This is a genomic window from Acinetobacter sp. YH12205, from assembly GCF_013418125.1.
GTDB lineage: Bacteria > Pseudomonadota > Gammaproteobacteria > Pseudomonadales > Moraxellaceae > Acinetobacter > Acinetobacter towneri.
In genome coordinates this window covers 1-115,343 of record NZ_VPCQ01000005.1, presented here as the reverse complement: position 1 = coordinate 115,343, position 115,343 = coordinate 1, and the positions used below count along the sequence as shown (strand labels likewise).

Sequence of the window (115,343 nt, the reverse complement as noted above, 5' to 3'; positions counted from 1 at the left end):
ACTTTTAGCAATTGCTGCAAATGTATCTGCTCAAATTGTGCATGTACCTGATTTTCCAACTCAAAAAGTGAATACAGAATCGGCTGCATCTGAAGCTGTTGTAAATGAACCAACTTCGCAAAAGGCAGCTTAAGTTACGCGTTTTATCCACTAATTTTAGCTGTATTAATCTCTCCCATTTCTCTCCCCAAACAGCAGTCTAAAGCAGGCTGCTGTTTGTTTTTCTAATGCTAAATTTGCTTTAAATCGTCCATGCAACATCTAAAAACTGTGTTCTACCCAATTGCTAATACTTTTTTGGCACTGCGATTTAAATTTTTTTGATTATTTTTCATATAAAAAGCGCATTTTTTGTCAATAATGTCTAAAAAAGCACAAAAGCTGACAATTTTTAGCATGTATTTTTTAATTAAATCCATATAATTAAAGTGATTTTGTTTTCATTGCTATAGCAGATGCCTATGCAACAACTTCAAGCACTTATACAAAGAAAAATTCCACCTCAAGCGATTGAGGTCAGCCATTTAATCGAATTAGCCAAACGCTATCCTCAACCACAATCGGCAGAATATAAATTGATTGAATTGGCTCTGAATATTGTCTTGGCAGATTATTTGGAAAAAGCACAACAACATATTTAAGTATGCATCAATGAATACACTAGAAAAATCACTGTTGATTAAAGAATTACGCGACTTAATTGATGCTTTAACGCATAAAAGACTCAGTCTGTATGAAACAGCCAAAGCCAAAGCACGCATTAAAGAAATTTTTATGCTGTGCGATAAACCGATTTTTCAAAAACAGTTGCTCACATTTAAAGCCTCACAAAATCCAATTCAAACTGCGGTAACTTTTGCAGAACAAAGTTTATATGCACAATCTTTTCGTGGCGTATTTACACAACTTGAAGCACTTGAAACAGCACTTTATCAACAGCCTGAAGCAGGTTGGGCGATTTTGTATCAACCGAGAGCAGGTTGGCAAATTTGGTTAATTCCTGCTGCAGACCGCACTGCTCTGCTAAGCGAATTTCAAGATTTAGAGCAGGTCTATCGCTGGATGTTGGAACAGCAGCAACAGTATCACTGCCTTCAAACCGATGCAGAACTGAAACAAGCTGCAGTTCTAGAAGCTGCGCAAACTCAGCCAGTCTTTGTCACTGCAGACTTGGAAGAAAATAAAGCTGTAGATTCGCCAATTCAATTTGAATTCATTACAGACCACATCGCTACAGAAGAAGTTGCCTCGTCTGATACTCAAGTTTTGGACGTGGCTAAAGATGAACTTACAATTGAACCGACAGCAGACCAAACGATCATTTCCAATGCAACATTGGATATAACTCAGCCTGATGCAACGACAATAGATACTGCCCAGATGACGGCTGGCACGCAAAAACCAAGCGTCAACCCAGCTTATAATCTATTGTTAAGCCAATATAGCTGCCCAATTTCTGCGCTCAATCTTAGTCAAAATGAGTCAGCACAGTTGTATCGGGTCTTTTTGCCTGAAGCGCCAGAAGTCACGCAATATGCCGATGTATTGGTGCATTTGTCTGATCCCGAAGAAGATCAGCAACAGGTGTTGGCGCGTGCGGTATATTTGGCAGAACAAACCAATACGCAAGGACGCTTTATTAAATATGTGGTACTGCTTGGCGCATTAGATCAAATGCAAGCGATTCGTTTGACTCAAAACTTTTGCCAACAGTTTGAACATGAAATTGCAGCAATACGTGAAATTTCTTGGGAAAAATTACAAGAACATTTATTTGATTTCGATCAGCTTTTTCAATGCTATAGTCATGATGCTCAAATCGTGTGGCAGCAAGAGCATTATTTTCCTTTCATTCCGATACAGCACATTCAAACTACTAAGTTTATTCAGTTTGAAGAAAGTGAAGCACAGAGTCATACCCCTTTGATTTTACTGAAAGAACGACAAAAAATTCGTGTGATTCATGGTCAAAAGCGCTTACAACTGTCCCGTACTGAACAAGCTATACCGCACATTTTATTAGATCGACAACAAGGTATTAGTTGGCAAATGATTCAAAAAGTCATCTCCCAATTACAGCAACCGATTGATGCTTTGCAGTTATGCCAAGCACTTCAAATGTATCAAGAAAAAGAGGTTTCTGCCTAAAAACTGCCGTTTATATTATGATTTTGTAGCCAAGTCTTGCTTTTATCTCATAGATTTTCAACACTAACAAAAATGGCTTAAAGATCAGTAAATAATGTCAAGAATAAAGCACACATCGCCTTTTATATTAAGCTGTCTCTTAAGTGGGGTCGCAGGCATCACTTTTGCACAAGAATCAACTCAAGCAGTGGATCAAGCCCATACGTCACTGCCACCTTATGAATTGCCTGTCGCTCCGCCAAGTGCAGTAGATAAAAGCAGTTTTTATTACACGATTCCACGTTGGATTGATGCTACACCGACGGTGTTACCCGAACAATCCAATGAACCCATTGTACCTGCCACCGCAGAAACGGAACATTTAACTTGGTTCGATCAACGTCAAAAAAATATTCGCAACTGGGCAGATAAAACAGCACATAAACTGGATAACTGGTTTGGTGAACCAAGTCCTGAACAGCCTGCCTCAGCCACTTTGCGGGTTTTGGTCGATAGCAGTTGGGATAAGCATAATGAATATGAAGTCAAACCTCGTATTCGCGGGAAAATCAAACTGCCTACGCTTGAAAATAAACTCAGTGTGGTCTTTGGTGATGACTCGCTCGATAACGAATTGCAAAATAACGTCGCCATTACCAACGAAAACCCAGCGCATGATGCAGACAAAACTGTAGACAGCAAACGTAGCCGTGAAGACAACAGTTCTCTGGCATTACGTTGGTCGAACTTTGCCGAGCGTCTACCTTTTGAAACAGATGTCGATTTAGGGGTACGTTCTGGCGATGATATTTATCTGCGTTTAAAAGCCTCTAAAGACTGGACTTTGGAAAATGATTTCTCTTTTCATGCCGAACAAATTTATCGTTATGGCATCGACAGTGAAAATTATCTCAGAACCAACTTGGAGCTCACGCACGCACGCCCCAATCAGGCTTTCTTGTCCAATCAATTTAGCCTGACCTATGCCGATGAACAAGATGATGATTTGGTTTGGGACAACTACACCTTTAGACAACATCAATTCTTTGCAGGCAACCGCTTTAACTATGGCATTTATACAGGCGGTTATTATCACGATGATGACTTACGTTTAAATCGTTGGGGGCCATTTGTCTCTTGGCGTCAACCATTTTTACGTGAATGGTTCTTTATTCAGGGCGATGTCAATTATTTAAATGATGATCGCGCAGATCGTAATCATTATCTCGGTGCTTTAGTGCGTTTAGAAGCCATTTTCTAAACAGGTAACATCTACAATCAAGCCAAATTAAAAAACCAAGTCTTGCGAACAGGACTTGGTTTTTTTGCAAGATGATCTTGCAAGATGACGATGCATTATTTGTACAACGCATCATCGATCATGTTCATGCGAAAGCAGACTTACTTTAACAGTAAGCTATTAATACGTTTCACATATTCCGCTGGGTCTTCAGGCAAGCCACCTTCAGCAATCACAGCTTGATCAAAAATCACATGCGCCAAATCATCAAATTGATTGGAGTCCTGTAATTTTTTCACCAAAGGATGCTCTGGGTTGATTTCCAAAATTGGCTTCATATCAGGTACAGCTTGCCCTGCATCCTTCAACATACGAATCAATTGTGGTGACAGTTCACCTTCACCTGTTACCAAACAAGCAGGGGAATCAACCAAACGTGTAGTCACACGCACTTCTTTGGTTTTACCGCTTAAAGATGCAGACAATTGCTCAACCACAGGTTTAAATTGTTCTGCAGCCGCGTCTAAAGCTTTCTTCTCTTCAGCATCTTGTAGATCGCCTAAATCAACCGCACCTTTAGATACGTTTTGCATTGGCGTGCCATCAAACTCCTGCACAAAGTTCATCGCCCACTCGTCTACGCGTTCTGCCATCAACAACACTTCAATGCCTTTTTTCTTAAACAACTCCAACTGTGGAGAATGCTTTGCTGCGTTCAAGTTGTCTGCCGTAACGTAGTAAATGGCTTTCTGACCTTCTTTCATTCGCGCTTTATAGTCCGCCAATGAGGTACTGATGTCATCATTACTTGAAGTAGCGTAGCGTAATAATTTCAGGATACGTTCACGGTTGCCAAAGTCTTCGCCTAAGCCTTCTTTTAAAACTGAACCAAATTCTTGATAGAATTGCTTAAATTTTTCTTGGTCTTTTTCATCTTCAGACTTGGCTAAATTGTCCAACATGGTCAACACACGACGGGTATTGCCTTCGCGGATGGTTTTCACATCACGGCTTTCTTGCAATAACTCACGGCTCACGTTCAATGGCAAATCGGCGCTGTCCACCACACCTTGTACAAAACGTAGATAGTTCGGGATCAGGTTGTCTGCCTCATCCATAATAAATACGCGCTTCACATACAATTTAATCCCCGCTTTGGCTTCACGAGTAAAAATGTTGTGCGGTGCTTTACTTGGCACATACAACAACTGAGTGTATTCAGTACTGCCTTCAACACGGTTATGCGCCCATGCCAATGGTGCGTCAAAATCGTGGCTGAGGTTTTTATAAAACTCAATGTACTGTTCTGCACTAATTTCGTTTTTATTGCGCGTCCACAACGCACTGGCCGAGTTAATTGCTTCCCACTCATCAGTTTTCACATACTGACCTGCTTTCGGTGTTTCACCTTCAGCTGCTTCTTCTTGCTGCCATACTTCTTTCTGCATTTGAATTGGCAAACTGATGTGATCAGAGTATTTATTGATGATCTGCTTAACTTTGTAGCTTTCTAAATAATCCAGCGCATCTTCACGCAAGTGCAGAATAATATCGGTACCCCGTTCTGCTTTGTGAATTTGCTCGACATCAAACTCGCCAGTACCCGCACTGCTCCAACGCACGGCTTCATCTGCAGCCAATCCTGCACGGCGTGATTCCACAGTAATTTTATCTGCCACGATAAAACCTGAATAGAAACCCACACCAAATTGACCAATCAATTGCGCATCGGCTTTTTGATCGCCCGTCAATTTTGACATAAAGTCTTTGGTGCCCGATTTGGCAATGGTACCCAAATGCTCAATCGCATCCTGCTGACTTAAACCAATGCCATTGTCTGAAATGGTCAGGGTTTTCTTGTCTTGATCTAAGCGGATACGCACACGTAAATCTGGATCATTTTCATAATATTCAGGATGGTTGATGCCTTCAAAACGTAATTTGTCGCAGGCATCCGATGCGTTAGAAATCAGTTCACGCAAGAAAATTTCAGGGTTGGAATAAAGAGAATGGGTCACCAAATGTAATAACTGCGCCACTTCGGCTTGGAAACTGTGTTTTTGGCTGTGCTCGCTCATTCATCACTCCTTAAATTCATAAACATGGTTATTGTTGGATGTGTTAATGAATTGGAGTGATTGCCTAATTTTTCAAGCCTAAACCCAGAAAAATTTAAAAAGGTGCACGTTGATAGACCTGATTTAAATGATCCTCTAATTTCTGCTGACGCAAATTATACACTTGGGTTAAACAATCGACGGAAGCGCCACAACGATCACGCAACTCTAACCAGCGAAATTGTTCATCACGAATTTGTGAACGCGTCCCCATGGCGACCAAACGGCTGACGATACGATAGGTGGTTGCCATTTTCACATCGGCATCATTAACCGCACGATGTTCACAAATGGCATACTCCGTTTGTATTTTGGCTTTCTCACAAGAAAAACTCGCCGCATGCCCCGCGACACTCAGCATTAAACCAACACCCACAAGCCAACCGTATTTTATCAACATGAATCAATTCCTTCTTTATCGTTCTTTACTTTATCTTTCAGACTGTAAATGAACATGGCACATGCACTCAATTTTTTCATTCGATTCATTTGTTATTTTTTGCAATAAAAAACCCCATCATAAAGATGGGGTTGCGCTGATTTTTATTATTATAAAGAGCTACGTTTTATGATTAGAATTTGTAGCTATAACCGATGGTATACACCATTGGGTCGATGTCTAAATCAAACTTAGCCGCCGTTGCACCTGCAGCCGTTTTAGCAGTTACTTCTGGACTCAATTGTGCATAACGTGCATCAAAGAACACACCCCAGTTTTTCGCATCAGCTGGCTGGAAGTTAAAACCAACTTGACCTGCAAAACCAAAGTCTTCTTTAACTTTTACATCCAAAGAAGCTAAAGCACCTGACGTTTTTTCATCCCAAGCAACAAATGCTGTACCACCCACCCCAATGTATGGGGTAAAACCAGTTGAGTTTTTAAAGTGATATTTTGCAGTTAGTGTTGGCGGTAAGTGCTTAATTTTTACAACATCATTACCATTTAGAGCTACATCATGACTAATTGGTGCAGCCAATAAAAGCTCTGTAGAGATATTGTCATTAAAGAAATATTCTACTGAAGGCGTAAATGCATATTCATGGTCAGCCTCAAAAGTACCAAGTGCAGGGTTTGTAACATTCGTATCAGCAGTTGGAGAAATAACAGAACCACCAACTTTAACTTGCCATTGACCAGCCATTGCAGAAGCAGACATACCCATTAATGCAATTAGAGCAACTTGCTTTAACATTTTAAAACCACCTTTAGAATAAAAATCTTAACGCTTAATTAATATTAAACATGACTGCTATTAATATGCAACACATATTAAACATATATTTTAAATTATTTTACAACTCATTCATTATTATATAAATTTACTTTAAATAGACCAAATTACTTGGTTTTAAAACCCTAGTTAATTAATAAAGTTTATATTATTATTTCCCGACTATATTACTCAATTTTATTTAAAATTAAATTAAAATATCTATTTAAAATACATCTTATATTTATTTAAAAATTAAACAAATTTATTTTAAATTGATTAATTCACTCAGAATTTTCTATTTTTAAATCATAGAAAATCAATAAAAATTATTAAAATTAAATAAAGAGAATTAAAATCATCTTCATTCTAATATTAGAAGTTGATGACAACGAAAAATGGATCATTTTGTTAGAGAGTTTGAATTTTGTATTGGGTTTCAATCGGCAGATGTAAGGATGAACTTGAGGAAGATTCTTCTTGTCGTTTTAGCACGATGCTGCAACGTGCCCAACCTATTCTGAACACGTGTGCTTACAAATTTTGGTGATGATTTACAGCACCATCGCTGCAATCCAGCCAAAAATCATCAGTGGAATATTAAAGTGAATAAAAGTCGGTACCACACTGTCTTTCATGTGGTCGTGCTGCCCATCCATATTTAAACCCGAAGTTGGCCCCAAGGTTGAATCCGATGCTGGAGAACCCGCATCTCCTAAGGCTGCTGCTGTACCAATAATCGCAATGGTTGCTGCAGGGCTAAAACCGAACTGCAAACATAAAGGCACATAAATAATCGCTAAAATAGGCACGGTAGAGAAAGATGAGCCAATCCCCAAGGTGATTAACAAACCAATCAATAACATTAAAAATGCAGCCAAAGCTTTGCTATTGCCAATCCATTCCACCGACGCTTCTACCAAAGCAGGCACTTGATTAGTAGCTTCAATCACTGAAGCGAAACCTTGTGCAGCAATCATAATAAAGCCGATGAGTGCCATCATACGCATACCTGTAATGATCACATCATCTGCTTCTTTCCATTTGAAAATTCCCGCACAGCTTAAAATGGCAACACCCACCAAACCTGCCAGAATCATCGAATCTGAATACAATTGCACCGCCAAGGTTGCAATAATCGCAAACACTGCCATCCACAAGGTAAATTTTGCAATCTGAGGCGCTTGTAGGGTTGGCGCGGCGGTATTTGCATTGAGCTCACTCGAAATGCTTTGGGTACGCTCTACCTGCACATCTTGATAATGTCGAGGCTTACGATAGCTCACAAACAACGCGATCAATAGCCCAATAAACATCCCAAACACAGGAATAAACATGGCAGCAGGAATATCTTCATTTTGAATGGCAAAACCATACGGAGCACCAAAGGTGTTGATATTGTGCGCCAAAATATCATTCAGAAAGATTGCACCGAAACCCACAGGAACAAACATATAGGTGGCAACCAAACCAAAAGTCAGCAAACAAACCACTGCACGACGGTCTAGGTTTAAATGATTGAAAACACTTAATAAAGGTGGAATCAATACAGGAATAAATGCAATATGTACAGGGATTAAGTTTTGTGAAAATACCGCTGCCAAAGCCACAGTAAAATAAATCAGATATTTAACGCGGTTCTGTACCTTAGTATTACTGCCACCTGTTAAAGTGCGAATCAGCTTATACGCCAATAAGTCTGGCAAACCTGAACGTGCCAAAGCCAAAGCAAATGCACCTAAAATACCGTAAGCAAGAGCAATTTTAGCGCCACCACCTAAACCATTATTAAACGCATCTAAAGTGCCTTGTAAGCCTAAACCAGCCAGTAAACCACCTGAGACTGCACCAATAACCAAGGCAAAAACCACAGGCACACGAGCCAACGACAATCCGAACATGATTGCAATGGCAGCAAGAATTGCGAACATAAGAGATGAAAATTCAAAAAAGAAGCTATTTTATCAGAGATTATGCAGATTGGAGTTGACCAAACATTCAACTCCGACAAGCGTTTCTGATTTAAATTGCTGCAGCATGTGAATTTGCATGACCTAAAGCAAAATCACGGATGGCAGTAGCAACTGCTTGCGGCTGACTAAGAATCGCCCAGTGATTAGCTGCCAATTCCACACGTTGAAAATCATCTACCCAAAGCGACATTTCATCAATCAATTCAGCACCCACAAATTGATCATATTTCAAGACAATAGCTTGCACAGGACAAATTGCATAACGTTGACGCGGCTTTAATAAACGTGGGATAAAATTGGCACGATATAAATTGACGCCATAGCGCCCATCTTTGCGGATATTAGGATTGATCGCAATATCTTGATCACGTTCTAAACGTATCACCACCTGACGCCATTGTTCAGGTTGAAAAAACTGCCAAACTGTAGGTGCAAGTGCAGGAAGTTGAAAGGCGGCAATATACCAAGATTTACGCATTTGTTTGAAAAATTTAATTTTATTTTCAGAAAACTGCTTACGCATCCAGAACGCTGCATGATCCAAACATGGGCCTGAAATACTGCTGTACGATAAAATTCGTCCCTTTAATTCTGGATCCGTCACTGCTTCCCAAGACTGAATTGAACCCCAGTCATGAGCTGCCAAGTGAAATGCACGCTGCCCCAAAACGGCATTAGCAACAGCCATTAAATCTGCAGCCAATTGAGCCAAGCTATAGGCACGAATGGATTTGGGAATGGAGGATTGTCCCGCACCACGTACATCGTACATCGTAACTCACCACATAAAAATCTTGCACCAACACGGCAATCACCCGTTCCCAGACTTCTTGGTTATCTGGATAGCCATGCACCAAAATCAGTGCAGGTGCTTTTTTTCGCCCCAAGTTTTGACATAGAGCTGTTGTCGATCAGAGGTTTCAATCCATTGCGTTTGCGCTTGCATATACATCTTTTTTATTTTTATTCACCTTTGTTGCACTCAGCATAACAAAACATGCCATATTGATGCCTAAATTTTAGACTAATATAAGGCATCCAGACTTGAAAGATATAGTTAAAATCATATGAATCTGCTTAAAAAACTACAAAGTATTCCACTTATTTCTAAATATTTTTTAAATCGGTACCCACCCTATCGGGGTGCAGGTATTGAAATTGATCAAATCGATTTAGCCAACCACCATGTCCGTGTCAAAATGCCACTCACTCGCAAAAATCAAAATATTGTCGGCGTACATTTTGGCGGCAGCCTCTATTCCATGGTAGATCCATTTTATATGTTAATTCTGATGCATCACTTGGGTTCAACATATATTGTTTGGGATAAAGCGGCAACGATTCATTTCCTCGCCCCAGGACGCAGTACGGTGTATGCCGATATTCGCCTGAGTGCCGCTGAAGTCGAGGAAATCAAACAGATCGCAGAAGACTATGCTCCTCTGACACGTCAATATACGCTCAATATTATCGATGAATCAGGTGTACGAATTGCAGAAGTGCATAAAACGTTATATATCCGACGTAAAAAGCCCAAAGCCGTAGCAACGTAATTTTTAGCTCACATAAAAACGCAGAATCTAATGATTCTGCGTTGTTGGTAATATTATTTTAATCAAAAGACAAAAAGATCAATGTCACCGACAAACTTCTCTACTCTTTTTGAGCAGGTATGAATTAATTAACGTATTACTGTTGATACATCAGTGGATCATAAAAATTATAAACATTGATAGTATTTAAAATTAAAGGATCATTAAAATGAAAAAAAATCTTGTGCCAATCTTTTCCCTACTTTGTTTCTATTCATCGACATCCCTCCATGCTTTGGTGCCGAATACATTTACCAAAGTCCAGACTTTGAAAAATGTGGCTTATGGATCTCATCCTCAACAAGTGATGGATGTCTATTTCCCTGCCAAAGTACTCACAGATCAAACACCAGCCCCGCTCATGATGATGGTCCATGGCGGTGCTTGGAAAATGGGTGATAAAAATCATGCTGCTGTGGTCAAAAATAAGCTGAGTTACTGGACCAAGCAAAACTGGATTTTTGTGTCTATCAACTATAGATTAGTTCCAGATGTGACCGTACAGCAGCAAACTCAGGATATCGCCCAAGCGCTTATTTATATCCAAAATCAGGCACCGCATTGGCATGCTGACTCAAAACGCTTGGTGCTGATGGGACATTCTGCGGGCGCACACCTGGTCAGTCTATTAACCGTTCGCCCCCATTGGCTGGCACCCCAGCCACAGCCTTGGCGTGCTACAGTTGCTTTAGATAGCGCGGCTTATGATATAGAAAAGATAATGCAAACACGTCATGCACGTTTTTATGATCAAGCCTTTGGTGATCAACCTTCCAACTGGAAAGCCCTTTCTCCGATAGCTCAGCTACATCAAGCTTTACCTGCATTTCTCGCGGTGTGCTCAACCATCCGTGCAGATCAACCCTGTACTCAAGCTCGACAATTTATTCAACAAGCACAGAAATTCGGAACTCAAACCCAGTTATTGCCTGTCCGACTTTCACATGCTGAAATCAACAAGTCATTGGGACAAAATAATGCTTATACTCAAGCAGTCAATCAATTTATCCAAACGCATTAATTTTTCAGCTAGCGCATAAAAAACGCAGAATCATAAGACTCTGCGTTGGATGTACTGAAATATAAATACTTCAGTAGGATGGCATGGCTGTTCGTATTCAGATTAACGCTTTTGCTCGATGGCTGCACCAGCACCACCACCAACAGCACCACCGATTGCAGCGCCTGCATTACCACCTATCACTTCTTTACCTAAAATTGAACCAATCGCACCGCCAATTCCACTATAGGTTGCGTTACGGTTAGAACCATCTTGGGTTTTACTTCCAACTGCTGCACCTGCACCTGCGCCTGCTGCTGCACCAACACTACCACCTACGCTGTTACCCGCTGCGCCACCAACGGCACCACCTAAAGCTGCTGCACCAATACGCTGGTCATTTGAACTCATGCTCTCACAACCCGCCATTAACATGGTCGATACAGTTGCAACTGCCAATACGCTAAATACTTTTTTCATCGCGATGTCTCCCCGCTGTTGTTGATTTTAAGTGTAGTGCATCTTGCGGCATCAACTTTGAAAAATCTGTTACCAAGCACAGTAAGATATGAGTATTTCTGTAAAATGCTTAAGGCATCATAAAGGATTCTGTACCCTCTTCTTCAAGTACCACCACATCACGTGTGGTTTTACCATCTTCAGTAAACACAGCATGAGAAACTGTTTCTTTGCTTTCAGACGTTTTGACCCGATCCAGTTTTAATGTGCGATGAATTGGCGCCTGCCCCTGCTTATATTCCATGCCTTCTGCATCAATCGTTTTCACTTCAGAAATGACTTTACCATCCTGCTTTAGGGTTTTATTCAACTCAATTTTTGAGGTTGGTACAATCACCCCACCTTTTTGAATCACAGGAATACCCAATTGTTTCTCTGAAAACTGTGCTTGATCATCATCAAAAACAACTTCCTTTGCCACAATATCTTTACCCTGATTGCTCATTTCAAAAATCGTGGCTTCTACATGGCGTATAGGCTTTTCACCTGTCACTGTACGAATCACTTCAGTTTTTAGAATAGGCACAATGGCTTTGTCTTTCACCACAATGCTGTTTGGCATTGGTGCAGCCGAAACAGACACACTCAGTAGCATTGCCGATAAACACAGTGTCAGTCCTCTAAATTGCATAAGCTATCCCCTTAGTTTTCTTGATATTTTTAAATTGTTCTTAATTCACTATATGCAATATTGCGGCTTTATTAAAGCAAAATATGCAACTAAAACGTTGGCAAAAAAAAGACGCCTCGAAAGGCGTCTTTAAATGATGCTTTAAAACGAATTAGAGATCGTTAAATTCATCGCTAAATGCTTGGCTTAATGCTTGATCTACATCAGAGAAATCATTCACTAATGCCAATTCAGCAGCTTCAGCTTCTTGACGACGACGCTCTAAGTGGTAAGCAAGACCCGTACCTGCTGGGATCAAACGACCCACAACAACGTTCTCTTTCAAGCCACGTAAATCATCTTCTTTACCTGTTACAGCCGCTTCAGTTAACACACGTGTAGTTTCCTGGAACGATGCAGCAGAAATGAACGAGTCTGTTGAAAGCGATGCTTTGGTGATACCCATCAATTGACGTTCAAACTTCGCTGGGAACTTGTTTTGTGCAAGTACAGCTTGGTTTTCTTGTACCACGCGAATGTAATCCACTTGTTCGCCTTTGATGAAGCTCGTATCGCCACCATCGGTGATTTCAACTTTACGCAACATTTGACGCACGATGACTTCAATGTGCTTATCGTTAATTTTTACACCTTGTAAGCGGTAAACGTCTTGAACTTCGTTCACGATGTAGTTGGTTAATGCCACTTCACCTTTCAAGCGTAAGATGTCATGTGGGTTTTGTGGACCATCAGAAATGGTTTCACCACGGTTCACATGCTCACCTTCAAACACGTTGATGTTACGCCATTTTGGAATCAACTCTTCGTAAATCTCAGAGCCATCATCTGGTGTAATCACTAAACGGTTCTTACCTTTGGTTTCTTTACCAAAGCTCACGATACCTGACACTTCTGCAAGAATCGCATGCTCTTTTGGTTTACGTGCTTCAAATAAGTCTGCAACGCGTGGTAAACCACCGGTAATATCACGAGTACGTGAAGATTCTTGTGGTACACGACCAATAACGTCACCCACACCGATATTTTCGCCATCACGGACAGAAAGAATCGTGTTCTGTGGCAAGAAGTAGAACTGTTCGCCACCATCCACAGTGTCTAATACCACAGCAGGACGTAAGTCTTTACCTGACGCAGGACGTGAAGTCACTGGCAAGATTTCAACTGTGGTCATACCTGTTGCATCATCAGTTTTCGAGGTTGCAGTCACGCCATCAGCAATTTGGCTGAAACGGATTTTACCCGCAACTTCGGTCACAAGTGGATGCGTGTGTGGATCCCAAGTCGCCACAATACCGCCAGCTTCTACCGCTTCGCCATCTTTGAGCAAGATTGACGCACCGTATGGCAGTTTATAACGCTCACGCTCACGACCTAACTCATCGGCAATACCAATTTCACCTGAACGTGAAACAGATACCAAGTGACCTTTAGCGTGTTGTACAGTTTTCACGTTATGGAAACGTACTGAACCTTTGTTACGCACTTGTACGCTATTGGCTGCAGAAGTTCGGCTTGCCGCACCACCCACGTGGAATGTACGCATGGTTAACTGTGTACCTGGCTCACCAATCGATTGAGCAGCCATTACACCCACAGATTCACCTGGATTCACCAAGTGACCACGTGCTAGGTCACGACCATAACACTTCGCACATACACCAAAGGTCGATTCACAAGATACCACTGAACGTACTTTTACTTCATCGACACCTTGCTCTTCTAAGAAGTTAGCAAGTTTTTCATCAATGAGTGTGTTACGTGGCAGAATAACTTCGTCTGAACCCGCTTTCTTCACATCTTCTGCAGTTACACGACCTAATACACGCGTACCAAGGTTTTCAATGACATCACCACCTTGAATGAATGGTGTCATCACTAAACCGCCATAAGTACCGCAATCTGGCTCAGTAATTACCAAGTCTTGTGCAACGTCAACCAAACGACGTGTCAAGTAACCTGAGTTCGCTGTTTTCAATGCGGTATCGGCCAAACCTTTACGCGCACCGTGAGTTGAAATGAAGTACTGAAGTACCGTCAAACCTTCACGGAAGTTCGCTTTAATTGGCGTTTCAATGATCGAACCATCTGGTTTCGCCATCAAACCACGCATACCCGCCAACTGACGAATCTGTGCCGCACTACCACGCGCACCTGAATCCGACATCATGTAGATCGAGTTGAATGATTTTTGCTTCTCGTCTTCACCCTGTTTGTTTTTCACAGTTGTGAATGACAAGTTGTCCATCATCGCTTTAGCAACTTGGTCGTTGGTACGTGCCCAAATATCGACCACTTTGTTATAACGCTCACCCGCAGTTACGAAGCCTTGCTCGAACTGTTGTTCAATTTCACGAACTTCAGTTTCTGCTTTTTCAATAATTGCTTGTTTTTGTGGTGGAATAACCATGTCTTCCATACCCACAGAAACACCTGAACGTGTCGCTTGACGGAAGCCCAAGTACATCAATTGGTCTGCAAAAATAACCGTGTCTTTTAGACCTAATTTACGGTAGCAAGAGTTGATTAACTTTGAGATGTTCTTTTTGTTCATCTCTAGGTTAATTTGCTCGAAGCTTAAACCTTCAGGCACAACTTCCCAAAGCAAGCAGCGACCTGGTGTCGTATCTACAACAATAGTTTGTTGCTCACGCTCACCATTTTCATTGATTACGGTTTGGTGTACACGTGCTTTTACGCGAGCGTGTAAGTCAACTTGACCCGTTGCAAGTGCACGGTTTACTTCGTGCGTATCTGCAAACACCATGCCTTCACCTTTGGCATTGATTGCATCACGCGTGATGTAATACAAGCCCAACACCACGTCCTGAGATGGTACGATGATTGGTTCACCGTTCGCAGGAGACAAGATGTTGTTGGTGGACATCATTAAAGCACGCGCTTCTAATTGCGCTTCAAGCGTTAATGGTACGTGTACCGCCATTTGGTCACCGTCGAAGTCGGCGTTAAACGCAGCACAAACGAGTGGGTGTAGACGGATGGCTTTACCTTCAATCAGGATCGGTTCAAATGCTTGAAGACCCAAACGGTGAAGTGTAGGCGCACGGTTCAACATCACTGGGTGTTGACGAATCACAGAGGCAAGTACGTCCCAAACTTCTGGGGTTTCGCGCTCAACCATTTTCTTCGCAGCTTTAATGGTGGTAGCTTGACCTGAAGCTTGTAGTTTCGCAAAGATGAATGGCTTGAACAGTTCAAGTGCCATTTTCTTCGGAAGACCGCACTGGTGTAAACGTAGGTTTGGACCAACGGTAATCACCGAACGACCTGAATAGTCAACACGCTTACCAAGTAAGTTTTGACGGAAACGACCTTGCTTACCTTTGATCATATCTGCCAAAGATTTAAGCGGACGCTTGTTTGAACCTGTGATTGCACGACCACGACGACCGTTATCTAACAAGGCATCAACAGACTCTTGTAACATACGTTTTTCGTTACGTACGATGATGTCTGGCGCTGCAAGGTCAAGAAGACGCTTCAAACGGTTGTTACGGTTAATCACACGACGATAAAGATCGTTCAAGTCAGACGTCGCAAAACGACCACCTTCAAGTGGAACCAACGGACGAAGATCTGGTGGAAGTACAGGCAGTACATTCATCACCATCCATTCTGGCTTGTTGTTCGACTCTTTGAACGCTTCCATCAACTTCAAACGCTTAGACGCTTTTTTCAGCTTAGTTTCTGAAGTTGTTTGTGGAATTTCTTCACGTAAACGAGCAATTTCAGCTTCAAGATCGATGTCTTTTAACAAGTCTTGAACTGCTTCAGCACCCATTTTCGCAGTGAATTCATCACCATGCTCTTCTAGAGCATTGAAGTATTCTTCGTCATTGAGAAGTTGATATTTCTCAAATGGCGTCATACCTGGGTCAGTAACCACATAAGATTCGAAATACAATACGCGCTCGATATCACGTAAAGTCATATCAAGTAATAAACCAATACGGCTTGGTAATGATTTCAAGAACCAAATGTGTGCAACTGGAGAAGCGAGTTCGATGTGACCCATACGCTCACGACGAACTTTTGCAGTCGTTACTTCAACGCCACATTTTTCACAAATGACGCCTTTGTATTTCATACGCTTGTATTTACCACACAAGCATTCGTAATCTTTTACTGGACCAAAAATTTTGGCACAGAATAAACCATCACGTTCAGGCTTAAACGTACGATAGTTAATGGTTTCTGGCTTTTTAACTTCACCGTGAGACCATGACTTAATCATTTCTGGTGACGCAAGACCAATACGGATGCGGTCAAACTCTACTGGAGCATGACCGTCTGAATCCGTCTTTTTGCGCATGATATCGAGCAAGTCTTTCAATTTTTTTCTCCGTGTGCTGGGAGGCTGTTTTCACATCCCAACTGGGTCACAAATATTGTTTTTTAACTGAGTTTTAATCCCCCTTAATCCCCCTTTTTCAAAGGGGGAAAAGTCCCTCTTTTATAAAGAGGGATTTAGGGAGATTTAATGGAGATGCTTAGTCACCATTTTTCAGTTCAATGTTGATACCTAAAGAACGGATCTCTTTGGTCAATACGTTAAACGATTCAGGCATACCTGGGTCCATATAATGGTTACCATCTACAATGTTCTTATAGATACGGGTACGACCTTCAACGTCATCCGACTTCACAGTGAGCATTTCTTGAAGCGTGTATGCAGCACCGTATGCTTCAAGTGCCCAGACTTCCATCTCACCGAAACGCTGACCACCGAATTGTGCCTTACCACCCAACGGCTGTTGCGTTACAAGTGAGTAAGAACCTGTAGAACGTGCGTGCATCTTGTCATCCACCAAGTGGTTGAGTTTGAGCATGTACATATAACCTACAGTCACTGGACGGTCAAATTTCTCGCCTGTACGACCATCGTACAACACGGTTTGACCAGAACGTGGTAATTCAGCCAGTTCAAGTAATTCTTTAATTTGACCTTCTTCTGCACCATCAAATACAGGAGTAGCCAACGGAACACCTGCACGTAAGTTGCCAGCCAATACCAAGATTTCATCATCAGTTAAGCTGTCAAGATCTTCTTGCTCGCCACCAACTTTGTTATAAATCTTGTCTAGGAACTCACGTAGTTCAGCAATTTCACGTTGTTGTTTGAGCATTTTATCAATTTGCTCACCCAAACCTTTGGCTGCCATACCCAAGTGTGTTTCAAGAATCTGACCCACGTTCATACGCGATGGTACGCCTAGTGGGTTCAATACGATATCTACTGGTACACCGTTAGCATCGTGCGGCATGTCTTCTACAGGCAAGATGTTTGATACAACACCTTTGTTACCGTGACGACCCGCCATCTTGTCACCCGGTTGGATGCGACGCTTAACAGCAAGATAAACTTTAACAACTTTCAACACGCCCGTAGTGAGTTCATCGCCTGTAGAAAGCTTACGTTTCTTCTCAGCGAATTTCTCATCAATTTCAAAGCTCTTCTCTTTCAAGAAAGTTTGAATTTGAGTTAAACGCTCAGCAATTGCTTCATCACTTGGTTGAATTTCAAGTAGATCAACTAACTCTAAACCAGACAACACATCTTCAGAAAGTTTGTCGCCACGTTTAGTTGTACCGCCACCGTTAGATTCTTGACCTTTTAATAAGCGGATAATACGTTCACGCGCTGCTTCTTCAAAGATTTTGTATTCTTCTTTCAAGTCTTTGCGGTATGCATCAAGTTGTGCTTTTTCAATCGCTTGTGCACGTTCGTCTTTTTCTAGACCATCACGGGTAAAGACTTGAACGTCAATCACAGTACCTTTAGTACCTGATGGAACGCGCAATGATGAATCTTTCACATCTGCTGCTTTTTCACCGAAGATTGCACGAAGCAATTTTTCTTCAGGCGTTAACTGAGTTTCACCCTTAGGCGTTACTTTACCAACAAGAATGTCGCCTGCAGTCACTTCAGCACCAATGTAAACGATACCAGACTCGTCTAGTTTAGACAGTGCAGCTTCGCCCACGTTTGGAATATCAGCTGTGATTTCTTCCGCACCCAATTTGGTATCACGTGCAACACATGACAATTCTTGAATGTGAATCGAAGTTAAACGGTCTTCTTGAAGTACACGCTCAGAAAGCAAGATCGAGTCTTCGTAGTTATAGCCATTCCAAGTCATGAACGCGACACGCATGTTCTGACCGAGTGCAAGCTCACCGCCATCTGTAGATGGACCGTCAGCCAATACATCACCACGACCTACCTTATCACCCATCTTCACCAAAACTTTTTGGTTAATACAAGTGTTTTGGTTTGAACGTGTGTATTTGATCAGGTTGTAGATATCTACACCTGCTTCACCCGCGATCATTTCTTCTTCGTTCACACGAATGACTACACGTGAAGCATCGACATATTCAATACGACCACCACGGTTTGCAATCACACATACACCTGAGTCATGTGCTACGTTCGCTTCCATCCCTGTACCCACAAGTGGTTTATCAGCGATAAGCGTCGGAACAGCCTGACGTTGCATGTTCGATCCCATCAAGGCACGGTTGGCGTCATCGTGCTCAAGGAATGGAATCAGTGATGCTGCTACAGATACAACCTGCTGTGCAGAAACGTCCATGTGCGTCACGCGCTCTGGCGGCATACGCACGAAGTCACCTTGGTGACGTACAGATACGAATTCTTCTGTTAAATTGCCATCTTGGTCTACGCTTGAGTCCGCTTGCGCAATGATCGTGCCCACTTCTTCAATTGCAGATAAATACTCAACCTCATCGGTTACACGACCATCAACCACTTTACGGTATGGCGTTTCCAAGAAGCCAAAATTATTACATTTTGCATAAACAGAAAGCGAGTTGATCAAACCAATGTTTGGACCTTCAGGCGTTTCAATTGGACACACACGACCATAGTGAGTTTGGTGTACGTCACGTACCTCAAAGCCTGCACGTTCACGTGTCAAACCACCTGGACCAAGCGCAGATACGCGACGCTTGTGGGTAATTTCAGACAACGGGTTGTTTTGGTCCATGAACTGAGACAATTGGCTTGAACCAAAGAATTCTTTGATTGCAGCAGCCACTGGCTTCGCATTGATTAAATCTTGCGGAGACAGGTTGTCTGTTTCAGCTTGTGACAAACGCTCTTTTACAGCACGCTCAACACGTACCAAACCAACACGGAATTGGTTTTCAGTCATCTCGCCCACTGAACGTACGCGACGGTTACCCAAGTGGTCGATATCGTCGACTTCACCTTTACCGTTACGGATTTCGATCAATGTTTTAAGTACATCGGTAATGTCTTCGTTAGACAAAATACCTTCAACTTCACGTGATTTCTGATCTGTACCCACTTCGTAAGGACGACCCAAACGACGGTTGAACTTCATACGACCTACTGGCGATAAATCATAACGCTCAGAAGAGAAGAACAAGTTATTGAACAGATTTTCAGCGGCTTCTTTCGTCGGTGGCTCACCTGGACGCATCACTTTGTAGATTTCTACCAAAGCATCTTCACGACCAACAGTTGTATCTGCACGTAAGGTGTCCGCAATGAACGAACCACGGTCGATGTCATTGGTGAATAGGATGTTAAATTGTTTAACACCACCTTCTGCAAGTTTCACCATGATTTCATGGCTTAACAAGGTGTTTGCAGCAATCACATCGCCATCTTTTAGCTGGATGTCTTCTGCAGTAATACGTTCGTACAAGTACTCATCAGGAACTGAAAGCTTCTCAAGACCAGCTGCTTCCATTTGACGTACGTGACGCGCATTAATGCGTTTACCTTGCTCAACAATCACTTTGCCGTCAGTATCAGTGATGTCAAATTGTGCCATTTCGCCACGTAAGCGTTCTGGGACAAGGTCAATTTGGTAGCTACCCATGTCTAAATAGACAGGTACTTTCTCAAAGAACAAGTCTAGGATTTGTTCATTGCTATAGCCCAATGCACGCAACACTACAGTCGCAAGCAATTTACGACGACGGTCAATACGCACATAAACGAGGTCTTTGGCATCGAATTCAAAGTCTAACCATGAGCCACGGTAAGGAATAATGCGTGCTGAATACAACACTTTACCGCTCGAGTGGGTCTTACCTTTATCGTGGTCAAAGAACACGCCTGGTGAACGGTGTAATTGAGAAACAATTACACGCTCAGTACCGTTAATCACAAAGGTACCGTTATCCGTCATCAATGGCATTTCGCCCATGTAGACTTCTTGCTCACGCACATCTTTGATTGATTTCGTTTCACGATCTTTAATGATCAAACGAATTTTTACGCGCATTGGTGCCGCATAAGTTGAGCCGCGAAGAATACACTCACGTACATCAAACTCAGGCTTACCAAGACTATACTCAACAAATTCTAAAGCAGCATTGCCAGAATAACTTTCTATAGGAAAAACTGAACGAAATGCGGCTTGGAGACCGATATCTTCGCGGCTTTTTGGAGTTTTGCCATCTTGAAGGAAAGTACGGTACGAGTCGACTTGAATCGAAAGCAAGTACGGTGCATCCATTACTTGGGGCAATTTACCAAAATTCTTACGGATCCGTTTCTTTTCGGTATATGAGTATGCCATCTGGAGTCCTCGGAAAGTAAACTAAACCCGCCTGCAGAACGGGTTTAGAAGGAATTACGCAGGCCGATATGGCCACCACTCTTTACAAATGCTGCAATTTTTAGTGGTATTAAAACGCTTAACAATATTTTTAAATGTGGAAAAATATTGGTAAGCGTTTGATTTTATTGATTTATATTGTTTTCGATGGTTTTCCCATCATTCAAACAAAAATCGAGCCGATAATTGTAACGCAAAAAGGCTGATGACCCAAGAGCCATCAGCCATTTTTTGGAGTCGATTATAAAAAAATCGACCCCCCTTAAGATTACTTAAGTGTAACTGTAGCACCAGCTTCTTCAAGTTTCTTCTTAAGCTCTTCACCTTCTTCTTTAGAAACAGCTTCTTTGATCACTGAAGGAGCGCCTTCAACGATGTCTTTAGCTTCTTTAAGACCAAGGCCAGTAGCTTCACGAACTGCTTTAATTACAGCAACTTTGTTCGCACCGAAAGAAGTCAACTCAACGTTGAATTCAGATTGCTCTTCTGCAGCAGCAGCGCCAGCGCCTGGAGCAGCAGCAACAGCAACAGCAGCAGCTGATACATTGAATTTCTCTTCAAAAGCAGAGATAAGTTCAACAAGTTCAAGAACAGTTTTTTCAGCAACTGCGTTTAAGATTTCTTCGTTAGTTAAAGCCATGAGAATAACTCCAAATGGAAATTGAATGGTGTGGAAATAAATTTAAGCTTATGCAGCTTCTGACTCGTTTTTCTCTTTGAGCGCAGTAATAAGGCGACCCAATTTCGAAATAGGAGCTTGAAGAACGTTTGCAAGCATAGTAAGCGCTTTTTCTTGGTTCGGAAGATTCGCAATTACGCTAACTTCAGCACCTTTATAAAGTTTGCCGTCAAATGCAGCAGCTTTAAGTTCAAATGCTTTATTCGTTTTAGCGAATTCTTCGAACAAGCGTGCAGCTGCACCCATGTCGTCTTCAGAAGTTGAGAAAGCTAAAATTGTTGGGCCAACAAGGTTGTCGTTCAAGATCGTGAATTGCGTATCTTGAAAAGCACGTTTAGCCAAAGTATTACGTACAACACGTGTAGTAACACCTAATTTACGCGCTTCAACACGTAGAGCCGTTAATTGCTCAACGCTCATACCTTGATAGTCAGCAACAACAGCAGAGAACGCTTTAGAAGCAACTTCGTTAACTTCTGCTACGATCTGTTTTTTGTCTTCGATAAGAAGAGCCATTGTAAAACCTCCTAACGGTGATTTATGTGCTTACGTGAAGCACACTCCCAATTCGTAAATTCATTGCTGAACTTACACGCGGAGGAGGAATAAATCACACCACCGCGTCTACCCAGGCTGGAAGATTAAGAAAGCAGCATAAAACTACTCTCGCCTGAGGTCTTTGACGCTGATAAATTCTCATTTACCAATTCAAAGTCCGCCTGAATGTCCCCCTCTCCTGCTAGGAGAGGGTTAGGGAGAGGTTTAACCCTCATCCCGACCTTCTCCCAGAGGGAGAAGGAGACTTTTCAGGACTTTAAAATTCTTTCTAAGTCAGACTTAGTTAGAAACGTTCTGTACATCAATAACAAGACCAGGACCCATAGTAGAGCTCAAAGTGATCTTTTTGATGTATACGCCTTTAGAAGTTGCAGGCTTTAACTTTTTCAAGTCAGCAACTAAGGTTTCAACGTTTGAACGAACTGCTTCAGCAGTAAAGCCAACTTGACCAATCGCAGCGTGGATAATACCCGCTTTGTCTACACGGTAACGCGCTTGACCTGCTTTTGCATTTTTAACTGCAGTCGCAACGTCAGGAGTTACAGTACCCACTTTAGGGTTTGGCATTAAGCCACGTGGACCAAGAATCGTACCCAACTTACCTACTACGCGCATTGCATCCGGAGCTGCAATCACAACGTCAAAGTCAAGGTTACCCGCTTGAATGCTTTCAGCTAAGTCGTCGAAACCAACTACGTCTGCGCCTTCAGCTTTAGCAGCTTCTGCAGCAGCACCTTGAGCGAAAACAGCTACACGTACAGTTTTACCAGTACCTGCAGGAAGTGTAGTCGCACCACGAACAACCTGATCAGATTTACGTGGGTCAACACCTAGGTTTACCGCAACATCCAAAGATTCTTTGAATTTAGCAGCAGGAAGGTTGTTTAGAACTTCAACTGCTTCTTCCAAAGTGTAAACTTTGTTTGCTTCTACAGCAGCAGCAATGGCTTTTTGACGTTTAGTTAACTTTGCCATGTCTTATAGCTCCACATCCAAGCCCATAGAACGTGCAGAACCAGCAATGGTACGCACACGTGCTTCTAAATCAGCACCAGTTAAATCTGGTTCTTTAGTAGTCGCGATTTCTTCTAATTGAGCACGAGTCAACTTACCAACTTTGTTTTTGTTAGGTACAGCTGAACCCTTTTGAATGCCTGCAGCTTTCTTAAGAAGAATTGCAGCAGGAGGAGTTTTCATGATGAATGTGAACGACTTGTCGTTGTACACAGTGATCACTACAGGAATTGGCAAACCTGGTTCAACTTTTTGTGTAGCAGCATTGAATTCTTTACAGAATGCCATGATGTTAACACCACGTTGACCTAATGCAGGACCAATTGGTGGAGATGGATTCGCTTTACCAGCTGGAACTTGCAGCTTGATATAGCCGTCAATCTTCTTAGCCATTTCAAATTACCTCTGGGTACAAACGCCGCTAGGCTCCCCAATATTTTAAGTAACGATACCGTTACAACAACAATGCCCGATTCATAATAAATCGGGCGTTTTCCAACCACTCAAACTTAAACGGATTTTTCGACTTGACGAAATTCCAGCTCAACCTGAGTAGGTCGATTAAATACATTAATTGTCAACGTTAAACGTGACTTCTCGTATTGAACTTCTTCCACCACGCCTTTAAAGTCGGTGAATGGACCATCAATCACAAGTAATTCTTCGCCTGGTTCAAACATCGTCTTCGGACGAGGTGCTTCACCAGTATTGCGTACACGTGCAAGAATCGCGTCAGCTTCTTTTTGCGTAATTGGGGCAGGCTTTTCTGCTGTACCACCAATAAAACCTAAAACTTTTGGACACTCTTTAACAATGTGCCAAGTTTCATCGTTCATTTCCATTTCAACCAATACATAGCCTGGAAAGAACTTACGCTCTGACTTACGTTTCTTACCATCCTTCATTTCTACCACTTCTTCGGTAGGAACAAGGACTTCACCAAAGCTATCGGCAACAGCGCTACGCTGGATTCGATCATTAAGCGAACGCATCACTTGTTTTTCATAACCTGAGTAGGCATGAATAATGTACCAACGTTTCATAGCTCTTTTACCCGATAATTAACTTGATTGCCCAGCCTAACAAATAGTCAAAACACCACAATACAATTGAAGTGACTACAACAACAATCAATACATGCCATGACGTTGTTACAGTTTCCTGTTTAGTAGGCCAAGTGACTCGACGTAACTCAATACGTGAATCTTTAAGCAAACGAACAAAGCCTTTGCCTTGATGGGTGGCGTATAATAAACCTAAAGCCACAACGATACAAGCCAAAATTACCCCAACACGCACCCAAATATCATTGGCTGGTGCCCAATACGCAGGAAGATGCTGATTCACCATCATCGAAGCGATGAATAAAATCAAAGCGATACCCCACAACACGTAGTCTAATGGAGAACTCGATTGAACAACTTCAGCAGAATTATTTCTTTGAGGGATTGGCGCGTCGCTTAATGCGTCACGCGATTTATCATTCGACATTTTTGTACTCGTCGTAGAATTCGCGACTTATTATATGACTAGATTAGCCGACATCAAGCTTTTTTAAAAAAAGTGGCAGGCCAGGAGGGACTCGAACCCCCAACATTCGGTTTTGGAGACCGACGCTCTACCAATTGAACTACTGACCTACAAAACAGAACGAGAGCCAAAGCTCTCGACCTGTTTAACACATTCTATAATTATGCTGTTACTTTAGCAACAACACCAGCACCTACAGTACGACCACCTTCACGGATCGCAAAACGTAGACCTGGGTCCATTGCGATTGGGTGGATTAATTCTACTGACATTTCAACGTTGTCACCTGGCATTACCATTTCAACGCCTTCTTTCAACTGGATTGCACCAGTTACGTCAGTTGTACGGAAATAGAATTGTGGACGGTAACCGTTAAGGAATGGAGTGTGACGACCACCTTCTTCTTTAGAAAGTACGTATACTTCCGCATCGAATTTAGTGTGTGGCTTGATTGTACCTGGTTTAGCAAGTACTTGACCACGTTGTACGTCTTCACGCTTAGTACCACGTAAAAGAACACCACAGTTCTCGCCCGCACGACCTTCGTCAAGAAGTTTACGGAACATTTCTACGCCAGTTACAGTTGTTTTAACTGTGTCTTTGATACCAACGATTTCAACTTCTTCGCCTACTTTCACGATACCAGTTTCTACACGACCAGTTACTACTGTACCACGACCAGAAATAGAGAATACGTCTTCGATTGGCATTAAGAATGCTTGGTCGATTGCACGTACTGGCTCTGGGATGTAAGTATCAAGCGCTTCAACAAGAGCAACTACAGCATCTTCGCCATATTGACCTGATTCACCGTTAAGTGCAGCAAGTGCTGAACCACGGATTACTGGAGTGTCGTCGCCTGGGAAGTCGTAAGTAGAAAGAAGTTCACGAACTTCCATTTCAACTAATTCGATTAACTCTTCGTCGTCTACGATATCGCATTTGTTTAAGAATACGATGATGTAAGGTACACCTACCTGACGAGAAAGAAGGATGTGTTCACGAGTTTGTGGCATTGGACCATCAGTCGCTGAACAAACAAGGATCGCACCATCCATCTGAGCAGCACCAGTGATCATGTTTTTAACATAGTCGGCGTGACCTGGGCAGTCTACGTGCGCGTAGTGACGAGTTGGAGAGTCGTATTCTACGTGAGAAGTATTAATTGTAATACCACGTGCTTTTTCTTCTGGTGCAGAGTCGATAGCAGCGTAATCTTTCGCTTCACCACCAAACTTACGTGCACATACTGTAGCAATCGCAGCTGTTAAAGTTGTTTTACCATGGTCAACGTGACCGATTGTGCCCACGTTAACGTGTGGCTTATTACGTTCAAACTTAGCCTTAGCCATGTTCATCTTCCTCGTTTACGTCGAACACAATGCTGAGTAAAACTCTGCCCCGACATATCGCCTAAAAAACTAGACACCTAATACTTGAAAAGCAGACTAATAAGCCTGCTTTTTGAAAATCTTGTGCGAATAATCGCTAAACTGTATCTGGAGCTCTTATCGAGATTTGAACTCGAGACCTCTCCCTTACCAAGGGAGTGCTCTACCACTGAGCTATAAGAGCGACAAATCCTTCGATGGAGCGGGAGACGAGGATCGAACTCGCGACATGCAGCTTGGAAGGCTGCCGCTCTACCAACTGAGCTACTCCCGCATCTATGTTGGTAATTACCACTTCTATCGAAGTTAATGGTGGTGGGAGAAGGATTCGAACCTTCGAAGCTTACGCGGCAGAGTTACAGTCTGCTCCCTTTGACCGCTCGGGAATCCCACCATTTTCACACTTACTCAGTGTTCGTTCTTTACTTAACAACTCGAACTCTCTAAGATGGTGCCGGCACACGGATTCGAACTGTGGACCTACTGATTACAAGTCAGTTGCTCTACCAACTGAGCTATGCCGGCGTTTCTTAGTGTTTCGTACGTTTCGTATCGGAACGGTGTGCAGTTTAGCAAAACTTGAAATCCGTGCAAGTGTTTTTTTCAAAAAAAACGCTAAAAACTCATAAAATCAATCCATTTGATGATAATTCAACCGCTTTGATCACTGCGCGAGCTTTTATTTGGGTTTCATTCCATTCAGATTCAGGATTTGAGTCCGCAACTAGACCTGCGCCTGCCTGTACATAGACCTTATTTTGACGAATAACACAGGTACGAATCGCAATCGACATGTCCATTTCGCCATGCCAGCCTAAATAACCAACAGCGCCACCAAAAACACCACGTTTTACAGGCTCAACTTCATCAATAATTTCCATGGCACGAATTTTTGGTGCACCCGAAAGCGTCCCTGCAGGGAAAGTTGCCTGAAAAACATCCAAAGCATCGACATCATCGCGCACTTCACCTTGCACATTGGACACAATATGCATCACATGCGAATAACGCTCGATCACCATTTGATCAGTCACTTGTACTTTACCAATTTTGGCGATACGCCCGACATCATTACGCCCCAAGTCAATCAGCATTAAATGTTCGGCAATTTCTTTTTCATCCGACAATAAATCTTGCTCAAGCGCTAAATCTTCTTCTTTGGTTTTACCGCGCGGGCGTGTACCTGCTAAAGGACGCACGGTGGCAATGCCATTTTCTAAACGTGATAAAATTTCAGGTGATGAACCGACAATATGAAACGGCTGATCATCACCTAAAGTTTTGCCTTGCACCAAGAATAAGTACGGCGATGGGTTGAGATGACGTAAAGCACGATAAACCTGCAACGGCTCACCATCAAAATCTGACACCATGCGATGCCCAGGCACTACTTGCATAACATCGCCTGCACGAATGTATTCTTTGACGGTATCAATGGTCGCCAAGAATTTTTCTTTGCCTGTAAGCGATTCAAAATGTGGTGGCGTATGTTTTTCTGCTTTTAGGCTAATCGGGGTTGCTAAAATTTCTTCTAGTGCATCGAGTTGTTGCTGCGCCTGAGTATAAGCATCTGCCTGCGCCGCATCAGCATGCACAATTAAGAACAAGGTATCTTTTAAGTTATCAAATACGATGACTGTTTTAGACAACATCATCCAAATATCAGGTAAACCGACTGGATCTTCTGCAGGCACATTCTTTAAACGAGGTTCGATATAACGCACTGCATCGTAACCAAAATAACCCACCAAACCACCTGTAAAGCTTGGCAATTCAGGCAAGTCGGCTTGTGTAGGTACTTTAAATTGCGCCTGAAAATCGCGGATATACTGAAACGGCTGCGCACAAGTTTGTTTTTCGATTGAACCATCGGCGTGTTGGATGGTGAGTTCACCCGCATTGCAGGAGAAAACTGTAGATTCACCCAAACCAATAATTGAATAACGCGCCCAGTTTTCACCGCCTTCTACAGACTCAAACAAATAAGCTTGTTGATGCTGCTTCAAACGCGCAAATACCGACAATGGAGTTTCGGTATCAGCCAAACGCTGGCGATATACAGGAATGAGGTTGTAGCCTGCTGCTTTAAGTTGTTCAAATTGAGTCTGAGTGGTCATGTGGAGCTCTCTATATTTCGATGTAGCAATGTTTTCGATAAGACGAAGTGAAGGACGGTTGTAGATTGACTAGCGTCGCCATCGAAATATGGGCATTACAGCCTGACTCATATTGATATCCTTTATAGCAATTAGCGCGAAGTTTTAAGCACTTAAATATTTAACAATTCAGTTAAATTATCCACAATTTGTTGTGGCTGACAATTGGCAATCGGCTCACCATGATTATAGCCGTAGCTGACTACAATACAATCAATCCCCGCTCGACGCGCGGCTTCAACATCATTAGAAGAATCACCAATCATCAAGACTTGAGACTTCTCCACCTGATAATGCTCAACACAATGCAGCAATTGACGCGGGTGTGGTTTACGCTCCTCAAAGCGATCTCCACCAATCACATCATCAAAATAGTGTTGCATCTCTAATGCTTCAACAATGGCACGAGCTGGCTGCTCAGGTTTATTAGTCACACAAACTAAGGTTTTTTGTTGTGCTTTTGCCCAGTCCAAAAATTCAATAATGCCCGGGAATGGTTGTGTGTCGATACACGGATCGGCATTATAAATTTCTAAGAAGGTGTTCAGTAGCTGTTGTTGCTGTTCAGGGTGAACTTCGCCCATTAAGTGCGATAAGACACTATTGCAAAATACCGCAGTTCCCTTCCCCACCCAAGTTCGCACTTGCTCCAATGTTACCAAAGGCAGTTGCAGCGCATTTAAACTCATGTTCATGGCGCGGTATAAATCTGTCGCAGAATCGACCAAGGTGCCATCTAAATCAAATAAAATGACTTGACGCGTATCAAGCTGAGTAATAGACATTCTTCCCCCTAAATGAACAAAGGCATGCGTTCGCATGCCTTGATTGTAAAGCAAAGGCTGCTTATTTAAACAATAGCCAAGCCAAAACCGCCAAAATCACCAAAACAATCAGTGAAATCAAACCAACAGAGGCATTTTTCTGTTGTTCTTTCTCTTGTTCCATACGAGAAACAGGCTCCTCGACAGGCACAGGTTTTGGCTCTGCTGGAACTGCATGAATATCCACACCTTCTGGAATAGGTGCTGGTTTCGGCACTGCCACGCCTTGCGGCATACCATCTCGGTTTAATTGAACAGAACTGTCACGTTGATTCAATTCAGGCATTCCCTGCTCATTCATTTGCTGTGCAGGTGTTTTTTCTGTTTGCGCTGTGACTTTTTCTGCAGTTTCAGCAACATCAACCGCATGCTCTAACTCAACCGCAGGCGCAAGTACCGAAAACTTTAAGCTGGCAAATTGGACGATATCACCTTCTTTAAGTAAGGTTTCATCGGCAATGCGTAAATCATTTACAAAAGTGCCGTTGGAAGAATTTAAATCTTGCACATACAGCGCTTGTTCTTTAAGTAAAAAAGCCGCATGTTTACGTGAAATTTCTGCCGATTGCAGCACCAAATCTGCACTTTGATGACGCCCCACCAACATATCACGGTCGATACTAATTTCTTGGCCAGTAAATTCACCGCTAATTGCTTGTATTTTCCAAGTCATAAATAACTTCTCTCGTGTGATTTGGCGACATCATAACATGCCCTCAACCACAATCTGCGCAGGATACGATTAAGGTGTAGCGCGAATTGTGGTCGTAGTGACTGTATTTTTAGTTTTGCTGACTTCCTGCTGCGGCAAAACTACGTTTTGGCGCTGTACCGCAGGCTCAATCGCAACAGGGGTGCTCACCACCGTTGCTGTGCGGTTTGCAGACACTGCTGATGGTAAGGTTTGATAAGTTCCTGTTTGCGGCGCAACTCGAGATACAGGCAAACGCTGCTGATAAACATCGCTAACATTCTCAGGCAGTTTAGCAAAGCTACCATCGGCATCCATTGCCAACTGAAGGCTATACAATTGGCTATAACGCTGCTGCGAAATACGGCGAATATCCTGACTATCTCCCACAATGGTTGGGTGAATAAAAATCAATAAATTACGTTTTTGATTAGATTGACCATCGGAACGGAATAAACGCCCCAACCCTGGAATAGCACCCAAACCTGGCACAGCCTGACGACTATAAACCGAGTTATCAGAAATTAAGCCACCTAAGACAATGGTTTGTCCGTGCTCGGCCAAAATAGAAGTTTTAATTGCGCGTTTGCTGGTGACTAAATCCTGCGCCTGACCTTTATTGGCTTTGACATCTGACACTTCTTGTTCAACTTCCAAGCGTAGTGTTCCGCCTTCACCAATATGTGGCACGACTTTTAAAGTAACCCCGACATCTTTACGTTCAATAGTGGTATACGGATTTGCCACACCACCATTGGTAGATAATGAACCTGTTACAAAAGGAACGTTTTCACCAACCACAATATAGGCTTCTTCATTGTCCATGGTCACAATAGATGGCGTAGACAATAAATTGGATTTGGTTTTTTCCTTCAAGGCCTGAATCATCGCACCATATAGCTTGCGTGAACCATCACGACCTTCACGATAATCACCCAACACCAATGACGTACCTGCACCAATCGCACTGCCTGCGCCTGCTGCACCACCAGTTAAATAGCCTGCAGCAACATTTTTTAAACTTGCACCAATATTGTCAAAATTAATTAGACCGATACCGCTGCTTAAATCGCCCAATGCCCACTGCACACCCAATTGGTCGGCATCGGTACCTTCCACTTCTATAATCGCAGCTTCAATCAACACTTGTTGACGACGGGTATCTAGTTGCTGAATGGCCGATTCAATTTCACGCATCAACTGCGGATCGGCTTTGACCACCAAAGCATTTTGCGAGCCATCGGCAATAATACTGACACCATTACCATTAAAACTGGTGATGTTGTTTTGATTGTTGCTATTCGAGCTGCCACCCAAATTAATACTTGGGGTGGAAATAGTCGATGAATTACCTGTGTTGTTATTGGTGCTGCTTAAATTACTAGCACTGTTGTTGTTACTGTTGCTATTTGCATTAGAGCTGCTGCTCACCGCCTGTCCTGAAACCAGACCTTGCAATATTTCTGCTAAATTCTGTGCACTGGCATATTTCAAGCGAAAAACCTTCAAACCACCCAAACGATCTGCCGCAGGCACATCCATCATTTCAATCATTTGACGAATGCGTTTACGTGTTGCGGTATCGCCTTTGATGATAATACGATTGGTACGGTTGTCCGCCACAATACGCACACGCGAACCTTTAACATCTTTCGCTGCCCCTGTCGAACTCATCGACTCAAGCAAGCCAATGACTTCTTCGGCTTGACTGGATTGCAGGCTAATCGCTTCAATGTCATTTTGCCCCGTACCATCTAGGTTACGAATAATGCTTTCTAACTGATAAATGTTACTGGCACGATCAGACACGATTAGAGCATTGGTGCCCCCGACCGCAGACAAATGCGCAAACTGCGGCATGAGCGGACGTAAAGCAGGAATCAGGTCATTGGCATTGGTATTTTCTAGCCAAATCACTCGCGTTACAATTTGGTCACCACGCGCATTTTGACGACCATCATAGGGAATGCCTGAGCTTTTTACATTGCTGTCAGGTACAAGGCGAATGGTATTGCCTGATGGTATTGCCACCACACCATTCACATTCAATACGCCTAAAAACAGGTCATAGACTTCATTTTTATTCAGGGCTTTGTTGGAAATCACCGTGACATTGCCACGCACACGCGGATCGACTGCAAAGTTCTTGCCCGTAATATCGGCCACTTCATTAATAAATGCAGTTAAGTCCGCATCACGTAAATTAATTTTCCAGGTTTGCGCATGACTTGCAGTACTCACCATTGCAACAAGCGGTGCAGCAGCCAGTAATGCCCAAAATGGACGCTCATAATTCAATAAAGCCATAATCTACTGTGTTTCCTAACCCTAAATATGTCTCTGCATGTAGTTACGATGCCGATCCATTTAAAAATTTTGTTGTATGGTCATCACTTGATCACCACGTTTTATTTCTAATTTCACTTGACCTTCACGACGTGCCTGTTCAAGCAATTGTGCATCGCTTTGTCCTTGCCCGACGTTTTGCCCATTTAAAGACAAAATACGGTCACCTGGCTGTAAACCCAGTTTATTTCTTAAAGCGGCTGGCGTACGTGTAGTCACTTCATAACCATTGCCCGTATTTGCTTCAACACCCATCTCTTTTAAGTATTGTTCGCGATCTTCCTGTATGCGCTGCACTGCCTGTCCAATGGCATTATTCGGTTGTGCGGACTGCGTAGGTGCAGTTACAGGAGCTTGATTACCACTTGGAATTAAAGGTGCGATAGGTTGATTTAAACCATTTTCAATACCTTTAAACAATACTTCACGCGTCGCGCCACTGCTATGACGTAAAATAACCCGATCCCAGTAGACTTCTGCCAATTGGTACTGACTCAAATCAATCACATCACCCACACGGTAACGCTCTGCCACCTCATTCACTTTAATGACCGCAGAAGAAAACTGACTCGGCTGCCCAACCACTACACCTTGCAAAGTCATATTTAATTGATCATCGGCAGTGTTGCTGCGCCCAAGTTCTTGAAACAATGCAAAGGAGGTAATATTCGGGATTTGTGGTTGCTGTGAACCCAACTCCACCCGATCAATTTGCATGACTTGGGGCGGCGCAACAACCCACCAAAATAAACTCGCCAGTTTCCAACACAGATACAAAATCAAAAAAGCTAAAAATACTGGCGCAGCACGATCAAACTGCTTCCAGTGCAAATTCCCTAATCGTTCAGAGAGTGTACGCATTAGAAACCTCCTTTTAATAGAGGTTGGCGAGTGCTGATCACATAGGTATCTAAGCCCGCTTTGCCTTCATAAGAGGCGATATTCATCAATAAGCGTTGCGTGAGTTGCACATCTAGCATCAAGCTTTGATCAAGCGCAATATTCAGCATTTTTTGTTCACGTTGATCGCGAATATCAAATAACAGTTTGCCATTTTCATCGGACAAACTGCCTTTTAACGCAGGGATATTCATACGGTCTTGGCGCTGAGCAAAACGATACAGCAATTCGCCACCCGCCCACTGCAGTTGTCCTTTGGCTTTGGTGAAGCCTTGCTGTTTTTTAAAATTCAAATGAATGTCTTTGAGTTGAATCGCATTACTTGGCCACTGCCAATCCACAATACTTTTTAAGGTTTCTGGCGCAACTTGCCCATCTAAAGATTGCACCAAGACGCTACCAAAACGATAGCCAACAATGCCTTCGAGTTTAGTATTGCCACTATGCACTTCAACATCGGCAGCGACACGCAATAAAACTAAATCTAAAGGACGTGTATTCCAACTTAAAGAACCACGTAACTGTCCCTTATGCCAATCGGCTTGCCCCTTCCAGATATTGCCACTCACATTATGTAAGGTCTGATTATTTTTATAAAATTTTGAAATTAACCACGCTGCTGGAATTTGTAATAACACAAAAAACAAAAATGCAATGAGGGCGAAAATCCACCACGTGATGTATTTGGGTTTCTTTATCATGCCACCACGACCAACCTTACTAATTTTTCTATGAATGACTTTTTATAACACTCACACATTATGCACACTTTTTCGGCGTCGCCAATTGATACAGATAAAAAAACCAAGCCGTATTGCTTGGTTTTTGAACTCTAAGTCAAATCAATGACAAATTGATGAAGCTTAGATTAGAAAATCTTCAAGTTTTGCACCTTTTTCTAATTCAGCGACTAACCAGCGTGGTTTTTTACCACGACCAGTCCAAGTATCTGTAGAATTGATTTTGCTACGATAACGTGGCGCTACAGTTTTACGTGGGCTTTTCTTACGCTTGCTTTCGCCAACTTCCAAAATCTGCTCAATGCTTAAACCCAAATTGTCTGCAATCGCTAAAATTTGATTATAGGCATCTTCAATTGCTTGATCTTTTTTCGTGGCAATTAATGCTTCCGCTTCAGCTTGTAAACGCTTTAACTGTTCTACAGACAAATTGCTAATATCAGGCATCATACTTACTCCAAAAACTATGCTTTTTATATTCAGTTATTAAATTAAGCAGATTCATTCTATTTTTATCAAACCGAAGCGTCAATAAAAAATCTACTACTCTACATATAAATAACAGTCGGACATATTATGAACTGATTATTAAGATTTAATCAAGAATATGCTGTACGGTTTTTTCTATTTTATGAATACCCGCGCGTACATTTTCAGGGATTAAGGTTTTTTGCATATTGACGCGATCTACACATACAATCACCGCATCTGCCTCTGCCACCACCATTTGCTGTGCTTCACTGTGGATTAAATAATGCATACGCATGGCACTATTACGCAATTCTTCTACCCGAACGCCAATTTTTAAAATATCAGGATAAACCACAGGACGTATATATTTGCACTGATTTGAGGCAATCACAGTCAAAACATCTTGCTGTAAAATTTTTAAATGGTCTAAATAATATAAACGCGCACTTTCAATATAACGGTAATAGATCACATTATTGACATGCCCAAAAGCATCCATATCTCCCCATGCAACACGCTGCTCAAAAACAATTGGATAATCTGCTAGTGTTAACACAACTCACCCTTAAATTTTAATTTCGACAAAATTAGAATTATTTTCAAAGATTAAATTTAACTGTTTTAATAATTCAGGCTGATCTTTTAAATTAGATTTAACTCTTAAATAACTCATTAATACGTGTTCAGGATATAAATCCAGTAATTGCTCGGCTTCTGAATAACGCGCTGTTGCTGTAAAAATATGCCATTTGGCAAAACTAAATACAGGTAATGCAGGGTATTTCTGTTCCCACAGATTTATTTGCTTTTCAATTTTGGCATAATCAGGTTGTTGTTTTAACAACTGCTGTTGGAACCATAAATAAAACACTTCCTGATTAAACTGTTCACTCAACATCTGTACCGCAAGACGTTCATGTTGTGCGGCCAAATCAGGCAGACGCGACAATAACTTCAACCACAACACCTGAATGGCATAAGACTGACTGAAAATCTGCTCACTTAAATCACTATAACGCTGCTGCAAAGCCTGTAAATTTTCTGCATCAGCCTGCTCAAATTGGGTTAGTAACTCAGTCAGCCACTTTTGCTTGGTGTCTGCATCTAAATGCCCGTATTTGGTCGAACGTAAATAATGCCAAGGATATTGCGTGGCAAATTCGCCCCACAAGGCAATTAAACGTTTTTGATAAGCCGTTTTGACTTTAAATAACCACGGCGATAATTCGTGCTGATTCAAAAACTCTAAATGCGTCAAAGCTTGTTCAGGTTGTTGCTGCGCTAAATAAATTTCAATACGCTGTATTTCTGCCAACTCAAACGCCATGGCACTGCTTTGATTTAAGGCAGCCAACGCTTGCGGATATTGCTGTTGGATGGAGTGCATACGTGCTTCCATCACTCCTTTGAGCAAACCTGACTGGGCAAACACCTGTCGAATAAACTGGTGTTGATCTTCTGCAGCATCTAGCAACCAAATGACCGCCAATTGCTCATATGGATGCAGATTTTTAAAGTTAAATACTGTTTCAACCTTACGCTGTTCACGGCTAAAATAGCGCTTTAACAACAACCATAAAATTTGTAGCGAAACACTAATCGACAAGAAAAAGAACAACAACAACCAAATATTGGTTTGCAATTGCCATTCGCGCCAATACACATAAACATAGCCTGAACCATGCCCATAACTCAGTACGCTCAGCAAAGCGACCAGTACAATACTGACCACCACATAGGCGAGTAAAATCTGTTTCATTTATACCGCCCCCAATAAAGCACGTGTTTTTAAACTCGGCGTTGGAACGATATTTAAGTTTTTAATTTTTTCTAATTGCTGAACCAATTGTTGTGCTTTCTGATCAGGCAATTGTTGTAATAACTGAATAATGTCATTCACTTCTTGTTGATATTGCACATATTGACCTTGCATAAAGACTTGTCGAGCCAGCAATAGACGCAATTGCGCTTCTTTTAAAATAATCTGACGCTGCATCAACTGTGTCGCAGGTTGCTTGGCAGATTCAATACTCAGCCATTTTTGCCAAAAAAAACGATCATCGACATCGGCAGGGTTCAGCTCAGGCTGTTGAGCTTGCTGTTTTAATTGTTGATCTAACTGTTGCAACAACTGACTTACTTGTTGATATTGCGCATCACGTGTTGTTATAAATTGTTGAATTTGTTTCTGATCTTGCTGAACAACTTGGTGCAAACTTTGTTTCAAAGCAGGAGCTAAAGCATATTCGTTTAACTCACGGTCTAAATGAGCTAGCTTTTCAGTCGCATAGTGAAACTGTTGTTGTTGTAAGGAAAATTCCACCAAGTCCAATTGCTGCGCCACCATATCTACTGGTTGAATCGCATCTTCTTGCTGCACAGCGCTGGATACTGCGGACTGTTCTGGCGCATCTTGGGTATAATTACGGCGCTGCAAAGCCACCAACTGATCATTTAAATTGGCATTGGTTTTTTCTACAAGATGCAAACTTTGACTGAGTTGCTGTTGTTGCGCTGAAATTTGCATCACATCAAAACTTAATTTGACGATCCAGACCAAAGCGATCAACACCACTATCACAACCAGTTTTTTCATAGTTTTCCTTGCATGCGCATCATTTGCTGCAATATTAATTCTGTTTTTAAATGGGTCAACTTGAATACGTTATATTTTGTATGATGCTGCGTTTGATAATCGAGCAAAATTTTCTCTAAACGATCACCCAATACCCAATAATGACCTTTGTTCAGTAGATCGAAATCCCGCTGAATTAAGCTTAGCCAGTTTAACCAACTGGCTTCACTGCTGATCATCATGATAAATTCTGAAGATTGTATTAAACGTGCGCGTACTGCCTGCATTTTTTCAATAGAACTGGCAGGACACTCCCGCCGATACAATACAAAATTATGGATCTGCATCCCCTGATCAAGCAGTGTTTGCATCATAAATTGCCGTCCGCCCTCGCCACGCCAAAAGGCAATGTGTGTGCCGACTTTCAAATTTTGCAAACACGGCAAACTCAGCATCCCTTCGGAAGTTTCAACCTGCGGGACTTCGCTGTAAAGACCATATCCACGTAAAACTTCTGCTGTTTTCTCACCCACAGCCACCCAACGTATATGCTGCAAATCCTGCAATGATATTTGGCTTCGGGCTAAATATTGCATCCCAATATCGACAGCAGTCGGACTAACCACCACAATAATATGCGTGTGAGGCAACTGGGCATATAAATTAGCCAGTTGCTCCGACCACGGCTGTGCAGAAAGCTGCAACAAGGGCAAATCAATGACCTCAATATGCTGTTGTTGCAAAGCCTGAGTTAAGGCCTCTGCACGATCTTGAGGTCGGGTATTAATGAAGAGCATGGGCTTCTGGTGCAATATGAATTATTGATACAGGGCTTTGAGTAATTCGCCCGCACCCTGTGCCAATAAAGCTTTTGCCAATTCTTCACCTAGCATTTCAGCCTGTTCAGGTGCGCCAAATTGCACAGCTTTAAGAATGGTTTGCCCATCGACACTACCAACACGACCTTCAATCTGCAACTGACCATTCTGCAAAGTTGCGTAGCCTGCAATTGGCACCTGACAACCGCCTTCCAAGTAGGCATTAAAAGCACGTTCGGCACGTACACAGACATTGGTTTCGGCATGCATTAACGGCAAAATTAAATCCAACACCGCCTGATCTTGGCTACGACATTCCAGACCCAAAGCCCCTTGCCCAACGGCAGGTAAGCTCACATCAGGCTGAATGGTATGACGAATACGCTGCTCCAAACCTAAACGTTTCAAACCTGCACTGGCCAAAATAATGGCATCATATTGACCATCATCCAGTTTAGATAAACGTGTTCCCACATTGCCGCGTAAATCTATAATTTCTATATCTGGGCGCGCTTTTAAAATTTGGCATTTACGGCGCAAGCTTGAAGTTCCAACTTTAGCGCCCTGTGGTAAATCTGCAAAACTGGCATAGTGATTCGATACAAAGGCATCAAGCGGGTCTTCACGCTCACAAATGACCGCCAAGCTCAAACCTTCAGGCAATGCCATGGGTACATCTTTCATAGAGTGTACGGCTAAATCGGCACGACCATCCATTAAGGCGGCTTCTAATTCTTTGACAAATAAGCCCTTCCCCCCAATTTTTGCCAATGGGGTATCTAAAATTTTATCGCCCTGCGTGACAAAGGTCACCAACTCAACAGTTAAATCGGCATGCATCGCCTCTAAGCGGGCACGAATGTGTTCAGCCTGCCATAACGCAAGCGGGCTTTGTCGAGTTGCAATTTTCAGGGTTTTCATCATAGTGGCTAAGCAAGATAAATAAGTTCATCTAAACTTAACCTGATCCCCTAAAAATGCAAGTCTATTTCTTTACCGATTTATCAATCTGTTGCGTATTCATCTGCGATGAGGCTGACAAATTAGAGTTTTTGGATGCGTTCTCGCAATAAAGGCAAATGTCGTCGGCTAACAGCCAAACGCTCATCTAGCTCACGGCAACGTACCTGATACTGTCCTGAATTGACCACTTCTAGCCCCTCCAAAAACTGAATCGAGACCAAGGCATTTCGGTGAATCCGAATAAACTGATCACCAAACTCGGTTTCTAAATCTTTCAGCGTTTCATCAATCAGGACACTGCCATTTTTATGACGCACAGTGACATATTTCTGATCAGCTAAAAAATAGTAGATATTTTCTATTGGCACCAATTCTACACCGCGATAGGTTTTCGCCGCGATTTGGTGACGTTTTATTTTTAATTCGTCCATATTTTCTTTTTGTTTTAAATGACTCATCTGCGCTTGCGTGAGTTTTGTTAAATGATCTAAAACCTGTTGCAATTCCTGTTGCATTATCGGTTTTAACAAATAGCCTTCCGCATTGGATTTAAACGCATCAAGTGCGTGTTCATCATAAGCGGTACAAAACACAATGGCTGGCATAGGGTCAAGCTCACGCAAATGTTGAGCACAACTTAGACCATCCATTCCCGGCATTTGAATATCTAATAATATGACATCCGGCTGATGTTCATCCGCCAGTTCAATCGCCTGTTGCCCATGAGCTGCCGTTGCCACCACATGATGCCCCAGTTGAGTGACCAAACGTGATAATCGCTCTCTAGCTAGAGGCTCATCATCACAAATTAGGATGTCCATTTTTCCTCCTTTTTAAGTCAATAACTTTATTTTTATCAAGTCTAGAAAAATCAGAGCAATCACAGCTTATTTTATTTATAACGGTATTGCAGCACCGTGGTGTACATACCATTCCCCGCATAATTTTTGAAAGTAACACTGCGCCCATAATACGCTTTTAAGCGCTGTTCCACGTTTTGCAGTGCAATCCCATGTCCAGATCTTAAATTTATTTTATCGCTGACATACGGATTTGTAATGACAATATTGACTTGGTTTTGCAATATTTCGATCAATATACTTATCGTACTCTTTGCTAAAACTTTTTCAACTCCATGAAAAATACTATTTTCTAGCAAGGGTTGTAAAGTTAATAACGGAATTTGTACCTGACTGAGCAGTTGCGGTTGTTCAATTTTCCATTCTACCGCCAACCGATCACCCAAACGAATTTGTTCAATCTCTAAATATCGCTGGCAAAGTTCAATCTCATCTTTCAGGCTCACCAGTTTTAATTCCTGCAAACTGGCACGGAATAAACGTGATAAATTCAGCAGCATCTGCTCGGCTTTATCGGGATCAATTGCAATTAGACTGATCACATTATTTAAGCTGTTAAACAAAAAGTGTGGATGAATACGGGCCTGCATAGCATGCACCCGCGCTTGCAATTCGCTATGCCGCTGCTGAATAGCTTGTTCTCGGACATAGATATAACGAAAGCAAAACGCACCCAATAGCACGCCATAACTCAAATGCAGTCCGACACCTTGTAACAGATCATCTATACCAAACTGCTGTAGATGAAAGTTTTGCCCAAAATGCAACAAGGTATTTAAACTGAGCGTGGTCAGCAACACGATGCCTTGCAGCAGCAAAAAACTGACCAAAAAAGATAAACTCAAGCCCATGCGTAAAAAACGCGCCTGAAAAAACTCCACCAAGGCCGCAAAACACAACACCACCCAATTAATATAGAGCACGTATTGCAGCACCCGAGCAAAACTTAAGCCATGCCAGCCTTGTGCTTCAGCCAATGCCAAGACCATTGCCAAAGCATTACTGCCAATAAATAATTCAATTAGATATTGCCAACGCCCTATTTTCGTAAAAAAATACAGCTCATGTTGCTCTGCCTGCGTATCAGCATAAGTTTGATTGGCTTGTTCTTCGGCAAGTGAATCTGAATTTGTTATACTCTTGTCCAAATCACCGCTTTTTACTTTATTGAGCCGATATGACCACATCTTCTAATTCCTCAAATCCGTCACAAGCCCAAACTTCGGGTATGTGGGGCGGTCGTTTCTCTGAAGCGACTGATGCTTTTGTTGCTGAATTTACAGCATCTGTTCAATTTGACCAACGCTTTTATAAACAAGATATTGCTGGCTCAATTGCGCATGCAACGATGCTTGCCAAAGTAGGCGTACTTACGACTGAAGAGCGTGACGATATTATCCAAGGTTTAAATACCATTCAGGCTGAAATTGAAGCAGGTCAATTTGAATGGCGTATTGACCTTGAAGATGTCCACATGAACATCGAATCGCGCCTTACTCAGCGTATTGGCATTACAGGTAAAAAATTACACACTGGTCGTAGCCGTAACGACCAAGTGGCAACCGATATTCGTTTGTATGTCCGTGACGAAATTGATGCCATTTTAGAATTATTAAAAAAATTACAACACGGCATTTTGAGCTTGGCAGCCAAAAACACGCATACCATTATGCCTGGTTTTACCCATTTGCAAACCGCACAGCCTGTGACTTTTGGTCATCACCTTATGGCATGGTTCGAAATGTTGGTACGTGACTCTGAGCGTTTAATTGACTGCCGCAAACGTGTTAATCGTATGCCTTTGGGTTCTGCCGCTTTGGCAGGTACCACTTACCCAATTGACCGTGCTTTTACCGCAGAATTGTTGGGCTTTGAAGCTGTATCTGAAAACTCGTTAGATGCTGTATCAGACCGTGATTTCGGGATTGAGTTTAACGCTGCTGCATCTTTAATTATGATGCACTTGTCGCGCATGTCTGAAGAACTGATTTTATGGACATCGGCACAGTTCAAATTTGTGAATATTCCAGACCGTTTCTGCACTGGCTCATCCATTATGCCGCAGAAGAAAAACCCAGACGTACCAGAATTGGTGCGCGGTAAAACAGGTCGTGTTTATGGCGATTTAATGAGTCTGTTGACCCTGATGAAAGGTCAACCGCTTGCCTACAACAAAGACAACCAAGAAGACAAAGAACCTTTGTTTGATGCCATTGATACCGTGCGCGGCTCGCTCATGGCATTTGCCGATATGATTCCTGCTTTAGTACCAAACATTGCAGAAATGCGTGAAGCTGCATTACGTGGTTTCTCTACGGCAACTGACCTTGCAGATTACTTAGTAAAAAATGGCGTGGCATTCCGCGATGCACATGAAATTGTAGGTAAAGCCGTAGCATTGGGCGTACAAGAAGGCAAAGACTTGTCTGAACTTAGCCTAGAACAATTACAGCAATTCTCAGATTTAATTCAAGCTGATGTATTTGAAAAAGCACTGACCCTTGAAGCCTCTGTAAATGCACGTGATCATATTGGCGGTACAGCGCCTGCACAAGTTGCAGCGGCAATTGAACGTGCTCAAACACGTCTTGCTCAACTTTATGCATAATCAGGAAGTGAGAGATGTCTAAACAAGTATTTTGTCGTAAATATCAAACCGACATGGAAGCGATGGATTTCGCTCCTTTTCCGGGTGCCAAAGGTCAAGAATTACTTGAAACGGTATCTAAACAGGCTTGGCAGGAATGGCTCAAACACCAAACTACGCTCATTAATGAAAAGCGTTTAAATGTGTTTGAACCTGAAGCGAAAAAGTTTTTGGAAGAACAACGTGAGAAGTTTCTCAACAATGATGCCAGTTTGGAAGTCGCAGAAGGCTTAAAACCTCAAAACTAATCCAAGTACTGTTTTTTCATTTTGGAAAATTCAAACCTTGTTTATTTTACAATTAAAAGAGTCTTTATGAAGGCTCTTTTTTTATGCCATTTGTGATTATGAGTTGCCGCAACAATGTTTTAAATAAATGAAAATAGATTCAAAAAATTAAGCTAATTTCCTATTTTTATTTCTCGATTGAAGCGTATATTTTATAGTCACAACAAAACACTTAACAATAGATTAATTATTGATTTCAAAAAGAATAGTTTTAAAAATAATCACACTAAAAATAATGTAATTTAAAAATACATTTGTATATAAAACGCTACATTCCACTACAATAAACCACATGATTCTTGAGTGTGATTTTCCTATACTTATTTTCAAGGAGATAAGCAATTATCTCTCACTATAATAAATATCCCCGATTTCAATCTCAGATTTCCCCCAAAGTCTGAGATTTTTTTTATCCAAAATTTCGGCTGTTTCAAGCCATAAAAAAAGCCCCATCATTAGATGAGGCTGAATATTCAAAAAAGCTGAACTTAGCGTTCCTGTACTTTTTCTTCAATTTCTTTGACACTGGTATGACGTACGTCAAAACCTTTGACCATATAAATCACTTGTTCTGAAATATTTCGTGCGTGGTCACCAATACGCTCTAACGAACGTAACACCCACATCACATTAATCACACGTGAAATATGACGCGGATCTTCAATCATATACGTCATTAGAGTACGTGTTGCAGATTGATATTCACGGTCAATATCGGCATCGGCAAGTAAAACACGCAGTGCTTGATCGACATCTAAACGTGCAAAAGCATCCAGTGCATCGTGAATCATGACACGCACTTGGTTACCAATATGACGTGTTTCCATATAGCCGCGTGGCGAACCACCTTCTTCACATAAGTTTTGGGCAATACGGGCAATTTTTGCAGCTTCATCACCAATACGCTCTAAGTCAGTATTGGCTTTAGACATGGCAATCACCATACGCAAATCAATTGCGGCTGGATGACGACGCGCCAAAATCAACGTTAAGGCTTCATCAATTTCGGTTTCCATGCGATTGACAACATTGTCTTGGAACTGAACTTCTACCGCCAAGGCTGCATCGGTATCCAAGAGTGCGTGAATCGAGTTGGCAACCTGCTGCTCTACCAAACCACCCATGGCCATAAATTTGGTATTTACATCCTGCAAATCTTCATTGAACTGAGAAGAAATATGGTGACTTAACACAGGATTATTCGTACTCAAGGAATACACTCCACAACAAAAGGATAGACTGACGCAATGATTGAATATTAAAGCACAGCAATGATGACGTTTTTATGACATTTTCTCACCAAACTCTCAAGTCTGATCGTTTCTGTCTTTAAACAGCATAAGCCATTCAGATGACAAAATGACTTGGGTCTGTTGACATTTCGTCTATGTTTGCGGCAACGCATATTTTTTAGCTGATATAAGGCATGGGACAGGAAATTTAGTCATTCTAAATGACTGACTCATAAAGCAATAGTAGCAAAAATATGCTCGCCCCCTTGCGCAGCAAACAAAGCAACGCTTTGTTCTTGCTCATGTGGCTAAAACTTTCTCAGATTGCGTTATGAAACTTGGCAATAGTCTCGCTATTCCCTGCGTTTCATGCCTGATCTGCTCAGTTTTAGCCTACAGCGCAAGCCATTTATGAAATGTCAACAGACCCTATATGGCTTTCCGAATCAACCAAGCATTCATTTCCTGCACATCTTGTTCAGTCAATTGCCCAACGGCTGCTTTCAACTGTAACACATGCTTCAAATAGTCATACTGTGCATTGAGATAATCCTGCTTGGCAGAAAAGGCGTTACGCTGTGCCAACAGTACATCCACCATGGTTTTTAAACCTTCCTGATATTGCGCTTTGGATGCTCGTGCCACTAAATCTGCTGAATTCATTGCAGCCTGTCGCGCCTGCAATTTGGCTTGATCAGTTTCGACTTGTAAATATGCCTGTTTCACATCGGTATTGGCTTTACGGATTGCTGCATCTAGCTCGGCTTCAGATTTTTGTACCAAAACCACTGCTTTTTGCACATTTTTATTGACCCGCCCACCGCTAAACACATTCCAGTTCATTTCAATCCCGACCTGGTCGAACTGACCATCGGGCGACATGATACTTTCAGGGCTTTGTTTGGCATAACCATAACTGCCCACAGCTTCTACCTGCGGATAACGTGCTGCTTGTTCAACCCGACGTGCATCTTCGGCATATTGTCGCTGCAAACGTGCCTGTTGAATAGCCAAATTTTGAGTTTGTGCCAATTGCGACCATGCCTCTAAACTTTCAGGCACAGGTTTTTGAAATTGAAAGTCATCTCGCAAAACTGCCAAACTTTCTTGATATGGCCCAATCAATTGTGCCAACTGCTCTTGTGCCAAAACCAACTGCACATGTGTTCCAATCCTGTTCGCTCGTGCATTTTGATATTGCGCATTGGCTTCACTGACTTCACTTTTAGCCACCAAACCTTCACGCAGTTTGGCATTCATCATATTGAGCTGTTCCAACAAAGCTTTTTCTTCTTGTAAATATGCTGTTGTTAAAGACTGCTGTCTCAGCACATTAAAATACGCTTCTGATACATTCAAAATATGTTGCTGTTGTTGTAAACGTAAGGTGACTTCACTCAGGCTTAACGAGGTTTTGACTTGTTTCAGGGCTTGCCAAGCATCCCAACGAAATAAAGGCTGACGTGCTGTTAACGCGACTTGACGTGAAGTTGAAGATGAACTGCTTAAAAGCTCTGGCGAGGAACTGGCAATATTGACTCGACTCATTTCCTGACTTTTACGGGTGATATTGCCCGACAGAGTCACAGTTGGCAGTAAATTGCCTTGCGCAAGCCCTAAATTTAATTGATCGGCCTGATATTGTAATTGCTGTGCGCGCCAAGTCGGATCGCTATTTTGAGCACGCTGATAGGCTTGCATTAAATCCAAAGCAAAAGCGCTTGAACTCATCCAACATAAGCATGTTACTAACATCATTTTTTTCATTATTTTTCGATCAACCCACTCTGTAATTTCGTCAATCCTACTGCAATGTATTTTTACACCGCCCATACTAAAGCGAATTTGCATTTTTTTCGTATGACTTTCATTAATTTTGATAATTTTTCATATTATTTCAATTCATTGCAATAATTAAGCAAAGCCATACACGTGCTAACAATCGCTGCATAAAGTGGTACTTACTCACAGGCATGTAACCAAACTCTAGCAGAATACTACAATTTACTCCGTGGCTTTGACTTTACAATGCAAGCTCTCCCCTCGTCCTTCGACCCAAGCTTCTAAAACCGTGTGCCTCACAGCGGATATTTTAAATTTAGAATTTTGGTATGAATGACTCATTTTGAATTTTTGGAATCCATAGTGCCTAAATGAAGGCACTAGATGATGAATGAATACTCATGTTGAATTGCTGTAATGGTTAAATTTCTTCGCGCCAGTAAACTTGCCCTACTGCTTGGCAGTTGTCTGTGTTTGCTCGCCTGCCAAAATTCAGATACGCCTCCCGTAGCTGAACCACCAAAGGTACAGGCCAGTGCCAGCGAACCTGTAGATTTGACCCAAATGTGTGAAAACATTCAGCACAATATGCAGCAAATTGACAATACCCGCACCACGTTTGCGCTAGAACAAATTAATCAGGATTTAAAAGTTTGCCTACCGTTGCTACCTTTAAATGAGCAATTAAATTTACTCAATCTTTCGACCCAAATGTATCAACGCTTTTTGCATGTAGAACGCAGCGCTGCAGAACAAGCCGCTTTTGATCAACATGCTTTTGATATGGCGCAGCATCCGACCATTCAGCAAAGTCATTTTGAAAACTTTGCCTTGCGTGATCAATATTTATTGAAACATAAGGGACAAGCCTATTTAGAGCTATACGATGCAGGTGAAGCACAGTTGGTTTATCGTCGTAGCCCACAATACTTAGCCATTATTTTTGCGCCTTACATGCCCGATGCCGAGCAGATTTTTATTGAAAGAATGGCCAATGACAATATGCAGCACAGCTTGCGTGATGGTGGACTCACCCTTGATGCTGCCGATTTGGCAGAACGCGCCTTATTTTGGGAAGATTACGTGCAGCGTTATCCTAAAAGTCACTTTATACGGGATGCACGTTATCTAGCCGAAGTGTATGCCTTGCTGCTGTTTAAAGGCACAGTCAACAGTCCTGTTTCTCAGGATTATGTCGATGAATACAGTATCCAACCTGCCGTATTATTTGAAATTAAAAAACTGGCAAAGTTGCAAAAATCTCCCTTAGCACAGCAAGCGCGTAAATTCCTTGCCTTTTTACACATGAGCAGTGAACAACGACTCACTGAAATTGCGGCACAGCCCACTGCACGTGAACAGCGTGAATATGGCGATGATGCTTTAGTACATGCACAGTTGCATCAATATTTAAATTTAAAGAACATCTCCATCCATGCAAAACGCGATTGTTTTAGTGATGCCGTTTGTATTACTCGCTAATTATCCAAAGTCGCTTAAAGCTCAAATACTTGTCATTAGGCATCAAAGAATAAAAGCCGCGCGAAGCCTGCTTTTATACCAACAACGTGCTACTATTTATACAGCTTGACGGAGCGCGAGTAATTCCTCGCTGAGATTGTGTCCATTCTTTGTTGTTTGCCCAAAGGTCTGCAACACAGATTTAAACCCAAGTACCGTTGAACCTGATCAGGTTAAAACCTGCGTAGGAATCAAGCCACCTAAAAACCCCGCCACACGGTTAATGTTGAACTATTAAAGTTTCAACAACTCAATTGCAATGTTTTTGGTCGTGCTTGATTCGTTGATTTCATTCTTCAGGATCATTGCAATGAACCAATTAACGAATCTATCCCCTGCTGACATTTCTGCTCAACACGAGCAAGATGCCAAAGATTTAACCCGCATTTTGCCTGCATCGAAAAAAGTCTATATTCAAGGCTCACGCCCAGACATTCAGGTGCCAATGCGTGAAATTGAACTGACCGACACTCCAACAGGTTTAGGCGGTGAGCACAATCCACCGCTCATGGTGTATGACACTTCAGGTGTATATACCGATCCAAATGTTGAAATTAATCTGAACAAAGGCTTGCCGAACATCCGCGACAGCTGGATTGAAGAGCGCCAAGACACCGAAAAACTAGAAACCCTCAGCTCAGCCTTTGGTCAAGAGCGTTTACGCGATATTCGTACTGCAGAGATTCGTTTTGCCCATATTCAAAAGCCGCGTCGTGCCAAAGCGGGTAAAAACGTCACCCAAATGCACTATGCCAAACAAGGCATCATTACCCCTGAAATGGAATATATCGCCATTCGTGAAAACCAACGCCAACGCGAAGGTGTCGATATGCGTCAGCATCCAGGGCAAAACTTTGGGGCTAAAAACTTAACTGAAATCACGCCTGAATTTGTACGTCAGGAAGTGGCTGAAGGCCGTGCAATTATTCCTGCCAACATTAACCACCCAGAATGTGAGCCAATGATTATTGGTCGCAACTTCTTGGTCAAAATCAATGCCAATATTGGTAACTCGGCACTGGGTTCAAGTATTGATGAAGAAGTCGCGAAAATGACTTGGGCGACCCGTTGGGGCGCAGATACCATCATGGATTTATCGACAGGTAAAAACATCCATGAAACCCGTGAATGGATTATCCGCAACTCGCCTGTGCCAATTGGTACTGTACCTATTTATCAGGCACTAGAAAAAGTAAACGGCATTGCCGAAGACCTCACTTGGGAAATCTTTAAAGACACGCTGATTGAACAGGCTGAACAAGGTGTGGATTACTTCACCATTCACGCAGGCGTGTTATTGCGTTATGTACCACTCACGGCCAATCGCTTAACAGGTATTGTATCGCGTGGCGGTTCAATCATGGCGCAATGGTGTTTGGCGCATCATGAAGAAAACTTCCTTTACACACACTTTGATGAAATCTGCGAAATCATGAAAGCTTACGATGTATCGTTCAGCTTAGGTGATGGTTTACGTCCGGGTTGTATTCAAGATGCCAACGATGAAGCACAATTCAGCGAACTGCGAACTTTGGGTGAATTGACTCACCGCGCTTGGGAACATGATGTGCAAGTGATGATTGAAGGCCCGGGGCACGTACCAATGCACATGGTCAAAGAAAATATGGACTTGCAACTTGAAGTCTGTAAAGAAGCACCATTCTATACACTCGGCCCATTAACCACGGATATTGCACCAGGTTATGACCATATTACTTCTGCAATTGGTGCAGCGATGATTGGTTGGTACGGTACTGCAATGTTGTGCTATGTGACACCTAAAGAGCACTTAGGCTTACCGAACAAAAAAGACGTCAAAGACGGCATCATCACCTATAAAATTGCAGCACATGCGGCTGACCTTGCCAAAGGACATCCGGGCGCGCAAGCACGTGACAATGCCTTATCTAAAGCACGTTTTGAATTCCGCTGGGAAGATCAGTTTAACCTGAGCCTTGACCCAGATACCGCACGCAGCATGCATGATGAAACCATGCCAAAAGAAGCGCATAAATCTGCACACTTCTGTTCAATGTGCGGACCAAAGTTCTGTTCGATGAAAATCACGCAAAACGTGAGAGATTATGCACAAAATCAAAATGCTGCGAACAAAACGGAGCAAGTAGATGCAGAGGTCGAATCAGGTCTCAAAGCCATGAAAACCGCTTATCAGGAACATGGTCAAAAATTATACCATAAGCTCTAATTTGTTTAAAAAGCGTTTGTATTCAATAAAATCTCAGTTAGGATGAAATTATGCTTTGCTCATCCTGATGAGAATTTATGAAGATTATTCAACAAGCAACTTATGGACAACACGATGCACAGATTCACCAACGTGAATACCTGTATCGTGGTTTTATTCAGGTTGAAAAAGTCAGCCTGAGCCATCGCTTGTTTAATCAAACTACATATACCCCAGTCCTTCAGCGTGAACTCATTCAACGCCCTGAAGCGGCTGGGGTACTCATTTATGATGCACCACAACAAAAATTTGCCCTGATTGAACAATTCCGTATTGGTGCAATTGATGATTGCGACTCGCCTTGGCAACTCGAAGTGATTGCAGGCGTGCTAGATGGCAATGAATCACCTGAAAGTTGCATTCGTCGTGAAGCTTTGGAAGAATCGGGCTGTGAATTAAAAGAATTACAACATTTATTCAGTTTTTATCCATCTGCGGGTGCATGCGCAGAATTGTTCCACTTATATAGTGCGAGCACCACGTTACCACAGGAAGGTGGCGTGTTTGGTATGCCAGATGAAGGAGAGAATATTCAATTACACATTCTTGATTATCAGGAAATTCCAAACTTGCTGACCAATGGTCGGCTAAAAAACGCACCTGTCATCATGGCATTGCAATGGTTACAACAACAAATTAAAACCGTGAAGGATGTCTAAGGGGTCAGGCATGACTTTATTCTCAAACAATCACCAGCAACGCTGGACAATTGTACAAATTTCAGATACGCACCTCATGAATCAGGAAGATTTAGAGTTTGTGCACATGAATCCTGAACGCAGCTTTCACGCGGTAATGCACGATATTCAACAGCAATATCCGCAGCTCGATGCTATTTTCCATACAGGCGATTTAGCACAAATCCCTGTTGCTGAAACCTATCAGCGTTATTTGCAGTTTATGCAGACTTTGAATACGCCGCATTTCCAGATTCCGGGCAATCATGATGATGCCGCGGTTTTTCCATTCCATTTACAGTCCAATCAAGTTCATGCAATTGAGTTGGGCAATTGGAGTGTCATTTTACTGAATACTGCGGTTAAAGGTCGGATTGATGGCTGGATGGACGCAGCACAATTACAGCAGTTAGATCAGCTTTTACAGCAACATGCGCAGCAGCAGGTGATTATTGCCTGTCATCACCATCCTTTTGATATGCAATCGCACTGGATAGATCAGCACAAACTTAAAAATACCGAAGCCTTAATTGATGTATTGGCACGCCACAACAATGTCAAATTGGTGCTGTGTGGGCATGTGCATCAAGACTCATTAAATGAATGGCAAGGGATTCAATTTTACTCTACGCCTTCGACCTGCGTGCAATTTAAACCACATAGCCAGCACTTTGCGCTTGGGCCTGAGGCACCGGGTTACCGTGTGTTACATTTGAATGCAGATGGCAGTTTTAGCACCCAAGTGCATCGGGTTGAGCATGTCACACAACAAATAAATTTTGAAATTTCAGGTTATTAACTTTCCATTTTATTTTTTTTGCTTTACTTTATGCCTTCAACGAAAAAATGCGATAACACATCCAAACATCAAAGACTATCCATAATCAAAAAAAGTCTATATGATGACGTCCCCCGAAGATCGAATATTGTTCTTTGGGAGTGGATAAAAACACTTGCATATCACCATATTTTTCGCGTACCAATCGTGCGCATATGATGAGGAATGCCCTACATGGCGAATGACAACCAAAATCAAGTCTTGGACGAACAAACAGATCTTGTAGAAGAAAAAGCTACAAAACGCGTGCGTAAGGCAAAGCCAAAGGCTTTAGAGGGCGGTTCTACAGCTAGCTTATTTGGTATTGCACCTTATCAGCCTAAAAAAAATGAAGAATACATGTCTGAAGGACAGCTCGAGCATTTCCGTCAAATTCTCATGGCGTGGAAAGAAGAGTTAATGTCAGAAGTTGACCGCACTTTAAACACCATGCAAGACGAAAATACAGCCTTGCCAGATGTCAACGACCGTGCGACTCAAGAAGAAGAGTTTGCAATTGAATTGCGTACTCGTGACCGTGAACGTAAATTGATTCGTAAAATTGAACAATCTATTGAAGCGATTAAAAACGATGACTATGGTTTCTGTGAAACTTGCGGTATCGAAATCGGTTTACGTCGCTTAGAAGCGCGTCCAACTGCAACGTTATGTATTGATTGCAAAACTTTGGCAGAGATCAAAGAGAAGCAAAACAACGGTTAATCGTGACTGTTGAGAATTACCTAGCCGAACACAGTTCGGAGCTTGAGCAGCAGCGAAACGATGTTTCGCTCACCCGCTATATAGGTCGGTTTGCGCCATCGCCAACCGGCCCTTTGCATTTTGGCTCACTCATTACCGCAGTGGCCAGTTATTGCGATGCCAAAGCCCAGCACGGCACTTGGCTGGTACGTATTGAAGATACTGACATCCCACGCATTTACCCTGGCAGTGAAAATCATATCTTGCGTTGTATTGATGCCTTTCAATTTGAGCCGGATGCCGAAATTATTTTCCAGAAAGATCGCCTCGATCTCTATGCAGCCGTGTTGCAACAATTGCAGCAACGCGACTTGGTCTATGCCTGTCAATGCACCCGCAAAATGCTTGGCTCCAATCATATTTATGCAGGGACTTGCCGCAATTTAGGTTTAGATTTTGCCAATCAAGCGATTCGAGTCAAAGTCACAGACCAAGAGATTTGCTTTCAAGACCGCCTGCAAGACAAACAATGTTCCAACCTTGCGCAGGACTTGGGCGATTTTGTCCTAAAACGGCGTGATGGCATTATCAATTATCAACTGGCAGTGGTGGTGGATGATTATTTGCAAGGCATTACCCATGTGGTTCGCGGCGCAGATTTACTCGACAACACCGCACGGCAAATCTATTTGGGGCAACTGTTAGGCTACCCTAAACTCAGCTACACGCACCTGCCTTTAGCCATGAATGCACAAGGGCAAAAACTGTCTAAACAGAACTTGGCACAAGCTTTAGATTTAGCCCAAGCACCGAAGCTGCTACAAGCCGCTTTAACTGCCTTAAATCAAGCCACTGTCGAATTAGACACCCCTGCACGCATGCTTACGCAAGCCATTCAGCAATGGGATCTTTCACGTATTCCTGCAGGCACAGCTTTACACGGCTATTATTTATAAAATTTAAAATTCAGTTATGCTCAAATTGAAATGGATCATTTGAGGTTGTGTCATGTTTTTTATTTTTGGTGTTGGACCGAAAACCAAAGTGGTCGAGAAAAGTCAATTTAGCTGCCCCGTTTGCCGCACTCGCAGTAGCTATGAACTCAGACAGCAACGACAATATTTTTCCTTATTTTTTATTCCCTTGTTTCCTATGTCTAAACAAAAAAATACTACAGTCAAGTGCTTACACTGCGGAACAGTCATGCCAAGCATGGTCTTGCACCATGCTCAGCCAGAAGCGAAATAGAAGGATAAATTCTAGAAGCTGGATTCTTCACGGCTAGGGTTAATCTCATGCGTGCTGGCTTCAATTTTCAGAATCAAACTCACCATCACTGCACACATAATTAACGATGAACCACCATAACTAATAAAAGGTAGAGTCAAACCTTTGGTAGGCAACATACCCATATTCATGCCTGCATTCACCATAATCTGTAATAAGAAGATAATGCTGATGCCATAAGCCAAATATCCTGCACGTAAGTACTGGTTTTTCAGGGCGCGATGACCAATTTTAATGCAGGCAATCAGCATAGCAAAAGACAAGCTCAACACCACAAAAATGCCTAAAAAGCCAAACTCTTCACCTAAGACAGCCAACATAAAGTCCGTATGTGCTTCAGGTAAATAGGACATTTTCTGGATACTATGCCCCAAGCCTACGCCTGCCCATTCACCGCGTCCAAATGCCATTAAGGCGTTAGACAACTGATAACCGACACCCAAAGGGTCATTCCACGGGTTTGAGAACGACATTAAACGCTCAAAACGATAAGGCTCAAATACCACCAAAAACACAAAGGCGGCAATAATCGCGCCAAAGGCAATACCAAACTGAATTAATGGCGCACCAGCTAAAAAGAAGACCCCTAACATGGTCAAGGCAATCACCACGGTCGCCCCCAAGTCAGGCTCTGCAATCACCAAACCTACCGTGACTGCCATAATCACTGCAAGACGAATCAGACCTTTAATGTTATTACGCACTTCTTCGGCACGGCGCACCACATAGTCAGCGGTAAAAATGGCCATCATCACTTTAGCGACTTCGGAAGCTTGCAGGGTAAAACCTGCGACCCGAATCCAGCGTTTAGAACCATTGACTTCAGTACCCACCAGCAACACTGCAGCCAACAAGGCAATGGTCACAATCCACAGAAAGAAGGTGTTGTTAAACCAGGTATTCAGCGGCACTCTATAGGCAATCACGGCAGCGATTAATGCCACCACAATAGAAATGCCATGACGCAATACATAGTGAAAGGCATTTTCATGCATGCGCTCGGCATAAGGCATAGAAGCCGATGCCACCATGATTGAACCAATACATAACAGCGCCAGTACGCTAAAAATCAGTACATTGCGTACATTCACTTCCGCTGGCAGTTTGGGTAACCAGCGCTCATAGACCTGATTGAGTTTATTGATTGTTGTCTGAGCAAAGCCAGCCATATCTCACACCTTATTGTTGTTATACCAGTGCGTTGACATAAGCAACGAACTTGTGACCACGTTCTGGATAGCCCGAGAACATATCAAAACTTGCACATGCAGGTGACAATAACACCACATCATGCGCTTGTGTATGTTGTTGGCAGATTTCAACTGCTTGTTGCAAGGTATCTGCAGTTAAGAGTTGGGTTGTTCCCGCAACTGCTGTTTCAATTTTCGTAGCATCCTCACCAATCAACACTGCCAGTTTGGCATATTGTTGCAATGATTGGCGTAGCGCAGTGAAGTCCTGCCCTTTGCCTTGCCCACCTAAAATAATCGCAACCTTACCGCCTTGTGCCTGAATTGCTGCACCCAAGCCATCTAAAGCTGCCAAAGTTGCACCGATGTTGGTTCCTTTGGAGTCATTATAATAACGCACCCCATGTAATTCTTTGACGAATTCACAACGATGCTCCAAACCTTTAAAGGTTTTCAGCGTTTCCAGCATGCTGTGCATAGATAAACCAATGGCTTCACCCAATGCCAAACACGCTAATGCATTAGCAATATTGTGTGTGCCTTGAATATACATCTCGGTGCTTTTTAATAAACGCTCACGCCCACGTGCCAACCACATGCTGCCATCATCATCTTTTAATAAGCCGTATTGGTTTAGGTCAGGCGCATTTAAGCCAAAACTTTGCATAGGAGTCTGATCTGGCACCAACGGACGACTCAAAGCATCATCACGGTTAAACACCACTTTTTTCACACCCTGAAAAATACGATGTTTGGCGGTGTGATAACCGAACATATCGCCATGACGGTCTAAATGGTCTTCACTCATGTTCAGCACTACCGCCACTTCTGCATTTAAATTCGAGGTGGTTTCTAGCTGAAAACTGGAGAGTTCTAAAATATACAGTTCAGGATCATCTTTAATCAAATCCAGCGCAGGGCGTCCCAAATTTCCACCTACCGCGACTTTTTTACCTGCCTGCTCTGCCATTAAACCAATCAGTGTGGTAACGGTACTTTTCGCATTAGACCCTGTAATTGCCACAATAGGTTTGTCGGTCGCACGACGTAAAATCTGAATTTCACTCACCACAGGAATGCCCTGCGCCATCGCAGCCTGAATTTCAGGGAGTTTTGGATCTAAACCTGGGCTAATCACAATTTCTTCCGCAGACAGCAATAAATCCTGATCAAACTGACCAAAACGGGTTTCTACTTCGGCAGGAATTTGGTCATGCCCTGGAGGTGTGGGGCGAGAATCTGTCACAGCAACGCGGTAACCCTGATGATGTAAAAAATTAACGGCTGCAACACCAGAAATACCAAGTCCTGCAACGACTTTTAATCCACCACGTTGTATTAACATTTTTGCCCCATTTTGTGCGCTAATTTTGAAACAGACAAAATAGTAGCACTTTGCTGTTTTGAATGCTTTTTCTGTTTGCAGTTCCTGCAGTTTTTTTGTGTCAGTGCGTAAAAAAACCGTCATATTGCAGACGGTTTTTAAAAAGAATATTGCTAAAGTGAATAAACAAGCCTATTTCCACTTCACCGCTTGAACTTCAACTTGCTTTTCTGCGGGTTGATCTTGAGAATCACAACCACAACTGCCGCCACAGCCTGCCGCGGCTGCAGGTTTTAGCCATTTGGCCAAGCCATGCCAGCCTTTTTCAGTACAGAAATTGGAGAGTTTTAGAAAAACTGCGCCAGAAGTCTTGGGAAAGACTTTTTTAAAGACTACTACAGCACTCCACAGTACCAATGCAGCAACAATTAAAATTTCAACCATGTTCATCTACTCCTGTAGGTCAGGCATGTGCCTTAACCCAACAAATACGATGCCGTTTGATAAGTCAGGAATGACATGAAATAAGCCAAACCAAATAGATAGCAGGTCATAATACTGACCGTACGCCATGATCCTGTTTCGCGTTTTACCGTTGCTAAAGTTGCCAAACAATGCGGTGCATAAATAAACCACACCAATAACGATAAACCCGTTGCCAATGACCAGCCCAGTTCACCACCACCACTAATTAAAGCAGCCAAACCTTGGGACATGGCATCTTCATCCACTGCAGATAAGGCATAGACTGTGCCTAATGCAGCCACCACCACTTCACGCGCTGCCATCGCAGGAATCAAGGCAATCACGATCTGCCAGTTAAAGCCCACAGGAGCAAAAATTGGCTGTAATACATGCCCCAGCATCCCTGCAAAACTATAGTCAATTGCAGGCATGGTCGCGCCTTCAGGCGGCTGCGGGAACGTACACAAGAACCACAATAAAATCGACAGTGCAAAAATAATGCCACCGACACGCTTTAAGAAAATTTTGGCGCGATCTAGCAAACCAATCCAAACACTTTTTAGGTCTGGAAAACGGTAACTTGGTAGCTCCATCAACAAGACATGCTCAGATTTATCTTTTTGCAAAAATTTAAGCACAAAAGATACGCCCAAGGCACTCACAATGCCTGCCATATACAGACCGAACAAGACCAGACCTTGTAAATTAAACATGCCCCATACGGTTTGATTGGGAATGAATGCTGCGATGAGTAAGGCATATACAGGCAAGCGCGCAGAACAAGTCATTAACGGCGCAACCATAATCGTGGTTAAACGATCACGTGGGTCAGCAATACTACGTGTTGCCATAATGCCCGGCACTGCACAGGCAAAACTAGACAGCAATGGAATAAAGGCACGACCACTCAAACCTGCGCTAAACATCAGCTTATCGAGCAAGAATGCGGCACGTGGCAAATAACCCGATTCCTCTAAAATTAAAATAAACAGGAACAGAATTAAAATTTGCGGCAAGAACACCACCACACCGCCTGCGCCCGCAATAATGCCATCCACAATCAAGCTGTTCAGCAAGGGATGGCTAATGTTTTCGCCAATCACTTCACCTAGCCAGCCAAATAAACTTTCGATGCCATCCATAAACGGTGCAGCCCAAGCAAATACCGCTTGGAAGACAACAAACATCATCACCGCAAGGCTGACTAAACCGAATACAGGATGTAAAAAAATTTTATCGAGGAAGTTGGAGCGTTTGTCTTCTTGATCTACAAAGTGCACCACATCATGCAAAATGGTTTGAATCCGTTGATGCTGACTGCCTGTTAAGCCTGTCAATTCTGTCTGCGGAACAGCAAATTTGCCCTGATCTAAGGCATGCATTAAGTTTTGAATACCTGAATCACGCACTGCCACGGTTTCCACCACAGGTACACCCAAACGCTCAGACAATTTTTGCGTGTTGATTTGCATGCCACGACGACGCGCCTCATCCATCATGTTGAGTACCAACAAAATCGGACGACCCAGTGCAATCATTTCCAAAACCAAGCCCAAATGCAATTTCAGGTTGGTGGCATCCACGACACAAAGAAAGGCATCTTGCTGACCTTCTTCGGCTATTTTGCCTTGTACCACATCTCGAGTAATGGCTTCGTCGGGACTGGTGGCTTCTAAACTATAAGTTCCGGGCAAATCCAACACCCGCACCGCCTGTCCCGAAGGCAAGGTGAATTGCCCGACTTTACGCTCTACGGTCACGCCTGCGTAGTTGCCAACTTTTTGACGTGTCCCTGTCAAATGGTTAAATAAAGATGTTTTACCGCAGTTTGGATTCCCTACAAGTGCGATACGTAAGGCATCGCTCATGCGGACACCCCTTGTTCAATTTCAATGCGTTCAGCTTCTACTTTGCGCAAAGCAAAACGGGTAAATCCCACTTGAATCAGGATTGGATCACCACCAAAAATACCTTTGGTAATCACCTGCACCTGCGTACCCGGCACAAAACCCAGTGTTTCTAAGCGGTTTGCCACCAAGTCACTAAGGGATGTTCCACCATCGGCGGTACGTAATACCTGACGGATGATGGCTGTTTGTTTTGCTTTAAGTTCTGACAAACGCACCGTGAAATTCCTATACCATTTTGCATATTATAACATGCAAATGAGAACAATTAACAAATAAGGTCGACTTACATTTAAATGCTTTATATCACATCGACAGCCTTGCTGAATTGGATTAGAGTAGAAAATAACGCTGCTTATTATCGAATTTCTCAATTAATTTTGTGATTTCGTCTGTGATTCCTATGCTGAACAAAAAACCTCGTATTCCTGCTGCAATACAAATTCCAGAAGCTTTGAGCTTTTTGGAAGGCTATCGCAACGATTTAATCGCGCAAAGTGTCAGCCCGCATACCCGCAATGCCTATCTGTCCGATTTAATTCAATGCAGTGACTATGTCAGCAAACCCATGCCTGAATGGAATCATGACGATATTTCAGATGTACTCATCGAACTCACCAAACAACAAAAAAGCCCCCGCTCTATTGCGCGCTGTCTGTCTGCACTACGTTCTTTTTATAAGTTTTTAAGAGAGCACAAACTGCGCTCTGACAACCCTGTTGCTGCGCATAAAACCCCAAAATTAGGTCGTGCCTTACCCAAAGATTTATCTGAAGCTGATGTTGAAGCTTTAATTCACGCCCCCGACATCAACACTGCACTCGGATTACGGGATCGTGCCATGCTTGAAGTCTTATATGCTTGCGGTTTGCGAGTGACGGAGTTGCTGAATTTACGCTTAGAGTTGATCAACCTGAAACAAGGCTATTTACGAATTGTAGGTAAAGGCAATAAAGAGCGTTTGGTGCCTATGGGGCAAGTCGCTTGTGAGTGGATAGAAAAATATTTAACCGAGTCACGCCCACAACTGTATAAAAGTGCCACCGATTATCTATTTTTAACAGTTCATGGCGGCATTATGAGCCGACAAAATTTTTGGTATGCCATTAAACGCTATGCCCTGCAAGCAGGCATTCAAGCCGAGTTATCGCCACACACGTTAAGACATGCCTTTGCCACGCACTTACTCAATCATGGGGCAGATTTACGTGTGGTACAAATGCTGCTCGGGCACAGCGATTTATCCACTACACAAATTTATACCCACGTTGCACAAATCCGTATGCAGCAATTGCATGCCCAACATCATCCACGGGCTTAAAACAAAAACGACGTCGAAGCATAAGATCTACTGAAACTTCGTCTATGAACGCAAGCCATTTATGAAATGGCAACAGACCCTAACGATCACGAATATTTTTTGTTATGCTAACGCTCTATTTTTTATGCCAACAAGAAAGGGTTGTTTATGACATTTACCCGCTCGACACTTTTGATTGCCTGTTCACTGGCAAGTGCTTTTGCAATCACCGCATGTTCAAATGCAAACAATGAAGATAAAAAGCAAACCACACTCACCGCCAGTGCGCCTGCAACGGGTGAAGCATCAACCCTGATTGAACGCAATGCACAACAGCGTTTAAGCACGACCTTGCAGCAACATTTTAAAACTGCAGGCATCAACGCCAAAATTACCGACATTAAAGCCACGGAAGTCCCAAATTTATTTTGGGTGAGTCTTGAAGGCATGTCATCGGTCTATGCCACCAGTGATGGCAAATACATTATTCAAGGCGATGTGATCCGTTTAGGTGACAAAGAACTGCATAATGTCAGTGAAAACTTGCAAGCAGGCGTGAACAAGAAAATTTTTGCTGAATTAAAACAGGAAGATTTATTGGTATTCCCTGCCAAAGGTAAAACCAAACACGTCATTTATGTATTTACCGATGTCAGCTGTCCATATTGCCATCGTCTACATGAACAAATGGATGAAATGAATGGCAAAGGCATTGAAGTCCGTTACATTTCTTGGCCGCGTGGCGAACAGCACATGCCTGCCATGGAAGCAATTTGGTGTAGTGAAGATCGTCATGCTGCCTTTAATCAAGTTATGAATGGCGCACAAATTGCACCTGCCAACTGTAAAAACCCTGTTCGTGCTCAGTATCAATTGGGCTTAAATATGGGCGTCAATGGCACACCTGCAATTTATAATGCCGAAGGCGTATATTTAGGCGGCTATCTGTCTACCGCTGAATTGATCAAGCGCTTAGACAAATAAAAATAGAGGTTTTGTAGATGCTGCATCATCCCAATACACCAAGACGTAGCATCTATGAAGCCAATATAAATAACGATTTTTTATGCGTTATTTTACTTTTTTTTATACTGTGAAGATAAGTGAGATCTGCCCTAGAGTCAGCGCGTTTTTTTAGCTATGATCTAGGCTTGCTTAAAGTTATTAAAATATGGAGTGTGACGTGAAACCAGTTCGTCTGGCAATCCTCGGTCTTGGTACTGTGGGTGGTGGTGCCCTTAAACTATTAAAAGAAAATGCTGCTGAGATTAGACGTCGCACCGGTCGTGAAATTGAAATCACTTATGTGGGAACACGTCGTCCGCGTCCTGACCTAAACTTGCCTGAATCGGTCAAGCAAAGCTCCGACTTGATGGACATTGTCCGTCAACCCGATGTAGACGTGGTGGTTGAAGTGATGGGCGGTATTCACCCTGCTTATGACGTGATCATGGAAGCCATGAAGCACGGCAAACAAGTAGTGACAGCCAACAAAGCCCTACTTGCAGAACACGGCAATGAGCTATTTAAAGCAGCTGAAGACAATGCCGTACAAATTGCCTATGAAGCTGCGGTTGCAGGTGGTATTCCAATTATTAAAGTCATCCGTGAAGGTTTGGCTGCCAACAAAATTGAATGGTTGGCAGGCATCATCAACGGTACAGGCAACTTCATTTTAAGTGAAATGCGTGAAAAAGGTCGTGCATTTGAAGATGTACTGAAAGAAGCGCAAGAGTTAGGCTATGCCGAAGCCGATCCGACTTTTGACGTCGAAGGTATTGATGCTGCACACAAACTGACTATTTTGGCTTCATGTGCATTTGGTATTCCACTACAGTTTGACAAAGTCTTTACCGAAGGTATTGGCAAAGTGACCGCACAAGATGTGAAATATGCCGAAGAACTCGGTTTCCGCATCAAACACTTGGGGATTGCCCGTCGTACCGATAAAGGTATTGAATTGCGTGTTCACCCAACTTTAATTCCTGAAGAAGAATTGATTGCCAATGTTAATGGCGTGAAAAACGCGGTCTTGGTACAAGCCAATGCGGTTGGTCCAACGCTCTATTATGGCGCAGGTGCAGGTGCAGGCCCAACAGCCTCTGCAGTAGTTGCAGATGTCGTTGATATTGTCCGTGACATTTCTTATACCGAAGATGGCGCAGGTACAATTCCGCAATTGGCATTTGAAGCCTTAACCGACTTGCCAATTTTAAGCCGTGAAGAAATGACCACGGGTTACTACATTCGCATTAATGCCGAAGACCAAACTGGCGTACTTGCCGATGTAACCACCATTTTAAGCCGTGCGGGAATCAGTATTGATGCCATCATGCAGCAATCACGCTTAAAAGACCTTATTCCTATCGTGATTCTGACTGACCCAGTCCTAGAATCGAAAATGGATGAAGCGTTACAACAAATTCAAGCATTGCCAACCATTCATGGCGAAATTGTACGAATTCGTTTAGAATCGCTTGATAATTAATCGGGTGAAGGGGAGTATTTCCCCTTGCCAAGCTCTACACACAATTGGAACATCATCATGTCGAATGCCAATCGTTATACTGGTTTAGTTGACCGTTATCGTGACCGTTTACCAGTGTCTGCAACCACACGTGCAATCTCTCTAGGCGAAGGAAACACGCCACTGATTAAGCTTGAGAATATTCCACGCATTATTGGTAAAGATGTTGAAATTTATGTGAAGTATGAAGGCTTAAACCCGACAGGTTCATTTAAAGACCGTGGTATGACCATGGCAGTTACTAAAGCAGTTGAAGAAGGTTCAAAAGCCATTATCTGTGCATCTACAGGTAATACTTCTGCTGCTGCTGCTGCCTATGCTGCACGTGCAGGCATCAAAGCATTCGTTTTAATTCCTGAAGGCAAAATTGCCATGGGTAAAATGGCACAAGCGATGATGTACGGTGCCATCACCATGCAAATCCGCGGTAACTTTGACGATGGTATGCGTCTAGTTAAAGAAGTTGCTGACCAAGCACCTGTGACCATTGTGAACTCGATCAACCCTTACCGCCTACAAGGTCAAAAGACCATTGCGTATGAAATTGTAGATGAGTTAGGTCGTGCACCAGATTACCACTGCTTACCTGTAGGTAACGCAGGCAACATTACTGCACACTGGATGGGTTATACCGAAGCGGTTGCCAACCAATCTGCCGATCAATTCGAGCAAGTGGTCTATGACGCAGCAACGGACAAATTCACAGGTCCAAACCCTGAAGGCCGCCCAATCATGGTGGGTTATCAAGCGTCTGGCGCTGCGCCATTCTTACGTGGTGCGCCTGTAGAAAACCCTGAAACTGTTGCAACTGCAATTCGTATTGGTAACCCACAAAGCTGGAACCATGCCAAAGCCGTTGTACGCGATTCAGAAGGTTGGTTTGATGAGCTAACTGATGCTGAAATCTTAGAAGCACAACGCATGCTTTCAATGTATGAAGGCGTATTTGTTGAGCCTGCATCTGCTGCGTCTATTGGTGGTGCAATGCGCGACATCAAAGCAGGTAAAATCAAAGAAGGTTCTGTGATTGTATGTACCGTAACAGGTAACGGTCTGAAAGATCCTGACACTGCAATGAAACAATGTGCAGATGCGGTGATGCTCTCTATTGATGCTACAATGCAACAAGTAAAAGACTCTATCCTTTCAAACATGTAAGTTTTGAATCGTGATCAAAAAAACCTGCATTAGCAGGTTTTTTTGTATTTGGAATCATGCAACTTTAACGGAAGTTGAGTCATACGATTGATAACTCAACGCTCCAAGCTGAATGTGCTCTTAAATACGTTTAGGTAACTGGCTTGCCCAACTCATTAAGCGAGTTGCATCATTGGTACGTGCTTGTGAAGTATCTGCACCCAAAAGCACCACCACTGCAGGACGGTTATTCAAAGTGGTATGCATCACCACACAACGCCCTGCTTCATTGATATAGCCTGTTTTAGACAGATTAATATTCCAACCACCATTACGTACCAGTGCATTGGTATTGTTAGATTTTAAAACACGATAACCCAAGTTAAAGTCATAGGTTGGCGTGGTTGAGAATTGGCGAATCAAACCATATTGCGAAGCGGTGCTGACCAAAATACCCAAATCACGCGCAGAAGATACATTACGTGGGTCTAAGCCTGTTGCTTCGGTAAAACGGGTAGAATGCATGCCCAATTCACGCGCTTTAGCATTCATTGCGGCTACAAAGGCATTTTTCCCACCTGGATAAGTACGTGCCAACGCTGCTGCTGCAGGATTTTCAGATTTCATTAATGCAAACAGTAACGCTTCGGCACGGTTTAACTTGTCGCCCACACGCAAAGTTGAGCTTGAGTTTTTACCTGCTGCACCTGCAAAATCAATCGATTGCAAAGTGATTTGTTCAGACATATTCAAACGTGCATCAGAAGTCACCACGGCAGTCATCACCTTGGTCACAGATGCAATAGGTAATGCCACATTGGTATTTTTGCTATACAGCACTTCACCTGTTTGCGCATCCATCACCAAAGCCGCACGTGCATTAACTGATGGTTGGTTGCTATAAGCAGAGGTATCTAAAATACGGACTGTTTTAGGCGCAGTGGAAGCAGGTGCAACACCATTGCTACTACGCACTGTAGTGGTAATTTTCGTTGAACCTGGCGGAGTAGGTTCAGCAACATAGCTCTCTGGCGCAGCCTGAGCGCTCGCACTGGTACTTTCCAGATCACCATTTAAGAATTGATCGGCTTGCTCCGAAGACCAACTTAAGGTCGCCTGACCGTCGCTCCCAGAGGAAGGATTGATGACAAGTTCAGCAAAACTGACAGAACTTAGGCTGAACATCATAGATGCGACCAGCACATGCATGAACGACTTCTTAGAATTTTTCACGACTGCTTACTCAACTCAGGGAGGTAAGATACATTTGCGTATTACCTCAAATATGCCTTACATTTAAAAATACAACAATGAATCGTTTTTGACACCATATTGTGCAGAACTTTTCATTCTAGATTAAGAATAGCATTGCTAATTTTGTCGTTTCATTGCAAGCTAATTTTGCTTTATGTAACAAAAAAGATGATTTTTTCAAAGGGAGAGTGTAGGTGATCACAGTTTTAGTAGTCGACGATCATGAATTGGTACGTACTGGGATTTGCCGTATGCTCGAAGACCATGCCGATGTGCAGGTGATTGGACAAGCTGAATCGGGTGAAGAAGCGATTACCTTAGTGCGTCAGCATCATCCCAATGTGGTGTTGTTAGATGTGAACATGCCTGGGATTGGAGGCGTAGAAACCACACGTCGTCTATTGCAAACTGCACCAGACACTAAGGTCTTGGCGGTGAGTGGTTTGGCAGAAGAACCCTACCCTTCTTTATTGCTGAAAGCAGGTGCAAAAGGCTATATCACCAAAGGCGCACCTGTCAGTGAAATGGTACGTGCCATTAAAAAAGTCATGCAGGGCGGTAAATACTTCAGTGCCGACATTGCCGAACAACTGGCAAGTTCATACTTATCTGACACACAACAATCGCCTTTTGATAGTCTTTCAGAACGTGAAATGCAAGTGGCGATGATGGTGGTGAATTGTATTAGCGCACAGGAAATTGCCGATAAGTTGTTTGTCAGTGTAAAAACCGTAAATACCTATCGTTACCGTATTTTTGAAAAATTAAATATTGATAGTGATGTCAAACTGACTCACCTTGCCATTCGTTATGGACTGATTAAACCCTAAATTTTCAACGCTGTTGATGCACAAATAAGACCTTTACGATATGCCAGATTTAAAACAACATTCTGAGTTAAATCAGTATCATCTTGGCATGTGGTATGGTACTTACCGACTGCTGATTGCCTTTTGTTTGCTGCTGATTACCCTACTCACCTTTCAGCAGCTTGGCACACAATATCAGCACCCGGGTTTATATCTATACACCTTGGTCTGCTATTTTATTTTTAGCTGCCTGCAACTGATCAGCTATAAATATATTCCTTTTAAAAGCACGCAACAACTGACCCTGTTTTTTGCAGTCGATATTATCGCGCTCAGTAGCCTGACTTTTGCCAGCGATGGCCCTAATTTATATTTAAGTCTGCTGTTTGCAATCACGATTTTTGCAGCATCACTCTTGCTGCAAAAGCGTAAAGCCTTAGCCATTACCCTCATCGCGATGATTATGGTGATTTACCAACACTTTGTTGGGAGTTTGCTTGACTTTTCATCGCTAAATAATATTGGTCAAAGTGCGCTATTGGCATTTTTATTTTGGGTGGTTTATGGCAGTGGACGTATTGCAGTACGGCGTTTCCAAATTTTAGAAAATCTAAATTTTTCGCAATCTTTGGAATTAAACCGCCTACAAAATATCAACCGTTATATTTTAGAACAAACCGAAATGGGCTATTTGGTTTTAGATGAAAATTGCTATGTCGTCCTCAGCAACCCTGCAGCCTGTCATCTGTTGGGGATTCATCCTAAATATGCGCACGCGACCTATCCATTGTATAAAATTCAGCCCGATTTATTTGATCTGTTCAAATTTGATCAATTGCAAGATGGAGAAAAATTTCAATTCGAGTCGCAACTGAGTCATTTTCATGTGCATATTCAGGTACAAAAACTCAAAGTGCCACATCAAACGCTGACTTTATTGGCGCTGCAGGATGGACGTAAAATCAATCAGCAAGTCCAGCAACTCAAATTAGCCGCCTTAGGACAACTCTCTGCCAGTATTGCACACGAAATTCGCAACCCGTTGGCAGCCATTGTACAAGCCAACAATTTATTTACAGGCAGTGATGCTGCACAGCAACAATTGCTGTCGGACATGATCAGCAAACAAGCGACACGGATTGATAAGATTATTCACGACACGCTGAGCATGGTCAAAAATAAACAAACCACGCCTGTCGCGATTCAGCTCAATCAATTTTTGCCGCAATTCATTCAGGAAGATTTACCTGATGCAGCGAGTCAAATTCAGCTTACACTGACCGAACAACTGAGTATTCAGTTTGATGAATCGCAGTTTCGCCAAGTGCTAATTAATCTGATTCGTAACGCCATTCGGCACAATGCTGCACAACAACCTATTGAGATTACGGTCTATCCGAAAGCAACTTATATTTATATTGATGTGCGGGATTTTGGTGCAGGTGTCGCCAATCAAGATCTCCTCTATCTGTTCCAGCCATTTTTCAGTACCGAAATCAATGGAACTGGTTTAGGATTGTATCTATCGCATAGTTTTTGCGAGGCGAATCAAGCCAAGCTGAGCTATGTAGAACAAGAACAAGGCGCATGTTTCAGGATGAAATGTCTACGTGCCATTGAATAAACGCGATTGATATTGGATCAATCTTGTTGCTGTGGTTTTGATTTAATTTTGTGTGGTTTTGGGGAAAATATGCACGCTGTTCAACCTTTGGTTTTATTGGTCGATGACGAAGAAGACCTTTGTACCCTCATGCAGATGACTTTGGCACGTATGGGGATTCAAACCCATGTCGCGTATCGTTTAGCACAAGCCAAGCAATTATTGGCAGAACATCAGTACGATGCTTGCTTAACCGACTTAAACCTGCCCGATGGCAATGGCTTGCAACTGGTTGAATGGATTTCCGAACAATATCCGAATGTGCCTGTTGCCGTATTGACCGCTTACGGCAATATGGATATTGCGATTGCTGCTTTAAAAGCAGGTGCATTTGACTTTGTCAGCAAGCCTGTCAATCAAATACATTTACAGCAACTCCTTGAAAAAGCACTGAATAAACCTTTCGACACCACCGATCATCACAGCCAAGATCAGCTTGAATATAAAATGTTGATTGGGCAATCTTTGCCTATTCAGCAATTGCGCAGCACCATCAAAAAAATTGCGCGCTCGCAAGCGCCTGTATTTATTACAGGCGAATCAGGTACGGGGAAAGAAGTTGTCGCCAATTTGGTTCACCGTTTAAGTAACCGCAACGAAGGACCATTTATTGCAATTAACTGTGGTGCAATCCCCACCGAACTCATGGAAAGCGAGCTATTTGGACACAAAAAAGGTAGCTTTACAGGAGCGACTCAAGACAAACAAGGTCTGATTCAATCTGCACATGGTGGCAGCTTATTTTTAGATGAAATTGCCGAACTGCCACTGAGCATGCAAGTCAAACTGCTGCGTGCCGTTCAGGAAAAGCGCATCCGTCCTGTGGGTTCAGATAGTGAAATTGATGTCGATTTTCGTGTGATCAGCGCCAGTCATCAGGACTTAGAAAGTTTGGTTCAGCAAGGACGTTTCCGTCAGGATTTATTCTTCCGTATTCACGTGATGGATTTGGTCTTGCCTGCCTTGCGTGAACGTGGACAAGATATTCTGTTATTGGCAGACCACTTCATTCAAAAAGTTGCACAAGAATGGGACATTCCTGCCAAACAACTGACACCTCGTGCCCAGCAATTTTTATTAGAACAGTACTATCCGGGTAATGTGCGTGAGTTACGCAATATTATTGAACGTGCCATTACCCTGAGTGATGATGATGTTATTGATCTCAAACACTTACAAACCGCACCCTTGCGCCAATTCAGTATGAGCAATACAGCAACCACTGAATCACAACCTACAGCAGAAACACCACAGCAGATCGTGACAGATGTATTGCTGACAGGACGCAAACTGCCTGAAGAAGGTTTAGAAGCCTACTTGGAAAAAGTAGAAAAAGACATTTTACTGAATGCGCTGCACCTGACCCACTGGAACCGTACGTTGGCAGCAAAAAAATTGGGCATGTCTTTCCGTTCTTTGCGCTATCGTCTGAAAAAGTTTGGATTAGATACTGAAGATGAGTAAACGCTAAACAATGAAGACTGTCTAAAAATACGTGTTACTCAGATGAGACTTAACGGCGGCTCAGCAGTAAATCTGCCACATGCTCAAGATAAGCCTCTTCTTTCATTTCAGGACTTTGAATATATTGCTGATTCGGCTGAATCCCAACCCCTTCAATCATTTGCTCGCGTGGGGTGTAATAATGCGAAACCGTCATTTGTAAGGCAGCACCATCGCTAAGTGGGAACAGCTTTTGCACCACCCCCTTGCCATAACTTTTTTCGCCCATCACCCAAGCGCGTGAATGGTCTTTTAAAGCACCAGTAAAGACTTCTGCCGCAGATGCAGAGCGATGATTAATCAGTACTCCGACTTTTAAATTTTGAAATTCAAAGCTAGGTAACGCCTGAAATTGTTGATCGCCTTCAGAACGACTTTTGGTCGATACAATCACACCCTGATTTAAAAATAAATCGGCAGATTCCACCGCAGCAGACAGTAAGCCTCCTGGGTTATTACGCAGATCAATCAATACGGCTTTTAAGCGTGGCGTGCTATGTTCTTCAATTAAGCGTTTAATTTCATTGGCGGTGTCTTGCTGAAACACACGTACTTTTAACAACAAGACCTGATTAGAAAGCATCTGCGCCTGAATATCGGTTTCTACTTTTTTGTTGCGTACCAACATAATTTCAGGCTGATTGGCTGCACGTTGTACGCTTACAGTCGATCCCACTGAGCCTGTGAGCAGGTTATTGACCTGATCTGCACTCAGCTTTTTCAGTTCTTGGTTATCAATTTTAAATAGGCTGTCGCCATTCTTCAGCCCTTGTTTAGCCGAGTCGGCATTGGCACTTAAATTTTGAATGACCCAATGTTGCTGGGCAGCGTCATAGCGCAAAGTAAAATCAACCGAGGCCAAGTCGCCTTCGGTATATTGTAAAAGTTGTTTATATTCTTCAGCAGTTAAATAGCGTGAATAACGGTCTAAACCGCTCACCAAGCCACGAATGGCTTGCTGAAACAAGGCATCATCACTTTTTTCAGTCACATAGTTGTCTTTGACAATGCCATAGATTTGTACAAATTCCTGTATCGACTCTACAGGCACATCGACATAGTCCTGTTGTAGTGTAGGGCCATCTAACTCCCAATCTGGCGCAGCCCAAACACTCGAATGACTGGCACACAACACGCTTGCCAACACAACCGCATAAATTTTGTGAGCCGTCATTCCATCATCTACCTGTATCGAGGGTTATGCCTGTAAGCGAATTAAGTTGCGACCTTGCATATCTGCTGGCACTGGCAATTGCATCAAATTCAATAAAGTTGGTGCAACATCTGCCAACACACCACCTTCCAAAATGGTGGCCTGAGTTGGGCCTACATAAATGAATGGCACCAATTCAGTGGTGTGCTGAGTATGTACCTGACCACTGTCATAGTCTTGCATTTGCTCGACGTTACCATGATCAGCTGTAATAATCATGTGACCTTGTTTCGCCATCACCGCTTCATAAACGCGACCTAAGCAGGTATCTACCGCTTCAACTGCTTTGACAGCTGCATCAAACACACCAGTATGACCGACCATATCGCCATTGGCATAGTTCACCACCAACAAGTCATATTCACCTGAGTTAATGGCTGCAACCAGTTCATCAGTCACTTCATAAGCGCTCATTTCAGGTTTTAAGTCATAGGTTGCTACATTTGGCGATGGGATCAGGATGCGTTTTTCACCCGGATATTCATCTTCACGGCCACCACTAAAGAAGAACGTCACGTGTGCGTATTTTTCAGTTTCAGCAATACGCAATTGCGTTTTGCCCAAGTCTGATAAATATTCACCAATGGAGTTTTTCAAATCTTCTGGCATGTACGCCACTGGTGCAGCAATGCTGGCTTGATAACGGGTTAGCATCACAAATTTAGACAATTGCGGCACAACTTTACGTTCAAAACCAGCAAAGTCTTGTTCCACAAAAGCTTTGGTCAATTCACGCGCACGGTCAGCACGGAAGTTCATAAACACCACGCTGTCGCCATCTTGAATTTTGGCAATTTCACCAATACGGGTGGCTTTCACAAACTCATCACTTTCCTCTGCCGCATAAGCCGCTGCCAAGCCTTCTACCGCGGTTGCCGCAGTACGTACTGCCTCACCTTCGGTAAGTAAACGATAGGCTTGTTCTACACGATCCCAACGGTTGTCACGATCCATCGCATAGTAACGACCAATCAGGCTGGCAATACGACCTTGATTTGGATATTGTGCAAATAATGCGTCCAGTTTTTCCAAAGAAGGCTGCGCGCTTTTTGGTGGCGTATCACGGCCATCTAAAAAGGCATGTAGATAAACTTTTGCACCACGTTTTAATGCCAATTCTGCCATCGCCACGATATGATCTTCATGCGAATGCACACCGCCTTCAGACAATAAACCAAGCAGATGCACTGCACCGTTGGCTGCTTTGGCTTTTTCTACCGCATCGACCAACACTTCATGTTCAAAGAAAGCGCCTGTACGAATGTCTTTGGTAATACGGGTAAAGTCTTGGTACAACACACGTCCTGCACCCAAGTTCATGTGACCAACTTCAGAGTTACCCATTTGACCATCTGGCAAGCCCACATCTTCACCTGAACCAGAGATCAAACCATGCGGATGCTTTTCCTGCATAGCAGTCAAATTTGGTCGTTTCGCTGCTAAAAACGCGTTGTCTTCGACCGCTTCGCGATGACCCACACCATCCATAATCACCAATACGTGAGGGATTTTGCCAGCAGTTGCATCCGCCATAATCAATACTCTTTTTCGTCTACAAATTAATCATGCTATCTTAACGAATTTTGCGTCAAGACTCTATGTTCAGAAGATGGTTTCCGCCACTGATTCAGATAGGTTTACCCAATCATACGGAAAAAGCAGCAGCATCGGTCCGCACTTAACGCGCACGATGCAGTAAGTAACCGCCGATGACAAACATCAGAATAATAGGAATAAATACGAACCACGCAGGCGATGGTGCATAGACCAAGCTGGCATAGCCCAAGAAATCCTGTAAATAAAAGAAGGTTAAGCCGACAAATAAAGCAATCACCAAACGGAAACCCATAGATTGCTGACGTAACGGCCCAAAAATAAAGGAGCAAGCAATCACCACCAAAGCAATCAGCGCAAAGGGTGCACCAAGTTTTTGCCAGAACGCCAGTTGGTAGGTTTTGGGTACTTGGCTGTATTCATGCATATAACTCATGAAACTGACCAATTGACTTGGGGATAAATCTTCAGGGTCGATGGTGACCATGTGCACATATTTCGGTTGCAATGCTAAAGCCAAAGCCTGTTCGCTGTTTTTAGCTAAAGTCGCGTTGCCCGCCTGCAAAATATCCATCTGTTCAGTTTGATTGAGCAACCAACTACCGTCTTTAACAAACTGTCCCTGATCTGCAGACAATGTACCACGCAAGCGATAGTTATCATCAAAATCGACCACTTGTACATTTTTGAGCTGCCCTTGGGCATTGGCGTAGTCAATATAAATAAAACGATTGCCTTCGCGCGACCAATAGCCACGAACTTCACCCAGCTCAGCGACGCTACGGTGACTTTTAACACTTTTGGCTTGTTCATTGGTGTATGGAATCACCCATTCACTGAGCACAAAAGACAGCAGTACCAATACCATGGCGGAACGAATCACCCATCCCACAATACGCCACAGGCTAATCCCTGCAGAACGCATCACAATCAATTCGCTGTTGGATGCCAACGTACCCAAGCCTAACACTGCGCCAATCAAGGCAGAAATCGGCAAAATTTCATAGAGATAATTTGGCGCACCCCACAATACATACAGCAATGCCTGCCATGCACTATAGTTTTCATTGAGTGAACCCAATTCGCCTAAATAGGTAAACAACACCTGCAAACCAGACAAAATTGCCGTTGCACCAAACATAGCCAGTGCAGTGGTCTTGGTGACGTGTTTTGCAACTATACGACGTGCCAACATCTTAAGACCTCACTCGCTGAATTTGCTGCTTAATTTTAGGTGCTAGTTTTTGTTTACGTGAGAACAAGGCTGCCGCAATCGCATAAGCCAACAACACCAACGGATAAGCAATCATGCCCATTTCTTGTTTGCTGATACGGGTTTTAACCGCCATGAGCGCCACAATCAAACTGGCGAAAATTAACAAGGCAGGAAACAGTTTTAAATAACGCCCCTGACGCGGACTAACTTCTGACAATGCCACGGCTAAAAACAACGCCACCACAATCGCAAAAGGCACAAAAATACGCCATCCCAGTTCACTTGCGACCACAGGGTCTGCACGGTTTTTCCAAAGTTGCGAGGTGGTTAAGGCTTCTACTTCGGCACTTTCAAATTTAGCTTCTTTGTCATTCTCTAAACGTAAACGATAACTTTGGAATTCTGCCTGTGAATATTTGGCTGTGCCCGGAAATATTTCATAACGACGCCCTTCGACCAAATCCACCACATTGGCAGGATCATTTTCCAGCTCTACCCGTGTCGCTTCTTTTGCCAGAATCATGACATCAGGACGACCTGCTTTTTCTGCACGTTGATAAAAGAAAATATCTTTCAGGTTTTTACGATCTTCGGACAGATCGCCTGCGTAAATGGTATATGGCCCTGAAGAAATAAATTCTTTGGGTCGCACCAAATCAAAACCTGTGCGTACTGCCTGACTGGTGGTCAATGCTTCAAACTGACGCAGTCCCCACGGTGATGCCCACAGCATTAAAAAGCCTTGGACAATTAGAAATACCAGCGTCATTGGCACCAATAAACGTGCCAATTGATGCCGACTCACGCCACTGCTGTTGAGCACTGCCATTTCATGGTCGACATATAAACGACCAAATACCAACATCAAGCCAATAAAGAAACCCAAAGGTAAGATCAGCGTCAAAAATTCAGGCAAGCGATAGCCAATGATGCTGAATAAAATACTCGCATCCAAACGCCCTTGTGCCGCCACACCAAAATACTTGATCAAGCGACCACCCATCATGATCAAAGTCAGTAAGGCAATCACAACCAAGGATGTCGACACAACTTGCTTGACCAAATAACGCCGAATAATCAAATTATTTCTTCCAAAATGTGAGGGAATCCAATTCGCGTTAGTTTACCTGAATGTTGAAAATATAAAACCTATCGCCTTGTTATACATTGAAACTCAACGCATAAAAATGTTTCAATGGTTGCATAGTTTGCACATTTAGATAGGCATAAAATCCAGTGATTAAATTTAGCTTAAGTCCCGCATTCCAAGAACACAGCGCGAGTGAATCTTTGTCAATTTTAGTGGCTGCAGAACAGGTGCCACAGGCAACTGCTGCTTATCAAATCAAGGATTTAGACAGCATTATTCAAGCGACACAATTTAAAGCAGGCTTTAATGAAAGTTTAAGTTTGGTGGCTAGCGTTGTTGAATGCGCCAATAGCAACCTGATCGGTTTGGGTAAAACCGAAGAATTACCAGCCGCAAAGCTGGCAAAAATTGCACAAAGCATTATCAAATCTTCACAAAAAAAATTTAAACAGATCAGCATTGATTTGTCTGCTCTGCCTAGCGAGCTGCATTATGTATTTGCACTCAGCCTGACCCAAGCAGCCTATGCTTTTGATGAATACAAAAGCAAAAAGAATGAGTTTCAGCTTGAACAAATCAACTTAATTGCCAAGGACAGCTCACTGACTGCCGATCAGTTGCAGTTAATTGAAGCCATGCAATCAGGTCAAAACATGGCTCGCGACTTGGGCAACCGCCCGGGCAATATTTGTTTCCCTGAATATTTGGCAGAACAAGCTCAAGCACTTGCGGCAGAATACCCAGATCTGCTCAAAGTCACCATTTTAGATGAAGCAGAAATGGCCGAATTGGGCATGGGTGCATTCCTTGCAGTCAGTCAGGGTTCAGACCGTCCTGGGCGCATCATTAGCCTTGAATACCAAGCGCAGCGTGACGAAGCACCTGTGGTATTGGTCGGCAAAGGGATTACTTTCGATACTGGCGGCATTTCTCTCAAACCTGGCTTAGGCATGGACGAAATGAAATTTGATATGTGTGGTTCTGCTTCAGTCTTGGGCACCATGCGCGCACTGTGCGAAGCACGTTTGCCAATTCATGTTGTCGGCACGATTGCCGCTGCAGAAAATATGCCGTCAGGCAAAGCCACTCGCCCGGGTGATATTGTGACCAGTATGAGCGGCCAAACCATCGAAATTTTAAATACCGATGCCGAAGGTCGTTTGGTGCTGTGCGATACCCTAACCTATGTGAAACGCTTCAACCCTGCTTTGGTGATTGATATTGCGACTTTAACAGGCGCTTGCGTGGTTGCACTCGGTTCGGTACTGACAGGCATGTTTACCCCAGATGATGAACTTGCGGCGGAATTGGATGCTGCGGGACACACTGCATTTGACCGTGTATGGCGTATGCCCGTGATTGACGATTACCAAGAACAACTGGATTCACCATTTGCCGATATTGGCAATATTGGTGGGCCTAAAGCAGGTTCAGTTACTGCAGCATGCTTCTTGCAACGCTTTACCCGTGACTATCGCTGGGCGCATCTAGACATTGCAGGCACTGCATGGAATTCAGGCAGCAATAAAGGCGCAACAGGTCGTCCTGTACCGTTATTGATGCAGTTCCTCGCACAACGTGCAAGCAATAATGGCTAAAGTTAGCTTTTATTTGTTTGAAAAAAGTCCTGAACGGCAAGTGGAAAGCACTTGCCGTTTATGCCGCAAAATTTTGCGGCAGCAGGCACGCATTTGGCTGCATTGCCCTGATCCAGAGTTACAGCAAATATTGGATGAGCGTCTGTGGAGTTTTGATGCCAGCAGCTTTATTCCACATGGCATTAACCAAACACAGGCCAGCGTATGTATTTCTGCCGAATTACCGCAGCAATCGGACTGGATTGTGTTTAATTTTAACAGTCAGGCACTTGAAGCCTATGCAAAATTTAGTCACATTATTGAGATTATTGAAAATCACGAAGCAGCTAAAGTGCTTGGACGTGAAAAATTTAAACAATATCGACGTTTGGGCATAGAACCACAGACGTTTAAGCTTTAATTTTAAAACGTTTTTTTAAAAATACTGCTCAAAATAAGGAGAGATGCGGTGACTTTAAATGTCGGCTCAGATTTTAAACAGCGCTGGTTAACCGCGCCTCAGGCTGTGCGCCAGACATTTATGGATGATCTGCATCGAATTTGTGAGGTCTTGCAACCTGAAACGCAATTACACAACTGGATTGCAGAAGATCAGCGCGCTCAGCAACAATCACAGGAAAAAATTGAACAAGCCTATGCTGACCTGAAAGCACGTTTGATTGAAGAAGCACGGCAACGTCGCCAATTGGCACTCGAACTCAAATTAGAACAGCAACGTGCAGAACAAGCCGCTTATGCTGCACAGCTACAGCAAGATGAAGCGCAACGCTTTGCAGAACAAACTCAAGCACTTGAGTTGATGCGTCAAAGTCTGGATCAGGAAATTTCAAACTATACTGCACGTTATGAGCAAAATCCTGAATTACCTGCAGTGACTTTTAATCAAGCCGCAACTGCGGTAAGTGATGATCAAATTGTTTCTGAACTTGAAAGTGTACGTTTGCGTTTAGAGCTAGAAGCCGAAACTCAAATTGAGCAGGCGGTAACGATCTTTCGTGCGCGACTACATGCTGCAGCCCAAGAAGAAATTGACTATATCTTAAAAAATTCAAATTTTTCTAAAGAATAATTTTACTTTTTATCCCCAATTAGCCCAAAGTCTTAAGCCCAATGTCATCAAAATGAAATAATTTTGTCACATGATAGTCATCCAGAAAAAGTTGAATTTTCAACTTTCATCTCCTTTAATGACTTTTGCAATCATGGGTTTCAAATGGATATCTTGACGAAAATTTCAGGCAAAATCGACCATCTTAATACGGGCGAACAGTGGAGTATTCGTGCTCAGGATTTATGGATCAGTCGTGCAGATTTCCAATCATTAAGCATGTACTTGTCTAAAGAAGCGGAAAAGGGGGAGTTTTCAATTCAAAGTAACGATACTTTTAGCCCGCGCTTGGGTGGCACAGAGTTAATTGTCACCAAACACTAAAACTGAACCAGATCAAAAGTCCACACGGTGGGCTTTTTTTGTGGCCATCAATCCACTTTTTTAGTTATCGCGGTGGATTTAGAATAAGAAAATAGAAAAAATGAGGAATTTAAATCCAATCACCCAACCAAGACAAAATATTACCCAAGCCATAACCTATTGCCATTAAAGAAAAAATCCATACGGCAGCACCCACCACATTATAAAAACTAAAGGTCGCCAAAGGCATGTGCCCTGACCCTGCAGCAAATGGTGCAAATGAACGAACAAACGGTATAAAACGCGCCATTAAAATAGTTTTGCCACCATGTTTCATAAAATAATGGTTGGTTTTGACAATATATTCAGGTTTGAAATAACGTGAATGTTGATGAAAGTATTTTAGTCCCAATATGCGTCCAGTGTAGTAGTTGACGCTATACCCCAAGACCGCAGCAACAAAAAGCAAAATACCCATATAGTGCAAATGCACTACGTCGGTGGTGGAACACAAGGCACCAATTGCGATCAGCAAACTATCGCCTGGTAAAAAGAACATGAACACAGAACCTGTTTCTGCAAAAATAATCAGAAACAAAATGGCATAGATCCACAGACCATAATTATCGAGTAATAATGGCAGCCAGTGTTCCAAATTCATTAAAAAATCAATCATCTACATTAAACCAAAGGGGTGTTTATGATGAAAAAAACATCTTTATCTTTTTAATTATCCCTAAAAACAAAAAAACAGTCTAATTTTTCAATCAGACTGTTTAAATTTCATTCGGCTCTGTGCTTATTTTAAAAAGCCATTTTCAGCCAAGAATTCCATGCTAATTTTAGATTGCTGCGTAGTTTCTGCAGCTTTATCACCCAAGAGCAAACGCTCAATATAACGCGCCAAGACATCCACTTCTAAATTGACCTTGCTGCCAACTTTCCATGTGCCAATATTGGTACGCTCTGCCGTGTGTGGAATTAAATTCAGACTGATAACACTGCCGCGTAAATGGTTAATGGTCAGGCTGATGCCATCGACGGTCACCGAACCTTTTTCTGCCAAATATTTGGCAATTTCTGCAGGTGCAGTCACTTCATAGTAAATTGAACGTGCATCTTCACGTACCAGCGTAATTTCACCGACTGCATCAACATGGCCACTTACGATATGTCCACCAAAACGTGTGGTCGGCAACATGGCTTTTTCGACATTGACAGGCTGACCCACTTTCCATGTGCCTAAAGTGGTACGGTTCAAACTTTCACGGGACACATCTGCGGCATACCAATTGTCGCCCCACTCGATCACAGTCAGGCAAATACCATTGGTGGCAATTGAATCCCCCAAATGCACATCTGACATATCTAAATCTGTCTGAATACGCAAACGTACATCACCGCCCACACTTTGCAGGCTTTCTACTTTACCTAAACTTTCAATAATGCCTGTAAACATAATCTTTTCTCTCATTCACTGAGGATTTGTGGATTTACCACAACGCCAATTGGGTACTCACACCTGAGGTATCTACACCACCCAATTCTGCAAAATGGTAAAGTTGCCCTAACAACTGGCGAATAGGTGGGCCTGACTTGGCATGCGTATCGGTAATCACAATAAATTCCAGCACGCGCGCACGCTCGGACTGACGCTGTTTACTCACGCGATAACGCGGAACATCTTGCGTCAATAACGTCACTCGACCGCGTTTTAAATTGGCTTGCAACAAGTCTGTGGCACTAATATTACCATCGGTAGAATAACTGGTCAGAATAAAACGTGCATTAATGGTGTCCAATAAGGTTTCATACGCCTCTTTGGCGTACTTAGATGAGTTGTATGGACTTGGACGTTCTTTGCGCCATGCACGGTCAATACCACTTTTAAAGCCTTTGGTGTCTGGGGTTGGTAAATCGACCTGATCCCACAAGGTTAAGGCATTTAAGACATGATAGTTACTGCTATAAGCATGTTGATTATACGGTGGGTCTAAATAAGCCACATCCACCTCAAAACCACTCATTTGATTGGCAAGATGCTGTGCATCGACACACCACATTTCTGCAGCAGGTTTATTTGGTTCACCAATGTCACAAAAACGACTTGGCGTGAGCCACAATAATGATTCTATTCGTTCGAGTGCAGTTTGAGTTTTGCCACCCCAGCCGTGGTGGAAGCTTTTAAACACCCCACTGGTATTACTGACAAAACTGGCAGAGTACAACAACGGCGCCAACAATGCCGACATCTCAACATCATCAATGGCACCCTGCGCTTGCCACGTAGCAATTTGCTGACGAATCGCATCTATGCGCATACCGTTACGACGTTTAAAGAATAAACGGTCACGACTTGGGTCATAAATTTCGTCATTGCGCGGACACAAATTATGCGTCACCCAGCCTTTGACTTCAGGCAAACGGTTCAAATAATCAATGGCTTTTTGATAGCCGCCTAATTCTTTAAACGCAGGTGCTTCAGTGCAGGCCAAAATCGCATGGTTTAAGGCATGGCTGTACGGTTCCCAGTCATTGGCAATCACCCGATAACCATTTTGACGCGCCAAACGTGATACCACTCCTGAACCTGCAAAAAAATCGGCAAAAATTGGTGCACGACCATTTTTAGGATGTAGCGTTCCTGTCTGTTCAAGTGCTTCTAAAATCAGATGCAGTAAACGGCGTTTATTGCCCAAATAAGGCACTAACTGATGGAATAAGTATTCATCAGTGGTGCGTGCCGCATGACGACGTTTGTGATAAACCGTTGACTCTGAACTCATAGTGTCTCTTGAGAAGGAATTAACCTAAGGCGCACGTCATCACCCAATTGAGTGACATCGCAAAGTTTAAATCGAAGTTGCTCTGCCATCTGTTCAAATTCTGCATTAAACATGGCACGAGCCGAGCGCCCTAACAATGTAGGTGCCACATAGCTGATCACTTCATCAACCCAACCTTCCTGTAAGAAAGCGGTCGATAAGGTTGCACCCGCTTCAACCAACACATCATAAATTTGATGTTGCTGTACCAATTGGGCAAGTAAGGTGGCTAAAGGTTGCGGTTCCAATTGTAACACGCCCAAAGCAGCCAACTCTGCACGATACGGTCCCATCACCATCACCGTTTCAGGCTGCTGCAAAATTTGTGCGCTCAAAGGCAAACGACCTTGGCGATCTAAAATAATCCGTTTGGGTTGTACTACGCTGTGGATGTCATCTACACCCTCTAAGTGGCGTACATTAAGCAGACAGTCATCGGCCAGTAACGTGTCGATCCCCGTTAATACTGCAGCAGAAATTGCCCGCCAATGCTGCACATCGGCACGTGCAGCCGTGCCTGTGATCCATTTGGATTCACCCGAAGCCATTGCCGTACGACCATCCAAACTAGAAGCAATTTTTAAACGCACATAAGGCATGCCTGTAGCCATGGCTTTTAAAAAGCCTGCATTTAACTGCGCTGCTTCAGCTTCTGCCACGCCCACGCTAACCTGAATACCTGCATCCTGTAAAATCTGAACGCCTTTACCTGCCACCAATGGATTCGGGTCTGGACAAGCCACAACCACTTTAGCCACGCCTGCATCGACCAAGGCTTTGGCACATGGTGGTGTGCGCCCATAGTGTGCACAAGGTTCCAAAGTCACATAAGCAGTTGCACCCTGCGCTTGTTCAGCGGCCTGACGCAAAGCAAAGACTTCGGCATGTGGCTGTCCTGCACGAGGATGGAAACCTTCGCCCAATAATTGGGCATCTTTAACTATCACACAGCCGACATTTGGATTAGGTTTGGTGCTGTATTGCCCCAAACGTGCCAACTCAATCGCACGACGCATCCAAAAAAGATCATTGGGAGGTAAATTGGAAGTGAATTCAGTCATATTCAGATGTTGTGTGCTTTTTGCTGACATGAGGGTTTATTGCTCACGTAACTGCATTTGTTCAATTTGACGGCGAAACGCTTCGACATCCTGAAAGTCCTGATACACTGAAGCAAAACGCACATACGCCACGTGATCCAATGCAAATAAAGCCTGCATAACAACCTCACCAATGGTACGTGATTTCACATCACGCTCTCCCAAACGGCGAATTTGCAGTTGGATGTCACTGAGTACCGTTTCAATTTGCTCTTGGGTCACGGGACGTTTTTGCAAAGCATGCATTAACGAACGACGTAACTTGGCTTCATCGAAAGGCTCACTTTTACCATCGGATTTAATCACCCGTGGCATAACCACTTCATAACTTTCAAAGGTGGTAAAGCGTTCACCACAGCCAATACACTCACGACGTCGGCGAATTTGGCAGCCTTCTGCCGCCAAACGTGAGTCAATCACTTTACTGTCTGCAGTGTTGCAAAATGGACAATGCATAGCGGTTTAATTGCACAAATTTGAATGAAAATGCAGTGTAGCAAAAATTCCAAACTTTGTAGAGTTTTACGCAACATATAGAAAAAAAACAGCCCCGAAGGGCTGTTTTACACAATATATTGATTATGTACTGTCTAGATTATTCTACACGTTCACCATGTTGGCTTAAGTCGAGTCCCATACGCTCATCTTCTGCAGCCACACGAATACCAATGGTTAGATCAATTACTTTTAAGATGATGAAAGTCAGTACAGCAGAGTAAGCAATGGTCGCTAACACACCTTCAACTTGCACCCAAAGTTGGCTCATCAAGTTGCTTGGTGCAGCATCGCCCATAATAAACTCGCTGGCAAAGAAGGCTGTTAAAATTGCACCAACAATACCACCTACACCATGTAGTCCAAAGGCATCTAGAGAGTCATCAGCTTTCAGGGCGCGTTTTAAGGCAGTAATACCCCAGAAACATACCACACCACCAATTAAACCCATCGCTAATGCACCACCAACAGTCACAAAACCTGCTGCTGGAGTAATCACCACCAAACCTGCTACAGCACCCGATGCAGCACCTAATACAGAACCTTTACCACGTACCAGTTTTTCTGCTACAAGCCATGCAATTGCTGCGGCTGCGGCTGCCACTTGAGTCACAACTAAGGCATAACCCGCTGCACCATTGGCACCTAAAGCAGAACCACCGTTGAAACCAAACCAGCCCACCCAGAGTAAACTTGCACCCAGTACAGTCAAAGTCAGGTTGTGCGGAGCCATAGATTCACGGCCCAAGCCCATACGTTTGCCCAACATGTATGCAGCAACTAAACCTGCAACACCCGAGTTAATATGAACAACAGTACCACCAGCAAAGTCGAGAGCACCATCATTGCCTAACCAACCACCACCCCATACCCAGTGGGTAATTGGTGCGTAGACCACGACCACCCAAATCGCGATAAAGGCAACAAAGGCACCAAACTTCATTCGTTCTGCAATTGAACCACTGATAATTGCCACAGTAATGATGGCAAAGGTCATTTGAAATATCACAAATAGAATTTCAGGAATACTGCCACTGAGCGCATCGGTACCAATGCCTGCCAGCATGACTTTGTCTAGACCACCAATAAAGGCATTACCTTCACCAAAAGCCAAACTATAGCCCACTGCCACCCAGGCAATACTGACCACGGCTGCTGCTACAAAGCTATAAGCCATAGTATTGAGTACGTTTTTCTTGCGTACCATACCGCCATAAAATAGTGCCAAACCAGGAATGGTCATGAGTAAAACTAAAGCAGTCGAAACTAAAATCCAAGCGGTATCGCCTGTATCTAATACAGCTTCAGGTTCAGCAGCTTCGGGCGTGCTGACTTCTGCTACAGCTGCAACTTCTGTTGCATTTGTTGTTTCGATAGGAGATGTTTCGGCAGTTTCAAGCACTGCAACATCTGAAGTTGGTGCGGTGGCTGTTACGGCTTCTTCAGCCCAAGCAACAGAACCACCAAGAAGTGCGCCTGATAGACTCAGCGCGAGTAGCATTTTTTTCATTTGTGTCCCCCGACCTTTGTTTTTGTGAGTTATTAGGTACTCAGCAAACTTCGTGCCATCTTTTAAACAGCATCTGCACCCGTTTCACCTGTACGAATACGGATGACTTGTTCGAGGTTAGTAACAAAGATTTTGCCATCACCAATCTTGCCTGTACTAGCAACACGAGTGATTGACTCAATCACCGAATCCACCATTTCATCGCTAATTGCGATTTCAATTTTAACTTTAGGCAAAAAGTCAACGACGTATTCAGCGCCACGATAAAGTTCGGTGTGACCTTTTTGGCGACCGAAGCCTTTGACTTCTGTTACGGTGATCCCTTGAACACCAATTTCAGATAATGCTTCACGCACATCATCTAATTTAAAGGGTTTTACAATTGCAGTTACGAGCTTCATGTTTGTTTTCCTTCGGCTTAATTCACCAGTAAGGTTTTATGTTCAAATTCCATGCCAAAGTTCTAAGGTCGGGGGAAATTAGAAACCGTGACATGAGTTTTCTTTATACCTTATTTTATACATTTATATGGTTGTGATCTTCAAAAAATAGACATATTTACTAGAAGATTTACGATTTTACTCATCGAATAAATCCATATTTCGTCTGAAATGCTATAGTCTATTCAAGACCAGTGCTACACTGCCTCCATTTTCTCCATCTTTGTGGAAACAACAATGATTGAAACTTTATTACAAGCCATTTTGGAACAAGTTGAACAACCTAAAAAAGATTTAGAACATAATTTACGTGCTTTGCTCAATGAAGCGGTCACCAAAATGGATTTGGTCTCGCAAGATGAGCTAGACCGCCAACGTACTGCGCTCAATAATGCCAACTTACGTTTAAATGAATTGTTAAAACAGGTTGAAGCACTGGAACAGAAAATTCAACTCAAAAAATAAGCACCAATTGAGTGCATAAAAACAAAAAACAAACATTATAAAAATAACGCACCAAAACGGATCATCATAAAAATGTCTTTTGCCAAAGTGTATACGCGGGGGCTGCTCGGCTTGCACGCCCCTGCAATTGAAGTTGAAGTCCATCTGAGTCAAGGTTTACCTTCTTTAACCATTGTCGGTCTAGCCGAAGCTGCCGTGCGTGAAAGTAAAGATCGGGTACGCTCTGCCATTATTAATAGTGGTTTTCAATTTCCGACCAAACGTCTGACCATTAATTTAGCACCTGCCGACTTGCCCAAAGATGGTTCGCGTTTGGACTTAGCCATTGCTTTAGGCATTTTAATTGCTTCGGGACAATTGCCCGAACAAAGCACTGAAGGTTTAGAGTTTATTGGAGAATTGGCTTTAGATGGTCAATTGCGCCCCACCACAGGCACACTCAGTATTGCGATTGCCTGCCAACAGGCACAGCATTGTTTGGTTTTACCTGAACAAAATGCACAAGAAGCTGCTCAATTGCCTGACTTTGAAGTCTTTGCCGCCACACATTTAAAACAAGTTTGCGAACATTTGGCACAAAGCCAGCCTTTAGATAAAGTCACCGCAATTGCCCAGCCACAGTTATCTCATTCCGCATTTGATTTAGTCGATGTTAAAGGACAATTGCGCCCACGACGTGCTTTGGAAATAGCAGCTGCTGGTGGACATTCATTGCTATTCAAAGGCCCACCCGGTACAGGTAAAACCTTACTGGCATCCCGACTTTCCAGTATTTTACCGCCATTGAATATGCAGGAAAATTTAGAGGTCGCCAGCATCTATTCTGTGGCGGATAGCCCGCATACGTTTGGACAGCGCCCTTTTCGCGCCCCGCATCATACCGCTTCTGCTGTGGCATTGGTCGGTGGAGGCTCATATCCCAAACCTGGTGAAATTACCTTGGCGCATTTAGGCGTTTTATTTTTAGATGAATTGCCTGAATTTGATAAAAAAGTGTTAGAAGTGCTGCGCCAACCTTTAGAGTCCAAAGAAATTGTGATTTCCCGCGCCTCTCGGCAAATTACCTTTCCAGCCAACTTTCAACTAATTGCCGCCATGAATCCCTGTCCTTGTGGTTATGCTTTTAATCAGGATGTGCGCTGCCAATGTTCTGCAGAAAGTATTAAACGCTATCAAAACCGTATTTCAGGGCCGTTATTGGATCGTATCGACTTACACATTGATGTACCACCTCTGCAAGCACATGAATTACAGGACACCCGACCAGTGGAAAATTCTGAAACCGTGCGAAGCCGTGTCATTCAAGCATATACACGACAATTGCAACGCCAAGAGTGTTTAAACATGGCGCTCAGTCCCAAACAATTAGAGCAATTTGCACATTTAGATGATACTGCGCAAAATATTTTAGCCATTGCGCAGCAGCGTTTGAACTTATCGGCACGTGCGTATCATCGGGTGTTACGAGTGGCACGCACCATTGCAGATTTAGCCCAAAGTGAACAGATTCAAAGTCCACATTTGAGTGAAGCACTGTCTTATCGTGCCCATGAAGCCTGATTGAAAGTCTAATTAAGAGTTCGATTAAGAATCTGATTAAAAGTCTAAGAGATGAAAATAGCCCATTGCCATGCCTGTACAATGGGCGAGTTGTTTTTATTGTTTTAAGTTTCACTCCTAACTGGAGCTTTTATTTATCGTCGTAGCCGTATCTTTAGAAGGCTTTAGTTAAAGTAAATACAGCTCCTGTTTCAACGCCACGCTTCGCAGCGTGTGACATTCCATCGGTATCAATATCTGTACCAACAGCAGCCAATTCAGCAGATAAGCCTTCTACTGATGCAAAACTATAGCTCACACCCGCTTTCCAGTCGATATAACTGTCTTCGCCACCACCAAAATCAAAATCATCTGCTAGGGTGTAACCAATACCCGCAACACCTGAGAAACCTGTATCTGCAAACGGTACGCTATAAGTTGCATTGAAATACCAAGCATCTGTATCACCACCTAGAAAATCATTGGAGTAATTAATTGCGGTAGATAAGCTGGCATCTTTAAATCCTACATCGCTAAAGCCTAATTTGGCATAGGCTTCTAGCCAGTTTAAATCGCTTTCACTTGGGTAAAGGTAATACCATAGACCCACGTCTAATAATGGCTTGCTGGCAAAACTGTCTAAAGTAGTGGCATAACCCAAATAAGGGTCAAGTTCTAAATGCGCTGTGCCACCAAAATCGACATTGGAACCCCACACACCAGCATAAAGGCCTGAATCATGGCTCAACGCAAAACCCGCTTGCACCGCAGGATCACTCATTGTTTGTGTCATGCCACGAAAACGATAATCACTGGTCATTGCCGCAGTACCACTAAAAGACAATGCTGAAGTTGATTCTGATGCCATGCTTAGACCAGATGCTGCCATCATCGCTGCTGCAAAAAGTGTTTTAAATCCCATGTTCATGATTTTCCCCCTGCATCTGATGAGATGCTTGTGTCTATTGTTGTTTAACTCACATGGAGGATTGCAAACCGTGTGCCAACATTCAAAAAAACAAGATTTTCCATACTCAGAATAGGCTCACAACCACATCTAAATGATTGTTATTTATATTTATTTTTAAATTAATAAATTTCTTATTTTCATCGCTATGGCCTACAACTCACTTTTGTTCATTCTTTTTACATAGATGTATAAGTCATATTTACCGTGTAAATACAGAATACATTGCAACATTTTTGATGTACCTGACTTAGAACTCAAATTTAAACTGCCTAAAAAAGTGCAATAACATTTATTCGCACATCTTTGCATATACTAAAAACTGGGACAAAGTCATTACTCATATGCTTACAGCCCCTTTCCCATTAAGGGCGAACAGCATGTTTGGCCTAGAAAAATATTGTTTGAATACGAATAATTTTTTTGCACCAAGAACATGCATATCATTCAAATTGTTAAACCGAATAGCCAATGTGAGATTTCAGCAGCATTGTGACAGGCCGATGCAATATCTTCTGAAGTTATTACACTTAAAAATTTAGCAAAAAGAGAAATGCTTACTGGGTCAAATTCATCAAAAACAGCACAAATAAAACACCGTATTTCACATGAAACACCTCATAGCTAAAAACTATTAGTTACCCCATCAACACCATTCTATTTTTTATACTTTTAGTTCAAATAAAAACCAAAATATACAACCTTATCTATTCTTAAATTTAAAACCGCACTTTTGAAGAAATACTTAACAAGATGAAATAAACATAAAATTTTAGGTTTTTACTTACTTATTTCGCCATAAACTATTAACTTAAACTGCTGAAATATTAAACAAAGATGGTTTTATGGCTAAAATTTACAAAAAACTTAAAGTATTGCTCCCAAGTCATCCATTCTAGCTGTTCAGCTCATTTAAAATTATGTTTATGTTTTTACTAAAAATTAAAATAATTATTAAACTTTTAAAAATTCAATATTTTTAATGACCCTACAGTTTATCGAAAAAATGCTTAACTTTAGTGTCATAAGCACCTTAAAAATGATATTTTCGCGCCTAAATAGCGATACAATTCGGCTACGTTTCAACTACACATTTACTGCATGAGGCCATCTCCCAATGCTGCAATCTAAAAAATTAACACTTGCGTTGCTGATCAACGCAGCGCTTGTTTCAACTGCATTTGCTAGCGAACAAAGTGAATCTAAAGGCTTTGTAGAAGACGCAAACGGTTCGGTTTTATTCCGTACAGGTTATTTGAATCGTGATAAAAAAGATGGACTAACAAACGACACAAGCTCTGCAGCTCAAACAGCAATTATCAATCTAGATTCTGGCTTTACTAAAGGTATTGTTGGTTTTGGTGCAGGTATCATTGGTGATGCTTCATTCAAACTAGGTGAAAACAAAAATACTGGCAACCAAATGATTCCAGTCCACAACGATGGTTCTGCTTATGACCACTGGGCACGTGGTGGTGCTTATGTAAAAGCACGCGTATCAAATACAACAGCTAAATATGGTACGCAAGTATCTGAAATACCAGTAATTGCAAGCAATACAGCACGCTTAACACCTGAATACTACACTGGTCTTTATATTGAAAGTAACGAAATTAAAGACTTGACGTTAATTGGTGGTAAATTTACTAAAAACCAATGGTCAAATGACATCAGCTCAGACCAACAAGGTTTGGATAGTGCTATTTTCTGGGGTGCAAAATACAAATTTAACGACCAAGTTAATGCCTCTTATTATGGGGTAGATGTTAAAGATAAATTAGAACGCCACTATGCCAATGCAAATTACAACTTTGCTGTACCTAACGATGCAAATGTAACCTTAGATGCTGTGGCTTATAACACACAGTGGGAAGCTGGTGCAGCCACAGGTTCACATACTACAGATAACCTTGCAGACCGTGAAAACACTATTTGGGGAGTTTCGGCAACCTATAATAAAGATGCTCACAATGTAATGCTGGCTTATCAAGATAATGCTGGCAATACAGGTTACGACTATGCATACAATGCAGATGGTCTACAAAGTATTTATGTACCAAATTCATACTTATCTGATTTCAACGGCAATGATGAAAAATCAGTTGGCTTGCAATATAACTACAACTTTAAAAACCACGGTTTACCTGGCTTGAACTGGACAAGTGCATTTGTTTACGGTTGGGATATTGATGTTGCGGATCGCAACAATCGAACTGAAATTATTGATCAAGCTGAAGAACATGAATTTTTCAACCAAGTGAAATACACCGTTCAATCTGGTGCATTTAAAGATGCGAGCTTACGCTTACGCTACTCTTACTTGCGTTCAAGTAGTAGCTACAATAACCAAAAAGTGAATAACAGCGAAGGTATTGGCTCAACTAATGAATGGCGTATCTGGTTAGATATTCCTGTGAAATTATTCTAATTTCTCGGAATAGCCAACCCAATAAAAAACCTGCACATATTCTGTGCAGGTTTTTTATATTTTAGCTTTCATGTGAAAGCTAAATAGACTGCGCGCAAATTATGGATTTGCAGCTTTGTAGCCTTCAATTGAGTTCAATACTTCTTGTTTCGCAACATCAGCACCTTCCCAACCGCTTAACTTCACCCATTTGCCTGGCTCTAAGTCTTTGTAGTGCTGGAAGAAATGTTCAATTTGGCTGATCAATAATGGTGGAAGATCCGTATATTCTTGAACATCTTTATAAATTGGGGTTAATTTTTCGTGCGGAACGGCAACCAATTTCGCATCAATACCACCATCATCTTCCATGTTCAATTTACCCACTGGGCGGCAACGAATCACAGAACCTGGCTCTACTGGGTGTGGGGTCACAACCAATACGTCTAGCGGATCACCATCCAATGAAAGTGTATTTGGCACATAACCGTAGTTCGCTGGATAGAACATTGCTGTACCCATGAAACGGTCTACAAATAATGCATCAGAATCTTTGTCAATTTCGTATTTGATTGGCGCTGCATTGGCAGGAATTTCAATGATCACATAGATGTCATTTGGTGCATCTTTACCCGCAGGGATATTGCTGTAGCTCATAGCATCACTCTTAAACAAGTTAAATCTTTTTAAAACCGCGTCAATTATAACGGTTTTCTGTCCTGAATTACTGCGCGATTATACATCTGCAAGGCAAAAATACATATTTTCAGACATGACTTGATCAGGTCAGTTTAATCACCATCAGCAAAATACAAATTGGACAAAGTAAAGACAGCATCCAAACAATTGAACGCAGCGTCGCCCAATTGGCTAAATAACAAATTCCATAAATAATGCGCAGCACAATATAAGCAATACCAAACATCATCACCACCACTTGTGGGATGACCATATATTCCGCCATGAGCACTGCAGCAATAAATAAAGGCAGGCTTTCAAAACTGTTTTGCTGAACGGCGTTAGCACGTGCAGCTAAACCTGTAGTTTTGGCTAAAAATTCACGTGGATTTTGGTTATCTTCGCGTTTAAAGCCGCCTGCCATTTTTGCGACAACAGCAAAGACATACGGCAATAAGCAAGCAATTATAATTAGATAAACAATTCCACTTATGCTTTGCATCAATTTTTTCTCATAAACTGTATTGAGAACTTATCATAACATGGCATTTCTTGAATAAATTTTGTTAAATAGCATGTTTTAAGCAATTATATAAAGGATCCATTATGGTCAGCCCAGATCAAAAGGAAATGTTAGATGTACTTGAAAAGCAGCGCCAACATCAACTGCGAGTGGATCGTGTTTTAAAAATTGTGTTGCCTATTGTGGCATTTTTATTGATGGTAATTTGCGCCAACATGAACGTATGGTCGACCATTTTTACCTTCATTGTGCTTTGGGTGGCATTTTATGCAGTGGGGATTAAGCGCTTACCACTCTGGCACTGGATTATTGTGATTGTGGTGTATTGCTTAATTGATAATATTTTAAGTTATGGCAGTTTTAATCAATCAGGTTTTAGCCGCCAATTTGGTGCGATGTTTATTTTCTTGGGTATTGTGGGTGTTGGGCGTCGTTACTTTGACCGTTGGCTGATGAAAGAGTAATACTTTTGCCTTTGTTGAACAAGAAACAATCTATTTTCTATAGCATATAAAAAACGCCCCTGAAGTTTCAGGGGCACTTTTATTTCAGAGCAGAATGAATTACGCAGTTTTACGCAAATCTTTACGCAAGATTTTACCTACGTTTGATTTTGGCAATTCATCCATAAACTCCACATAACGTGGGCGTTTATAGCCAGTTAAGTTCTCTTTAGCGAATGCTAATACTTCTTCAGTGGTCAATGATGGATCTTTTTTCACCACAAATAGTTTTGGCACTTCACCTGATTTTTCATCTGGCACACCAATTGCTGCTACTTCCAAGACTTTCGGATGCTTCGCAATGACTTCTTCAATTTCAGATGGATAAACGTTAAAGCCTGATACCAAAATCATGTCTTTTTTACGGTCTACAATTTTCACATAGCCGCGTGAATCCATGACACCAATGTCACCTGTACGGAAGAAACCATTAATCATCACTTTATCGGTTTCATCTGGACGGTTCCAATAGCCTTTCATGACTTGTGGACCACGGATTGAAATTTCACCTTGCTCACCCAGTGCAACTTCATTGCCATCATCATCCAAAATAGCCACTTCAGTTAATGGCAATGGAATACCGATTGTGCCACTAAATTCGTCAGATGCAGGCGGGTTTGCCGTTGCAACTGGTGAAGTTTCAGACAAGCCATAACCTTCAATAATGTTGGTGCCTGTCACTTTTTTCCATGCTTCAGCAGTCGATGGTAATACGGCCATACCCCCGCCCATCGCCATTTTCAATTTGCTGTGATCAAGCTGTTTAAACTCTTCATTGTTCACGAGCGCATTGAATAAAGTATTCACCGCAGGGAAGAAAGTTGGTTGATATTTACGTAATTCTTTCATCACCGCAGGTAAGTCACGCGGGTTTGGAATCAATACGTTTGCCTGACCTTTGTACATGCCGTAAAGCGCACACACCATGAATGCAAAGATGTGATACAGCGGCAATGCACAGAAAATACGGTCATCTGGCTGACCATCTTGTGCACCGAATTTACTCTGGAAAATACCATCACATTGCAGCATGTTTGCCACAAGGTTGCGGTGTGTTAATTCTGCACCCTTAGATACACCTGTTGTACCACCCGTGTATTGCAACACAGCCGTATCACTTAAAGTTAAGCTTGGGCGTTTGTAGTTGCTTGGGCTTACTTTAGACATTGCTGCGTTAAATTTAACGTGACCCGGAATGTTCCATGCAGGAATTTGCTTACGCACTGAACGTAAAACAAAATTCACCAACGTGCCTTTTAATGCACCTAGCATATCGCCCACAGAAGCAACAACAACATGCTTCACAGGAGTTTTACCAATAATCGCCTGATAAACGGATGCAAAGTTTTCAATAATCACTAAAACTTCAGAACCAGAGTCATTTAATTGATGCTCTAACTCACGCGAAGTATAAAGTGGATTCACGTTCACCAAAACTAAACCTGCGCGGAACACCCCCAGTGCAACCACAGGATATTGAAGTACGTTCGGCATCATCACCGCAACACGCGAGCCAGGTGCCAAACCTAAACTTTGTAAATAAGTTGCAAATTTACGGCTAGCTTCTTCTAGTTCACTAAAGCTTAAAACCTTATCCATAAAGATAAAGGCATCACGTGAACCAAATTTTTGGAAATTACGTTCAAAAATGTCTACGAGTGACGTATTTTCTGCAGGCAGTTCTACAGTTTCTGGAATCCCTGTCTTTTGGTATTCAGCAAACCAAATCTTTTCCATAATGCCAATTTCTCCAATCAATAATCCTTAGTTTTAAACTGTTTTTCTCAATACAGGACGTCGTTCTTTGCTTGTTTATGTCCCGTATTGCATCCATTTTCACGAATACAAACCATATATAACGTATTTTGCTTAAAAAACGCTAGTATTATCTTTGAATTAACAGTTTATTTGCTTTTTGGTAACCGCGTGGTAAGAGCTGACCTTTCGTGCCGCGCTTCGCCACATACTTCAGCAAATCGTCGCCTTTGAGTTTGAGTTGTTGCTGTCCTGCAAATACTTGAATTGCTTCATCTAAATTTAAAGGTAACATAGACACCAACTGATCTTTTTCTTCAAGTTGTATCAATTTATTACCTTTACCTTTGTTCAAAATTGGCAATTCTGACAGTTCAATCACCAGTAAACGCCCTGCTGAACTGAGCAGTGCAACATGACTCGCGTGTTCAATCATTTGCAAATTCATCACTGTCGATTGTTCAGGCAAAGACAGGAATGCTTTACCTGCTTTGGCATTGGTATCTAGCTGTTTGGCCTGTGTTTTAAAACCATAACCTTTACTGCTGGCTGCTAAAATTTCAGCTTCATCATCGGCAATTAGTAATTGTTTAAAGCCAACGCCACTGGCAGGAGCGAGTTTTGAACTTAATGGTTCTCCCAAGCCACGTGCCGAAGGCAAGCTATTAATTGGCAACGCATAACTGCGTCCCGTATCATCTAAAATATAAACGCGCTGATTGGATTTGCCTTGTGCATGACTGAGATATTGATCACCCGCACGGAAGTTTAGATTTTCCGCATCGACCTCATGCCCTTTGGCACAACGAATCCAGCCTGCTTCAGACAACACCACCGTCACAGGGTCGGCAGGTAGCATATCTTGTTCATTAATTGCAGTCGCTTCGGCACGCAATACAATTGGTGAACGACGATCATCACCAAACTTTTTCGCGTCTTCTTTCAACTCACTGATAATTAAATTTTTCAATGATTCAGGATTCGCCAATTGTTCACGAATAATGGCAGCGCGTGCTTCTAATTCTTCTTGTTCACGACGAATTTCCATTTCTTCAAGCTTAGCCAAATGACGCAGCTTTAATTCCAAAATGGCTTCAGCCTGAATTTCATCAATACCAAAATGCGCCATCAACTCGGCTTTAGGATGATCTTCTTCACGAATAATCCGAATCACGGTATCAATATCTAAATAGGCAATCAGCAAACCTGCCAAAATGTGCAGTCGCTTTTCGATTTTATTAAGATGATATTGCAAACGACGTGTGACGGTATTTTTACGAATCTCAATCCATTCCAGCAAAATACGACGAATCGATTTCACCTGCGGACGACCATCTGCGCCAATCATGTTCATATTGACACGATAGCTCGATTCTAAATCAGTCGTGGCAAACAAGTGACTCATCACCGCTTCAGCATCAATACGGTTGGAACGCAGTACAATCACCAAACGGGTTGGGTTTTGATGGTCTGATTCATCACGCACATCGCTCACCAACGGCAGTTTTTTCGCCTGCATCTGATCAGCAATTTGGGTAATGATTTTTGAACCCGAAACCTGATACGGCAATTCTGTGATCACGATTTCATTTTTTTCAATGCTGTACACCGCACGCATACGGTAACTACCGCGACCTGTACTTTGCATTTTCAGCAATTCTTCAGGCGGGGTAATAATTTCAGCTTTGGTTGGTAAGTCAGGCGCAGGAATATATTCTGCAACTTTTTCATCGGTTAAATTTGGGTTGCGAATCAGGGCAATTGTGCCTTTCACCACTTCTCGCAAGTTATGCGGTGGAATATCGGTCGCCATCCCTACTGCAATACCGGTGGTGCCATTCAGCAAAATATTCGGTACACGCGCAGGCAAATTGACAGGTTCTTTTAATGAGCCATCAAAGTTATCTTGCCAATCACAAGTACCTTGCCCCAATTCAGCCAAAAGTACTTCACTATATTGCGATAGTTTGGCTTCGGTATAACGCATGGCGGCAAAGGATTTAGGATCATCGGGTGACCCCCAGTTGCCCTGTCCTTCAATAAATGGATAACGATAACTGAACGGCTGCGCCATCAACACCATAGCCTCATAACAAGCATAATCACCATGCGGATGGTATTTACCCAATACATCCCCCACGGTACGTGCCGATTTTTTCGGTTTGCCACTGTGTTTGAGTCCAAGCTCACTCATGGCGTACACAATACGGCGTTGTACAGGTTTCAAACCATCGCTGATATGGGGTAATGCACGATCCATAATCACGTACATGGCATAGTTAAGGTATGCACGTTCAGTAAATTCTGCTACGGAACGGTTTTCTGTTGCATGATGCGCGAGGCTTGTCATAAAACCTGTCGTCCTAAATCACTTGTTTTTGTATCAATCGGCTTATGCTATGCCGCAGCAGCATCCTGCACAAGAGTTAGTAGGAATGCTCTGCGACAATTTGTGTCTTATGCCGTAAAAATATTCATTTTATAAAAAACAGCAATATAAAATTATAACGAGTCATTCTATGAGGGTCTATTGACACGTTACAAATGTTTGAAACAATACTTATTACATAAAAATTCCTTTATTTTTATCAATGTAAATGCTGTTTTTGTGATATAAAACACACTGCAGTTTTTTATTTAAAGTTTAAATTTATTGTAACGGTTCTTTTGGATTTCGCTATGCAGACCTATATTCCTTATCAGCTTCGGGTAAAGTTAAAACAAATTGATCCTATTCTTGATAATAAATGGCAGCAGCAGCTAAACGCAATTCTTTCCGCCACACCTAAAGAACTGCATGAAAAAATAGAAGAACGATACTTAAAACCCAAAAATATTCACTGGAATTATCTTACAGCAACCTTTGAATTTCATGGTTACATCCGTCTGCAAGACATTCCACAGTACACACAGCATCCAGAATTATTACAACTCGCCAAAAACGTACAAAGTAGCTTTGACTATTTAGAAACCTACCAAACCGACTTTCAAATCGCCGATTTTCTAGAAACGGTGATTCATGAAATGAATCAAATTGAATTACATGAGCCACAGGATATTCAAGCCCAACTTTTACTCAAAAAAGCGTTTTTATATGATGCTGCTTTAATTATTCGTGATTTAGACTTCAGCGTTACAACTAACCATCGCAATCTAGATCAAGCACAAATTCGTAGTTTTATCTTTGAAGTGTTTATGAAAAGTGAAATTTTGGGCAATTGGTTTGCTTATATTTTACCAAGTGAATATGCACAACAAAAACCATCAATTTTTCAGGATTACTTTGTTCATGAACTGCATGTTCGTGACTTTGAAATTATCGATGCTACAGATTACTATTTTATTGTAAGTAGTTCCTACGACAGCCGTGTATCTGCTTATTCCATTCGACGCTTTTTAACAGAAGAAAACTTTGGCGTAGAAAATAAATTCTATATTAGTGGTTTAGTTCTTGATCCGAAAAAGTTAGATCAAATTGATTATATTGAAAATTTTAAACAGCAAATGACACAAATTATCGGCATTCAACGTCAAATGAATCCGCATATTGTGGAGTTGATTGAATCTTTACACCTATATAAGCAAGAGCAACTTTTACCACAAATGAAAAAAGTGGTGGATATTCAAGGTTTTTCTACAGATTATTTAGTCAAAGAGCATTTAGATTGCTTAGAAAAAGACCTTTGCTTGCAAGTGCTTGAACCATTTGCAAGAGGTTTAAAACAAAGTGTGCAACAGTCTGATGAATTAGAGTTTTGTTATTTAAATCTGAAACGTTTAATGACTGAACTCTTACATCAGTTTGAAGCTTTATCTCAAGAACCCATGTTGCAATTTAATCCCTACGCCCGCAGCTTTAAATATCGTTTGATTGCATATTTGCATTTATTGGTGCAGCGTCGCGCAGAAGTTTTTGTGCTCTTTGAAGATGAATATCACTATCAACGACATTTAAATGCGGTAATCGCCCCTGTTCAAAAGATCAGAGAGCATGTGAATGCTGCGATTGAACAGAGCCGCAATATACAACAACAAATACGTAGTCTCGAACGAGAAATTCAAACAAATGAAAAAGCGGGATTTTTTAAACGTTTGCTGAAAAAATCTGAAAATAATCAGGTGAAAATAGAGAAGCTAAAAAAGAGCCTAATTTATATTCAAGATCGCTGTTATATTGGAATTATTAGTATTCAAAAACAGGCAAACCAACAAAGTGTTTATTTAGAAGCCAAGAATCTCATTAGCAGAATTGACCCTAAAATCCGTCACTATGCTTTTGCCAATGGTGAAAATGGTATAACACGCTTACCATTATTGTTACAACTTCCTGAAGATCGGCATAGTTTTAACATGCAAAATATCTCCTTGGCTTTAAATCAGGAATTCGTCCTGACTGCTAAACCTTGGAGCCAGTAAGCGTAAATCCCTCAAGCAGGTTTACGCTGACTGTCATTTCAAGTTGGAAGATGGATTTATTTTAAGCTTACAAACCCATCGACTCTAAAGTTCTGCCTTTGGTTTCTTCACCCAACACCACAATCACCAAGGCAACGGCCAATAAAACCGCTGTAAACATCATAAAGACATAACTAAAGCCATTTTGCATAACCATCATGTGTGTGACCACCATCGGGGCGATAATACCGCCCATGCGTCCAATGGCCGAGGCCCAACCTGAGCCAAAAGCACGAATATTGGTTGGATATTGTTCAGGAGTATAAGTGTATAGCACACCCCATGCGCCCAAGTTGAAGAACGACATCAAACAACCCCAGAACATGATCATCGCTACACTGTCGGCCTGACCAAAGAAATAAGCCGATACGGCACACATGCCAATAAAACCAGCTAGTGTGGCTTTGCGCCCTAATTTTTCGACCAGCCAAGCAGCTGCAATATAACCGGGCAATTGCGCCAAAATCATGCCCAACACATATTCAAATGACTGTACGATGCTGTAGCCTTGCTGCACCAACAGACTAGGCAACCAAGTGAAAATGCCATAATAGGAATAGACAATGCCAAACCAAATCAGCCACAGCATTAAACTACGGCGTGCAAATGGCCCCGACCACAGTTGGGTAAAAGAGATATGCTGTTTAGCGGCAACAGGCTGAACTTCAATCTGTTCAATGACTTCTACCCCACATTGACGCTCAAACTTTTGTACCAGTGCATGTGCTTCGGCAATACGACCACGATTGATCAGATATGGGATAGATTCAGGGACTTTTTTCCAGATAACCAAGGCATATAAGGCAGGCAAACCACCGATTAAAAATGCTGTATGCCAATCAAATTTTGGAATCACAAAATAAGAAACCAATGCCGCACATAACCACCCCAAGCCCCAAAAACTTTCCAGCAATACAATAAAACGCCCACGCACATGCGCAGGAATGTATTCACTGACCAAAGTCACCGCTACGGGAAGCTGCCCGCCCAAACCTAAACCGACAATAAAGCGAAAGACCAGTAACCAAGTTAAATTCGGTGCAAAGGCACAAGCGGCAGTAGCTAGACTGTAAATCACCAAGGTGGTGGCAAATACAGTTTTACGTCCAATTTTATCGGCCAGACCACCTGAAAAGACTGCCCCAATGGCCATTCCGACAAAACCAATCGACACCACCATGCCTTTTTCGGCAGGGGTCATGCTCCAGTCTTCTGCCATTTTTGCCAAAATAAAGGAGATCAGTCCTGTATCCATGGCATCAAACATCCAGCCCAGACCAATCACCACCAGTAGGCTATAGTGGAATTTTCCAATGGGTAGACGTTGCACACGCGAAACTAAATCCATAACACACTCTTTAAGTTGGCTAAAAGGATATGGGCTAAAACACAACTGCTGTTGTATTTTTATACTATGAATTGACAGGATGTGGATAGCATTAAAAAACCGATCTGGTGATCGGTTCGCTTCTATTTAGATATTCAATACAATTCTTATAACCAATTAGGTTTCATCTTTAGAGGATGCTGAATGTTCATCATCGTCCTGATAAATAAATTTAGGCATTTCTAAGCCAAAATAAATCGCAATCAAACGCAAAGTAAAACCAAAAACAAGTGTTGAGATCACGGTCAATTCAAGCGACAAACCGATTTCGATACACAACCAATAGCAAATCACGGACACAAAAGAAATACTGGCATATAGCTCACGGCGGAACACTAAAGGCACATCGTTACACAGAATATCACGCAGAATCCCACCTGACACACCTGTTAAGACGCCTGCAACGGCAGACACCACAAAGCCATGCCCCATTTCCAAAGCAATTTGACAACCAATAATAGTGAAGCCAATTAAGCCTAAAGCATCGAGCACCAAGAAAATGGAACGTAAATGACGCATCCATTTGGCAATTAAAATGGTGATAAAAGCTGCAATACAGGTCAGCACCAAATATTCAGGATGTTTGACCCAAGTCAGCGGATAATGCCCCAACAATACATCTCGCACCGAACCACCGCCCAATGCGGTGACACAGGCAATTAAGGTGACACCAAACCAGTCCATGCTGCGACGCCCTGCAGACAATGCGCCTGTCATCGCTTCTGCGGTAATCGCGATTAAGTAAATGACCAACAACAACATGGACTTGCCCTTCTTTCACTAGGCCAATAGATGCGCGTTATAATAAGCGAAAAACCAAGATAAAGTTATAAAAATTGCGCACAACATTGCTTAAATTTTTTACCCGAACCACAAATACACGGCTGTTTCATGGTCGGCTGTTGCCCTGTGGTCGGATCTAGAAAATACCAGCGTGCCTGATGTTGCACAAAATGGGAAATTTCATGGTGAATTTGCGCCTGCTTAGCATCATGGTAATGGGCTTTAAATTCAACTTGGGCATGGCTTTTATCTAACTTTTCATTGCTATTCAGCACTTCGAGCTTTAACCATTGATTCGACTTGCTCCAATCTGCAATTGCGCCAACATCCAGACTTGCCTGTTGTCCTAGCGCAGTGGTTTGCACAATATAATCAATTTGTTGTAAGGCAAAAGCGCTATAGCGTGAACGCATGAGTTGGCTCGCGGTTTCTGCATATGCCTGCCCCACGTGTAAAGGTTGGCAGCAGTATTGATAATCGCCTTGCCCGCACGGACATGCCAAGTGATGCATAGAAAATTCCCGAAATTTAAATCAATAATAGGGTCTGTTGACACTTCGTCTATATTTACAATGGCAACAGCCCCAAAACAGCCTGACAATGCAGGCTATTTTAGCGGAAGCACAAGACTGAAATGCAGTTTGGCGTTCAGTTTATGATGCGCTTGAAGATTCCTGCTGAATCAAATGCACTTTTTCAATTTTATGTCCATCCATGGTCACAATTTCAAAAACATAACCATCGGAAAGCAATTTCTCACCATTTTCAGGCAAACGTCCCAAATGGAATAAAATATAGCCTGATAAAGTTGAATATTGCTCGCTTTCATCCACCAAATCACGACCTAATAATAAAGATACGTGGCGAATATCAATGGAACCATCTAGCAATAATGTGCCATCTTCCAAACTTTCAGCACTGGCTTCGAGTGCATCTTCATCTGGGAATTCACCTGCAATTGCTTCCAGAATATCAATGGGTGTGGCAACGCCTTCAATCGAGCCGTATTCATTCAGCACAATCGCCATTTGCAGCGGTGCTTGACGCAATTGCTCCATCACCATCAAAACTTGGGCATTTTCATGCACAATTACGGGTTCACGCAAATGTGTTTCAAAGTCCAGTACACCTGTTTCAATGTATTGATTCATAACTTTATGGGTTAAGACAATGCCTGAAATATTGTCCAGTTCACCACGTGCCACAATCACTCGTGAATGGGTCATACTTAATAATTGGCTGCGAATTGAAGCATCATCTTCGTCTAAATCAATCCATTCCAATTCAGGGCGTGGCGTCATCACCGACTTTACAGGACGCTCAGATAAGCCCAACACTCCTTGTACCATCACGCTGTGATAGACGCCATTTTCAGCATCAAAGACTTCATCGGCAAAGGCACGGGTAGCTAAAACATCTTCATTGATATGACTGCTTTCTGCCGTATTTTGACTTTTGCCACCTAACATCCGCATCACAGCCGAAGCAGTACGGTAGCGCAAATCGGTGGTGGTCACGGTTTTTTCCTGATTTCTGCGGATGGTTTGGTTCAGGAATTCAATCATCACCGAGAAACCGATGGCGGCATATAAATAGCCTTTTGGAATGTGATAACCAAAACCTTCCACCACCAATGAGAAACCAATCATCATCAGGAAGCACAGGCATAGAATCACCACGGTAGGATGCTTATTGACAAAGTCCATGAGCGCCTTAGACGCCCACAACATAATGCCTATCGCAATGATCACCGCAATCATCATGACCGATAAATGCTGCACCATGCCCACAGCGGTAATTACGCTGTCGAGTGAGAACACCGCATCTAGCACCACAATCTGCACAATCACCATCCAGAAAGTCGCGTGCACAGGGTTTTCTTCTTTTAGTGCTGGTTTGCCTTCAATGCGTTCGCGCAGTTCCATGGTGCCTTTAAACAACAGGAACACACCACCAAACAGTAAAATCAGGTCACGTCCAGAGAAAGGATGTTCAAAAATATGAAACAGTGGTTGGGTCAGAGTGACGACCCACGCGATAGAGGCGAGTAAAATCAGGCGCATCCCCAAGGCGAGAAGCAAGCCCACCACCCGTGCCGTATTGCGTTGTTCTGGCGGTAACTTTTCTGCCAAAATGGCAATAAACACCAAGTTATCAATGCCTAATACAATTTCGAGTACGATCAGGGTCAATAACCCAACCCACGCAGCGGGGTCAGACATCCATTCAAAGATCATGCACTCTTCTCCTGAATATCATGGGTCAAACGTGCCACACGGCGATGACACTGAAAAGATAAGTTTGCTTGCTCTGGTTGGCACAGCATGTAATTTAAAAATATTCGTTCGGTGCGACTACTGCCACTGTCCATGACGATTCTATAGTTGTCAGACAAGCTTTGAGTATAGGAAAGTTTGCGCTCAGATTCATCCCCTTTTTGCGACATCATCCACGCCAATGCAGCACTTTCACAAATCTTTGCAAATTGAACACTGCATACTGACGGGTTTGTCATATTTGAGTACTAAGCTAGAGCCAACAAAAAGAACATGCTATGGTGAAGAAAATAAATGAATAGCGAATTAAGAATGACCCAATATATCAATAATCCATCTCCTCAAACCTCTCAACCTTTGGTGGCACTGTACTGTGGTTCGCGCTCTGGCAATAACCCGATTTATCAGGAAAAAGCAGTACAACTGGCAAGAAAACTAGCCGAGCAAGGCTTTGGTATGGTCTACGGCGGCGCGAGTATTGGATTAATGGGTTTGGTTGCTGACACCGTTGTGCAACATGGTGGGCAAGCGGTGGGAGTAATTCCTGAATTTATGCTGGATTATGAAATTGCCCACAGTAATTTAACCGAATTACACGTAGTAAAAAGCATGCATGAGCGTAAGGCGATGATGGCAGATCGTGCCAGTGCCTTTGTGGCGTTACCAGGTGGCTTGGGTACTTTTGAAGAAATTTTGGAAATTGCCACTTGGGGGCAATTGAATCAGCACCAAAAACCGATGATTTTATATAATGTGAATGGCTTTTATGATGCGCTGATTCAGCAATTAGATCATGCGGTACACGAAGGTTTTTTACCACCACAGCACCGCGCTAAACTGATCGTGTGTAACCACTCCCACAAAATTATTAATGCCTTAAAGAATTTGGATTCTCCACGTCATTTTGTAGGTTGAACTTCTTTAGGTGCATGAAATAGCAATAAAAATGAAAGTGAAAGCGAGTCGGTGACTCGCTTTTTTTAATTCACTGTTCATTGGTTTTTACAGCACAAAAAAGAGAACACCAAAGTGCCCTCTTTAATAGATTTCTAATTTTGCAATGCTGTTAGTTAAGCTTGATTTGGTAGACGGCAGTAGTTCCACTGACTTCATTACCCACAACTAACAGTGGCTTGCCGTTAGGCGAGTCTTTGGCTGCAATAAAGATCAAACCTTCGGGACCGAGATTTGAATTTTCAACGGTAACCTCATTACCTTCTGCATCGAAAGATGTACGGGTTTCACCAAACTTACGATCATTAAAATACTCAACAAAAGATGCTTGTGTCGGTTGGGTAATGTCGTACACCATAATGCCACCCATACGCTCCAACCCAATAAAGGCAAAAGTTTTTTGACCAATTTTACCTAAAGCAATGCCTTCAGGCTCAGGGCCTTTATTGTCACTACGATCATCTATACTTAATTTTTCATGATTGGTATTAAAGTATTCTGGAAATAATTCAGCAGCTTTACGTTCAAAGTCATTTTTTGAGTCCCAAACAATTTTTTTGGTTTTAGGATCTACAATACTGAACGAGCGGCCACCATAAGCATATAGTTTGTCATAGGTCATGAAACCATCGCTGTCTAGCACAGGCTCACCATTTGTATCTTTCTTGTAACCTTGCGTCCAAGTAATCGTCAAACGACCCAATTGTGAATCTTTAATTAAATTATCTGCACAAACTTCATTGGCATCTGTAGTGGTACATGCTTTAAATACGTTTGAATCAAGCTTTGCGCCTTTAACCCCTGACTTTAATAGACGTAAATGCGCTGCATAATCGCCATTGGTACTGAAGCCTTTATTATTGAATAAGTGTTTAACACGAATTTCTTCTGCATAACCCTGAGTTATTTCATCCGTACCAAAATATAAGTCTTCATCAACCAACCATTCACGCGCATCACCTTCATTGGCAGTGACCAAGTAGCTTTGTCCATTGGCTTGATATTGCGCAATTGCATCTGGCATATACATGCCATATAAGCCTGGCCAAGCTTGAATATTAATCATCCCCTCATTTTTAGCACAGGCTGTAATCGTTTTACCGTTATAGTCTTGCTTACCAACAACACAATCACGATCACCTGCATCTAAAGCATTTGCAGCTAAGCCAAAGTTTTTATAACCCAATGGGAAAATATCGACCACTTGGTCTTGAATCAAATCAATTACAGCAATAGCATTGTTTTCTTGTAGACTTGCCCAAGCAGTTTTACCATCGTCACTCACCGCAATATATTCAGGCTCTAAATCTTGTGCGACAGTCGCATTTGGCCCAAAAATACGCACGCCCGCATCAAGCAATTCCTGCTTACGTGTATTCCATGCCTGAAAATCTGCAGTTTTTACAGTAGGCTTGTTGATGTCAGTTAGATTAATAATACTGATTGAACCTTCTGGATCAATCTTATAACCTTCATTTGGCTCACCTTCATTGGCAACCAAGACTTTTTTGCCATCTGGAGTAAAAGTCAACATATCAGGCAATGCACCGACTTCAACTTTGCTGATAAAGCTCAGGTCTTTGGCTTTAAAAAATGCCACGATGCCTTTATCAGTTTTAGGTGTTGCCTGAACAGCTAAAGCGACAATACCTTGATGTACCGCAACACTATTGACTTCAGAATTCGCCAAATGAGTCTTGGCATCCAAGCTGTTCAGCTTAACAGGTGCACTTGGGTTGCTTAAATCCAGTACATCGACCACGCCATTTTTCGCATTGACTACAAATAAACGTTTACTTTCAGCATCATAAGCAGAAATTTCCGCAGCACTCGCACCAAAAACTTGTGCATCGTATTCCCCTAAACGCTCCAAACTAATTGTTGTAGGTGTTGCTTCAACAACTTCTTCTTTTACAGGAATAGGATCATTATTATCATTACAGCCCACCATCCCCACAGACAATAAAGCCAACATTAATGCAGAAATTTGCGTTTTCATAAATTACTCATCATTTTTCTAAATGCACCCAACTTACAAACTCAAAGTGAATAATCGGTGACAAATAGATGACAATTTCATTGCATTTCCTTGAATTTTCAAACACTTTTCATGTTTTTATAGATGCAGTCCGCTAGATTGCAAAATGGTTTAAACTAGACCAAATGTCCATTTTGCCGAGTTATGAACCAAACACCGACCCATCAAGCCCTGCATCCTGAATACCGTCTTTTGGTATTTCTGGTTTCAATTGGCTTTTTTATGCAGGCGCTCGACACCACCATTGTGAATACAGCAATCCCTGCAATGGCGAATAGCCTGCAGGAAGACCCGCTGCGGATGCACAGTGTTGTGGTGGCGTATGTGCTCTCGGTGGCAGCGTGTATTCCATTAAGTGGATGGTTGGCAGATCGTTTTGGGGTACGCAATACCTATTTTGCAGCGATTATCATTTTTACCCTTGCCTCTTTGGGTTGTGCTGCAGCAGCGAGTCTGAATGAATTACTGTTTTATCGGGTGATTCAAGGTATTGGTGGCGCATTGCTCTTGCCTGTCGGGCGCTTGGCGATGTTAAAAATCATTCCACGTACCCAGTTTTTATCTGCCATGAGCCTGATGAGTCTGGCAGGGTTGATTGGCCCCTTAATTGGCCCAACGCTGGGTGGCTGGTTGGTCGAAGTCGCCACGTGGCACTGGATTTTCCTGATCAACATTCCTATGGGCATCTTGGGCTGTTGGATTTGTATTAAAGCCATGCCGAATGTGACTGAAACTGAAGTTAAAAACTTTGATTTTCTCGGGTTTATCCTATTAGTTGTGGCGATGGCGGGCTTATCTTTAGGCATCGAAAATTTTGCCAATCCACAATATAACCTGCTTTGGAATTTTGCGTTAATCTTGGCTGGTGGTATTGCTGCAGCATGCTATGCTCGCCATGCTCACACCCATCAAAATGCCTTATTTCGCAGTGATTTATTTAAAAATCGCTTATATGCGATTGGTATTTTAGGTAACTTTTTTGCCCGCTTCGGGGGCAATGCCATGCCTTTTATCATGCCAATCATGCTGCAGGTGGCTTTTGGTTTTGAACCATTTATCACAGGTTTGATGATGATTCCAACTGTGCTTGGTTCTTTGGTATCTAAACCAATTATTCGGCCTTTAATTCAACGTTTTGGCTATCGGCAGTTTTTACTGACCAATACGTTATTGGTCGGGGCGTGTATTGCTAGTTTTGCGCTGACCACTGCTGAAACTGCGACTTGGTTACGTGCCTTGCATTTTTTTATATTTGGGGTGCTTAATTCATTGCAGTTTGTGGGTATGAATACCTTTACACTCAAAGATTTACCTCAACAAGATGCCAGCAGCGGCAATAGTTTTTTATCCATGATTATGATGCTGTCGATGAGTATTGGCGTGGCATTGGCAGGTACTTTGGTGAATATGTTTAGTGCCTATTACGGCGCAGGACAGTTAGTCAGTGCCTTTCATGCCACTTTAATTTGTTTGGGTGTATTAAATATTTTGGCATTTTTAGTGTTTTGGAATATCCCCAAACACACGGCTGTTTAAAACGCCATTACCGAAAGCGCATGGTGCTACACCGCACTGCGCGTTATGATATGACTTTGCTCCGCGAAGCTTTTTCAACATGCGCAAACCACCAAATCGAGCTAAAAACTCAGCTTTTACACCGCACTATCGTATGACCATTGCGGTGCTTGGCAGTGCTGTTTTGGCGGTTTTATTGTATTTGGATGTGTTGCGCCAACAACCTGCGGCAGCCGAAGAATATCCAATTCAAGGCTTTGACGTGTCACATCATCAAGGCGATGTTCAGTGGCAAAAAATTTCCCCACAAAAATATGCCTTTGTCTATTTAAAAGCCACCGAAGGAGGCGATTTTAAAGATCGTAAATTTCAGGATAACTGGCTCAAAGCCCGTGAACATGGCTTTTTGGTCGGCGCCTATCATTTTTATCGCTTATGCCGTGATGGAGCAATTCAGGCAGAAAACTTTATTGCGACTGTTCCAAAAAAATCTGACAGTTTGCCACCTGTAATTGACTTAGAATATGACAGCAACTGCATCAACACTTACACCAAAGAACAGTTACTGCGCGAAATTCAAATCATGCATGATGCGCTATATCAACATTATGAAAAACAACCGATTTTTTATGTATCTAAAGCCTTTTACAATATGGTATTAACTGAAAGCTTTAAGCAAACACCACTTTGGGTCAGAGAATATCAGGGTAAACCACAACTGGCAGGTCAGCCAAAATGGTTATTTTGGCAACATACCAATCAGGGTCAAATAAAAGGTATTCACACCCCAGTCGACCTAAATGTTTTTTATGGCAATAGCAAACAATGGCAGCATTTTTTAACAGACAACGCAATTCAACCCACAAGACTTGAACCGAACCAGAAAAAATAACAAGATAGCTGCATCACAATAAAAAAGTACCGTCATGAAAATTATGAAAGGGCTGCTTTGGGCTGCGCTTACGCTCAGCATTTGTGCAGGATTCGCACTGCTTTACCTATTACAACCCGCAGGCAAACTAGAACAATTTTCCGCATGGCAATATTCAACAAAAACCGCAAATGCCAACTTAAAAGTACATTATTTTGGCGTATCTACCCTATTGTTTGATGATGGTGAAAACCAAATTCTGATTGATGGATTTTTTAGTCGCCCCTCTCTTGCACAAGTCATGTGGAACAAGTTAGACAGCCAACCAGCCTTATTGCACAAGTTGATTCAACAGCATCAATTACAACGCACACGTGCGATTTTGATCACCCATTCGCATTATGATCACACGCTAGATTTGCCATTTTTGGCGCAGCAACTCAAACACAGTCAAATCATCGGTTCAGAAAGTAGTTTGAACATTGCCCGTGGTGCCGCAATTCCTGAATCTCGATTAAGCCTTGTCAATCCTGCCCAACCAATACAGATTGGAAAGTTTAAGATTACGGCTATTCCATCACAGCATACCCCTGCCACCGCTGTGAATAATGATTTAGGTGAACAAATTCAACAACCATTGTCCTTACCTGCCCGTTTTTATGAATTTAAAGAAGGCGGCAGTTTTGATTATTACATTCAGCATCCTGAACAGAACATTTTAGTCAAAGCCAGTACAGGCGCGATTTCTAAACAATTACAACACTTGCAGGTAGATACTTTATTTTTAGGGATTGCACAGCTCTCTAAACAATCGGTTGCTTTTCAACAGCATTATTTAGATGAAACTGTGGGAACGTTGCGCCCTCGTGTCGTGATTCCAATTCATTGGGATAATTTTTTCCAGCCTTTAGCGCGCCCTTTAGAGTTTTTGCCCCGCATTGCCGACCATAGCCCACGGAGTTTACAGCGTTTGATCGACTATGCAGAACAGCAATCGACACAGGTGATTTTGCTGAATAGCAACACGCCTTATCCGCTTGCTCCGATGCTACAACCGACTTCCTAAACATGCGATACTGTTGAAATCTAAACGCTTCATCTAGTTTGTGCCATGCGGAAAATCATTCATATTGATATGGATGCCTTTTATGCCTCTGTTGAGCTGCGCAGTCGTCCTGAATTGCAGCATTTACCTGTGGTGATTGCTTCGCATCATCCTCGTGCTGTGATTGCCGCGGCATCCTATCCTGCGCGTGAGTTTGGTTTACGTTCTGCCATGTCGATGGCACAAGCCCGCAAACGCTGCCCGCAGGTGGTGGTACTCGAACCCAATTTTGCACTCTATCGTGAGGTTTCCACACAAATTCATCAGATTTTTCAGCGTTATACACCACTTATTGAACCCTTGTCTTTAGATGAAGCTTATTTAGATGTCACCGAAAATTTACAAGGTATTCCAAGCGCAACTGAAGTCGCAATGCGGATTCGGGCAGATATTTTTCAAAGTACAGGTTTAACGGCCTCGGCAGGTGTCGCACCGAATAAATTTTTAGCCAAAATTGCTTCGGACTGGCATAAACCCAATGGCATTTGCGTGATTAAACCCAGTCAAGTGCAGCAGTTTATTCAGGACTTACCCTTAAAGAAAATTCCAGGCGTAGGTAAAGTCACGCAGGAAAAATTAAAAAGCTTGAATTTAAATACCTTAGGCGATTTGCAACACATTGAAGAAAACCTGTTGATTCATCATTTTGGCAAATATGGAAAACGCCTGTTTTTATTTGCCCAAGGGATTGATGAACGTCCTGTGCAGGCAGAACGTGAGCGCCAGCAAATTTCCAAAGAAATCACCTTTGATGATGACTTAAACTTAGCCGAATGTGCAGCTTACTGGTCTAGCTTGATTGATCAGGTTTGGCATAGTTTAGTGAAAAAACAATATGTTGCACGTGGCGTATCGGCCAAATTGAAACTCAAAAATTTTCAGGTCTTACAACATAGCAAAAGTTTTAAACAGCCACTTGAGAGCAAAAACGATCTTGAAAAAGTCCTGCAACTTTTGCTTCACGAAATGCATATTCCCGCACAGGATCAATTCCGTTTAATTGGGGTCGGTCTGTATCAACTCAGCTCTGCCGATGAACAAGCACAACTGTCTTTACTGTAAATATCACGACTCGTAAATATCACGGATTTTAAAGCGGTAAACTTCCCGCTCTACATAAAACATACCTAGCCAATACTTGCCGATGAATACTAAAGCTATTTTTGTATAAATTTCAGCCAAAAGAATAAAAATAAGACAATTTACCCTTCACAGTTGTGCTTTTTAGAGTAATCTATGCGCGCGATGTATTTATCCGTACATACGCTGAGATGTCAAAAATCACCATTACTTTTGGCATACTTGTCCTGTGATTGGCGTGACGATCAAATCCGAAGATTACAGGACAACTCTGCGCTTGGCACTTCGCCGCTTTGATACACCGTCTCTCTTTTCCTCGTATTTTCCATTCAACTACTTTTTATTTTAAGTAGACTGCTGCCTGCATATTTTCCACGTGCTTGCCTGCCTCTATAATACCTCACGCTTTTTATACCCAATCGCTTGGCGCGAGGATCACACCCAATGGCTGTTCAACGTCTACATATCCAAAAACGTTATTCTGAAATTGCAATTTCGGGAAATTTAGTCCATTTGGCAGGGCAACTGGCAGAAGACACACAACAAGATATTGAGGGGCAAACCCAACAAACACTTGCCCTGATTGATCGTTTATTGGCAGATGCGGGTACAGATAAAAGCCACATCATGTCGGTAATGATTTTTCTAAAAGACATTGAGCGCGATTATGCCGCAATGAATCAAGTTTGGGATGCTTGGGTGGCAGATATACAAACTTTACCGCGTACCTGCGTAGAAGCCAAGTTATATCATCCTGACGTTTTAGTTGAGATGACTGTGGTTGCAGTCAAACCTGAAGAGCAACCCAACGTATAACAGATGTGATTGGATCAGGAACATACCCAAAAAAATCAGCATGTCATGGCGACATGCTGATTCATGTTGTCTATCTAGTGATTTTAGCGGCAAGCGTTTAGCCTAATACCTTCACTTTATGGCGTACAGAATGCGCTAAAAAATCATACTTCTTTAAGGCAGTATCCAAATCATCTAAATCTGCATAAGATGACGATGACTGCCCAAAAGCTTCGCGTAATTCGTGATATTCAGGCACATCTTCATAACGCAGCACTTTATAACCCGCCAAACGCAGCAATTCATCTTGGTATTGTGCATTGCGGCTACGTTTCAACATCAACAAATCATCTAAAGCCACAATTGCAACAACTTGATGATTGGCATCCAACACCACAAAATCGGCAATCATATTGCGGTATTTATGTCGAGTACGTGAAAATTTCGTGGTCAGCAAGGCATCAAAAGACACATGCGCCAAGATGATATGTTGAGGTAAAATTTCCTGCAAACGTGTATACGTCAGCTGTTCATTTAAGTTAAAAATTGCACGTTGCTTTAGTGCACTGTCCTGAGGTTTTTCTCTATTTTCCAAGCCCTTAACCGCCATCAAGAGAAAGAAAATCAGTATCAAAACCCCAATCAAAATATAAATGGTCATTATTCAATCCTTAAAATCATTTTTATAGTTGTTTCGGCTTCATGCCGATTTTTTCATCAAATCAGTATATAACACGCTTTTATATTTAAACGTTCCATTTAAGAAACTACATGAAACATTGACAAAACCATCATAGAAACAGAAATTTTGTTTCACAAGCCCGCCTTTTGTCTAAGTGCTGTAGCATCTAAGCGTGTTTTTATCATTAGATACGAATACTGTATAGCATGCAAAAAAATAACAAAGCAATGCTTAACAGATTCGATTGTCGGACAATTCCGATGAAATGAAAAGCAAACAAAAAAGGCGCTGCAGCGCCTTTTGATGGATCTTAACTTCAAGTACTAAGCTTTCGATTTTGGCTTAGATTTTTTGTGTGAAAATGGACGTTTTTCACCTGTTTCACGTGGCGGCAAACCTGTGTGCTGAGTCAATATTTGCCCTTTCTTCGGACGATTACTGTTCTGAGCACGATTACCACTTTGCCCCGTACGTTTTTGTGAATCACCCGCGACAGTCGAGTTTTTCTTACGTGCCGTTTGATACTGTCCATCTGTGCCTTGCGGCTGATAGGTTGGAATCAGGTGCTGTTTAGAGTTCCCGATTAAATCTGCACGTCCCATTTCTTTTAAGGCTTCACGCAACAACGGCCAGTTGTTTGGATCATGGTAACGTAAGAAAGCTTTATGCAAACGACGACGTTTTTCGCCTTTGACAATATCCACATTTTCGGTATAACGCGCCACTTTGGCCAGTGGGTTTTTACCTGTGTAATACATGGTCGAAGCGGTCGCCATTGGCGATGGATAGAAAGTCTGTACCTGATCGGCACGGAAACCATTCTTTTTCAGCCACAACGCCAAATTCATCATGTCGTAATCGGTCGTTCCTGGGTGCGCAGCAATAAAGTACGGAATCAGATATTGCTCTTTGCCCGCCTCTTTACTGAAACGATCAAACATTTGTTTAAAACGGTCATACGTACCAATACCTGGTTTCATCATCTTAGATAATGGGCCTTTTTCGGTATGCTCAGGTGCAATTTTTAAATAACCGCCCACATGATGCGTCACCAATTCACGTACATATTCAGGGTTCAACACTGCCAAGTCATAACGTAAACCTGAACCAATCAGAATTTTTTTAATACCTTTCAGTTCACGCGCTTTACGATATAACTGGGTTAAAGGTGCATGATCGGTATGTAAGTTTTGACATACGCCCGGGAATACACAAGAGGGTTTACGACAATTCTTTTCAATTTCAGGGTCTTTACAATGCAAACGGTACATATTTGCAGTCGGGCCACCCAAGTCTGAAATAATGCCAGTAAAGCCAGGCGCAGTATCCCGAATTTTTTCCACTTCACGCAAAATGGATTCTTCAGAACGGTTTTGGATAATTCGTCCTTCGTGTTCGGTAATCGAACAGAAAGTACAGCCACCAAAACAACCACGCATGATATTGACCGAAAACTTGATCATATCAAAAGCAGGGAAACGTGCATTGCCATAAGATGGATGCGGCAAACGTGCATACGGTAAATCGAATACATAGTCCATTTCTTCCGTAGTCAACGGAATAGGCGGTGCATTCAACCACACATCACGTTCACCATGCTTTTGCACCAAAGCACGCGCATTGCCCGGGTTAGTTTCTAAATGCAAAATACGGTTAGCATGCGCATACAGCACAGGATCATTCGCCACTTCCTCAAAAGAAGGCAAACGAATCACTGCCAATTCACGTGGGGGTAATTTGTGTTTAATTGCTTTTGAAGCAGGCTGCAATTGCACAATCTGGGTATCTGCATCTAGCTGATCACCTTCACGCACAATTGGATTGCTGACCACATCTTTCTGGAAATTTTGATATTGCGCGAGGTTGTTGCCCTTATCTTTTTCAATCTCACAACCGTCTAAATCTTCGGTCATCACATAAGGGTTGATGATTGGATCGACACGGCCCACGCTATCTACATCATTAGATGCAATTTCAACAAATTTGGATTTAGACGCACGGTTATGTTTATTGATAATAAATGCTGTACCACGTACATCTGTAATTTCGTGGATTTTTTCACCTTTGGCCAAACGGTGGATCACTTCAATAATCGAACGCTCGCCATTGCCGTACATCAATAAGTCGGCTTTAGAATCCATTAAAATCGAGCGACGAACTTTATCCGACCAATAATCATAATGTGCAATACGACGCAACGAGCCTTCAATCCCGCCAAGTAAAACAGGCACATCTGGAAAGGCTTCACGACAACGCTGACAGTACACCGTAGCTGCACGGTCAGGACGTTTATTCGGCTGATTGTCTGGCGAATAAGCATCATCAGAACGGATTTTACGGTCTGCGGTATAGCGGTTGATCATCGAGTCCATATTGCCTGCGGTGACGCCCCAAGCGATGGTCGGCCTCCCTAAAACCCGAAAAGATTCCACATTGGTCCAGTCTGGCTGGGCGATGATCCCGACACGAAAGCCCTGCGCCTCAAGCACACGACCAATCACGCCCGATACAAAAGAGGGATGATCAATATAAGCATCACCACAAACTAGAATAAAATCGCAGGCATCCCAACCGAGCTGATCCATTTCTTCGCGTGACATCGGCAAAAATGGCGCAGGCTCAAAACATGACGCCCAATATTTGTCATAATCAAACAACGCTTTGGGTGCGGTCTGAGCAGTATAAGCAGTAGACATGGCTTGCAATTCTCGGCTGGGAAGTGGAAGATCAAAAGTCGATCAAAGATGAAAGCCGACTATTTTAGCATGAATTCCATTCATCTTGCTTGATTAAAAAACACACAAAATCAGCAAACTATTTTTATATCCTAAGTTGGTATCTGAATAAGAAAAGCATAAAGGGATAAGCCTAAAGCAATAATCCTGAATGCTTATCGCAGCGCTGTTGGTTTAATCTTTAAACGCCACGCACCATAAAGCGCCACACCCAAGACTGCAGTCATCACCCATGTCAGACCAGACCAGCCCCATTGTTCCCAAATCAGACCGCTACCACTACCGAGCAAACTCGAACCCATGTAGTAACTAAATAAATATAATGATGATCCCACTGCACGATACTGCAGTGCTTGAATCGACACCCAACTACTGGCAGTAGAATGTGCGGCAAAAAAAGCAAAGGTAAATAGCACCAATGCAGCCAATACGACGGCTAAATGTGCAATCGACATCAACCATAATGCGATCAACATTAGGACAATCACCATAGGCAACACACGTTCACGTCCAATACGATTGCCCCAGCTTGCTGCGCGTGGTGAACTGTAAATACCCGCCAAATAGGCAATTGAAATTACCCCAATCCAAACTTGAGAAAGCTCAAATGGTTTAGCCAATAAATAATAGCTAATGTAATTGAAAATACTAACGAAACAGCCCATCAGCAAAAAGCCCTGTAAAAACAGGATTCTTAATTTACGGTCTGCCAAATTGGCAACAAAAGCATCTCTAAACCGCGAGAAGCGAATCGGATACGCTGTAAAATTTTTCGATGCGGGCAGTAACATATAAAAGGTGATTGCAATCAGTAAGTTCAAACTACCAATAATTAAGGTTGCCGCTTGCCAAGAAATAAAATCGACCAAGACCCCAGCAATTAAACGTCCACCCATGCCACCAATGGCCGTACCCGAAATATACAGCCCCATAGCAAAACCAATATCTTGCTGTCGAATTTCTTCACCAATATAGGTCATAGCGACCGCAGCTACACCACTCACAGCAATGCCAATAAAAATTCGTGTGGTTAAAAAGAATGACCAGATTGGAAGTAAGGCACTCAGAATTAATAAAATGGCAGCTAAAAATAAAGCCAAAACCATAATAGGTTTACGCCCAAAACGATCTGAAATAAAACCTGTGAAAAGCAAACCTATCGCCAAAGCCACAGTAGAAAATGACAGCGGGAAACTACTTTGGGTTGGTGTAACCGTAAAAAAATCGGCCAAAATTGGCATCATCGGTTGCACACAGTACAAGGTCGAAAAAGAAGCGAAACCCGCTAGAAACAACGAAAAAAGAATGGCTTTAAACGGCTTAGTACCATACTGAACATGAGATGCTGCAGCTAAATCAGACATATTTACTCCAATCACGCAATCAGTATACGCCTGTTTATGGACAAAAATAAGCTCGGTATTTTATCGTTTGCTCAAAAACAGCGTCAGTATCATTCATCACTTTGTCAGTTTTTGCTTACATGCACTGAAGCAAAATGAGGCTAGGCAGTATTTTGAGCTTACGGTATTCTTTAAAGCATAAGGAGACAGGATGTTTCCCAAACAGAAAACAACAATAATAGGTTTGAGCACCAGGATCGTGAGGTACGACAGGAGTTATACCTAAACACGAAATACAAAGAAACCCCGTCAGGATGATGGGGTTTCTTTTTATCTGTGTCTTGAGTATATAACTTTATCTATCATCACTTTCTATTTACACACCCCATAATCAAAAAGTCCCCAAACAAGGTTGAGGACTTTTGAACTTAGCACATTACAAGTTTAAGCTTTGGCAGCAACTGCTTTGCCTGCTTTAATTTGCTCAGCTTCATCTTCACTCATAATCAAGGCAACCGCAATTGCAGTGATCAACACTGGCAAACCTACTGCCATAAAGTTGAAGTGTGCAGGTAAATTCATACCCAATAAGCCGCCAATTAAAATTGGACCCACAATCGCACCCATACGACCAATGGCAGATGACCAGCCAATACCTGTTGAGCGTACCGCAAGTGGGTAATATTGTGCCACATAGCTATACAACAACATTTGTGAACCAATAGATGCTGCACCCGCCAAGAATACTAAGATGTAAAGCAAGAATTGATTAGATTGGAAGCCCATGAGGCTCATCACCAATGCACCCATGATTCCCAAGAACATCAATACAGGTTTTAAGTGGAAACGGTCTGCTAAAATACCACCACCCACGATACCAACGACTGCACCTACGTTCATCACCATCATGAACATTAAGCTGTTGTCCATAGAATAGCCTGCCGCCATCATCAGTTTTGGCAACCAGCTGCTGAGTGCATACATGGTTAATAGACAAGTAAAGAACGCTAACCAGAACAATAAAGTATTCACTGCACGACCGCGTTTGAACAAGCTCACCACGTTAGCAGCTTCAGGCACACCAACCTGATACAATTCAAAAGTGGTGTCTTCGGTAATTTTTAAATCTGGTGCTAAACGCGCTACGATTGGACGGGCTTGATCTTGCTTATTTTCTTTGACAATAAAGGTTAAAGATTCTGGCAAGAATTTCCAAATCACAGGCAATAAAAACAATGGGATACCCGCAATAAAGAACATGATTTCCCAGCCAAAACTTGGGGTAAACCATGAGCCAAGTAAGGCTGCCATTACACCACCTACAGCATAACCACTAAACATAGTAGTCACTAAGGTGCTACGCATGGTTTTAGGTGCATATTCAGAAGTTAAGGCCACAAGGTTTGGCATTACACCACCAATGCCTAAACCCGCTAAGAAACGTAAAATTGCAAACTCAGTTGGATTAGAAGCAAAGCCACCTGCAAAGGTTAAACCACTAAACAGAACGATACAGATCATGATGACTTTCTTACGACCAATTTTATCGGCCAAAGAACCAAAAATCATCGCACCAAACATCATACCTGCCAATGCAGTACTCGCGAGCATCCCCGCCTGAACAGCACTCAAGCCCCACTCATCCATCAATAAGGGTAAAACGACCCCATTAATTGCCAAGTCATAGCCATCAAATAAAATGATCAGTAGACACCATGCCACGACATTGAAATGAAATGGTTTGAATTTTGCGTGATCGATGACATCATTCACGTTAATTGCTTGATGTGCCATTCCTCACCTCCTGTGAGTTTGTGTTTCAGTAAGCTTGAATAGCAATTTTTACAGTGAAGACTTTCATTTTTATCAGTCATCCATGTCCACTTTTGCCATTCAAGTAGATTGTGTAACTTTCACACAAAACACAAAAAATAAAAATTCAACATTAGTCTAAAACATTTTATTAATTATGGGTTTATTGTTATTTTAAACACAATAAAATGTGATTATTCTTCTTAATATTTTCTTTTCCACATAAAAAAACACCCCCAACGCTAGTTGAGGGTGTTCGAATAATGAGCTGGCGATGACTTACTCTCACATGGGTAACCCCACACTACCATCAGCGCGAAGAGGTTTCACTTCTGAGTTCGGGAAGGGATCAGGTGGTTCACTCTTGCTATGGTCGCCAGCACAA

Annotated in this window: 100 protein-coding genes, 5 tRNA genes, 1 rRNA gene, 1 pseudogene and 1 riboswitch (1 of these 108 running past the window's edge); of the genes and pseudogenes, 37 read left to right on the top strand and 70 right to left on the bottom strand. The window is 42.4% G+C overall.

Translation table 11 applies throughout. The annotated features are described in order from the left end of the window. The 4 genes from FTU92_RS08370 to FTU92_RS08355 form a co-directional block, all read left to right on the top strand. Positions 1-133: the 3' portion of a hypothetical protein gene (locus FTU92_RS08370; protein WP_019836107.1), read on the top strand. 32 nt of this gene lie to the left of the window's left edge; 133 of the gene's 165 nt are visible here — the last part of the coding sequence; the start codon falls outside the window, past its left edge; it ends in the stop codon at positions 131-133. Positions 134-461: 328 nt separating this feature from the next. Next, positions 462-641, top strand: coding sequence for a hypothetical protein (locus tag FTU92_RS08365; RefSeq protein ID WP_004975807.1), 180 nt, complete (start codon positions 462-464; stop codon positions 639-641). A 10-nt stretch (positions 642-651) separates the two neighbouring features. Then, positions 652-2,148, top strand: coding sequence for a hypothetical protein (locus FTU92_RS08360; protein WP_179991234.1), 1,497 nt, complete (start codon positions 652-654; stop codon positions 2,146-2,148). A 94-nt stretch (positions 2,149-2,242) separates the two neighbouring features. Continuing rightward, positions 2,243-3,388 (top strand): hypothetical protein, encoded by a 1,146-nt coding sequence (locus FTU92_RS08355; protein WP_104852938.1) that lies wholly within the window; start codon positions 2,243-2,245, stop codon positions 3,386-3,388. Positions 3,389-3,528: 140 nt separating this feature from the next. Here the strand turns inward: FTU92_RS08355 and htpG are convergent, their stop codons facing one another. The 5 genes and pseudogenes from htpG to FTU92_RS08330 form a co-directional block, all read right to left on the bottom strand. Beyond that, entirely contained in the window at positions 3,529-5,445 is a 1,917-nt protein-coding gene (gene htpG / locus FTU92_RS08350; RefSeq protein ID WP_004975801.1) for a molecular chaperone HtpG, read from the bottom strand. Between the two features lie 94 nt (positions 5,446-5,539). Next, entirely contained in the window at positions 5,540-5,884 is a 345-nt protein-coding gene (locus FTU92_RS08345; protein WP_180096072.1) for a lysozyme inhibitor LprI family protein, read from the bottom strand. Between the two features lie 172 nt (positions 5,885-6,056). Beyond that, positions 6,057-6,677, bottom strand: a complete 621-nt coding sequence (locus tag FTU92_RS08340; protein ID WP_136144749.1) for an OmpW family protein — start codon at positions 6,675-6,677, stop codon at positions 6,057-6,059. 572 nt (positions 6,678-7,249) lie between these two features. Continuing rightward, positions 7,250-8,626, bottom strand: coding sequence for a Na+/H+ antiporter family protein (locus FTU92_RS08335; protein WP_180050052.1), 1,377 nt, complete (start codon positions 8,624-8,626; stop codon positions 7,250-7,252). A gap of 91 nt (positions 8,627-8,717) precedes the next feature. Further along, a pseudogene (locus tag FTU92_RS08330) lies at positions 8,718-9,614 on the bottom strand (alpha/beta fold hydrolase). A 121-nt stretch (positions 9,615-9,735) separates the two neighbouring features. On the opposite strand from FTU92_RS08330, the gene FTU92_RS08325 reads away from it, so the two are divergent. Both FTU92_RS08325 and FTU92_RS08320 read left to right on the top strand, forming a co-directional pair. Beyond that, positions 9,736-10,221, top strand: a complete 486-nt coding sequence (locus FTU92_RS08325) for a DUF4442 domain-containing protein (RefSeq protein ID WP_180062036.1) — start codon at positions 9,736-9,738, stop codon at positions 10,219-10,221. Positions 10,222-10,429: 208 nt separating this feature from the next. Beyond that, complete coding sequence (locus FTU92_RS08320) at positions 10,430-11,281, top strand: alpha/beta hydrolase (protein ID WP_096902328.1); 852 nt, start codon at positions 10,430-10,432, stop codon at positions 11,279-11,281. 102 nt (positions 11,282-11,383) lie between these two features. On the opposite strand, the gene FTU92_RS08315 is transcribed toward FTU92_RS08320, so the two are convergent. The 30 genes from FTU92_RS08315 to FTU92_RS08170 all read right to left on the bottom strand — a co-directional run bounded on the left by FTU92_RS08315 (position 11,384) and on the right by FTU92_RS08170 (position 40,749). After that, on the bottom strand, positions 11,384-11,740 hold the full coding sequence (locus tag FTU92_RS08315) for a DNA transfer protein p32 (RefSeq protein WP_096902329.1): 357 nt from the start codon (positions 11,738-11,740) through the stop codon (positions 11,384-11,386). A gap of 109 nt (positions 11,741-11,849) precedes the next feature. Next, positions 11,850-12,410, bottom strand: coding sequence for a hypothetical protein (locus tag FTU92_RS08310; protein ID WP_180096070.1), 561 nt, complete (start codon positions 12,408-12,410; stop codon positions 11,850-11,852). Between the two features lie 151 nt (positions 12,411-12,561). Continuing rightward, on the bottom strand, positions 12,562-16,761 hold the full coding sequence (gene rpoC / locus FTU92_RS08305) for a DNA-directed RNA polymerase subunit beta' (RefSeq protein ID WP_096902331.1): 4,200 nt from the start codon (positions 16,759-16,761) through the stop codon (positions 12,562-12,564). A 157-nt stretch (positions 16,762-16,918) separates the two neighbouring features. Continuing rightward, positions 16,919-21,007 carry a DNA-directed RNA polymerase subunit beta gene (gene rpoB, locus FTU92_RS08300; RefSeq protein ID WP_131260966.1) on the bottom strand — a complete coding sequence of 1,363 codons (4,089 nt, stop codon included), beginning with the start codon at positions 21,005-21,007 and terminating at the stop codon, positions 16,919-16,921. A gap of 307 nt (positions 21,008-21,314) precedes the next feature. Further along, positions 21,315-21,686 carry a 50S ribosomal protein L7/L12 gene (rplL, locus tag FTU92_RS08295; RefSeq protein WP_004975779.1) on the bottom strand — a complete coding sequence of 124 codons (372 nt, stop codon included), beginning with the start codon at positions 21,684-21,686 and terminating at the stop codon, positions 21,315-21,317. A 48-nt stretch (positions 21,687-21,734) separates the two neighbouring features. Beyond that, positions 21,735-22,241: a 50S ribosomal protein L10 gene (rplJ, locus tag FTU92_RS08290; protein WP_004975777.1), complete on the bottom strand. Its 507-nt coding sequence runs from the start codon at positions 22,239-22,241 to the stop codon at positions 21,735-21,737. Positions 22,242-22,562: 321 nt separating this feature from the next. Beyond that, the gene (rplA, locus tag FTU92_RS08285) at positions 22,563-23,258 is read right to left on the bottom strand and encodes a 50S ribosomal protein L1 (RefSeq protein WP_004975774.1); all 696 of its coding nucleotides are present in this window, start codon (positions 23,256-23,258) and stop codon (positions 22,563-22,565) included. 3 nt (positions 23,259-23,261) lie between these two features. Next, a complete protein-coding gene (rplK, locus tag FTU92_RS08280) occupies positions 23,262-23,690 on the bottom strand; it encodes a 50S ribosomal protein L11 (protein WP_004975771.1) in 429 nt (142 codons plus the stop codon). A gap of 116 nt (positions 23,691-23,806) precedes the next feature. Next, the gene (gene nusG, locus FTU92_RS08275) at positions 23,807-24,340 is read right to left on the bottom strand and encodes a transcription termination/antitermination protein NusG (RefSeq protein WP_004975770.1); all 534 of its coding nucleotides are present in this window, start codon (positions 24,338-24,340) and stop codon (positions 23,807-23,809) included. A 7-nt stretch (positions 24,341-24,347) separates the two neighbouring features. After that, positions 24,348-24,788, bottom strand: a complete 441-nt coding sequence (gene secE / locus FTU92_RS08270) for a preprotein translocase subunit SecE (RefSeq protein ID WP_004975769.1) — start codon at positions 24,786-24,788, stop codon at positions 24,348-24,350. Between the two features lie 73 nt (positions 24,789-24,861). Then, positions 24,862-24,937, bottom strand: a tRNA-Trp gene (locus tag FTU92_RS08265). 51 nt (positions 24,938-24,988) lie between these two features. Continuing rightward, a complete protein-coding gene (gene tuf / locus FTU92_RS08260) occupies positions 24,989-26,179 on the bottom strand; it encodes an elongation factor Tu (protein WP_004975768.1) in 1,191 nt (396 codons plus the stop codon). 148 nt (positions 26,180-26,327) lie between these two features. After that, positions 26,328-26,402, bottom strand: a tRNA-Thr gene (locus tag FTU92_RS08255). A gap of 14 nt (positions 26,403-26,416) precedes the next feature. Further along, a tRNA-Gly gene (locus FTU92_RS08250) sits at positions 26,417-26,492 on the bottom strand. Positions 26,493-26,528: 36 nt separating this feature from the next. Continuing rightward, positions 26,529-26,612, bottom strand: a tRNA-Tyr gene (locus FTU92_RS08245). A gap of 55 nt (positions 26,613-26,667) precedes the next feature. Further along, positions 26,668-26,743, bottom strand: a tRNA-Thr gene (locus FTU92_RS08240). A gap of 98 nt (positions 26,744-26,841) precedes the next feature. Beyond that, positions 26,842-28,335, bottom strand: coding sequence for an anthranilate synthase component I (gene trpE / locus FTU92_RS08235; RefSeq protein WP_167845714.1), 1,494 nt, complete (start codon positions 28,333-28,335; stop codon positions 26,842-26,844). A gap of 152 nt (positions 28,336-28,487) precedes the next feature. Further along, positions 28,488-29,159, bottom strand: coding sequence for a phosphoglycolate phosphatase (locus FTU92_RS08230; protein ID WP_179996501.1), 672 nt, complete (start codon positions 29,157-29,159; stop codon positions 28,488-28,490). Positions 29,160-29,220: 61 nt separating this feature from the next. Next, positions 29,221-29,871 (bottom strand): FHA domain-containing protein, encoded by a 651-nt coding sequence (locus tag FTU92_RS08225; protein WP_180096068.1) that lies wholly within the window; start codon positions 29,869-29,871, stop codon positions 29,221-29,223. Positions 29,872-29,940: 69 nt separating this feature from the next. Continuing rightward, positions 29,941-32,196 carry a type II secretion system secretin GspD gene (gene gspD, locus FTU92_RS08220; RefSeq protein ID WP_131260972.1) on the bottom strand — a complete coding sequence of 752 codons (2,256 nt, stop codon included), beginning with the start codon at positions 32,194-32,196 and terminating at the stop codon, positions 29,941-29,943. A 60-nt stretch (positions 32,197-32,256) separates the two neighbouring features. After that, positions 32,257-33,096 carry a type II secretion system protein N gene (locus FTU92_RS08215; protein WP_004975757.1) on the bottom strand — a complete coding sequence of 280 codons (840 nt, stop codon included), beginning with the start codon at positions 33,094-33,096 and terminating at the stop codon, positions 32,257-32,259. After that, positions 33,096-33,836, bottom strand: a complete 741-nt coding sequence (gene gspN / locus FTU92_RS08210) for a type II secretion system protein N (protein ID WP_096901906.1) — start codon at positions 33,834-33,836, stop codon at positions 33,096-33,098. The genes FTU92_RS08215 and gspN overlap by 1 nt, the downstream gene beginning before the upstream one ends. A gap of 162 nt (positions 33,837-33,998) precedes the next feature. Further along, a complete protein-coding gene (locus tag FTU92_RS08205) occupies positions 33,999-34,325 on the bottom strand; it encodes an H-NS family nucleoid-associated regulatory protein (protein WP_004975751.1) in 327 nt (108 codons plus the stop codon). A gap of 145 nt (positions 34,326-34,470) precedes the next feature. Further along, on the bottom strand, positions 34,471-34,902 hold the full coding sequence (locus tag FTU92_RS08200; protein ID WP_096901909.1) for a thioesterase family protein: 432 nt from the start codon (positions 34,900-34,902) through the stop codon (positions 34,471-34,473). Between the two features lie 9 nt (positions 34,903-34,911). Beyond that, entirely contained in the window at positions 34,912-36,105 is a 1,194-nt protein-coding gene (locus FTU92_RS08195; protein ID WP_178865958.1) for a heme biosynthesis protein HemY, read from the bottom strand. Continuing rightward, the gene (locus FTU92_RS08190; RefSeq protein ID WP_179989549.1) at positions 36,106-36,942 is read right to left on the bottom strand and encodes a hypothetical protein; all 837 of its coding nucleotides are present in this window, start codon (positions 36,940-36,942) and stop codon (positions 36,106-36,108) included. Continuing rightward, positions 36,939-37,718, bottom strand: coding sequence for a uroporphyrinogen-III synthase (locus tag FTU92_RS08185; RefSeq protein WP_004975746.1), 780 nt, complete (start codon positions 37,716-37,718; stop codon positions 36,939-36,941). Before FTU92_RS08185 ends, FTU92_RS08190 begins: the two co-directional genes overlap by 4 nt. 21 nt (positions 37,719-37,739) lie before the next feature. Further along, positions 37,740-38,660 (bottom strand): hydroxymethylbilane synthase, encoded by a 921-nt coding sequence (gene hemC, locus FTU92_RS08180; protein ID WP_154321288.1) that lies wholly within the window; start codon positions 38,658-38,660, stop codon positions 37,740-37,742. A gap of 122 nt (positions 38,661-38,782) precedes the next feature. Further along, a complete protein-coding gene (locus tag FTU92_RS08175) occupies positions 38,783-39,523 on the bottom strand; it encodes a LytTR family DNA-binding domain-containing protein (protein WP_104852924.1) in 741 nt (246 codons plus the stop codon). Between the two features lie 71 nt (positions 39,524-39,594). Then, entirely contained in the window at positions 39,595-40,749 is a 1,155-nt protein-coding gene (locus FTU92_RS08170; RefSeq protein WP_167845708.1) for a sensor histidine kinase, read from the bottom strand. Between FTU92_RS08170 and argH the strand changes: the two genes are divergently transcribed. Together argH and FTU92_RS08160 are read left to right on the top strand one after the other, a co-directional pair. Continuing rightward, on the top strand, positions 40,740-42,170 hold the full coding sequence (argH, locus tag FTU92_RS08165; protein WP_171458207.1) for an argininosuccinate lyase: 1,431 nt from the start codon (positions 40,740-40,742) through the stop codon (positions 42,168-42,170). The genes FTU92_RS08170 and argH overlap by 10 nt on opposite strands. Before the next feature lie 14 nt (positions 42,171-42,184). After that, positions 42,185-42,457 (top strand): oxidative damage protection protein, encoded by a 273-nt coding sequence (locus FTU92_RS08160; protein ID WP_004975738.1) that lies wholly within the window; start codon positions 42,185-42,187, stop codon positions 42,455-42,457. A 527-nt stretch (positions 42,458-42,984) separates the two neighbouring features. Here the strand turns inward: FTU92_RS08160 and phoU are convergent. Then, positions 42,985-43,707 (bottom strand): phosphate signaling complex protein PhoU, encoded by a 723-nt coding sequence (gene phoU, locus FTU92_RS08155; RefSeq protein WP_004975736.1) that lies wholly within the window; start codon positions 43,705-43,707, stop codon positions 42,985-42,987. Positions 43,708-44,157: 450 nt separating this feature from the next. After that, complete coding sequence (locus FTU92_RS08150) at positions 44,158-45,495, bottom strand: TolC family outer membrane protein (protein WP_104852922.1); 1,338 nt, start codon at positions 45,493-45,495, stop codon at positions 44,158-44,160. Between the two features lie 432 nt (positions 45,496-45,927). Here FTU92_RS08150 and FTU92_RS08145 point away from each other — a divergent pair, with 432 nt between their 5' ends. The 7 genes from FTU92_RS08145 to FTU92_RS08115 all read left to right on the top strand — a co-directional run bounded on the left by FTU92_RS08145 (position 45,928) and on the right by FTU92_RS08115 (position 52,720). Further along, positions 45,928-46,992: a hypothetical protein gene (locus FTU92_RS08145; RefSeq protein ID WP_180096065.1), complete on the top strand. Its 1,065-nt coding sequence runs from the start codon at positions 45,928-45,930 to the stop codon at positions 46,990-46,992. Between the two features lie 99 nt (positions 46,993-47,091). Then, a riboswitch (TPP riboswitch) is annotated at positions 47,092-47,239 on the top strand. Positions 47,240-47,341: 102 nt separating this feature from the next. Beyond that, complete coding sequence (thiC, locus tag FTU92_RS08140; RefSeq protein ID WP_179988993.1) at positions 47,342-49,237, top strand: phosphomethylpyrimidine synthase ThiC; 1,896 nt, start codon at positions 47,342-47,344, stop codon at positions 49,235-49,237. Positions 49,238-49,314: 77 nt separating this feature from the next. Next, positions 49,315-49,935 carry an NUDIX domain-containing protein gene (locus FTU92_RS08135; RefSeq protein WP_004975729.1) on the top strand — a complete coding sequence of 207 codons (621 nt, stop codon included), beginning with the start codon at positions 49,315-49,317 and terminating at the stop codon, positions 49,933-49,935. A gap of 10 nt (positions 49,936-49,945) precedes the next feature. Then, on the top strand, positions 49,946-50,752 hold the full coding sequence (cpdA, locus tag FTU92_RS08130; protein ID WP_004975727.1) for a 3',5'-cyclic-AMP phosphodiesterase: 807 nt from the start codon (positions 49,946-49,948) through the stop codon (positions 50,750-50,752). Positions 50,753-50,965: 213 nt separating this feature from the next. After that, the gene (gene dksA, locus FTU92_RS08125) at positions 50,966-51,493 is read left to right on the top strand and encodes an RNA polymerase-binding protein DksA (protein WP_004975725.1); all 528 of its coding nucleotides are present in this window, start codon (positions 50,966-50,968) and stop codon (positions 51,491-51,493) included. A 2-nt stretch (positions 51,494-51,495) separates the two neighbouring features. Further along, a complete protein-coding gene (gene gluQRS, locus FTU92_RS08120) occupies positions 51,496-52,428 on the top strand; it encodes a tRNA glutamyl-Q(34) synthetase GluQRS (RefSeq protein ID WP_179989655.1) in 933 nt (310 codons plus the stop codon). A gap of 52 nt (positions 52,429-52,480) precedes the next feature. Further along, on the top strand, positions 52,481-52,720 hold the full coding sequence (locus tag FTU92_RS08115; RefSeq protein WP_104852920.1) for a zinc-ribbon domain-containing protein: 240 nt from the start codon (positions 52,481-52,483) through the stop codon (positions 52,718-52,720). A gap of 11 nt (positions 52,721-52,731) precedes the next feature. Here the strand turns inward: FTU92_RS08115 and ftsW are convergent, their stop codons facing one another. From ftsW to FTU92_RS08090, 5 genes are all read right to left on the bottom strand, one after another. After that, positions 52,732-53,928: a putative lipid II flippase FtsW gene (gene ftsW, locus FTU92_RS08110; RefSeq protein WP_004975720.1), complete on the bottom strand. Its 1,197-nt coding sequence runs from the start codon at positions 53,926-53,928 to the stop codon at positions 52,732-52,734. A 19-nt stretch (positions 53,929-53,947) separates the two neighbouring features. Further along, positions 53,948-55,294 (bottom strand): UDP-N-acetylmuramoyl-L-alanine--D-glutamate ligase, encoded by a 1,347-nt coding sequence (murD, locus tag FTU92_RS08105; protein ID WP_104853279.1) that lies wholly within the window; start codon positions 55,292-55,294, stop codon positions 53,948-53,950. 171 nt (positions 55,295-55,465) lie between these two features. Further along, complete coding sequence (locus FTU92_RS08100; protein WP_154321146.1) at positions 55,466-55,717, bottom strand: DUF6587 family protein; 252 nt, start codon at positions 55,715-55,717, stop codon at positions 55,466-55,468. A gap of 32 nt (positions 55,718-55,749) precedes the next feature. After that, on the bottom strand, positions 55,750-57,606 hold the full coding sequence (locus FTU92_RS08095) for a ferrous iron transporter B (protein WP_179997332.1): 1,857 nt from the start codon (positions 57,604-57,606) through the stop codon (positions 55,750-55,752). Further along, positions 57,603-57,863, bottom strand: coding sequence for a FeoA family protein (locus FTU92_RS08090; protein WP_004975713.1), 261 nt, complete (start codon positions 57,861-57,863; stop codon positions 57,603-57,605). Before FTU92_RS08090 ends, FTU92_RS08095 begins: the two co-directional genes overlap by 4 nt. Positions 57,864-58,048: 185 nt before the next feature. Between FTU92_RS08090 and xerD the strand changes: the two genes are divergently transcribed. From xerD to thrC, 4 genes are all read left to right on the top strand, one after another. Then, complete coding sequence (xerD, locus tag FTU92_RS08085; RefSeq protein WP_004975712.1) at positions 58,049-58,966, top strand: site-specific tyrosine recombinase XerD; 918 nt, start codon at positions 58,049-58,051, stop codon at positions 58,964-58,966. 147 nt (positions 58,967-59,113) lie between these two features. After that, positions 59,114-59,929, top strand: coding sequence for a DsbC family protein (locus tag FTU92_RS08080; RefSeq protein WP_179988996.1), 816 nt, complete (start codon positions 59,114-59,116; stop codon positions 59,927-59,929). Positions 59,930-60,128: 199 nt separating this feature from the next. Then, positions 60,129-61,433 (top strand): homoserine dehydrogenase, encoded by a 1,305-nt coding sequence (locus FTU92_RS08075; RefSeq protein WP_004975708.1) that lies wholly within the window; start codon positions 60,129-60,131, stop codon positions 61,431-61,433. 57 nt (positions 61,434-61,490) lie between these two features. Continuing rightward, on the top strand, positions 61,491-62,630 hold the full coding sequence (gene thrC / locus FTU92_RS08070) for a threonine synthase (protein ID WP_004975706.1): 1,140 nt from the start codon (positions 61,491-61,493) through the stop codon (positions 62,628-62,630). 120 nt (positions 62,631-62,750) lie between these two features. Here the strand turns inward: thrC and FTU92_RS08065 are convergent, their stop codons facing one another. Then, the gene (locus FTU92_RS08065) at positions 62,751-63,842 is read right to left on the bottom strand and encodes a serine hydrolase (protein ID WP_131260992.1); all 1,092 of its coding nucleotides are present in this window, start codon (positions 63,840-63,842) and stop codon (positions 62,751-62,753) included. A 215-nt stretch (positions 63,843-64,057) separates the two neighbouring features. On the opposite strand from FTU92_RS08065, the gene FTU92_RS08060 reads away from it, so the two are divergent. The 3 genes from FTU92_RS08060 to FTU92_RS08050 all read left to right on the top strand — a co-directional run bounded on the left by FTU92_RS08060 (position 64,058) and on the right by FTU92_RS08050 (position 67,799). After that, positions 64,058-64,693, top strand: a complete 636-nt coding sequence (locus tag FTU92_RS08060; protein ID WP_004975702.1) for a response regulator — start codon at positions 64,058-64,060, stop codon at positions 64,691-64,693. 40 nt (positions 64,694-64,733) lie between these two features. Beyond that, on the top strand, positions 64,734-66,296 hold the full coding sequence (locus FTU92_RS08055; RefSeq protein ID WP_180096063.1) for a PAS domain-containing sensor histidine kinase: 1,563 nt from the start codon (positions 64,734-64,736) through the stop codon (positions 66,294-66,296). A gap of 69 nt (positions 66,297-66,365) precedes the next feature. Continuing rightward, complete coding sequence (locus FTU92_RS08050; RefSeq protein ID WP_004975695.1) at positions 66,366-67,799, top strand: sigma-54 dependent transcriptional regulator; 1,434 nt, start codon at positions 66,366-66,368, stop codon at positions 67,797-67,799. Between the two features lie 49 nt (positions 67,800-67,848). Here the strand turns inward: FTU92_RS08050 and FTU92_RS08045 are convergent, their stop codons facing one another. The 4 genes from FTU92_RS08045 to lptF form a co-directional block, all read right to left on the bottom strand. Further along, the gene (locus FTU92_RS08045; RefSeq protein ID WP_004975690.1) at positions 67,849-69,012 is read right to left on the bottom strand and encodes a S41 family peptidase; all 1,164 of its coding nucleotides are present in this window, start codon (positions 69,010-69,012) and stop codon (positions 67,849-67,851) included. 24 nt (positions 69,013-69,036) lie between these two features. Beyond that, complete coding sequence (gene gpmI, locus FTU92_RS08040) at positions 69,037-70,584, bottom strand: 2,3-bisphosphoglycerate-independent phosphoglycerate mutase (protein ID WP_104852912.1); 1,548 nt, start codon at positions 70,582-70,584, stop codon at positions 69,037-69,039. A 145-nt stretch (positions 70,585-70,729) separates the two neighbouring features. Further along, positions 70,730-71,800, bottom strand: coding sequence for an LPS export ABC transporter permease LptG (gene lptG / locus FTU92_RS08035; protein WP_004975683.1), 1,071 nt, complete (start codon positions 71,798-71,800; stop codon positions 70,730-70,732). A 1-nt stretch (position 71,801) separates the two neighbouring features. Then, the gene (gene lptF, locus FTU92_RS08030) at positions 71,802-72,902 is read right to left on the bottom strand and encodes an LPS export ABC transporter permease LptF (RefSeq protein ID WP_004975682.1); all 1,101 of its coding nucleotides are present in this window, start codon (positions 72,900-72,902) and stop codon (positions 71,802-71,804) included. 158 nt (positions 72,903-73,060) lie between these two features. On the opposite strand from lptF, the gene FTU92_RS08025 reads away from it, so the two are divergent. The 4 genes from FTU92_RS08025 (at position 73,061) to FTU92_RS08010 (ending at position 75,941) form a co-directional block, all read left to right on the top strand. After that, on the top strand, positions 73,061-74,509 hold the full coding sequence (locus tag FTU92_RS08025) for a leucyl aminopeptidase (protein WP_167846436.1): 1,449 nt from the start codon (positions 73,061-73,063) through the stop codon (positions 74,507-74,509). After that, a complete protein-coding gene (locus FTU92_RS08020; RefSeq protein ID WP_131260997.1) occupies positions 74,502-74,909 on the top strand; it encodes a DNA polymerase III subunit chi in 408 nt (135 codons plus the stop codon). The genes FTU92_RS08025 and FTU92_RS08020 overlap by 8 nt, the downstream gene beginning before the upstream one ends. 48 nt (positions 74,910-74,957) lie before the next feature. Continuing rightward, entirely contained in the window at positions 74,958-75,578 is a 621-nt protein-coding gene (locus FTU92_RS08015; RefSeq protein WP_004975677.1) for a hypothetical protein, read from the top strand. Positions 75,579-75,722: 144 nt separating this feature from the next. Further along, positions 75,723-75,941: a hypothetical protein gene (locus FTU92_RS08010; RefSeq protein ID WP_004975675.1), complete on the top strand. Its 219-nt coding sequence runs from the start codon at positions 75,723-75,725 to the stop codon at positions 75,939-75,941. A gap of 109 nt (positions 75,942-76,050) precedes the next feature. On the opposite strand, the gene FTU92_RS08005 is transcribed toward FTU92_RS08010, so the two are convergent. The 7 genes from FTU92_RS08005 to glnK all read right to left on the bottom strand — a co-directional run bounded on the left by FTU92_RS08005 (position 76,051) and on the right by glnK (position 82,251). Then, complete coding sequence (locus tag FTU92_RS08005) at positions 76,051-76,596, bottom strand: VTT domain-containing protein (protein ID WP_180096061.1); 546 nt, start codon at positions 76,594-76,596, stop codon at positions 76,051-76,053. A 123-nt stretch (positions 76,597-76,719) separates the two neighbouring features. Continuing rightward, positions 76,720-77,379 carry a riboflavin synthase gene (locus FTU92_RS08000; protein ID WP_104852910.1) on the bottom strand — a complete coding sequence of 220 codons (660 nt, stop codon included), beginning with the start codon at positions 77,377-77,379 and terminating at the stop codon, positions 76,720-76,722. A gap of 34 nt (positions 77,380-77,413) precedes the next feature. Next, positions 77,414-78,706: a DNA adenine methylase gene (locus tag FTU92_RS07995; RefSeq protein ID WP_004975669.1), complete on the bottom strand. Its 1,293-nt coding sequence runs from the start codon at positions 78,704-78,706 to the stop codon at positions 77,414-77,416. Continuing rightward, positions 78,703-79,806 (bottom strand): bifunctional diaminohydroxyphosphoribosylaminopyrimidine deaminase/5-amino-6-(5-phosphoribosylamino)uracil reductase RibD, encoded by a 1,104-nt coding sequence (gene ribD / locus FTU92_RS07990; protein ID WP_180096137.1) that lies wholly within the window; start codon positions 79,804-79,806, stop codon positions 78,703-78,705. Before ribD ends, FTU92_RS07995 begins: the two co-directional genes overlap by 4 nt. A gap of 36 nt (positions 79,807-79,842) precedes the next feature. Continuing rightward, positions 79,843-80,301 (bottom strand): transcriptional regulator NrdR, encoded by a 459-nt coding sequence (nrdR, locus tag FTU92_RS07985; RefSeq protein ID WP_180061225.1) that lies wholly within the window; start codon positions 80,299-80,301, stop codon positions 79,843-79,845. Between the two features lie 139 nt (positions 80,302-80,440). Further along, complete coding sequence (locus FTU92_RS07980; protein WP_167845702.1) at positions 80,441-81,850, bottom strand: ammonium transporter; 1,410 nt, start codon at positions 81,848-81,850, stop codon at positions 80,441-80,443. Between the two features lie 62 nt (positions 81,851-81,912). Next, positions 81,913-82,251, bottom strand: coding sequence for a P-II family nitrogen regulator (gene glnK / locus FTU92_RS07975; protein ID WP_004650081.1), 339 nt, complete (start codon positions 82,249-82,251; stop codon positions 81,913-81,915). Between the two features lie 276 nt (positions 82,252-82,527). On the opposite strand from glnK, the gene FTU92_RS07970 reads away from it, so the two are divergent. Together FTU92_RS07970 and FTU92_RS07965 are read left to right on the top strand one after the other, a co-directional pair. Continuing rightward, a complete protein-coding gene (locus FTU92_RS07970) occupies positions 82,528-82,755 on the top strand; it encodes an accessory factor UbiK family protein (RefSeq protein WP_096902239.1) in 228 nt (75 codons plus the stop codon). Between the two features lie 72 nt (positions 82,756-82,827). Continuing rightward, positions 82,828-84,315, top strand: a complete 1,488-nt coding sequence (locus tag FTU92_RS07965) for a YifB family Mg chelatase-like AAA ATPase (protein ID WP_167845701.1) — start codon at positions 82,828-82,830, stop codon at positions 84,313-84,315. Positions 84,316-84,469: 154 nt separating this feature from the next. Here the strand turns inward: FTU92_RS07965 and FTU92_RS07960 are convergent, their stop codons facing one another. After that, positions 84,470-85,225: a TorF family putative porin gene (locus FTU92_RS07960; protein ID WP_373687280.1), complete on the bottom strand. Its 756-nt coding sequence runs from the start codon at positions 85,223-85,225 to the stop codon at positions 84,470-84,472. 1,153 nt (positions 85,226-86,378) lie between these two features. Here FTU92_RS07960 and FTU92_RS07955 point away from each other — a divergent pair. After that, positions 86,379-87,689 carry an OprD family outer membrane porin gene (locus FTU92_RS07955; protein ID WP_096902242.1) on the top strand — a complete coding sequence of 437 codons (1,311 nt, stop codon included), beginning with the start codon at positions 86,379-86,381 and terminating at the stop codon, positions 87,687-87,689. 99 nt (positions 87,690-87,788) lie between these two features. Here the strand turns inward: FTU92_RS07955 and ppa are convergent, their stop codons facing one another. Together ppa and FTU92_RS07945 are read right to left on the bottom strand one after the other, a co-directional pair. After that, positions 87,789-88,325, bottom strand: a complete 537-nt coding sequence (gene ppa, locus FTU92_RS07950; protein WP_004975651.1) for an inorganic diphosphatase — start codon at positions 88,323-88,325, stop codon at positions 87,789-87,791. 124 nt (positions 88,326-88,449) lie between these two features. Beyond that, positions 88,450-88,848 carry an MAPEG family protein gene (locus FTU92_RS07945; protein WP_104852906.1) on the bottom strand — a complete coding sequence of 133 codons (399 nt, stop codon included), beginning with the start codon at positions 88,846-88,848 and terminating at the stop codon, positions 88,450-88,452. Positions 88,849-88,952: 104 nt separating this feature from the next. On the opposite strand from FTU92_RS07945, the gene FTU92_RS07940 reads away from it, so the two are divergent. Further along, entirely contained in the window at positions 88,953-89,333 is a 381-nt protein-coding gene (locus FTU92_RS07940) for a hypothetical protein (RefSeq protein ID WP_180051991.1), read from the top strand. A gap of 99 nt (positions 89,334-89,432) precedes the next feature. On the opposite strand, the gene FTU92_RS07935 is transcribed toward FTU92_RS07940, so the two are convergent. Together FTU92_RS07935 and parC are read right to left on the bottom strand one after the other, a co-directional pair. Then, a complete protein-coding gene (locus tag FTU92_RS07935) occupies positions 89,433-91,109 on the bottom strand; it encodes an AMP-binding protein (protein ID WP_180044236.1) in 1,677 nt (558 codons plus the stop codon). A gap of 148 nt (positions 91,110-91,257) precedes the next feature. Continuing rightward, entirely contained in the window at positions 91,258-93,477 is a 2,220-nt protein-coding gene (gene parC / locus FTU92_RS07930) for a DNA topoisomerase IV subunit A (RefSeq protein WP_179991338.1), read from the bottom strand. Between the two features lie 329 nt (positions 93,478-93,806). On the opposite strand from parC, the gene FTU92_RS07925 reads away from it, so the two are divergent. Beyond that, a complete protein-coding gene (locus tag FTU92_RS07925) occupies positions 93,807-95,543 on the top strand; it encodes a hypothetical protein (RefSeq protein ID WP_180096059.1) in 1,737 nt (578 codons plus the stop codon). Between the two features lie 67 nt (positions 95,544-95,610). Here FTU92_RS07925 and FTU92_RS07920 read toward each other — a convergent pair whose 3' ends face one another. From FTU92_RS07920 to FTU92_RS07900, 5 genes are all read right to left on the bottom strand, one after another. Continuing rightward, positions 95,611-96,930 (bottom strand): MFS transporter, encoded by a 1,320-nt coding sequence (locus FTU92_RS07920; RefSeq protein ID WP_180096057.1) that lies wholly within the window; start codon positions 96,928-96,930, stop codon positions 95,611-95,613. A gap of 156 nt (positions 96,931-97,086) precedes the next feature. Continuing rightward, positions 97,087-97,731 (bottom strand): trimeric intracellular cation channel family protein, encoded by a 645-nt coding sequence (locus tag FTU92_RS07915; protein WP_004975638.1) that lies wholly within the window; start codon positions 97,729-97,731, stop codon positions 97,087-97,089. A 65-nt stretch (positions 97,732-97,796) separates the two neighbouring features. Beyond that, positions 97,797-98,264 (bottom strand): YchJ family protein, encoded by a 468-nt coding sequence (locus tag FTU92_RS07910; RefSeq protein WP_180096055.1) that lies wholly within the window; start codon positions 98,262-98,264, stop codon positions 97,797-97,799. 141 nt (positions 98,265-98,405) lie between these two features. Next, positions 98,406-99,989, bottom strand: coding sequence for a TerC family protein (locus FTU92_RS07905; RefSeq protein WP_178318297.1), 1,584 nt, complete (start codon positions 99,987-99,989; stop codon positions 98,406-98,408). Further along, positions 99,986-100,198, bottom strand: a complete 213-nt coding sequence (locus FTU92_RS07900) for a hypothetical protein (RefSeq protein WP_165492541.1) — start codon at positions 100,196-100,198, stop codon at positions 99,986-99,988. Before FTU92_RS07900 ends, FTU92_RS07905 begins: the two co-directional genes overlap by 4 nt. 124 nt (positions 100,199-100,322) lie before the next feature. On the opposite strand from FTU92_RS07900, the gene FTU92_RS07895 reads away from it, so the two are divergent. Beyond that, entirely contained in the window at positions 100,323-100,943 is a 621-nt protein-coding gene (locus FTU92_RS07895) for a TIGR00730 family Rossman fold protein (protein ID WP_096902251.1), read from the top strand. A gap of 151 nt (positions 100,944-101,094) precedes the next feature. Here FTU92_RS07895 and FTU92_RS07890 read toward each other — a convergent pair whose 3' ends face one another. Then, on the bottom strand, positions 101,095-102,981 hold the full coding sequence (locus tag FTU92_RS07890) for a choice-of-anchor I family protein (protein ID WP_179989004.1): 1,887 nt from the start codon (positions 102,979-102,981) through the stop codon (positions 101,095-101,097). Between the two features lie 183 nt (positions 102,982-103,164). Between FTU92_RS07890 and mdtD the strand changes: the two genes are divergently transcribed. The 5 genes from mdtD (at position 103,165) to FTU92_RS07865 (ending at position 108,407) form a co-directional block, all read left to right on the top strand. After that, positions 103,165-104,556 carry a multidrug transporter subunit MdtD gene (mdtD, locus tag FTU92_RS07885; protein WP_180062050.1) on the top strand — a complete coding sequence of 464 codons (1,392 nt, stop codon included), beginning with the start codon at positions 103,165-103,167 and terminating at the stop codon, positions 104,554-104,556. Positions 104,557-104,635: 79 nt separating this feature from the next. Further along, positions 104,636-105,427, top strand: coding sequence for a GH25 family lysozyme (locus FTU92_RS07880; RefSeq protein WP_180096053.1), 792 nt, complete (start codon positions 104,636-104,638; stop codon positions 105,425-105,427). A 34-nt stretch (positions 105,428-105,461) separates the two neighbouring features. After that, positions 105,462-106,472 carry an MBL fold metallo-hydrolase gene (locus tag FTU92_RS07875; RefSeq protein WP_004975617.1) on the top strand — a complete coding sequence of 337 codons (1,011 nt, stop codon included), beginning with the start codon at positions 105,462-105,464 and terminating at the stop codon, positions 106,470-106,472. A 45-nt stretch (positions 106,473-106,517) separates the two neighbouring features. Continuing rightward, a complete protein-coding gene (gene dinB / locus FTU92_RS07870) occupies positions 106,518-107,573 on the top strand; it encodes a DNA polymerase IV (RefSeq protein ID WP_154321163.1) in 1,056 nt (351 codons plus the stop codon). 462 nt (positions 107,574-108,035) lie between these two features. Beyond that, complete coding sequence (locus FTU92_RS07865; RefSeq protein WP_104852890.1) at positions 108,036-108,407, top strand: RidA family protein; 372 nt, start codon at positions 108,036-108,038, stop codon at positions 108,405-108,407. A gap of 97 nt (positions 108,408-108,504) precedes the next feature. Here FTU92_RS07865 and FTU92_RS07860 read toward each other — a convergent pair whose 3' ends face one another. The 5 genes from FTU92_RS07860 to rrf form a co-directional block, all read right to left on the bottom strand. Continuing rightward, the gene (locus FTU92_RS07860) at positions 108,505-109,047 is read right to left on the bottom strand and encodes a DUF2726 domain-containing protein (protein ID WP_131261667.1); all 543 of its coding nucleotides are present in this window, start codon (positions 109,045-109,047) and stop codon (positions 108,505-108,507) included. A 344-nt stretch (positions 109,048-109,391) separates the two neighbouring features. Then, positions 109,392-111,764, bottom strand: coding sequence for a YgiQ family radical SAM protein (locus FTU92_RS07855; protein ID WP_180060467.1), 2,373 nt, complete (start codon positions 111,762-111,764; stop codon positions 109,392-109,394). A 194-nt stretch (positions 111,765-111,958) separates the two neighbouring features. After that, the gene (locus FTU92_RS07850) at positions 111,959-113,167 is read right to left on the bottom strand and encodes an MFS transporter (RefSeq protein WP_179989619.1); all 1,209 of its coding nucleotides are present in this window, start codon (positions 113,165-113,167) and stop codon (positions 111,959-111,961) included. Positions 113,168-113,590: 423 nt separating this feature from the next. Further along, complete coding sequence (locus FTU92_RS07845; RefSeq protein ID WP_096902259.1) at positions 113,591-114,940, bottom strand: MFS transporter; 1,350 nt, start codon at positions 114,938-114,940, stop codon at positions 113,591-113,593. 284 nt (positions 114,941-115,224) lie between these two features. Further along, positions 115,225-115,339 (bottom strand): 5S ribosomal RNA (rrf, locus tag FTU92_RS07840). Positions 115,340-115,343: the final 4 nt, after the last annotated feature.

What these genes read in the sequence shown, in the direction of transcription:
- FTU92_RS08050 (WP_004975695.1), top strand. Translation starts at nt 66,366, where the DNA reads ATGCACGCTGTTCAACCTTTGGTTTTATTGGTCGATGACGAAGAAGAC.
- FTU92_RS08100 (WP_154321146.1), bottom strand. Translation starts at nt 55,717, where the DNA reads ATGGTTGAAATTTTAATTGTTGCTGCATTGGTACTGTGGAGTGCTGTA.
- rplJ (WP_004975777.1), bottom strand. Translation starts at nt 22,241, where the DNA reads ATGGCTCTTCTTATCGAAGACAAAAAACAGATCGTAGCAGAAGTTAAC.
- FTU92_RS08215 (WP_004975757.1), bottom strand. Translation starts at nt 33,096, where the DNA reads ATGCGTACACTCTCTGAACGATTAGGGAATTTGCACTGGAAGCAGTTT.
- FTU92_RS08005 (WP_180096061.1), bottom strand. Translation starts at nt 76,596, where the DNA reads ATGATTGATTTTTTAATGAATTTGGAACACTGGCTGCCATTATTACTC.
- FTU92_RS07880 (WP_180096053.1), top strand. Translation starts at nt 104,636, where the DNA reads ATGCGCAAACCACCAAATCGAGCTAAAAACTCAGCTTTTACACCGCAC.
- mdtD (WP_180062050.1), top strand. Translation starts at nt 103,165, where the DNA reads ATGAACCAAACACCGACCCATCAAGCCCTGCATCCTGAATACCGTCTT.
- nusG (WP_004975770.1), bottom strand. Translation starts at nt 24,340, where the DNA reads ATGAAACGTTGGTACATTATTCATGCCTACTCAGGTTATGAAAAACAA.
- FTU92_RS08145 (WP_180096065.1), top strand. Translation starts at nt 45,928, where the DNA reads ATGGTTAAATTTCTTCGCGCCAGTAAACTTGCCCTACTGCTTGGCAGT.
- FTU92_RS07995 (WP_004975669.1), bottom strand. Translation starts at nt 78,706, where the DNA reads ATGAGTTCAGAGTCAACGGTTTATCACAAACGTCGTCATGCGGCACGC.
- rplL (WP_004975779.1), bottom strand. Translation starts at nt 21,686, where the DNA reads ATGGCTTTAACTAACGAAGAAATCTTAAACGCAGTTGCTGAAAAAACT.
- thiC (WP_179988993.1), top strand. Translation starts at nt 47,342, where the DNA reads ATGAACCAATTAACGAATCTATCCCCTGCTGACATTTCTGCTCAACAC.
- ribD (WP_180096137.1), bottom strand. Translation starts at nt 79,806, where the DNA reads ATGACTGAATTCACTTCCAATTTACCTCCCAATGATCTTTTTTGGATG.
- ppa (WP_004975651.1), bottom strand. Translation starts at nt 88,325, where the DNA reads ATGAGCTACAGCAATATCCCTGCGGGTAAAGATGCACCAAATGACATC.
- FTU92_RS08325 (WP_180062036.1), top strand. Translation starts at nt 9,736, where the DNA reads ATGAATCTGCTTAAAAAACTACAAAGTATTCCACTTATTTCTAAATAT.
- FTU92_RS08195 (WP_178865958.1), bottom strand. Translation starts at nt 36,105, where the DNA reads ATGAAACAGATTTTACTCGCCTATGTGGTGGTCAGTATTGTACTGGTC.
- FTU92_RS08020 (WP_131260997.1), top strand. Translation starts at nt 74,502, where the DNA reads ATGGCTAAAGTTAGCTTTTATTTGTTTGAAAAAAGTCCTGAACGGCAA.
- FTU92_RS08360 (WP_179991234.1), top strand. Translation starts at nt 652, where the DNA reads ATGAATACACTAGAAAAATCACTGTTGATTAAAGAATTACGCGACTTA.
- FTU92_RS08080 (WP_179988996.1), top strand. Translation starts at nt 59,114, where the DNA reads ATGACATTTACCCGCTCGACACTTTTGATTGCCTGTTCACTGGCAAGT.
- rplK (WP_004975771.1), bottom strand. Translation starts at nt 23,690, where the DNA reads ATGGCTAAGAAGATTGACGGCTATATCAAGCTGCAAGTTCCAGCTGGT.
- FTU92_RS08010 (WP_004975675.1), top strand. Translation starts at nt 75,723, where the DNA reads ATGGATATCTTGACGAAAATTTCAGGCAAAATCGACCATCTTAATACG.
- hemC (WP_154321288.1), bottom strand. Translation starts at nt 38,660, where the DNA reads ATGAAAACCCTGAAAATTGCAACTCGACAAAGCCCGCTTGCGTTATGG.
- dinB (WP_154321163.1), top strand. Translation starts at nt 106,518, where the DNA reads ATGCGGAAAATCATTCATATTGATATGGATGCCTTTTATGCCTCTGTT.
- rpoB (WP_131260966.1), bottom strand. Translation starts at nt 21,007, where the DNA reads ATGGCATACTCATATACCGAAAAGAAACGGATCCGTAAGAATTTTGGT.
- FTU92_RS08345 (WP_180096072.1), bottom strand. Translation starts at nt 5,884, where the DNA reads ATGTTGATAAAATACGGTTGGCTTGTGGGTGTTGGTTTAATGCTGAGT.
- lptG (WP_004975683.1), bottom strand. Translation starts at nt 71,800, where the DNA reads ATGTTGGCACGTCGTATAGTTGCAAAACACGTCACCAAGACCACTGCA.
- FTU92_RS08150 (WP_104852922.1), bottom strand. Translation starts at nt 45,495, where the DNA reads ATGAAAAAAATGATGTTAGTAACATGCTTATGTTGGATGAGTTCAAGC.
- gspD (WP_131260972.1), bottom strand. Translation starts at nt 32,196, where the DNA reads ATGGCTTTATTGAATTATGAGCGTCCATTTTGGGCATTACTGGCTGCT.
- gpmI (WP_104852912.1), bottom strand. Translation starts at nt 70,584, where the DNA reads ATGGCGGATGCAACTGCTGGCAAAATCCCTCACGTATTGGTGATTATG.
- FTU92_RS08320 (WP_096902328.1), top strand. Translation starts at nt 10,430, where the DNA reads ATGAAAAAAAATCTTGTGCCAATCTTTTCCCTACTTTGTTTCTATTCA.
- ftsW (WP_004975720.1), bottom strand. Translation starts at nt 53,928, where the DNA reads ATGGCTGGCTTTGCTCAGACAACAATCAATAAACTCAATCAGGTCTAT.
- rplA (WP_004975774.1), bottom strand. Translation starts at nt 23,258, where the DNA reads ATGGCAAAGTTAACTAAACGTCAAAAAGCCATTGCTGCTGCTGTAGAA.
- FTU92_RS07855 (WP_180060467.1), bottom strand. Translation starts at nt 111,764, where the DNA reads ATGTCTACTGCTTATACTGCTCAGACCGCACCCAAAGCGTTGTTTGAT.
- parC (WP_179991338.1), bottom strand. Translation starts at nt 93,477, where the DNA reads ATGACAAGCCTCGCGCATCATGCAACAGAAAACCGTTCCGTAGCAGAA.
- FTU92_RS08315 (WP_096902329.1), bottom strand. Translation starts at nt 11,740, where the DNA reads ATGAAAAAAGTATTTAGCGTATTGGCAGTTGCAACTGTATCGACCATG.
- FTU92_RS07875 (WP_004975617.1), top strand. Translation starts at nt 105,462, where the DNA reads ATGAAAATTATGAAAGGGCTGCTTTGGGCTGCGCTTACGCTCAGCATT.
- secE (WP_004975769.1), bottom strand. Translation starts at nt 24,788, where the DNA reads ATGTCGAATGATAAATCGCGTGACGCATTAAGCGACGCGCCAATCCCT.
- FTU92_RS08205 (WP_004975751.1), bottom strand. Translation starts at nt 34,325, where the DNA reads ATGATGCCTGATATTAGCAATTTGTCTGTAGAACAGTTAAAGCGTTTA.
- FTU92_RS08340 (WP_136144749.1), bottom strand. Translation starts at nt 6,677, where the DNA reads ATGTTAAAGCAAGTTGCTCTAATTGCATTAATGGGTATGTCTGCTTCT.
- trpE (WP_167845714.1), bottom strand. Translation starts at nt 28,335, where the DNA reads ATGACCACTCAGACTCAATTTGAACAACTTAAAGCAGCAGGCTACAAC.
- murD (WP_104853279.1), bottom strand. Translation starts at nt 55,294, where the DNA reads ATGTTAATACAACGTGGTGGATTAAAAGTCGTTGCAGGACTTGGTATT.
- FTU92_RS08310 (WP_180096070.1), bottom strand. Translation starts at nt 12,410, where the DNA reads ATGCAATTTAGAGGACTGACACTGTGTTTATCGGCAATGCTACTGAGT.
- FTU92_RS07850 (WP_179989619.1), bottom strand. Translation starts at nt 113,167, where the DNA reads ATGTCTGATTTAGCTGCAGCATCTCATGTTCAGTATGGTACTAAGCCG.
- FTU92_RS07965 (WP_167845701.1), top strand. Translation starts at nt 82,828, where the DNA reads ATGTCTTTTGCCAAAGTGTATACGCGGGGGCTGCTCGGCTTGCACGCC.
- FTU92_RS08055 (WP_180096063.1), top strand. Translation starts at nt 64,734, where the DNA reads ATGCCAGATTTAAAACAACATTCTGAGTTAAATCAGTATCATCTTGGC.
- FTU92_RS08365 (WP_004975807.1), top strand. Translation starts at nt 462, where the DNA reads ATGCAACAACTTCAAGCACTTATACAAAGAAAAATTCCACCTCAAGCG.
- htpG (WP_004975801.1), bottom strand. Translation starts at nt 5,445, where the DNA reads ATGAGCGAGCACAGCCAAAAACACAGTTTCCAAGCCGAAGTGGCGCAG.
- FTU92_RS08160 (WP_004975738.1), top strand. Translation starts at nt 42,185, where the DNA reads ATGTCTAAACAAGTATTTTGTCGTAAATATCAAACCGACATGGAAGCG.
- FTU92_RS08135 (WP_004975729.1), top strand. Translation starts at nt 49,315, where the DNA reads ATGAAGATTATTCAACAAGCAACTTATGGACAACACGATGCACAGATT.
- FTU92_RS08335 (WP_180050052.1), bottom strand. Translation starts at nt 8,626, where the DNA reads ATGTTCGCAATTCTTGCTGCCATTGCAATCATGTTCGGATTGTCGTTG.
- argH (WP_171458207.1), top strand. Translation starts at nt 40,740, where the DNA reads ATGACCACATCTTCTAATTCCTCAAATCCGTCACAAGCCCAAACTTCG.
- FTU92_RS07905 (WP_178318297.1), bottom strand. Translation starts at nt 99,989, where the DNA reads ATGATCTTTGAATGGATGTCTGACCCCGCTGCGTGGGTTGGGTTATTG.
- FTU92_RS07920 (WP_180096057.1), bottom strand. Translation starts at nt 96,930, where the DNA reads ATGGATTTAGTTTCGCGTGTGCAACGTCTACCCATTGGAAAATTCCAC.
- xerD (WP_004975712.1), top strand. Translation starts at nt 58,049, where the DNA reads ATGCTGAACAAAAAACCTCGTATTCCTGCTGCAATACAAATTCCAGAA.
- FTU92_RS07970 (WP_096902239.1), top strand. Translation starts at nt 82,528, where the DNA reads ATGATTGAAACTTTATTACAAGCCATTTTGGAACAAGTTGAACAACCT.
- FTU92_RS08230 (WP_179996501.1), bottom strand. Translation starts at nt 29,159, where the DNA reads ATGTCTATTACTCAGCTTGATACGCGTCAAGTCATTTTATTTGATTTA.
- FTU92_RS07945 (WP_104852906.1), bottom strand. Translation starts at nt 88,848, where the DNA reads ATGCAAAGCATAAGTGGAATTGTTTATCTAATTATAATTGCTTGCTTA.
- FTU92_RS08175 (WP_104852924.1), bottom strand. Translation starts at nt 39,523, where the DNA reads ATGGACATCCTAATTTGTGATGATGAGCCTCTAGCTAGAGAGCGATTA.
- FTU92_RS07955 (WP_096902242.1), top strand. Translation starts at nt 86,379, where the DNA reads ATGCTGCAATCTAAAAAATTAACACTTGCGTTGCTGATCAACGCAGCG.
- FTU92_RS08000 (WP_104852910.1), bottom strand. Translation starts at nt 77,379, where the DNA reads ATGTTTACAGGCATTATTGAAAGTTTAGGTAAAGTAGAAAGCCTGCAA.
- FTU92_RS07980 (WP_167845702.1), bottom strand. Translation starts at nt 81,850, where the DNA reads ATGAAAAAAATGCTACTCGCGCTGAGTCTATCAGGCGCACTTCTTGGT.
- FTU92_RS08095 (WP_179997332.1), bottom strand. Translation starts at nt 57,606, where the DNA reads ATGAGCGATGCCTTACGTATCGCACTTGTAGGGAATCCAAACTGCGGT.
- FTU92_RS07935 (WP_180044236.1), bottom strand. Translation starts at nt 91,109, where the DNA reads ATGGAAAAGATTTGGTTTGCTGAATACCAAAAGACAGGGATTCCAGAA.
- gspN (WP_096901906.1), bottom strand. Translation starts at nt 33,836, where the DNA reads ATGATAAAGAAACCCAAATACATCACGTGGTGGATTTTCGCCCTCATT.
- FTU92_RS07860 (WP_131261667.1), bottom strand. Translation starts at nt 109,047, where the DNA reads ATGACCATTTATATTTTGATTGGGGTTTTGATACTGATTTTCTTTCTC.
- nrdR (WP_180061225.1), bottom strand. Translation starts at nt 80,301, where the DNA reads ATGCATTGTCCATTTTGCAACACTGCAGACAGTAAAGTGATTGACTCA.
- FTU92_RS07940 (WP_180051991.1), top strand. Translation starts at nt 88,953, where the DNA reads ATGGTCAGCCCAGATCAAAAGGAAATGTTAGATGTACTTGAAAAGCAG.
- cpdA (WP_004975727.1), top strand. Translation starts at nt 49,946, where the DNA reads ATGACTTTATTCTCAAACAATCACCAGCAACGCTGGACAATTGTACAA.
- FTU92_RS07845 (WP_096902259.1), bottom strand. Translation starts at nt 114,940, where the DNA reads ATGGCACATCAAGCAATTAACGTGAATGATGTCATCGATCACGCAAAA.
- dksA (WP_004975725.1), top strand. Translation starts at nt 50,966, where the DNA reads ATGGCGAATGACAACCAAAATCAAGTCTTGGACGAACAAACAGATCTT.
- FTU92_RS07865 (WP_104852890.1), top strand. Translation starts at nt 108,036, where the DNA reads ATGGCTGTTCAACGTCTACATATCCAAAAACGTTATTCTGAAATTGCA.
- FTU92_RS07890 (WP_179989004.1), bottom strand. Translation starts at nt 102,981, where the DNA reads ATGAAAACGCAAATTTCTGCATTAATGTTGGCTTTATTGTCTGTGGGG.
- FTU92_RS07915 (WP_004975638.1), bottom strand. Translation starts at nt 97,731, where the DNA reads ATGTTGTTGTTGGTCATTTACTTAATCGCGATTACCGCAGAAGCGATG.
- thrC (WP_004975706.1), top strand. Translation starts at nt 61,491, where the DNA reads ATGTCGAATGCCAATCGTTATACTGGTTTAGTTGACCGTTATCGTGAC.
- FTU92_RS08190 (WP_179989549.1), bottom strand. Translation starts at nt 36,942, where the DNA reads ATGAAAAAACTGGTTGTGATAGTGGTGTTGATCGCTTTGGTCTGGATC.
- FTU92_RS08225 (WP_180096068.1), bottom strand. Translation starts at nt 29,871, where the DNA reads ATGACTTGGAAAATACAAGCAATTAGCGGTGAATTTACTGGCCAAGAA.
- FTU92_RS08170 (WP_167845708.1), bottom strand. Translation starts at nt 40,749, where the DNA reads ATGTGGTCATATCGGCTCAATAAAGTAAAAAGCGGTGATTTGGACAAG.
- glnK (WP_004650081.1), bottom strand. Translation starts at nt 82,251, where the DNA reads ATGAAGCTCGTAACTGCAATTGTAAAACCCTTTAAATTAGATGATGTG.
- FTU92_RS08355 (WP_104852938.1), top strand. Translation starts at nt 2,243, where the DNA reads ATGTCAAGAATAAAGCACACATCGCCTTTTATATTAAGCTGTCTCTTA.
- FTU92_RS07900 (WP_165492541.1), bottom strand. Translation starts at nt 100,198, where the DNA reads ATGTCGCAAAAAGGGGATGAATCTGAGCGCAAACTTTCCTATACTCAA.
- FTU92_RS08045 (WP_004975690.1), bottom strand. Translation starts at nt 69,012, where the DNA reads ATGACGGCTCACAAAATTTATGCGGTTGTGTTGGCAAGCGTGTTGTGT.
- tuf (WP_004975768.1), bottom strand. Translation starts at nt 26,179, where the DNA reads ATGGCTAAGGCTAAGTTTGAACGTAATAAGCCACACGTTAACGTGGGC.
- FTU92_RS07925 (WP_180096059.1), top strand. Translation starts at nt 93,807, where the DNA reads ATGCAGACCTATATTCCTTATCAGCTTCGGGTAAAGTTAAAACAAATT.
- FTU92_RS08115 (WP_104852920.1), top strand. Translation starts at nt 52,481, where the DNA reads ATGTTTTTTATTTTTGGTGTTGGACCGAAAACCAAAGTGGTCGAGAAA.
- FTU92_RS07910 (WP_180096055.1), bottom strand. Translation starts at nt 98,264, where the DNA reads ATGCATCACTTGGCATGTCCGTGCGGGCAAGGCGATTATCAATACTGC.
- FTU92_RS08185 (WP_004975746.1), bottom strand. Translation starts at nt 37,718, where the DNA reads ATGCTCTTCATTAATACCCGACCTCAAGATCGTGCAGAGGCCTTAACT.
- FTU92_RS07895 (WP_096902251.1), top strand. Translation starts at nt 100,323, where the DNA reads ATGAATAGCGAATTAAGAATGACCCAATATATCAATAATCCATCTCCT.